General features: G+C 72.8%; 75 protein-coding genes, 1 pseudogene and 1 riboswitch. Of the genes and pseudogenes, 47 read left to right on the top strand and 29 right to left on the bottom strand.

The features are described from left to right. On the bottom strand, positions 1–396 hold a 396-nt coding region (locus ABT300_RS06595; protein ID WP_351672804.1), incomplete at its 3' end, for an argininosuccinate synthase domain-containing protein. 27 nt (positions 397–423) lie between these two features. Continuing rightward, positions 424–2,598, bottom strand: coding sequence for an MMPL family transporter (locus ABT300_RS06590; RefSeq protein ID WP_351672802.1), 2,175 nt, complete (start codon positions 2,596–2,598; stop codon positions 424–426). Positions 2,599–2,759: 161 nt separating this feature from the next. Between ABT300_RS06590 and rpe the strand changes: the two genes are divergently transcribed. The 6 genes and pseudogenes from rpe to ABT300_RS06560 all read left to right on the top strand — a co-directional run bounded on the left by rpe (position 2,760) and on the right by ABT300_RS06560 (position 7,294). After that, positions 2,760–3,446 (top strand): ribulose-phosphate 3-epimerase, encoded by a 687-nt coding sequence (gene rpe / locus ABT300_RS06585; RefSeq protein WP_351672800.1) that lies wholly within the window; start codon positions 2,760–2,762, stop codon positions 3,444–3,446. A gap of 90 nt (positions 3,447–3,536) precedes the next feature. Continuing rightward, on the top strand, positions 3,537–4,580 hold the full coding sequence (locus ABT300_RS06580) for a sugar-binding transcriptional regulator (RefSeq protein WP_351672798.1): 1,044 nt from the start codon (positions 3,537–3,539) through the stop codon (positions 4,578–4,580). 89 nt (positions 4,581–4,669) lie between these two features. After that, a complete protein-coding gene (locus ABT300_RS06575) occupies positions 4,670–4,975 on the top strand; it encodes a barstar family protein (protein ID WP_351672796.1) in 306 nt (101 codons plus the stop codon). 131 nt (positions 4,976–5,106) lie between these two features. Next, on the top strand, positions 5,107–6,546 hold the full coding sequence (locus ABT300_RS06570; protein ID WP_351672818.1) for a GuaB1 family IMP dehydrogenase-related protein: 1,440 nt from the start codon (positions 5,107–5,109) through the stop codon (positions 6,544–6,546). A gap of 171 nt (positions 6,547–6,717) precedes the next feature. Continuing rightward, positions 6,718–6,831, top strand: a pseudogene (locus ABT300_RS06565) (amino acid permease C-terminal domain-containing protein); the annotation flags it as partial. A 10-nt stretch (positions 6,832–6,841) separates the two neighbouring features. Next, on the top strand, positions 6,842–7,294 hold the full coding sequence (locus ABT300_RS06560) for an Lrp/AsnC family transcriptional regulator (protein ID WP_020128883.1): 453 nt from the start codon (positions 6,842–6,844) through the stop codon (positions 7,292–7,294). A 5-nt stretch (positions 7,295–7,299) separates the two neighbouring features. On the opposite strand, the gene ABT300_RS06555 is transcribed toward ABT300_RS06560, so the two are convergent. After that, positions 7,300–8,040: a GntR family transcriptional regulator gene (locus ABT300_RS06555; RefSeq protein ID WP_351672793.1), complete on the bottom strand. Its 741-nt coding sequence runs from the start codon at positions 8,038–8,040 to the stop codon at positions 7,300–7,302. 211 nt (positions 8,041–8,251) lie between these two features. On the opposite strand from ABT300_RS06555, the gene ABT300_RS06550 reads away from it, so the two are divergent. The 8 genes from ABT300_RS06550 (at position 8,252) to ABT300_RS06515 (ending at position 17,951) form a co-directional block, all read left to right on the top strand. Continuing rightward, positions 8,252–9,409: an ABC transporter substrate-binding protein gene (locus ABT300_RS06550; protein ID WP_351672791.1), complete on the top strand. Its 1,158-nt coding sequence runs from the start codon at positions 8,252–8,254 to the stop codon at positions 9,407–9,409. Beyond that, positions 9,406–10,302: an ABC transporter permease gene (locus ABT300_RS06545; protein ID WP_351672789.1), complete on the top strand. Its 897-nt coding sequence runs from the start codon at positions 9,406–9,408 to the stop codon at positions 10,300–10,302. The genes ABT300_RS06550 and ABT300_RS06545 overlap by 4 nt, the downstream gene beginning before the upstream one ends. After that, positions 10,290–11,102 carry an ABC transporter permease gene (locus tag ABT300_RS06540; protein WP_351672787.1) on the top strand — a complete coding sequence of 271 codons (813 nt, stop codon included), beginning with the start codon at positions 10,290–10,292 and terminating at the stop codon, positions 11,100–11,102. The genes ABT300_RS06545 and ABT300_RS06540 overlap by 13 nt, the downstream gene beginning before the upstream one ends. Before the next feature lie 3 nt (positions 11,103–11,105). Continuing rightward, entirely contained in the window at positions 11,106–12,185 is a 1,080-nt protein-coding gene (locus tag ABT300_RS06535; protein ID WP_351672785.1) for an ABC transporter ATP-binding protein, read from the top strand. 22 nt (positions 12,186–12,207) lie between these two features. Next, positions 12,208–13,695, top strand: a complete 1,488-nt coding sequence (locus ABT300_RS06530; protein WP_351672783.1) for an HAD-IA family hydrolase — start codon at positions 12,208–12,210, stop codon at positions 13,693–13,695. A gap of 55 nt (positions 13,696–13,750) precedes the next feature. Beyond that, complete coding sequence (locus ABT300_RS06525; protein ID WP_351672816.1) at positions 13,751–15,070, top strand: MFS transporter; 1,320 nt, start codon at positions 13,751–13,753, stop codon at positions 15,068–15,070. A 319-nt stretch (positions 15,071–15,389) separates the two neighbouring features. Continuing rightward, positions 15,390–16,178: a carbon-nitrogen hydrolase family protein gene (locus ABT300_RS06520; protein ID WP_351672781.1), complete on the top strand. Its 789-nt coding sequence runs from the start codon at positions 15,390–15,392 to the stop codon at positions 16,176–16,178. Between the two features lie 75 nt (positions 16,179–16,253). Next, the gene (locus tag ABT300_RS06515) at positions 16,254–17,951 is read left to right on the top strand and encodes a flavin monoamine oxidase family protein (RefSeq protein ID WP_351672779.1); all 1,698 of its coding nucleotides are present in this window, start codon (positions 16,254–16,256) and stop codon (positions 17,949–17,951) included. A gap of 33 nt (positions 17,952–17,984) precedes the next feature. Here ABT300_RS06515 and ABT300_RS06510 read toward each other — a convergent pair whose 3' ends face one another. Continuing rightward, entirely contained in the window at positions 17,985–18,698 is a 714-nt protein-coding gene (locus ABT300_RS06510; RefSeq protein WP_351672777.1) for a DUF5995 family protein, read from the bottom strand. A gap of 142 nt (positions 18,699–18,840) precedes the next feature. On the opposite strand from ABT300_RS06510, the gene ABT300_RS06505 reads away from it, so the two are divergent. Next, entirely contained in the window at positions 18,841–19,962 is a 1,122-nt protein-coding gene (locus ABT300_RS06505) for a glycoside hydrolase family 6 protein (protein ID WP_351672814.1), read from the top strand. Here ABT300_RS06505 and ABT300_RS06500 read toward each other — a convergent pair. Beyond that, on the bottom strand, positions 19,941–21,320 hold the full coding sequence (locus ABT300_RS06500; protein WP_351672775.1) for a uracil-xanthine permease family protein: 1,380 nt from the start codon (positions 21,318–21,320) through the stop codon (positions 19,941–19,943). The genes ABT300_RS06505 and ABT300_RS06500 overlap by 22 nt on opposite strands. A 162-nt stretch (positions 21,321–21,482) precedes the next feature. On the opposite strand from ABT300_RS06500, the gene ABT300_RS06495 reads away from it, so the two are divergent. Then, a complete protein-coding gene (locus tag ABT300_RS06495) occupies positions 21,483–21,941 on the top strand; it encodes an acyl-CoA thioesterase (RefSeq protein ID WP_351672774.1) in 459 nt (152 codons plus the stop codon). On the opposite strand, the gene ABT300_RS06490 is transcribed toward ABT300_RS06495, so the two are convergent. Next, positions 21,901–23,112 carry an MFS transporter gene (locus ABT300_RS06490; protein WP_351672812.1) on the bottom strand — a complete coding sequence of 404 codons (1,212 nt, stop codon included), beginning with the start codon at positions 23,110–23,112 and terminating at the stop codon, positions 21,901–21,903. The genes ABT300_RS06495 and ABT300_RS06490 overlap by 41 nt on opposite strands. Before the next feature lie 145 nt (positions 23,113–23,257). Here ABT300_RS06490 and ABT300_RS06485 point away from each other — a divergent pair, with 145 nt between their 5' ends. The 10 genes from ABT300_RS06485 to ABT300_RS06440 all read left to right on the top strand — a co-directional run bounded on the left by ABT300_RS06485 (position 23,258) and on the right by ABT300_RS06440 (position 32,517). Further along, positions 23,258–24,601, top strand: a complete 1,344-nt coding sequence (locus ABT300_RS06485; RefSeq protein WP_351672772.1) for an ROK family transcriptional regulator — start codon at positions 23,258–23,260, stop codon at positions 24,599–24,601. Between the two features lie 259 nt (positions 24,602–24,860). After that, a riboswitch (FMN riboswitch) is annotated at positions 24,861–24,991 on the top strand. A gap of 145 nt (positions 24,992–25,136) precedes the next feature. Further along, positions 25,137–25,745: a riboflavin synthase gene (locus ABT300_RS06480; protein WP_351672770.1), complete on the top strand. Its 609-nt coding sequence runs from the start codon at positions 25,137–25,139 to the stop codon at positions 25,743–25,745. Next, the gene (pnuC, locus tag ABT300_RS06475) at positions 25,742–26,383 is read left to right on the top strand and encodes a nicotinamide riboside transporter PnuC (RefSeq protein WP_351672768.1); all 642 of its coding nucleotides are present in this window, start codon (positions 25,742–25,744) and stop codon (positions 26,381–26,383) included. The genes ABT300_RS06480 and pnuC overlap by 4 nt, the downstream gene beginning before the upstream one ends. Further along, positions 26,380–27,669 (top strand): bifunctional 3,4-dihydroxy-2-butanone-4-phosphate synthase/GTP cyclohydrolase II, encoded by a 1,290-nt coding sequence (locus ABT300_RS06470; protein ID WP_351672766.1) that lies wholly within the window; start codon positions 26,380–26,382, stop codon positions 27,667–27,669. The genes pnuC and ABT300_RS06470 overlap by 4 nt, the downstream gene beginning before the upstream one ends. Before the next feature lie 30 nt (positions 27,670–27,699). Next, entirely contained in the window at positions 27,700–28,185 is a 486-nt protein-coding gene (gene ribH, locus ABT300_RS06465) for a 6,7-dimethyl-8-ribityllumazine synthase (protein ID WP_057583696.1), read from the top strand. Positions 28,186–28,219: 34 nt separating this feature from the next. Further along, on the top strand, positions 28,220–28,492 hold the full coding sequence (locus tag ABT300_RS06460) for a phosphoribosyl-ATP diphosphatase (protein ID WP_057583788.1): 273 nt from the start codon (positions 28,220–28,222) through the stop codon (positions 28,490–28,492). Between the two features lie 81 nt (positions 28,493–28,573). Next, a complete protein-coding gene (gene hisG, locus ABT300_RS06455) occupies positions 28,574–29,422 on the top strand; it encodes an ATP phosphoribosyltransferase (RefSeq protein ID WP_351672763.1) in 849 nt (282 codons plus the stop codon). 14 nt (positions 29,423–29,436) lie between these two features. Further along, positions 29,437–29,904, top strand: coding sequence for a PH domain-containing protein (locus ABT300_RS06450; RefSeq protein WP_351672761.1), 468 nt, complete (start codon positions 29,437–29,439; stop codon positions 29,902–29,904). 205 nt (positions 29,905–30,109) lie between these two features. After that, the gene (locus ABT300_RS06445) at positions 30,110–31,435 is read left to right on the top strand and encodes a hemolysin family protein (protein WP_351672759.1); all 1,326 of its coding nucleotides are present in this window, start codon (positions 30,110–30,112) and stop codon (positions 31,433–31,435) included. Continuing rightward, the gene (locus ABT300_RS06440) at positions 31,432–32,517 is read left to right on the top strand and encodes a hemolysin family protein (protein ID WP_351672757.1); all 1,086 of its coding nucleotides are present in this window, start codon (positions 31,432–31,434) and stop codon (positions 32,515–32,517) included. Before ABT300_RS06445 ends, ABT300_RS06440 begins: the two co-directional genes overlap by 4 nt. A 198-nt stretch (positions 32,518–32,715) precedes the next feature. On the opposite strand, the gene ABT300_RS06435 is transcribed toward ABT300_RS06440, so the two are convergent. The 3 genes from ABT300_RS06435 to ABT300_RS06425 all read right to left on the bottom strand — a co-directional run bounded on the left by ABT300_RS06435 (position 32,716) and on the right by ABT300_RS06425 (position 36,184). Beyond that, on the bottom strand, positions 32,716–32,952 hold the full coding sequence (locus tag ABT300_RS06435) for a hypothetical protein (RefSeq protein ID WP_351672820.1): 237 nt from the start codon (positions 32,950–32,952) through the stop codon (positions 32,716–32,718). 276 nt (positions 32,953–33,228) lie between these two features. Continuing rightward, positions 33,229–35,097 (bottom strand): AAA family ATPase, encoded by a 1,869-nt coding sequence (locus ABT300_RS06430; protein ID WP_351672755.1) that lies wholly within the window; start codon positions 35,095–35,097, stop codon positions 33,229–33,231. Positions 35,098–35,536: 439 nt separating this feature from the next. Then, complete coding sequence (locus ABT300_RS06425) at positions 35,537–36,184, bottom strand: uridine kinase family protein (protein ID WP_351672753.1); 648 nt, start codon at positions 36,182–36,184, stop codon at positions 35,537–35,539. A gap of 295 nt (positions 36,185–36,479) precedes the next feature. Between ABT300_RS06425 and ABT300_RS06420 the strand changes: the two genes are divergently transcribed. The 3 genes from ABT300_RS06420 to ABT300_RS06410 all read left to right on the top strand — a co-directional run bounded on the left by ABT300_RS06420 (position 36,480) and on the right by ABT300_RS06410 (position 38,834). After that, entirely contained in the window at positions 36,480–37,868 is a 1,389-nt protein-coding gene (locus ABT300_RS06420; protein WP_351672751.1) for a C39 family peptidase, read from the top strand. Positions 37,869–37,959: 91 nt separating this feature from the next. Next, on the top strand, positions 37,960–38,100 hold the full coding sequence (locus ABT300_RS06415; protein ID WP_351672749.1) for an SCO1431 family membrane protein: 141 nt from the start codon (positions 37,960–37,962) through the stop codon (positions 38,098–38,100). Between the two features lie 74 nt (positions 38,101–38,174). After that, a complete protein-coding gene (locus tag ABT300_RS06410) occupies positions 38,175–38,834 on the top strand; it encodes a TetR/AcrR family transcriptional regulator (protein ID WP_351672747.1) in 660 nt (219 codons plus the stop codon). Between the two features lie 39 nt (positions 38,835–38,873). On the opposite strand, the gene ABT300_RS06405 is transcribed toward ABT300_RS06410, so the two are convergent. Together ABT300_RS06405 and ABT300_RS06400 are read right to left on the bottom strand one after the other, a co-directional pair. After that, positions 38,874–39,062 carry a hypothetical protein gene (locus tag ABT300_RS06405; RefSeq protein WP_452996882.1) on the bottom strand — a complete coding sequence of 63 codons (189 nt, stop codon included), beginning with the start codon at positions 39,060–39,062 and terminating at the stop codon, positions 38,874–38,876. A gap of 309 nt (positions 39,063–39,371) precedes the next feature. Next, positions 39,372–39,827, bottom strand: a complete 456-nt coding sequence (locus tag ABT300_RS06400; RefSeq protein ID WP_351672743.1) for a hypothetical protein — start codon at positions 39,825–39,827, stop codon at positions 39,372–39,374. Positions 39,828–40,137: 310 nt separating this feature from the next. On the opposite strand from ABT300_RS06400, the gene ABT300_RS06395 reads away from it, so the two are divergent. The 4 genes from ABT300_RS06395 (at position 40,138) to fxsA (ending at position 44,267) form a co-directional block, all read left to right on the top strand. Next, positions 40,138–40,578, top strand: coding sequence for an Lrp/AsnC family transcriptional regulator (locus tag ABT300_RS06395; RefSeq protein ID WP_057583720.1), 441 nt, complete (start codon positions 40,138–40,140; stop codon positions 40,576–40,578). A 50-nt stretch (positions 40,579–40,628) separates the two neighbouring features. Then, complete coding sequence (locus ABT300_RS06390; protein WP_351672741.1) at positions 40,629–42,245, top strand: amidohydrolase; 1,617 nt, start codon at positions 40,629–40,631, stop codon at positions 42,243–42,245. A 591-nt stretch (positions 42,246–42,836) separates the two neighbouring features. Continuing rightward, a complete protein-coding gene (locus tag ABT300_RS06385) occupies positions 42,837–43,676 on the top strand; it encodes a polyprenol monophosphomannose synthase (RefSeq protein WP_351672739.1) in 840 nt (279 codons plus the stop codon). 57 nt (positions 43,677–43,733) lie between these two features. Further along, entirely contained in the window at positions 43,734–44,267 is a 534-nt protein-coding gene (gene fxsA, locus ABT300_RS06380) for an FxsA family membrane protein (RefSeq protein ID WP_351672737.1), read from the top strand. Between the two features lie 287 nt (positions 44,268–44,554). On the opposite strand, the gene ABT300_RS06375 is transcribed toward fxsA, so the two are convergent. The 4 genes from ABT300_RS06375 to yczE form a co-directional block, all read right to left on the bottom strand. Continuing rightward, positions 44,555–44,929: an RNA polymerase-binding protein RbpA gene (locus ABT300_RS06375; protein ID WP_020128921.1), complete on the bottom strand. Its 375-nt coding sequence runs from the start codon at positions 44,927–44,929 to the stop codon at positions 44,555–44,557. A gap of 278 nt (positions 44,930–45,207) precedes the next feature. After that, positions 45,208–46,554, bottom strand: coding sequence for an MFS transporter (locus ABT300_RS06370; protein ID WP_351672735.1), 1,347 nt, complete (start codon positions 46,552–46,554; stop codon positions 45,208–45,210). A gap of 52 nt (positions 46,555–46,606) precedes the next feature. After that, entirely contained in the window at positions 46,607–47,374 is a 768-nt protein-coding gene (locus ABT300_RS06365; protein WP_351672733.1) for a glycerophosphodiester phosphodiesterase family protein, read from the bottom strand. Continuing rightward, positions 47,371–48,063, bottom strand: a complete 693-nt coding sequence (gene yczE, locus ABT300_RS06360; RefSeq protein ID WP_351672731.1) for a membrane protein YczE — start codon at positions 48,061–48,063, stop codon at positions 47,371–47,373. Before yczE ends, ABT300_RS06365 begins: the two co-directional genes overlap by 4 nt. Before the next feature lie 99 nt (positions 48,064–48,162). Between yczE and ABT300_RS06355 the strand changes: the two genes are divergently transcribed. Then, positions 48,163–49,662, top strand: coding sequence for an SCO1417 family PLP biosynthesis transcription factor (locus ABT300_RS06355; RefSeq protein WP_351672729.1), 1,500 nt, complete (start codon positions 48,163–48,165; stop codon positions 49,660–49,662). A gap of 64 nt (positions 49,663–49,726) precedes the next feature. Here the strand turns inward: ABT300_RS06355 and ABT300_RS06350 are convergent, their stop codons facing one another. Together ABT300_RS06350 and ABT300_RS06345 are read right to left on the bottom strand one after the other, a co-directional pair. Further along, entirely contained in the window at positions 49,727–51,451 is a 1,725-nt protein-coding gene (locus ABT300_RS06350; RefSeq protein ID WP_351672727.1) for a P-loop NTPase family protein, read from the bottom strand. Between the two features lie 40 nt (positions 51,452–51,491). Further along, positions 51,492–51,686, bottom strand: coding sequence for a hypothetical protein (locus ABT300_RS06345; RefSeq protein WP_057583729.1), 195 nt, complete (start codon positions 51,684–51,686; stop codon positions 51,492–51,494). Between the two features lie 263 nt (positions 51,687–51,949). Here ABT300_RS06345 and ABT300_RS06340 point away from each other — a divergent pair, with 263 nt between their 5' ends. Together ABT300_RS06340 and ABT300_RS06335 are read left to right on the top strand one after the other, a co-directional pair. Further along, the gene (locus tag ABT300_RS06340) at positions 51,950–52,342 is read left to right on the top strand and encodes an ankyrin repeat domain-containing protein (protein WP_351672724.1); all 393 of its coding nucleotides are present in this window, start codon (positions 51,950–51,952) and stop codon (positions 52,340–52,342) included. A gap of 323 nt (positions 52,343–52,665) precedes the next feature. Next, entirely contained in the window at positions 52,666–54,087 is a 1,422-nt protein-coding gene (locus ABT300_RS06335; RefSeq protein WP_351672722.1) for a HEAT repeat domain-containing protein, read from the top strand. 416 nt (positions 54,088–54,503) lie between these two features. On the opposite strand, the gene ABT300_RS06330 is transcribed toward ABT300_RS06335, so the two are convergent. From ABT300_RS06330 to ABT300_RS06310, 5 genes are read right to left on the bottom strand one after another with little or no spacing between them, the layout of a single operon-like run. Beyond that, on the bottom strand, positions 54,504–55,373 hold the full coding sequence (locus ABT300_RS06330; protein ID WP_351672720.1) for a 5-oxoprolinase subunit C family protein: 870 nt from the start codon (positions 55,371–55,373) through the stop codon (positions 54,504–54,506). Next, on the bottom strand, positions 55,370–55,987 hold the full coding sequence (locus ABT300_RS06325) for a 5-oxoprolinase subunit B family protein (RefSeq protein WP_351672810.1): 618 nt from the start codon (positions 55,985–55,987) through the stop codon (positions 55,370–55,372). Before ABT300_RS06325 ends, ABT300_RS06330 begins: the two co-directional genes overlap by 4 nt. 2 nt (positions 55,988–55,989) lie before the next feature. Further along, on the bottom strand, positions 55,990–56,748 hold the full coding sequence (locus ABT300_RS06320) for a LamB/YcsF family protein (protein ID WP_351672808.1): 759 nt from the start codon (positions 56,746–56,748) through the stop codon (positions 55,990–55,992). A gap of 29 nt (positions 56,749–56,777) precedes the next feature. Next, a complete protein-coding gene (locus ABT300_RS06315; RefSeq protein WP_351672718.1) occupies positions 56,778–57,632 on the bottom strand; it encodes a putative hydro-lyase in 855 nt (284 codons plus the stop codon). After that, entirely contained in the window at positions 57,629–58,930 is a 1,302-nt protein-coding gene (locus ABT300_RS06310) for an MFS transporter (RefSeq protein ID WP_351672716.1), read from the bottom strand. The genes ABT300_RS06315 and ABT300_RS06310 overlap by 4 nt, the downstream gene beginning before the upstream one ends. A 171-nt stretch (positions 58,931–59,101) precedes the next feature. Here ABT300_RS06310 and ABT300_RS06305 point away from each other — a divergent pair, with 171 nt between their 5' ends. The 4 genes from ABT300_RS06305 (at position 59,102) to ABT300_RS06290 (ending at position 67,096) form a co-directional block, all read left to right on the top strand. Beyond that, a complete protein-coding gene (locus tag ABT300_RS06305) occupies positions 59,102–59,830 on the top strand; it encodes a GntR family transcriptional regulator (protein WP_351672714.1) in 729 nt (242 codons plus the stop codon). A 58-nt stretch (positions 59,831–59,888) separates the two neighbouring features. Next, on the top strand, positions 59,889–61,415 hold the full coding sequence (locus tag ABT300_RS06300; protein WP_351672712.1) for a hypothetical protein: 1,527 nt from the start codon (positions 59,889–59,891) through the stop codon (positions 61,413–61,415). A 91-nt stretch (positions 61,416–61,506) separates the two neighbouring features. Then, positions 61,507–62,385, top strand: coding sequence for a hypothetical protein (locus tag ABT300_RS06295; protein WP_351672710.1), 879 nt, complete (start codon positions 61,507–61,509; stop codon positions 62,383–62,385). Between the two features lie 70 nt (positions 62,386–62,455). After that, on the top strand, positions 62,456–67,096 hold the full coding sequence (locus ABT300_RS06290; protein WP_351672708.1) for a hypothetical protein: 4,641 nt from the start codon (positions 62,456–62,458) through the stop codon (positions 67,094–67,096). 67 nt (positions 67,097–67,163) lie between these two features. Here the strand turns inward: ABT300_RS06290 and ABT300_RS06285 are convergent, their stop codons facing one another. Further along, positions 67,164–67,802, bottom strand: coding sequence for a hypothetical protein (locus tag ABT300_RS06285; protein ID WP_351672706.1), 639 nt, complete (start codon positions 67,800–67,802; stop codon positions 67,164–67,166). A gap of 420 nt (positions 67,803–68,222) precedes the next feature. On the opposite strand from ABT300_RS06285, the gene ABT300_RS06280 reads away from it, so the two are divergent. The 4 genes from ABT300_RS06280 (at position 68,223) to ABT300_RS06265 (ending at position 72,674) form a co-directional block, all read left to right on the top strand. After that, positions 68,223–71,093, top strand: coding sequence for a nitrate- and nitrite sensing domain-containing protein (locus ABT300_RS06280; protein WP_351672806.1), 2,871 nt, complete (start codon positions 68,223–68,225; stop codon positions 71,091–71,093). Then, on the top strand, positions 71,090–71,521 hold the full coding sequence (locus tag ABT300_RS06275; protein ID WP_351672704.1) for a roadblock/LC7 domain-containing protein: 432 nt from the start codon (positions 71,090–71,092) through the stop codon (positions 71,519–71,521). Before ABT300_RS06280 ends, ABT300_RS06275 begins: the two co-directional genes overlap by 4 nt. A gap of 9 nt (positions 71,522–71,530) precedes the next feature. Then, positions 71,531–71,926: a DUF742 domain-containing protein gene (locus ABT300_RS06270; RefSeq protein WP_351672702.1), complete on the top strand. Its 396-nt coding sequence runs from the start codon at positions 71,531–71,533 to the stop codon at positions 71,924–71,926. A gap of 145 nt (positions 71,927–72,071) precedes the next feature. Next, complete coding sequence (locus ABT300_RS06265; protein ID WP_351672700.1) at positions 72,072–72,674, top strand: GTP-binding protein; 603 nt, start codon at positions 72,072–72,074, stop codon at positions 72,672–72,674. Positions 72,675–72,808: 134 nt separating this feature from the next. On the opposite strand, the gene ABT300_RS06260 is transcribed toward ABT300_RS06265, so the two are convergent. Both ABT300_RS06260 and ABT300_RS06255 read right to left on the bottom strand, forming a co-directional pair. Next, positions 72,809–73,999, bottom strand: coding sequence for a lipid-transfer protein (locus ABT300_RS06260; protein WP_351672698.1), 1,191 nt, complete (start codon positions 73,997–73,999; stop codon positions 72,809–72,811). After that, the gene (locus ABT300_RS06255; protein ID WP_351672696.1) at positions 73,996–74,442 is read right to left on the bottom strand and encodes a Zn-ribbon domain-containing OB-fold protein; all 447 of its coding nucleotides are present in this window, start codon (positions 74,440–74,442) and stop codon (positions 73,996–73,998) included. Before ABT300_RS06255 ends, ABT300_RS06260 begins: the two co-directional genes overlap by 4 nt. Before the next feature lie 182 nt (positions 74,443–74,624). On the opposite strand from ABT300_RS06255, the gene ABT300_RS06250 reads away from it, so the two are divergent. Next, positions 74,625–75,161: an NUDIX domain-containing protein gene (locus ABT300_RS06250; protein ID WP_351672694.1), complete on the top strand. Its 537-nt coding sequence runs from the start codon at positions 74,625–74,627 to the stop codon at positions 75,159–75,161. A gap of 18 nt (positions 75,162–75,179) precedes the next feature. Here the strand turns inward: ABT300_RS06250 and ABT300_RS06245 are convergent, their stop codons facing one another. Beyond that, positions 75,180–77,540 (bottom strand): glycoside hydrolase family 31 protein, encoded by a 2,361-nt coding sequence (locus ABT300_RS06245; protein ID WP_351672692.1) that lies wholly within the window; start codon positions 77,538–77,540, stop codon positions 75,180–75,182. Between the two features lie 214 nt (positions 77,541–77,754). Between ABT300_RS06245 and ABT300_RS06240 the strand changes: the two genes are divergently transcribed. Further along, on the top strand, positions 77,755–79,722 hold the full coding sequence (locus ABT300_RS06240) for an acetoacetate--CoA ligase (RefSeq protein ID WP_351672691.1): 1,968 nt from the start codon (positions 77,755–77,757) through the stop codon (positions 79,720–79,722). Between the two features lie 216 nt (positions 79,723–79,938). After that, on the top strand, positions 79,939–80,832 hold the full coding sequence (locus ABT300_RS06235) for a DUF8829 domain-containing protein (protein WP_351672689.1): 894 nt from the start codon (positions 79,939–79,941) through the stop codon (positions 80,830–80,832). 92 nt (positions 80,833–80,924) lie between these two features. On the opposite strand, the gene ptsP is transcribed toward ABT300_RS06235, so the two are convergent. The 3 genes from ptsP to ABT300_RS06220 all read right to left on the bottom strand — a co-directional run. After that, positions 80,925–82,595 carry a phosphoenolpyruvate--protein phosphotransferase gene (gene ptsP / locus ABT300_RS06230; protein WP_351672687.1) on the bottom strand — a complete coding sequence of 557 codons (1,671 nt, stop codon included), beginning with the start codon at positions 82,593–82,595 and terminating at the stop codon, positions 80,925–80,927. 79 nt (positions 82,596–82,674) lie between these two features. Further along, on the bottom strand, positions 82,675–83,124 hold the full coding sequence (locus tag ABT300_RS06225; protein WP_351672685.1) for a PTS sugar transporter subunit IIA: 450 nt from the start codon (positions 83,122–83,124) through the stop codon (positions 82,675–82,677). Positions 83,125–83,359: 235 nt separating this feature from the next. Beyond that, positions 83,360–83,545, bottom strand: a 186-nt coding sequence (locus tag ABT300_RS06220; protein WP_351672683.1) for a hypothetical protein, incomplete at its 5' end; no start/stop codon positions are given.

Genomic DNA, 83,545 nt, shown 5'->3' with positions numbered 1-83,545 from the left:
GAAGGTCGAGCCGTCGCCCCAGATCTGGACGTCGTCCTCCAGCATCGCCCGGACCAGGAGGGTGCCGGTCACGGCACGGCCCAGGGGCGTGGTGTTGAAGTAGGCGCGCCCGCCCGAGCGGATGTGGAACGCCCCGCAGGTGAGCGCGGCCAGGCCCTCCTCGACGAGTGCGGCGCGGCAGTCGACCAGGCGCGCGATCTCGGCGCCGTAGGTCTTCGCGCGGCCGGGCACCGAGGCGATGTCGGGCTCGTCGTACTGGCCGATGTCGGCGGTGTAGGTGCACGGGACGGCGCCCTTGTCGCGCATCCACGCGACCGCGACGGAGGTGTCGAGCCCGCCGGAGAAGGCGATGCCGACGCGCTCGCCGGCGGGAAGGGAGGTGAGGACCTTGGACATAGGAAGATTATGCATGAACTCGCATGGTCATGCAAAGGGCTCGTCGTTCCGGACCGCCCCGGAGTGCTCGTCGCCCCCGGATTGACCCCGGGCCGCCTCCGGACGCCCGGCCGGCTCCCGGGACAGCCGGTGCGGCCACCACACCTTCGGTCCGATGTCCAGGAACAGCGAGGTGACCAGCACCGACCGCACGATGAAGGTGTCCAGGAGCACGCCCAGGGCCACCGCGAAGCCGATCTCCGCGAAGGCGACCATCGGCAGCGTGCCGAGGGCGGCGAAGGTGCCGGCCAGCACCAGGCCCGCCGAGGTGATCACGGCTCCGGTCGCGGCCAGGCCCGTCACCACGCCCGCGCGGGTGCCCTGCCGGGCGGCCTCCTCGCGGATGCGGGTGGTCAGGAAGATGTTGTAGTCGATGCCCAGGGCCACCAGGAACACGAAGACGAACAGCGGGAAGTCGGTGGCCTCGCCCGCGTAGTCGAAGACATGGCGGAAGGCCAGCGCGCTGATGCCGAGGGCCGCGGCGAAGGACAGGATCACCGTCCCCACCAGCACCAGCGGGGCGATCAGGGCGCGCAGCAGCCCGCTGAGGATCAGCAGGACCACGACCAGGACCAGCGGAATGATCACCAGGTTGTCGTGCGTGGTCGCCTTGTCCATGTCCAGCAGGGCCGCCGTGCCGCCGCCCACCAGGGCGTCCGCGTCGGGCACCTCGTGCACCGCGTCCCTGACCCGCTCCACGGTCTGCTTCGCGGCCTCGCTGTCCGAGGGCGCGGTCATGGTCGCCTCGAGGAGCACCCGCCCCTCGTGGACGGGTTTCGCGCCCGGCGGCACGCCGAGGGAGGTCGGCACGACGCCTTCGGTCGTGGCGACGGCCCGGCGCACCTGTCCGGCCCGGTCCAGGTCGGAGACGATCATCAGCGGATCCCCGCTGCCGGCGGGGAAGTACCGGCCCGACACCTTCTGGCCGGTGATCGAGTCCGGCGTGCCGGTGAAGGCGTCGGCGTTGCTGATGCCCTCCGCGCGCAGCTGGATCAGGCCGAGCGAGCAGACCGCCAGCACGAGAGCCGTCACGGCCCAGGTCATACGCGGGCGGCGGGCGAGACTGCGGCCCGTGCGGGCCCAGATGCCGCGCTCGGTCGGTTCGTCCGAGCCGAAGCGCGGGATCACCGGCCAGAAGATCCAGCGGCCGCAGATGACGAGCAGGGCCGGGAAGAGCGTCACCATCGCGATCAACGCCACCGCCACCCCGATGGCGGCGACCGGGCCGAGGCCGCGGGTGGAGTTCATCTCGGCGGCCAGCAGCACCAGCATGCTCAGCACGACCGTCGCGCCCGACGCCAGCACGGCGGGGCCCGCGCGGTGCAGGGCCAGGGCCATCGCCTCGTGACGGTCCTCGTGACGGCGCAGTTCCTCCCGGTAACGGGCCACCAGCAGCAGGGCGTAGTCGGTGCCCGCGCCGAACACCAGCACCGTCAGGATGCCGGCGCTCTGGCCGTTGACCGTGAGCCCCGCGTGCTGGGCGAGGAAGTAGATGAGCGCCTGCGCGGTGAACAGGGCGGCGACCACGCCGATCACCGGGACCAGGAGCAGACTGGGGCTGCGGTACGTGATGAGGAGCATGACCACGACCACCGCCATCGCCGACACCAGCAGCGTGGAGTCGATGCCCTCGAAGGCCTTCGAGAAGTCCGCCGACGTGCCGCCGGGGCCGGTGATGTGCACGGCCAGACCGGCGCCGCCGTCGCCGACGACGTCGCGTATCGAGTCGACGGCCGGGCCGATGCGCTGCCAGCCGCTCTCGTCCATGGTGATGGGCACGAAGATCTGCGCCGCGCGCGGATCGGCAGCACGGTCGTAGACCGGGCCGCGGGTCTCGGCGCCGCGGATGCCGTGGTCGTGGAGCCCCCTGAGCTCGGCTGCGTCCCGGTCGATCGCGGCCCGGTCCTGCGCGGTCAGGCCGCCCTCACGGGCGTAGACGACGACGGCGGGGATCTGCTCGGGCCGGAAGTCCTTCGAGATCTCCAGGACCTGGGTGGACTCCGCCGAGCCCGGCAGCCAGGAGGCCGCGTCGTTGTCCTGCGCGTCGGCGAGCTTCTGCGCGAAGGGCGCGGTCAGGAACAGCACCACCACCCACAGCGCCAGCACCAGCCACTTCGCCCGCCGCCCGCAGACGAGGTGAGCGACACCGCGACTCCCGGTCATGACCACCCCCCGAGACGCTGTGCCGCCGCCGCGTGGGACCGCGCCCGGTGCGGGGCGCGGGGACCTGCCCGATCGGCCGGGACGGGCCCGCGGACGACGAACCACGTTCCCCGCGCGGAACCGGTGCCCGCAACCCCTCGGGGGCATGGCAGGCTTGGGTCATGGCCGTGCAGATCAACCCCAGCATCCTGTCCGCCGACTTCGCCCGCCTCGCGGACGAGGCGAAGGCGGTCGAAGGAGCCGACTGGCTCCACGTCGACGTGATGGACAACCATTTCGTCCCGAACCTCACGCTCGGTGTGCCGGTCGTAGAGTCACTGGCCCGTGCGACGGACACTCCGCTGGACTGCCATCTGATGATCGAGGCCCCCGATCGCTGGGCCCCGAGTTACGTCGAGGCGGGCGCCTCGTCCGTCACCTTTCATGTCGAGGCGGCCGCCGCGCCGGTGCGGCTCGCACGCGAGATCCGCGCCAAGGGCGCCCGCGCCTCCATGGCGCTCAGGCCCGCGACGCCCATCGAGCCGTACGAGGACCTGCTGCCCGAACTCGACATGCTGCTGATCATGACCGTCGAACCGGGCTTCGGGGGTCAGGCCTTTCTCGACATCATGCTGCCGAAGATCCGCCGCACCCGCGAGTTGATCAGCAAGCACGGACTCGACCTCTGGCTGCAGATCGACGGCGGGGTGTCGGCCTCGACGATCGAGCGGTGCGCCGAGGCCGGCGCCGACGTCTTCGTGGCCGGATCCGCCGTCTACGGGGCCGACGACCCGGCCGAGGCCGTCCGTAGCCTGCGGGCTCAGGCGCAGAAGGCGACCGAGGGAGCCTCATGGGCGTGCCGCCACTGAACCGACCGGTTACCGACAGGAATGTGAACGGCTCTCATCAGAGCTGATCAACTGCGCCGGATCTGCGAGGATGAACGGCGTATCCAGAGTGTGAACAGCAGTGAGGAGATCGCCGTGTCGGGTATGTCGGCGGGCCGGTCAGCCATGCGGATGGGACCCGCTGAGCTGGTGCAGGCGGCGGCCATGGCCCGCCGCTTCTACCTAGAGGGAAAGTCCAAGATCCAGATCGCGGAGGAGTTCGGCGTCAGCCGCTTCAAGGTGGCCCGGGTGCTGGAGACCGCCCTCGAACGGGATCTCGTACGGATCGAGATCCGCGTGCCGGCCGAACTGGACGCCGAGCGCTCCGACGCGCTCCGCGCCCGCTACGGCCTCAGGCACGCCGTCGTGGTCGAGTCCCCGGCCGAGGCCGAGGAGGCCACGGATCCCGAGAACCTGGGAGAGGTGGCCGCCGACCTGCTCGGCGAACTGGTCGACGAGGGGGACGTGCTCGGGCTGGCCTGGGGCCGGTCCACCATCCACATGGCGGCGGCGCTGGACCGGCTGCCGCCCTGCACGGTCGTGCAGCTGACGGGCGTGTACGACGCCGGCACCGCCGAGCGCGGCTCGGTCGAGGCCGTCCGCCGCGCCGCCCAGGTGTCCGGCGGCGACGCGCACCCCATCTACGCGCCGATGCTGCTGCCGGACGTGGCCACCGCGACCGCGCTGCGCCACCAGACCGGGATCGCCCGGGCCTTCGAGTACTTCGACAAGGTCACGGTCGCCTGCGTCTCCATCGGCTCCTGGGAGCCGGGCATCTCGACGGTGCACGACATGCTGAGCGACGAGGAGCGGGCGCACTACGCCTCGCTCGGCGTCGCGGCGGAGATGTCCGCGCACCTCTTCGACGCCGACGGCCGCAGGGTCGGACGCGACCTCGGGGAGCGCTGCATCACGGTCAAGACGGACCAGTTGCGCAGGATTCCCGAGGTCGTCGCGATCGCGGGCGGCCAGCGCAAGGCGGCCGCGATCGACGCCGTGCTGCGGTCCGGGCTCGTCACCAGCCTGGTGACGGACACCTCCGCGGCCGACCATCTGATGACGGCGGGCCCGACGCCCAAGCCGGCCCTCAACCGGGCGGACCCGGACGGGAGCTGACGGACGGCGGAGGGGGACGGCCAAGGCGCCGCCCCCCTCCGCCGTTCCCCTCCCGGCAACCACCACGACTGGCTCAGGACGGTGCCTGCATGACGGAGCACGTGCTCACGCTGGACCTCGACGGCGTCCGGGACAAGGCGGAACTGATGGACCGCTGCGCCCGGCACCTGGAGCTGTCCGACCGGTTCGCGCGCAACTGGGACGCCCTCGCCGACAGCCTCACCGGCCTGCCGGACGGACCCGAGTCCGGACCCGTGCTGGTGGTCGTGCGGAACTGGCGGCCGTACGCCGCGACCCGGCCCGAGGAGTGGGAGATCGCCCAGGAGGTGTTCGCCTCGGCGGCGGACCGGACTCCCGCGCTGTCGGTCGTGCTCGCCCTCGGAGGATCCTCCTAACACCCCGGTGAGCTGCTTGGACGTTCCGTCCGGGCATCGCATCGCCGCCTCCGTGGGAGAATGAAGTACGTGCTTCTCCCCCTGGCTGACCTGTCCGGGGGTCACCTCTGATCTACCGGGATGTGCAGCACGTGCGTTTCCTCAACGACATCCAGCCCGCCCACGACCTCACCTACGACGACGTCTTCATGGTGCCGAGCCGCAGCGCGGTCGGGTCACGGCAGAGCGTGGACCTCTCCGCTCCGGACGGCACGGGCACCACGATCCCGCTGGTCGTCGCCAACATGACCGCCGTCGCGGGCCGCCGCATGGCCGAGACCATGGCCCGGCGCGGCGGGCTCGTGGTCATTCCGCAGGACATCCCCATCGACGTCGTCGCCGACGTCGTCGGCTGGGTCAAGAGCCGGCACCTGGTGCTGGACACCCCCATCGTGCTCGCCCCGCACCAGACGGTGGCCGACGCCCTCGCCCTGCTGCCCAAGCGCGCCCACAACGCGGGCGTCGTCGTCGACGACGACTTCCGTCCCGTCGGCGTCGTCACCGACGCGGACCTCACCGGCGTCGACCGCTTCACGCAGCTCGAGGTCGTCATGTCGCGCGACCTGCTGCTCCTGGACGCCGGCATCGACCCGCGCGAGGCCTTCAACACCCTGGACGCGGCCAACCGGCGCTACGCCCCCGCCGTCGACAGCGAGGGCAAGCTCGCCGGCATCCTGACCCGCAAGGGCGCCCTGCGCGCCACCCTGTACACGCCGGCCGTCGACGCCCAGGGCAAGCTGCGCATCGCCGCGGCCGTCGGGATCAACGGCGACGTCGCGGGCAAGGCCAAGCAACTGCTCGACGCGGGAGTGGACACGCTCGTCATCGACACCGCGCACGGCCACCAGGAGTCGATGATCAGCGCCGTCCGCACGGTGCGCGCGCTCGACCCGCAGGTGCCGATCGTCGCGGGCAACATCGTCTCGGCCGAGGGCGTCAGGGACCTGATCGAGGCGGGCGCCGACATCATCAAGGTCGGCGTCGGCCCCGGCGCCATGTGCACCACCCGCATGATGACGGGCGTGGGCCGGCCGCAGTTCTCGGCCGTCCTGGAGTGCGCGGCCGAGGCGCGCAGGCACGGCAAGCACGTGTGGGCCGACGGCGGCGTCCGCCACCCGCGCGACGTCGCCATGGCGCTCGCCGCGGGCGCCTCCAACGTCATGGTCGGGTCCTGGTTCGCGGGCACCTACGAGTCCCCGGGCGACCTCCAGCACGACGCGAACGGCCGCCCCTACAAGGAGTCCTTCGGCATGGCCTCCGCGCGGGCCGTCCGCAACCGCACCTCGGAGGAGTCCTCCTACGACCGTGCCCGCAAGGCGCTGTTCGAGGAGGGCATCTCCACCTCCCGGATGTTCCTCGACCCGGCCCGCCCGGGCGTCGAGGATTTGGTCGACTCGATCGTCGCGGGCGTCCGCTCCTCCTGCACCTACGCCGGCGCGGGCTCCCTCGAGGAGTTCGCGGAGCGGGCCGTCGTGGGGATCCAGAGCGCGGCCGGTTACGCGGAGGGCAAGCCGCTGCACGCCAGCTGGTAGCTCCGCGGGTGGGGCGGGTGGGGCGGGTGGCCGGGCGGTCGGGTCGTGTTTCGGGTGCGGGTCGGTGGGGGCTGGTCGCGCAGTTCCCCGCGCCCCTGCGAATGCGTCTCGCTGCCCGGCGCGAACAGGTACCCGCGTCCTCCGAAAGCGTCGTGCAATGAACCGGCACGGTCGGCCGGCACCTGGGTGGTCTTCGGTGTCTGGATGGCGGTCGGGCTCGTGTTCTACTTCCTTTACGGCCACCGCCGCTCCCGACTCGCGACCCCCGCGCCATCTGAGAAGTGAACGACCCACTGTGCTGAACGATCTCGACGAACGCATCGTGCACGCCCTCGCCGAGGACGCCCGCCGCTCCTTCGCGGACATCGGGCAGCTGGTCGGCCTGTCCGCGCCCGCCGTGAAACGGCGCGTGGACCGGCTGCGGGCCACCGGCGCCATCACCGGCTTCACCGTGCGGGTCGACCCCGCGGCCCTCGGCTGGGAGACCGAGGGGTTCGTCGAGATCTACTGCCGGCGCAACACCTCCCCGGAGACCATCCAGCGCGGGCTCGAGCGCTACCAGGAGGTCGTCGCCGCCTCCACCGTCACGGGTGAGGCGGACGCGGTGGCCCAGGTCTTCGCCGCCGACATGCGCCACTTCGAGCGCGTCCTGGAACGCATCGCGGGCGAGCCGTTCGTGGAGCGGACGAAGTCCGTGCTGGTGCTCTCCCCGCTGCTGCGCCGCTTCTCGGCGGGCTCGCCGACCTGAGCGGCCTACTCGGCCGTCTTGCGGGCCATGGCGTTGTTCCCTATCGAGTTGTGCACGCTGAAGCTCACGGCGTCCGAGCGGTAGCGGTCGTCGGACCATTCGACCGGCCGGCCCTCGCGGGTCGTCGTGACCCGGCGGACCCGCAGCAGGGGACTCGTGCGGCGGATGCCGAGGAGCTCGGCGTCCCGGGCGCCCGCCGCCACCGCGTCGATGACGTGCTCGCCGTAGGCGAAGACCAGGCCGGTGTCGTCGAGGAGGCGCTGGGTCACCGAGGGGCAGTCCGGTTCGATCGACTCGACGGCCGGGGAGATCCAGTCCGCGTACACGGTCCGCTCCACGAGCACCGGCTCGCCGTCCAGGCCGCGCAGCCGCAGGACGCGCAGCACCGGCGTGCCGGCGCGCAGCTGGAGATGGACGGCGTCCTCGGCGGTGGCCCGGCGGTACTCCTGTGCGACCACCCGGCCGCTCGCCTCGCGGCCCATCGCACGCGCCCACTGGGCGAAGCTGCGCAGTTCCGCGAAGCTCTGGCTGCGGCGGCTGGCGAGGACCACGCGGCGGGCGCCCTGGCGGGACCCGATGAGCCCCTCGGCGGTCAGTGCCGCGACGGCCTGGCGGACCGTGCCGCGGGAGACGCCGTAGTGGGCCGCGAGGTCGGTTTCGGCGGGCAGCCGCGAGCCGACCGCGTACTCTCCGCGGTCGATCGCCCGACGCAGCTCGTCGGCGATCTCCTCGTGTCGCGCGGCCATGCTTCCCCTCTGCTCGGACGGCTGTAGACAGTCTGACCAGCCTAGTCGACCCGTCGGGCTGTTCGGCGGCCGTCGCAACTGTGCGTGAAATCAAGGCACAGGGTTTCGCCGGTGTTTACGAAGGGGACACCAGCGGCGTGCGTACTGAGGCGAACTTGTTCAGACAAGTTCTTCTCATCTCCTGCATTCTCGCGCGTCCCCTGGAGAAGCCGTGACCGTGCCCCTGCCGAGATCCGCCGTCCGCGGCGGTGTCCTCGCCGCCCTCGCAGCCCTCGCCCTGAGCGCCTGTGGCGCCGCCCCCGAGACCACCTCCACCACCGCCGACGGCAAGAACGCCGCAACCGCTGCCTCCGCCGCCGACTTCGGCGGACTCGACGCGCTGGTGAAGGCGGCGAAGAAGGAGGGCACGCTGAACGCCATAGCGCTGCCCCGCGACTGGGCCAACTACGGCGCCCTCATCGACGGCTTCCAGAAGAAGTACGGCATCAAGGTCGCGGTCGAGAACCCGGACGGCGCGAGCCAGGACGAGATCAACGCCGTCACCTCGCGCAAGGGCCAGGACCGCGCGCCGGACGTCCTCGACCTCGGCAGCTCCTTCGCGCTGAGCGCCGCCCAGCAGGGCTTGCTCGCCCCCTACAAGGTGGCTTCCTTCGCGGACATCCCCGAGGGCCAGAAGGACGCGCAGGCCCGCTGGTACAACGACTACGGCGGCTACATCTCCATCGGCTGCGACGCCAAGCGCGTCAAGGCCTGTCCGACCACCTTCGCGGACCTCCTCAAGCCGCAGTACAAGGGCCAGGTCGCCCTCAACGGCAACCCCACCAAGTCCGGCTCCGCGTTCGGCGGCGTCTACGCGGCGGCCCTCGCGAGCGGCGGCTCCTTCGACGACATCCAGCCCGGCCTCGACTTCTTCGCCAAGCTCAAGAAGAACGGCAACTACACGCCCGTCGAGTCGACCCCGGCCACCGTCGAGAAGGGCGAGACGCCCATCAGCATCGACTGGGACTACCTCAACGCCGGATACGCCGACGAGTTCAAGTCCAAGGGCGTCGACTGGAAGGTGTCCGTGCCGAGCGACGGCCAGTTCTCCCAGTACTACTCCCAGGCGATCAACAAGGACGCCCCGCACCCGGCCGCGGCCCGCCTGTGGCAGGAGTACCTCTACAGCGCCGAGGGCCAGAACCTGTGGCTCAAGGGCTACGCCCGTCCGGCCCTGATGACCGCCATGGAGAAGGCCGGCACCCTCGACAAGGCGGCGGCCGCCAAGCTGCCCGCGGTCTCCGGGACGCCCTCCTTCCCGACCGAGGCCCAGCAGAGCAAGGCCAAGACGGTCCTCGGGCAGGGCTGGGCCAAGGCCGTCTCCGGATGACCACCACCGCCGTACGGGTCGACACGGCGTCCGCCGCTCCGGTGAAGCGGCGGCGCCGTGCCCTCGGCTGGCTCGCCGTCGTCCCGCTGCTCGCCTTCACCGCGCTCGCCTTCGGGCTGCCCGCCGTGGCCATGCTCGACGGCGCGTTCACCGCCAAGGACCCGGCCACGGGCGCCACGTCCTACACGGTCGACAACCTGACTGCCTCACTGCGGGGCGCGTATCTGACGGCCCTGCTCGGCAGTGTGAAGCTGTCCGCCGTGTCGGCTGCGCTGGGGGCCCTGCTGGGGCTGCCGCTCGCCCAGGCGGTCGTGACCTCCCGCTTCCGCGCGCTGCGCGAGGCCGTGCTCACCGCGTCCGGGGTGCTGGCCAACTTCGGCGGCGTCCCGCTGGCGTTCGCCTTCGTCGCCACCCTCGGCAACGCCGGTGTGCTCACCCGGCAGTTCGGGCTCACCGACCAGGGCTGGGACCTGTACAGCTTCTGGGGACTGGTGATCGTCTACCTGTACTTCCTGATCCCGCTGATGGTGCTCACCATCACCCCCGCCCTGGAGGGACTGCGCACCCAGTGGCGCGAGGCGGCGCAGAACAACGGCGCGACGTCCGCGCAGTACTGGAGGCACGTCGCCCTGCCCGTGCTGCTGCCCTCGCTCCTCGGAGGCCTCGTGCTGCTCTTCGGCAGCGCCTTCGCCGCGTACGCCACCGCCGCGGCCATGGTGGGCAGTTCCATCCCGCTGGTCACCCTGCAGATAGCGGACGCCATCTCCGGCAACGTCCTCGTCGGGCAGGAGAACGTGGCGCTCGCCCTCAGCCTCGACATGGTCCTGGTCGCCGGACTGGTCATGGCCGTGTACCTGCCCCTGCAACGACGGAGCGCGCGATGGCTCGCCTGAACCTGTGGCGGTGGGGCGTCCTCGGCCTCGCCGGACTGTACTTCCTGGTGCCGCTGGCCGCGTCGGTCGTCTTCACCGTCGACGTGCCGGGCCAGGGCGTCACCTTCGACGCCTACACGCAGATCTTCTCCACCGACGGCTTCGGGTCCAGCCTGCTGCTCTCCCTGGAGCTGGCCGCCGCCACCATCGCCGTCGTGCTGCTGCTGATGGTGCCCGCCATGGTGGCGCTGCGGCTCGGCTCGCCCCGGCTGCGCCCGGTCGTCGAGGTGGTGTGCTCGCTGCCCCTGGTGGTGCCGCCCATCGCCTTCGTCGCGGGCATCGGGACGGTGCTGAAGTGGGGGCCCGAGCACCTCTCGCGCACTCCGCTGTTCCAGACCTTCGTGGCGATCCAGGACCCCGGCTTCCCCGTCGTCCTCGTGCTGGCGTACGTGGTGATGGCGTTGCCGTTCGTGTACCGCGCCCTGGACGCAGGACTGCGCTCCGTCGATGTGCGCACCCTCGTCGAGGCCGCCCGCAGCTGCGGCGCCGGCTGGCCGCAGGCGCTCGTGCGGGCCGTGCTGCCCAACCTGCGCGGCGCGCTGCTCAACGCCTCCTTCCTCACGCTGGCCCTCGTGCTCGGCGAGTTCACCGTGGCGCAGCTGCTCGGCTTCCAGCCCTTCGCCGTCTGGATCGTGAACGTCAGCGGCTCTCAGGCCCAGCTGTCCGTCGCCGTGTCCGTGCTCAGCCTGCTCGTGACCTGGGCACTCCTCCTCGTCCTCGCCGGATTCGGCGGGCGCACCCGTTCTACTTCCCGGGGTTGAACCATGACCGTGCTCGATACGACAGAGACGAAGGCCGCGAAGCAGGCGGCGACCGTCGAGTTCCGGGGGCTGCGAAGGGAGTTCGGGCCGACCGTCGCCCTCGACGGTCTCGACCTCACCGTCCGGCCGGGTGAACTCGTCGCCCTGCTCGGCCCCTCCGGCTGCGGCAAGACCACCGCGCTGCGGGTGCTCGCCGGATTCGAACACCCCGACTCCGGTGCGGTGCTCGTCGACGGCGAGGACGTCACCCGGATTCCGGCCCACCGCCGGGACGCCGGGATGGTCTTCCAGTCGTACAGCCTCTTCCCGCACCTCGACGCGCTCGACAACGTGGCCTTCGGGCTGCGGATGCGCAAGGTGCGCAGCGCCGAACGACGGTCACGGGCCGCCGAGTTGCTGGACCTGGTGGGCCTCGCCGACAAGGGCGGGCGGTTCCCGCACCAGCTCTCCGGCGGTCAGCAGCAGCGCATCGCGCTGGCCCGCGCGCTCGCCCTGCGCCCGCGGGTCCTGCTGCTCGACGAGCCGCTCTCCGCGCTCGACGCCAAGGTGCGGCTCACCCTCCGCGAGGAGATCCGGCGGCTCCAGCAGGAGCTCGGCATCACCACCCTGTTCGTCACCCACGACCAGGAGGAGGCCCTGTCCATGGCGGACCGGGTCGCCGTGATGCACGCCGGGCGACTCGAACAGTGCGCCGCCCCGGCCGAGTTGTACGGCAGGCCCGCCACGGCCTTCGTCGCCGAGTTCGTGGGCACGACGAGCAGGATCCCGGGACGCCTGGCCGGCGACACCGTCGAGGTGCTCGGACGACGGCTGCCCGTCGACGGCCGGGTGCCGACCGTGACCGAGGTGGACGCCCTGCTGCGGCCGGAGGCGGTGCGGGTGCGGGCCGAGGACGCCGGGGACGCCCGCGTGGTCGCCACGTCCTTCCTGGGCGCGGCCGTCCGGCTCACCGTCCGGCTCGCGGACGGCGCCGAGGTGAAGGCCGACCTGCCCGCCCACGAGGCCGCCGGGCTCACGGCGGGGACCGCGGTGACCGTGTCGCTGCCGGATCGCCCGGTGCTCGTGGCCGAACGTGCTTCCTGACCCCGTGCCGAAAGAGGACACCGTGACCCGACTCCCGCTCCAGGCCGTCCTGTTCGACATGGACGGCACGCTCGTCGACACCGAGCGGCTGTGGTGGGAGGCGGTGGAAGGGGTCGCCGGACGGCCGCTGATCGAGGCGGACCGGCCGGAGGTGCTCGGCCGCCCCGTCGAGCACACCGCGCAGTGGCTGGCCGCCGGCTCCGGCCGCCCTGCGGCGGGCCTCGCCGAGGCGCTGCACCGCGAGTTCGCGGACCGCGTGCGCGCCGGCATCGTGCCGCGCCCCGGCGCGCTCGCCCTGCTCGACGCCCTGGCCCGGGACCGCGTGCCGACGGCGCTGGTGACCGCGTCGCCCCGGGCGGTCGCCGACCTGGTGCTCGACGCGCTCGGCGCGGACCGGTTCGCCGTCACCGTCACCGCCGACGACACCGAGCACACCAAACCCGCCCCCGACCCCTATCTGGCGGCCTGCCGCGCCCTCGGCGTCGACCCCGCGGCCTGTGTGGCCGTCGAGGACACCGAGACCGGGGTGGCCTCCGCGGAGGCGGCCGGGTGCGCGGTGCTTGCGGTGCCGTCGCTCGCGCCGATCCCGCCGGCCCCCGGCCGGACCGTGGTGGTCGGTCTGGAAGGCGTCACCCCTGAGCGGCTGCGCTCCCTGCCGCCGCACCGGCTCCGCGTCATGACGTGGAACCTCTGGTTCGGGGGGACCAAGGTCCGCGACCACCGGGCCAAGCAGCTCAAGGCGCTCACCGAGGCCGACGTGGACGTGGTCGGGCTCCAGGAGACGTACGGCGGCGCCGCCGAGGAGCTCGCCGAAGCCCTCGGCTGGCACTGCCACCGGGCCGGGGAGAACCTGGGGATCGTCAGCCGCCACCCGATCGCCGCCGGCCTCGGCGATCCGCAGGTGGGCTTCTACGGAGCGGCGGGCGCCCGGATCCGCGTCCCCGGGGGCGAGGTCGACGTGTGGACGGTCCACCTGGACTGCGCGCCCTACGGGCCCTACGAGGCCGCCTTCGACGGGCTCGCCGCGGACGCCCTGACCGTCCACGAGGAGGGTCGGCTCGCGCGGCTGGTGGACGCCCTGCGCCGGGTCGGGGAGAGCCCGGACCGGCCCGTCGTCCTCGTCGGCGACTTCAACTGCCCCTCCCACCTGGACCGGTCGGACGCCGCGTGGCCGGTGACCAGGGCCGCCGAACAGGCGGGCTTCGCCGACTCCTACCGCGAGGCGCATCCGGACCCCGTGCGGGAGCCCGGTCACACCTGGTCCCCGGTGCACGCCGAGCACGAGGACGGCAGCGGCCGGGCGGAGCCGCAGGACCGGATCGACTTCGTGCTCCACCGGGGCCTGCGGGTGCTCGACTCGCGGACCCTGGTGACCGGCGCCGTCCGGCCGTGGCCGGACGTCGAGGACAACGACTGGCCCTCCGACCACGCAGCCGTGATCACCACCTTCGCGATCACCCCCTCGGCGGTCTCCGTCAATCCGGTGGGCGAGGGGACGGGAACCGTCTAGCATCGGTGACATGACCTGGCGACATTGATCCACGACCGGCTCCGACGTCCGTCGACTGACCGCGACGCTCTACGCGTACGCGTTCCTCGACGAGTTCGTGCTTCTCTACCCGGTGTACGCGCTGTTGTTCGCGGACGCCGGGCTGTCCGTCGGGGAGATGTCCTCCCTCTTCGTGCTGTGGTCGCTGACCGGCGTCCTGCTCGAGGTGCCCTCCGGCGCCTGGGCCGACGCCGTCTCCCGACGACTGCTGCTGTGGACCGGCCCGCTGCTGGGCGCGGCCGGCTTCGCGCTGTGGGTGCTGTTCCCGTCGTACTGGGCCTTCGCGGCAGGCTTCGTCCTGTGGGGCGCCCGTGGCGCGCTGGGCTCCGGCGCGCTCGAGGCACTGGTCTACGAGGAACTGGACCTGGCAGGCGCCGCCGACCGGTACGCCGTGGTCATGGGACGTGCGCACGCCGTGGGCCAAGGGGCCGTGCTGGCGGCGACGGGACTGGCCGGGCCGGTCTTCGCGGTCGGCGGATACCCGGCCGTCGGCGCGGCCAGCGTACTGGCGTGCCTGCTCTGCGCCGTGACGGCGACCCGCTTCCCGGAGCACCGCACTCCGGCGCCCGCCGACGCCGACGCCGACGCCGACTCCGGCGGGGGCGAGCGCGACGAGGCCCGTGCCGACGAGAGCCGGGCCGACGAGAGCCGGGCCGATGGGGGCCGGGCCCACGAGGGCCGGGTCCGGGCGCTGCGCACCGGCCTCTCCTGGCTCTGCGGACTCCGCGGGGACCGTCCCCTTCTCGGCGCCCTGCTGCTCGTCCCCGCCGTCACGGCGGTGTGGGGCGCCCTCGACGAGTACACTCCGCTGCTGGTCAGGGGGACCGGGGCGGCGGACGGGGCAGTCCCGTACCTGCTCATGATGATCTGGGCCGGCGTGACGGCGGGCAGTCTGCTGGCCGGTGCCGCGGAGCGCCTCGGCCGCACCGGCCTGGCGGCGGTCCTCGCGGGCTCCGCGCTCGCCCTGGCGGCCGGCGCGCTGTCGGGGGCGCAGGCCGGAATCGCCCTCGTCGGCCTGGCCTTCGGCGGCTTCCAGACGGCGACCGTACTGGCCGACGTCAGGCTCCAGCAGCGCATCGACGGCGGCGCACGGGCCACCCTGACCTCGATCGCCGGCGTCGGGACCGAGCTGGTGACCGTCGCGGTGTACGGCGCGTACGGCGTCCTGGGCGCGCGGTTCCCGCACGGCGTCGTGTTCGCCCTGTGCGCCCTCCCGTATCTGGTCACGGCGCTGGCGGTGGGCCGACGGCGGCGGAGGGCGGCGAGCGCGCTGTCGCGGGGCCGCCGGAGCCGGCGGGCGAGGGCGGTGTCGCGAGGCCGGGGGAGAGGAGGGTGAGGACCCGGTCGCCGCGTGCGGCGAGAGCGCGCCGAGCGCTCTGCCGGCGGGGCCGGGCAGGGGCTCTGCCGCTTGGGCCCGGGGAGGGGGGCGGCGAGCGCTCTGCCCGTTGGCCCGGGGGGAGAGAGAAGCGCGTGTTCCGCCGGGGACCCGTGGGGGAGAGCCAGAGGGAGGCGCGCAACGAATCGCCGGTCCATCCGTCGCGCACGCAACGAACCGCTCACCGTCGCTCAACGGCTCCTTCTTGTCCGGCCCGCTCGGCCGCCCGTACCGTCTAGGTGGCCCCCACAACCACCCTTTCGCCCGGTGAGGATCACGCATGCGCACCGCCCTGCTCCAGAGCTCCGGCCGCCCCGGCTCCGCCGACGAGAACCTCAAGGTCCTCGACGAGGCCGCGGACCGCGCCGCCGCCGCGGGCGCCGGGCTGCTCGTCACGTCGGAGATGTTCCTCACCGGGTACGCCATCGGCGACGACGTCGCCCGCCTCGCCGAGCCCGCCGACGGCGATTCCGCGGACGCCGTCGCCCAGACCGCCGCGCGGCACGGGATCGCGATCGCCTACGGCTACCCGGAGCGCTCCGGGGACACCGTGTACAACGCGGTCCAGCTGATCTCCGCCGACGGCGACCGCCTCGCGAACTACCGCAAGACCCACCTCTTCGGCTGCTTCGAGCGCGAGCACTTCACCGAGGGCGCGCGGGCCGTCGTGCAGGCAGAGCTGAACGGCCTCACCGTCGGCCTTCTGATCTGCTACGACGTCGAGTTCCCGGAGAACGTGCGGGCGCACGCGCTCGCCGGCACCGACCTGCTCGTGGCGCCGACCGCGCAGATGCATCCCTTCCAGTTCGTCGCCGAGTCGATGATCCCGGTGCGCGCCTTCGAGAACCAGATGTACATCGCCTACGTCAACCGGGTCGGCAGGGAAGGGGAGTTCGAGTTCGTCGGGCTCTCCGCGCTGGCCGGTCCGGACGGCGTCGCCCGGGCGCGCGCCGGCCGCGCCGAGGAACTGGTCCTCGCCGACGTCGACCCGGTCGCCCTCGCCGCCTCCCGTGAGGCCAACCCCTACCTGCGGGACCGCCGCCCCGGTCTCTACGGGTCCCTGGCCTGACCGCCGCACCCCCGACGCCGCACCCCCCGAACGCCGCACCCCCAGCTCGTCTTTGCCGCAAGGAGTCCGCACCCCATGACGTCCACCGTGCCCAACGCCGTCGAGCACGCAGACGAGCAGCAGCCGCCGATCACCATGTTCGGTCCGGACTTCCCGTACGCCTACGACGACTTCCTCGCCCACCCGGCGGGCCTCGGCCAGATCCCGGCGACCGAGCACGGCGCCGAGGTCGCCGTCATCGGCGGCGGGCTGTCCGGCATCGTGGCCGCGTACGAGCTGATGAAGATGGGGCTCAAGCCGGTCGTCTACGAGGCCGACCGGATCGGCGGACGGCTGCGCACCGTCGGCTTCGAGGGCTGCGACCCCTCCCTCACCGCCGAGATGGGCGCGATGCGCTTCCCGCCGTCCTCGACGGCGCTCCAGCACTACATCGACCTGGTGGGGCTGGAGACCCGGCCCTTCCCCAACCCGCTCGCGGAGACCACCCCTTCGACGGTCGTCGACCTCAAGGGCGAGTCCCACTACGCCGAGACGATCGGCGACCTTCCGCAGGTCTACCGTGACGTCGCCGCGGCCTGGAACGCCTGCCTCGAAGAGGGCGCCGACTTCTCCGACATGAACCAGGCCATGCGCGAGCGCGACGTGCCGCGCATCCGCGAGATCTGGGCGAAGCTCGTCGAGAAGCTCGACAACCAGACCTTCTACGGCTTCCTCTGCGACTCCGAGTCCTTCAAGTCCTTCCGGCACCGGGAGATCTTCGGCCAGGTCGGCTTCGGCACCGGCGGCTGGGACACCGACTTCCCCAACTCCATCCTGGAGATCCTCCGCGTCGTCTACACCGAGGCCGACGACCATCACCGCGGCATCGTCGGAGGCTCCCAGCAGCTGCCGCTGCGCCTGTGGGAGCGGGAACCGGAGAAGATCGTCCACTGGCCGTATGGCACCTCGCTCAGCTCGCTCCACGAGGGCGGCGAGCCGCGGCCGGCCGTGACGCGGCTGCACCGCACCGCGGGCGACCGGATCACCGTGACCGACGCGAACGGCGACATCCGCACCTACCGGGCGGCGGTCTTCACCGCCCAGTCCTGGATGCTGCTGTCGAAGATCGCCTGCGACGACTCGCTCTTCCCGATCGACCACTGGACGGCGATCGAGCGCACGCACTACATGGAGTCCAGCAAGCTGTTCGTGCCCGTCGACCGGCCGTTCTGGCTGGACAAGGACGAGACCACCGGCCGCGACGTCATGTCGATGACGCTCACCGACCGCATGACCCGCGGGACGTACCTGCTCGACGACGGCCCGGACAGGCCCGCCGTCATCTGCCTCTCGTACACCTGGTGCGACGACAGCCTGAAGTGGCTGCCGCTGTCCGCGAACGAGCGGATGGAGGTCATGCTGAAGTCGCTCGGCGAGATCTACCCGAACGTCGACATCAGGAAGCACGTCATCGGCAACCCCGTGACGGTCTCCTGGGAGAACGAGCCCTACTTCATGGGTGCGTTCAAGGCCAACCTCCCCGGCCACTACCGCTACCAGCGGCGGCTGTTCACCCACTTCATGCAGGACCGGCTGCCCGAGGACAAGCGGGGCGTCTTCCTCGCCGGAGACGACATCTCCTGGACGGCCGGCTGGGCCGAGGGCGCCGTGCAGACCGCGCTCAACGCGGTCTGGGGCGTCATGCACCACTTCGGCGGGGCCACCGACGCTGCCAACCCGGGCCCGGGCGACGTGTACGACGAGATCGCGCCCGTGGAACTGCCGGAGAACTGAGTCCGCCGCCCGCGCGCCACACCCCGGCGCGCCTCAGAGCGGGGTGAGCATCATCCGTCCCGCGAAGCCGACGGCCGTGTCGAGCCGCTCGGTGAACTCCACGGCCACGTCGGGGAGTCGGCGCAGCGCCCACAGCGCCCGGGCCGCCGTCCAGGTGGCGTCCCGGGCGCGCTCCAGGCTCCAGGCGCCGAGCAGATGGGTGAGCGGATCGGCGATCTGCAGCAGATCGGGGCCCGGCATCAGCTCTTCGCGGAGCCGCTCCTCCAGCGAGACGAGGAGATCGCCCACGCGGTCGAACTCGTCCTCCAGCTCGACCGGTTCGCAGCCGAGGCTACGGCAGGCGTCCACGACGGCGAGCGCGAGGTCGTGCCCGATGTGCGCGTTGACGCCCGCGAGCGCGAACTGCAGCGGGCGTACGCCCGGATGGCGGCGGAACTGCAGCAGCGGGCGCCAGCAGGCGGGCGGACGCCGGTCGCCCGGCTCCGGATCCACCGCGTCCAGGTAACGCTCGGCGAACCGTACGTCCAGCGTGATCGCGGCCTGCGGGTCGGGGAAGCGGCCCCGGTCGATGCGCCGGCCGACCTCCTCCGTCACGGCGAGGTAGACACGGTTGAAGACCGCGACCCCGTCACGCGCGGGCAAGGTCGCGTCGAGGGCGCGCATCCGGGCGAGCACGCCGTCGAGGCTCGGGTCGGCCGGGCCGGCCCCCGCGTCGACGGGAAGGGTGAACTGTTCCGATTGCGGCATGGGGGCAGGGTGGCAGTTCTAGGCTGGCCCGCGTGCCGGCGAGCCCGACGTTTCCCCGGAACGGGGGACGGGCGCGCCGCGCGGGAGGGGGAACAGCACGGTGTCAGGGGTACGTGAGCGACGGGCCGGCCGACGCAGCGCCATGCTCTGCGTCGCCTCGGTCGTGGTCGTCCTCGGCGCCGCGGCCGGGACGGTGACCGCGCTCGGCGACGGCGACGAGCGAGACCGGGGCCGCGACACCGCCGCAGCCCCACCCGGCGCCGGCGCGACGCTGCCGGCCCCCTCCCGTCCGCCGTCCCCGTCCCTCGCCGCGGCTTCCCCGACCGTGTCGCCCGCCGCGACGCCGTCGCCCCCGGCCGCCCGCCGCGCCGCGCGGAAGCCGCGGGCGGCCGCCGCGTCCGCGGGCCTGTACCGCCACGACGAGTCCCAGGTCCTCGACTGGGTGCACGCCCACCCCGCCGACCCGCGCACCCCCGTGATCGAGTCCCGGATCGCGAACCGGCCGGCTGCGGTGTGGTTCGCCGACTACGCGCCCGGCACGATCACGGCACGGGTCCGCGCGGTCACCTCGGGCGCCGCCGCCCAGGGCCGGGTCCCCGTCCTCGTGGCGTACGCGATCCCGGACCGCGACTGCGGCGGCGCCTCCGAGGGCGGAGCGCCCGACATCGACGCCTACGACGGCTGGATCGACCGGTTCGCCGCCGGGCTCGGCCGCGGCGAGGCGGTCGTCGTCCTGGAGCCGGACTCGATCGCCCAGGCCGACTGTCTCGACGCGGGCGCGCGGGCCGACCGCTTCGCCGCCCTGGCCCGCGCGGGGCGGGTGCTGAAGGCGGCGAACCCCGCGGCCCGCGTCTACTACGACGCCGGTCACTCCCACTGGAACGCGCCGGCGCAGCAGGCCGCGCTGCTGAGGCAGGCGGGCGCCGCCTCGGCCGCGTCCTCCGACGGGATCTTCAGCAATGTCTCCAACTTCCGCGGCACCGCGGACGAGGTCGCCTATGCGCGCCGGGTGCTGGATGCGCTGGGCGGCCCGGCGGGCCTGGGGGCGGTCATCGACACGAGCCGCAACGGCAACGGCGCGCCGGCCGACGGCGAGTGGTGCGACCCGGACGGCCGCAGCATCGGCAGGGCGCCCACCCTGGACACCGGGCAGGCCCGGATCGACGCCTATCTGTGGGTGAAGCTGCCGGGGGAGTCGGACGGCTGCAAGGGTGCGGCGGGCGAGTTCAGCCCCGCGTACGCCTATGAGCTGGCGTCGTCGTAGCTGCTGGCGCCGCCGTCCAGCAGCGGCCGTCCTGTCCTGAGGTGGGCGGGTGCGAGCGCGCGCAGGGCGTGGTAGCCGCCGACGACGACGATCGTGCCGAGCGCGATGCCGCTCAGGGAGAAGGTGTCGGTGAAGTGCATCGTGACGTTGCCGACGCCGATGATGATGCCCGCCGCGGCCGGCACCAGGTTCAGGGGATTGCGAAGGTCGACCCGGGCGTTGAGCCAGATCTGCGCGCCGAGCAGGCCGATCATGCCGTAGAGGATGACGGTGATGCCGCCGAGGACGCCCCCGGGGATCGCGGCGACCACCGCGCCGAACTTCGGGCACAGCCCGAACAGGAGGGCGAAGCCGGCGGCCGCCCAGTAGGCGGCCGTCGAGTAGACGCGGGTCGCGGCCATCACGCCGATGTTCTCGGAGTAGGTGGTGTTGGGCGGCCCGCCCACGGCCGTGGACAGCATCGAGCCGACGCCGTCGGCGGAGATCGCCGTGCCGAGCCGGTCGTCGAGGTCGTCGCCGGTCATCTCGCCGACCGCCTTGACATGCCCCGCGTTCTCCGCGACCAGTGCGATGACGACCGGCAGTGCCACGAGGATCGCCGACCACTCGAACGACGGCCCGTGGAAGGACGGCAGGCCGATCCAGTCGGCGTGGGCGACCCCGGACAGGTCGAGCCGCCAGTGGTCGGTGACCTTCCCGCTCGCGTCGGCCGAGTGGATGCGGCCGAAGATCCGGTCGGACGCCCACGACACGGCGTACCCGAAGACCAGGCCGAGGAAGATCGCGATCCGGGACCAGAAGCCCCGCAGGCAGACCACCGCCAGACCGGTGAACGCCATGGTCAGCAGGGCCGTCCACTGGTCCTGCGGCCAGTAGACGGTGGCGGTGACCGGAGCGAGGTTGAAGCCGATCAGCATCACCACCGCGCCCGTCACGATCGGCGGCATCGCGATGTGGATGATGCGCGCCCCGAAGCGCTGCACGGCCAGGCCGACGACGAACAGGGCGGCCCCGACGACCAGGACCGCGCCGGTGACCGTGGCGCTGGCGCCGCCCTGGGCCCGGATGACCGCGGCCACGCCCACGAAGGACAGGGAGCAGCCGAGGTAGCTGGGCACCCGGCCGCGGGTGGCGAGCAGGAAGATCACCGTCGCCACGCCCGACATCATGATGGCGAGGTTCGGATCCAGGCCCATCAGGACCGGCGCCACGAAACTCGCCCCGAACATCGCCACCACGTGCTGGGCGCCGAGCCCGGCCGTGCGGGGCCAGGACAGCCGCTCGTCGGGGCGGACCACCGCGCCGGGCGCCGGCGTCCGGCCGTCGCCGTGCAGTTTCCAGCGGATGCCGAGATCCATGGTGCGGTTTCGCTTTCGTACGGGTGCGGACGTCCTGATCATTCTCCCGTGCATCAGCGGCCGAGGGGCTGCCGGGGCGGTCACCAGGGGGAGGGGTGAGCGACCGCTTAGGCGGCGCTCTACCATAGGGACCGTCCCCCTCACCTGCACAGGAGCCCCGCCGTGACCGCCGAAGCCCCGCCCGCCCCTGCCGTGTCGTACGGCCGGCTCGTCCCGGTCACCGTCCACTTCGACGACCTGGACGCGCTAGGACTGCTGCACAACGCCCGTTACCCGGTGATGGTCGAGCGCGCCTGGAGCGAGCTGTGGCAGGAGCACGGCGTGCGCTTCGAGGGGGACTGGGGGGCGGCCGGCGACGCCTGCAACGCCGTGAAGGAACTCCGGATCACTTACGAGGCGCCGGTGACCAGACCGGGCGCGTACGCCGTGCACCTGTGGCTGGAGCGGCTCGGGGTCACCGGCCTGACCTACGGCTTCCGTTTCTGCTCGACGGACGGGACGCTCACGTACGCGCGCGGCGCCCGGGTCCTCGTCCGGCTGGACGCGACGACCATGCGCCCCACGCCCTGGAGCGAGACCTTCAGGGCCGCGGGTCGGGCACTGCTGCGGCCCGCGGACTGACCTTCGCGCCCGTCCGCTCCCCGCCGCGCAGCACGCCCGCGAAGGCCACGAGTCCGCACGCCAGCACGGTCACCACGGCGAAGGACGCCATCAGACTCGTCGCCTGGGCGACCCCGCCGATCAGGCTCGGGGCGATCAGTCCGGAGGTGTACGTGATCGTCGCGACGCCCGCGATGGCCTGACTGGGGTTGGGTCCGCTGTGGCCGGCCGCGGCGAAGCACAGCGGCACGACGACCGCGATGCCGAGCCCCATCAGCCCGAACCCGCCGATCGCCACCGCCGGATGCCCCGCGACGACGATCAGCAGCCCGCCCAGCGCGGCCAGCACGCCGCCCGCCCGTACCGTGCGCACCGCGCCGAACCGGTCGACCACCGCGTCTCCCGCGATCCGCGCCACCGCCATCGTGAGCATGAAGCCGGTCGTGCAGGCCGCCGCGACCCCGGCCGACGACTCGAGCCGGTCGCGCAGGTACACCGCCGACCAGTCCAGGCTCGCGCCCTCCGCGAACACCGCGCAGAAGCCGACCGCGCCGATCAGCAGCGCCGAGCGGGGCGGCAGCGCGAACCGCGGAGGCGGCTCCGCGTCCGCGGCCGGCCGGATGTCGAGCACCCACCGGCAGGCCAGCAGCCCGAGACCGGTGAGGACGGCGGCGGCCAGCGCGTGATGCACGCGGGCGTCCGCGCCGAGGTGGGCGGCGAGCGTGCCGCCGACCGAGCCGATCAGGGCGCCCGCGCTCCACATGCCGTGCAGCCCGGACATGATCGACCTGCCGAGCAGCCGCTCCACCTCCACCCCGAGGGCGTTCATGGCGACGTCGGCCATGCCGGCGGCCGCGCCGTAGGCGAACATCGCCAGGCACAGCGTCGGCAGGTTCGGGGCGAGGGCGGGCAGGACCAGCGACAGCGTCCACAGCGCGAGCAGCCCGCGCAGGGCCGTACGGCTGCCGAACCGATGGGTGACCGAGCCCGCCAGCGGCATGGCGCAGGCCGCGCCGAACGCGGTGAAGGCCAGAGCGAACCCGAGCTGGCCGGTGGAGACGTCGGCGTGGTCCTGGATCCAGGGCACCCGGGTGGCGAAGGATCCGGTGACGGCGCCGTGCACGGCGAACACGGCCGCCACGGCGTACCGGGCGCGCCGCACCTGTGACGGCGCGCGGACCACTTCGCCCACTCCGCTCACTTCTCCCGCCCTCCAGGCCTTCTCGGCGACGCCCGCGCGCCGCCGACGTAAACTATCAGGAACCTTGCCTGATAAATAGAGGAGCACCGGCCGGTCCCCCGACCGGGTCCCCCTCGGCCGTGGGAGGATTCCCGCCATGCCCGCAACCCCGAGCACCGCCCGGGCCATCAACGACCGGCTCGCCCTGCGGCTGCTGCAACGCGAAGGCCCGTTGACGGCGGGGCGGTTGAAACAGCTCACCGGCCTGTCCCGTCCCACGGTGGCCGACCTCGTCGAACGCCTCACCGCCGCCGGGCTGATCCGGGTCGTGGGAGAGGCCGGGGAGCAGCGCCGCGGCCCGAACGCCAAGCTCTACGGCATCGTCGCCGACCGCGCGCAGCTGGCCGCGCTGGACGTGCGGACGGAGGGCGTCGCCGTGCTCGTCTCCGACCTGGTGGGCCGGGTGCTCGCCGAGGCCTCGGTGCCGATCGGCGGCGACACGGGCACCGGGACGGCCGTGGAGCGGGCGGTCGCGCTGGTCGAGCGCGCGGCGAAGGAGGCGGGCGCCGACCGGCTGCACACCCTGGGCATCGGCGCGCCCGGCCTGATCGACCCCGCGAGCGGTGAACTGCGCGACTCCAGCGGCCTGCCTGAATGGCACCGCCGTCTGGTCGCCGCCCTCCAGGAACGGTTCCCGCAGGCCCGCGCGCACATCGAGAACGAGACCAACCTGGCCGCCCTGGCCGAACAGCGCGAGGGCGCGGCCCACGACCGCGACACGTTCGTCCTGCTGTGGCTGGGCCACGGCACCGGCGCGGCCGTCGTCCTGGACGGCGTCCTGCGCCGGGGCGCCTCCGGCGGCGCCGGGGAGATCGGCTTCCTGCCGGTCCCCGGCACGAGCGGACTGCCGTCGGCGACCGACTGCGCGGGCGGCTTCCACTCCCTGGCCGGCTCCGCGGCGATCGCCGCCTTGGCGGAGAGCTTCGGCCTGACGCCCGGACCGCACGCCGAGGAACCGGTGGCCGCGGCCCTGGTGCGGGAGGCGGTGGCCGCGGTGCGCGAGCCGGAGCGGGAGCACTGCGCCGCACCGGAGACCTCGGCGCGGGAGTCGGGACCCGCGGCGAAGGACGCCGGATCCGCGGCGGCCCCGGCGACGGCGTTCGCGGCGGCCGGGGGATCCGCGCCGCGGGTCGCCGCCGCGCGTTTCCTCGACGCCCTCGCCGAGCGGCTGGCCCTCGGTGCGGCCTCCGTCGTCGCCGTCCTCGACCCGGGCTGCGTGGTGCTCGGCGGAGAGGTCGGCCAGGCCGGCGGGGAGGTGCTGGCCGACCGGGTGGCGCGGCGGCTGCGGCACATGGCCCCGCTGCCCACCGAGGTGCGCCCCGGCGTGCTGGGCGGCGGCGCGGTGCTCCGCGGGGCGCTGCTCACGGCCCGCGAATCCGCTCAGGAGGACCTGTTCGCAACGGCGCCGACCGGAGGCCTTGGGGCTCCCCGGCGCCGGTAAGGGGTGTGTTGCGAAGGTCCCCGCTGCCGGGCGGGCGGCGCGACGCCCGTCGGTCGTGCGCGGAGGCCCGGCGGCGGGCAAGGGCCGTCGTCACCGCCGCCGGGCCGCACGGCTCGAGCCTAAAAAGGACTAGACCAGTCCGTCAATAGGTATGGACTAATGGGGTGTTGAGTGGAGGAGTGACGTCCTGTGAGCCAACCCACACCCTTCACCTGTATGGACGCCCACCGGCCGTGGCACACTGACCCTGTACCAAAAGCAGCGCACTCCGGGGTCGGTGAAAGTCCGAACCGGCGGTTATAGTCCGCGACCCGTCCGCTTCCAGCGGCCGGTTGACCAGGTGAAATTCCTGGACCGACGGTTAAAGTCCGGATGGGAGGCAGTGCGCGGCGGGCGGGCATTCGTGCGCGTCGTCGTATATGCACTCGTCGGTGGACGAGTCCGTCCGGCGTCGTCCCGAAGCCGCTGCCCGTACCTGCTGTCGTCATCGACAGGCCCCGGAGTCCGTGCCCTATGAGGCAGGAGGACCCGGGAAGTGTTCACCGGAATCGTCGAAGAGCTGGGTGAGGTCACCGCCGTCGAGAATCTCGGCGACGCCTCCCGCTTCCGGCTGCGCGGCCCCGTCGTCACCGACGGCGCGAAGCACGGCGACTCCATCGCCGTGAACGGGGTCTGTCTCACCGTCGTCGAGCACGAGGGCGACGAGTTCACCGCAGACGTCATGGCGGAGACCCTGGACCGATCCAGCCTCGGCGCACTCGCCGTCGGCTCCCGCGTCAACCTCGAACGCCCCACCGCCGTCGGCGCGCGTCTCGGCGGGCACATCGTGCAGGGGCACGTCGACGGCACGGGCGCGGTGCTGGAGCGCAGGCCGTCGGAGAACTGGGAGATCGTCAAGGTCTCCCTCCCCGCCGAACTCGCCCGGTACGTCGTGGAGAAGGGCTCCATCACCGTCGACGGCATCAGCCTCACGGTCGTCGAGGCCGGTCCGGACTTCTTCACCGTCAGCCTCATCCCCACCACGCTCGCGCTGACCACGCTCGGCCTCAAGCAGCCCGGCGACCCGGTCAACCTCGAGGTGGACATCGTCGCCAAGTACGTCGAGCGCCTGCTGGCCACCACACAGCAGGGAGCGGGCAAGTGAACTGGCTGAACTCCGAGGCGTTCGTCGCGTTCGACCAGCACATCATCTGGTCGGACATGATCGGGAACATCCTCGGCCTGATCACCCTCGCCCTCGGCTGGCGCCGCTCGCTGCTCACCTGGCCGGTGCAGTTCCTCTCCGGGCTCGTCCTCTTCGTCGCCTTCTACGGCCACCTCGCCGGCAGCGCGGGCAAGCAGGTCGTCGTCATGGCCGTCGCCCTGTACGGCTGGTGGCAGTGGAACCGCAGCAAGGGGCGGTCCGCGGACGGCCAGATCACCCCCCGCTTCGCCACCTGGACCGAGCGCGCGGCCATGATCGGCGCCGCGGCCGCCGGCACGGTCGCCGTCGCCCTCCTCTTCAAGGCCAACCCCTCCCTGTCCTGGGACCCCTGGCCCGACGCCTACATCTTCGTCGGCACCATCGTCGCCATGTACGCCCAGGCGCGCGGCATGGTCGAGTTCTGGATCGCCTGGCTCCTCGTCGACGTCGTCGGCGTCCCCCTCAACTTCGCCAACGGCTACGCCTTCTCAGGCTTCGTCTACGTCATTTACGGCGCGCTCGTCCTGTGGGGCATGCGCGACTGGTGGCTGCGGTCCCGCAAGGCCTCGCAACCCGCTCTGGAAGGAGCGCCGGCATGAGCACGGCACCGATCCTGTACAGCACCGAAGGCCTGGAAGACCTCAGCCTCGACCCCGTCGAGCAGGCCATCGCCGACATCGCGGCCGGCCGCCCCATCGTGGTCGTCGACGACGAGGACCGCGAGAACGAGGGCGACCTCGTCGTCGCCGCCGAGAAGGTGACGCCCGAGATCGTCGCCTTCATGATGAGCGAGTGCCGCGGCCTGATCTGCGCCCCCATGGAGAGCGACGAGCTGGAGCGCCTGAAGCTCCCGCAGATGGTCGACGACAACACCGAGTCGATGACGACCGCGTTCACGGTCTCCGTGGACGCCTCGGCCGCGCACGGCGTCACCACCGGCATCTCCGCCGTCGACCGCGCCGCCACGCTCCGCCTGCTGGCGAGCGGCGACGCCGGGCCGACCGACTTCGTGCGCCCCGGCCACGTCTTTCCGCTGCGCGCCCAGCCCGGCGGCGTGCTGACCCGCAACGGCCACACCGAGGCCGCCGTGGACCTCGCCCGGCTCGCGGGGCTGCGCCCGGCCGGTGCGATCGTCGAGATCGCGGGTGAGGACGGCCGGATGCTGCGCCTTCCCGAACTGATCCCGTTCGCCCGCAAGCACGGCCTGACGATCATCTCCATCGAGGACCTGATCGCCTACCGGCGCGGCGCCGAGCCGACGGTCCGCCGCGAGGCCGAGACCCGACTGCCCACCGTGCACGGCACGTTCACCGCGTACGGCTACCGCTCCACCGTCGACGGCGTCGAGCACGTCGCCCTGGTCCACGGCGACATCGGCGACGGGGAGGACGTCCTGGTCCGCGTCCACTCCGAATGCCTCACCGGCGACGTCTTCGCGTCCCTGCGGTGCGACTGCGGCCCCCAGCTCGACGCGTCCCTGGAACGCATCCAGAGCGAGGGCCGGGGCGTGCTGGTCTACCTGCGCGGACACGAGGGCCGGGGCATCGGCCTGCTGTCCAAGCTGAGGGCGTACGAACTCCAGGAACAGGGTCACGACACCCTCGACGCCAACCTGGAGCTTGGCCTGCCCGCCGACGCCCGTGACTACGGGGCCGGGGCGCAGATCCTCGCCGACCTCGGCGTGCGCGGCGTCCGCCTCATGACGAACAACCCCGAGAAGAGCGAGGCGCTCGTCCGGCACGGCATCGAGGTCGTCGAGCGCGAACCGATGCCCGTCCAGGCGGGCGAGCACAACATCCGCTACCTGCGCACCAAGCGGGACCGGATGGGACACGACCTGCCCTGGCTGGACGCGGCCCCCGTGTCCCCCTGCGGCAACCAGTAAGCACGACCGGCACCGAGGAGAGACGAGAACGTGAGCGGCAAGGGCGCACCGGAACTGTCCGTACGCAATGTGGGCGACCTCAGGGTCGCCGTCATCGCGGCCCAGTGGCACGAGAAGGTGATGGACGGTCTGGTCGACGGCGCGCTGCGCGCCCTGCACGACCTGGGCATCGACGAGCCGACCCTGCTGCGGGTCCCCGGCAGCTGGGAACTGCCGGTGGTGGCCAAGGTGCTGGCCGGGCGGGGCTACGACGCGATCGTCGCCCTCGGCGTCGTCATCCGCGGCGGGACACCGCACTTCGAGTACGTGTGCCAAGGGGTCGTCCAGGGTCTCACCCAGGTGTCCGTCGAGACCGGCGTGCCCGTCGGCATGGGCGTCCTCACCTGCGACACCGAGGAGCAGGCCCTGGACCGGGCGGGCATCGAGGGCTCCAACGAGGACAAGGGGCACGAGGCGGTGACGGCGGCGGTGGCCACCGCGGCCACCCTCCGTTCAGTATCCGAACCCTGGCGGTAGGGGCGCCGGGAGAACGGCTAGGGTGGGCAGCACCATGTCCAAGAAGACGTTCGAGGAGCTCTTCTCCGAGCTCCAGCAGAAGGCCGCCAGCGGCGACCCCGCCACTTCCCGTACCGCGGAACTCGTCGGGAAGGGCGTCCATGCCATCGGCAAGAAGGTCGTCGAAGAGGCCGCCGAGGTGTGGATGGCCGCCGAGTACGAGGGCAAGGAGGCGGCCGCGGAGGAGATCTCGCAGCTGCTCTACCACGTCCAGGTGATGATGGTCGCCCGCGGAATCTCGCTGGACGACGTGTACGCCCACCTGTAGAAACGCATTCCGCCGCATTTCCGACCCCGCCCCGTTTTCATCCCGTTCTTCATCCCGTTCCACGCGAAGGAAGCCGACCTCATGCTGCGCATCGCCGTCCCCAACAAGGGTTCCCTGTCAGGCCCTGCGGGGGACATGCTGCATGAGGCCGGCTACCAGCAGCGCCGGGAGAGCAAGGAACTGCGGATCGTCGACCCGGTCAACGAGGTGGAGTTCTTCTACCTCCGCCCCCGCGACATCGCGATCTACGTCTCCTCCGGCCGCCTCGACATCGGCATCACCGGCCGCGACCTGCTGGTCGACTCCGGCGCCGACGCCGAGGAGATCCTGCCGCTCGGCTTCGCCCGCTCCACCTTCCGCTTCGCCGCCAAGCCCGGCGCGGCGACCGGCGTCCAGGACCTCAAGGGCAAGACGGTCGCCACCTCCTACGAGGGCATCGTGGCCGGTCACCTCGCCGACCACGGCGTCGAGGCCTCCGTCGTCCACCTCGACGGCGCCGTCGAGACCGCCATCGAACTGGGCGTCGCCGAGGTCATCGCCGACGTCGTCGAGACCGGCACCTCGCTGCGCAACGCCGGGCTCGAGGTCTTCGGCGAGCCCATCATGAAGTCCGAGGCCGTCGTGATCCGCCGCACCGGCGCCGACGCCGAGGAGCCCAAGGTGCAGCAGTTCCTGCGCCGCCTCCAGGGCGTCCTGGTCGCCCGGACGTACGTGATGATGGACTACGACTGCCGCGTCGAGCAGCTCGAGAACGCCGTCGCGCTGACTCCGGGCCTGGAGTCGCCGACCGTCTCCCCGCTGCACAACGAGGGCTGGGTCGCCGTCCGCGCCATGGTCCCCGCCAAGGAGGCCCAGCGGATCATGGACGACCTCTACGACATCGGCGCCCGCGCCATCCTGACCACGGCCATCCACGCCTGCCGCCTCTGACCTCTGCCGGGAACATGTCCGACCTGCCTCCCCTCCCCGTAGTCTTCCGGCCCGGCCGCACCCGTGTGGTGCTGCTCACGGCCGGAGTGGCGATCTTCCTCGTCATCTCCGCCGTCGCGATGCTGCTGGAGCAGCTCGGGCCGGGGGAGCGGCTCAGTTTCATCCTCACCGGAGCCCTCGTCTTCTGGGTGCTGGCCCAGCTCGCCCGGGTGCGGGTGACCGCCGACGAGTCCGGTGTCACCGTCGTGAACATCGCCAGTACCAGGCGTCTGGCCTGGGCGGAGATCCTTCAGGTGAACCTCCGTCCGGGCGATCCGTGGGTGTTTCTGAACCTCAGCGACGGCACCAGCCTGCCCGCGCTCGGCATCCAGCCCGGCATCGACAAGCAGCAGGCCATCCGCGACGCGCGGGCGCTCCGCGCGCTCGCCGAGGCCCGTGCGATCCACGACCCCGAGACGCCCCCCGAGCAAGATCAGGGCTGACTCGGGGCCCGCTGCCCTGCCGCAGAACCCCCTGTCTTGATTAATCTGGTGACAAAGGCGCACTCCTGCGCCCCCGCCCCTGCGGCGCCCTGCCGGGCTCACAGGGGCTCCTGCTACCCGAGGAGTGACTCCCTCCGGCGATGGACGGTTCGTCCTGTAGTACCTGCGCCGCCCCCACCCGACCTGGTTCGGAGGCGGCGGCATCATGACCACCCCCCTGCTGCTCCTGGCAGCCGCGTTCCTGCTCATCCTCGCCAACGGCTTCTTCGTCGCCGCCGAGTTCGGCCTTGTCACGGTCGAGCGTCCGGACGCGGAGCGGGCCGCCGCCGAGGGCGACAGGCGAGCCCGCACGGTCGTCGAGTCGCTGAAGGAACTGTCCTTCCAGCTCTCCGGCACCCAGCTCGGCATCACCATCACCTCCCTCGTCGTCGGCATGCTCGCCGAACCGGCGCTCGCGGAGCTGCTCAGCGGCCCGTTCACGGCGGTCGGCGTCCCCGAGGGCGCCGTCTCCGGCGTCGCCGTCGTCGTCGGCATGCTGCTGGCGTCCGCCGTGCAGATGGTGATCGGCGAACTCGTCCCCAAGAACTGGGCGGTGTCCAAGCCGTTGCAGGTCGCGCGGTTCGTCGCGGGCCCGCAGCACGCCTTCGCCCGCCTCTTCCGGCCGGTGATCGCGGCCCTGAACACCGTCGCCAACCGCCTCGTACGGGCGCTCGGCGTCGAGCCGGCCGACGAGCTGGCCTCCGCGCGGACCCCCGGCGAGCTCGTCTCCCTGGCCCGCCACTCGGCCCAGGCCGGCGCCCTCGAGCAGGACACGGCCGACCTCTTCGTACGGACCCTCTCGCTGGCCGAACTGACCGCGCAGCACGTCATGACCCCGCGCGTGAAGGTCAGCGCCCTGCAGTCCACGGCCACCGCGGAGGACGTGGTGAACCTGACCCGGGCCACCGGCCTGTCCCGCTTCCCGGTCTACCGCGAGAAGATCGACGAAATCGTCGGCATGGCCCATCTGAAGGACGCCCTGGCGGTCCCCGTCCACGACCGGTTGCGCACTCCGGTCGTCCGCATCGCCCGCCCGGCCCTGCTGATCCCGGAGACGCTGCCGGTCCAGCCCCTGCTGGCCCGACTGCGCAGCGAACAGCCCATCGCCGTCGTCGTCGACGAGTACGGCGGCACGGCCGGCGTGGTCACCCTGGAGGACATCGTCGAGGAGATCGTCGGCGAGGTCCGCGACGAGCACGACGGCCAGGACTCCCCTGAACTCGCCGCCGCCCCGCCCGAGGAGGGCAGGCCCGCCTGGGACGTGGACGGCAGCTGCCGCGTCGACACCCTCCAGCGCATAGGCCTCGAAGTCCCCGAGGGACCGTACGAGACGGTCGCCGGACTCGTCGCCGACCTGCTCGGACGCATTCCCGCCGTCGGCGACCGGACGGAGCTGCCCGGCTGGCGGCTCTCGGTGCGCCGGGTCGGCCACTACCGGGCCGAGCGGGTCCGGCTGGTGCGCACCGGCCAGGTCGTGGAGGTCGCCCGATGAGCGCCCTCCAACTCGTCTTCGCCGCGCTGCTCGTGCTCGCCAACGGCTTCTTCGTCGGCGCCGAGTTCGCGCTCGTCTCCGTCCGCCGCAGCCAGATCGAGCCGCTGGGCACCGCGCGGGCCCGCCAGGTCCTCTACGGGCTGGAGCGGCTGCCGCAGATGATGGCGGCGGCTCAGTTCGGCATCACCGTCTGCTCCCTCACGCTGGGCGCGGTCGCCGAGCCGACCGTCGCCGAGCTGCTGGAGCCCTTGTTCGAGTGGATCCACCTCCCGCACGGGATGATCCATCCGCTGGGCTATGTCATAGCCCTCGCGGCCGTGGTGTTCTTCCATCTCGTGATCGGCGAGATGGTTCCGAAGAACCTCGCCATGGCGGCGCCGGAGAAGACCGCGCTGTGGCTCAGCCCCGGCCTGGTCGCCTTCGCCCGGCTGTGCCGGCCGATCACGGTGGCGCTCGGCGCCTGCGCCCGGGCCATCCTGCGGCTCTTCCACGTCGAGCCGAGGGACGAGGTGGAAGCCGTGGTCACCAGCGAGCAGCTGAACCGCCTGCTGGAGGACTCCGGCCAGGCCGGTCTGCTCGCCCCGGAGGAGCAGGAGCGCCTGGAGGACGCCCTCGAGCTCGGCTCCCGTCCCGTCACCGACGTCCTGCTGCGGCGCGAGTCCCTGGTCACGGTCAGTCCGGCGGTCACCCCGGGCGAGATCGTCGAGCTGACCGCCCGCACCGGCTACTCCCGTTTCCCCGTGGCCGCGGAGACCGGCGCCTTCATGGGCTACCTGCATGTGAAGGACGTGCTCGACCAGGAGGACTCCGAGAGGGCGGTGCCGCAGCAGCTGTGGCGCCCCATGACGACGCTCCGCTCCGAACTCCCGCTGGACGACGCGCTGACCGTGATGCGCCGGGCGGCCACCCATCTGGCGCAGGTCGCCGACGCCTCCGGCAGGGTCCTCGGCCTGGTCGCCCTGGAGGACGTGCTGGAACTGCTGGTGGGCGAGGTCACCGACCCCGCCCACCGAGAGGTTCCCGAGGTACGGCTCACGGAGCCGAGGGCGAGCGACGAGCCGGAGGAGGCGCTGGCCGGCTGACCGCGCCCCGGCGGCCCGGCCGAGCGCGATCCGGTCTGCGTCGCAGACCGGGCTCCGCCCGGGCGCGGCGGCCGACCGGAAGCCGCGGCGGCGGTCAGGACGAGGCCGCCGGCCCGGCGCGCACGCCCCTGACGGGGAGACAGCCGAGGTCGAGGACCGGTCCTCGACCGCCCTGCCCGCTGCCGTGCCCGCCGTGCGTCAACCGTCCCGGCCGGGCGGGCGGGACGACTCCGCTCGTGCGTCTCCTGCCGCCGTGGCCCGGGCGGTCCGGCGGTCGGCTCGGGCGGGACGAGCCGTTGCGAGGTCCGGCCGGCGTCGGTGAGCCGCAGGGGTCAGTTCGTGGTCCCTGCGGCGCAGCGCGCCGAGCAGGTCGAACTCGGGGCGGGTCAGTCCGGCGCGCCGCAGGGGCGCGCCCTCGGCCGCGCTGTCCGCCATGGACGGGCGCGTGGTGCCGGCGCCGGTGGGACGTCCGGTTCGGCGGGTCCGCGCGCCCGGTGATCCTGCGCACCGAGCAGCGGACGTTCTCCGGGCGACCGGTGCCACGCCCCGCGGGCTGTGCCGGGCCCGCGGGCGCGCGCGTATCCAGGCCGACGTCATCGGCGCGGCGATCCGAGCCGGCGCCGGCCCAGGGACCGGTGCGAGCCCGGAGGCCGGGGCGGCCCCGGCCCGGAGCGGGCACGGAGGCGGGAGCGGTGCGCGCGTGCCGGCGCGTCAGATCGCCGACGGGTCCTGCGGTCCCCGCCCTGACAGCACCTCCCCGTACGCCTGCATCAGGTCCGGCAGCCGCAGCGTCGAGAGGTCGTCCCGGGTCAGCGCGCCCGGATACGCCGACAGCCGCAGGTCCCGGTAGGCGCAGCTCTTCTCGTACAGGGTGCGCAGAAAGCGGCCGTTGCCGAGCTCGTCGATCCAGCCCTGGTCGACCACGTGCCCGGCGATCGAACGCAGCTCGTCCAACGCCTCCTCGTCCCACGCGTCGCCGTTCTCCGCGGCCAGCACCTCGCCGATGGAGGTGAGTTCGAGGGGACGGTAGGAGGGGAAGTCGACGCGGGTCGTGAAACGGGAGGACAGCCCGGGATTCGCCGCCAGAAGGCGGTCCATGCCCTCCGGATAGCCGGCCAGGATCACCACCAGGTGGTCCCGGTTGTCCTCGGCCCGCTTCAGCAGCACCTGCAACGCCTCGTCGCCGTACGCGTCGCCCTTGCCGTAGCCGGAGTTCGAGAGCGAGTACGCCTCGTCGACGAAGAGCACGCCGCCGAGGGCGGAGTCGATCAGTTCGTTGGCCTTCACGGCGGTCTGGCCCAGGTACTCGCCGACCAGGTCGGCCCGCTGGGCCTCCACCAGGTGGTCGCCGCCCAGCAGCCCGAGGGCGTAGAAGACGCGGCCGAGGATGCGGGCCACCGTGGTCTTGCCGGTGCCGGAGGGGCCGGAGAACACGAAGTGCCGCTTCGGCGGCTGGACCGGAAGCCCCTGACCCGTCCGCAGCCGCGCCATGTTGAGCTGCGCCGAGAGCGCCTTGACCTGGCGTTTCACCGGCTCCAACCCCACCATGCGCTCCAGCTCGGCCAGCGCTTCCTCCAGTAACCCGGGATCGGTGGGGCCTGTCGGCAGCGGCGACGAAGAGCGTACGACGTGCTTCTCGCGCACGGCGGGATCGGTCACCGCGGGCATGGGCACGACGGGCGGTGGATCCAGGGCCTCGAGCCGCAGGTCGCGGCCCTCCGTGCCGAACAGCGGATCGAAGCCGTCCGGCCCGTCGGCCGTGTCCTGCCCCAGCCCCGTGAGCGTGATCGCCGCCAGATCCGCCGTGTCGTCGTAGCCGTCGCCCTCAGCGATCGCGGCGAGTCGCGCCGAGGTGTCCATGAAGGAGGCGTCGACGCGGTGCACAGCCCGGTACAGGGGGAGGGCGGCCGCCGAGCGGCCGGTGCCCTCGTGCGCCCGGGCCAGCCAGTACCGCAGCTCCTTGCGCTGCGGCTGTTCGCTGCGGCAGCGCATCAGAGCCGCCGAGAGCAGCGGCTCGGCCTGGCCGTACATCTCCAGGCGCACCCGGGCCATCCCGCCGAACAGGCCGGCCTCGATGCACAGCAGTGGGTCGTCGAGCAGCGAGTCGGTGTGCCGGACCAGCTGCTCCCAGTCCTTGACGAGGTATGCGCGACAGGCGTGCAGGAAGCGGACCTGGTGGTCGGCGTCGACCGGCGGGAGCCCGGCGAGCGCCCGGTCCAGCTCGGGCACATGGCGGCCGTCGAGCCAGTGCGAGGCGTGGGCGAGCAGCAGGTCGCGGGGGCTCTCCAGCACGGGCTGCACCCACCAGCCCAGCCAGTACCAGGAGTTGAGGGTGCGGCGGTGCCGTGAGCGCTGCTCCCCGAACCGCTCGCGGTGGCGGAACATCCGCAGCAGCGCGGTCGTCGTGTCGACGCGCAGTGCGTGCAGTCCGAGCCAGCCGTCGGCCATCCCGGGATCGATCCGCACCGCGGTGCGGAACTCCTCCTCCGCCTGCGGGTAGGCGCCCATGGTGTAGGCGTCCACGCCTCGAAGCCAGGCGAGGTCGGCGGGAGCCTCGGGGCCCTGCGTGCCGAAGTTCATCACGTCCCCCACAGACCGTGCCCCCGTCGGTGTGCCGCCGGGCCGTCGCCCGTCGGCTGCCTTGGTCGAACCGCTGTGCCGCGGACCGGAGTTGCCTGGTGCGCGCAGCATTGTCCAGGTCGCATCGAGGGCATCGTACCTGCGGGAGAGGGGCCCGCCGTAGGGTGCCGCACAGGCCGTTCGACGAGGTGGGAGCAGACAGGGCGCACACCGCGCGGTGACCCTGGGTGAGCGAATCGCGTCGCTTCAGGTCCGGAAAGGGGCGCCGGGAGCGGCGTCCGGACAGAACGAAGCCCCCGATCACGGGGGAACAACCGGGGGCTTCGCGTTCGAGGGCGGCTCCGATCGCCGCGCAATCAGAACGTAAGTCCTGTACGGGCCGCCGGTCAAGCGAAGTTGAAGCACTTGGCCAAGTTCGAGCGCAAGGGCTTTCACCAGTTCACCACATCATGGGTGGTCCCTCACGGTGGGTGACATCGCGGTGCGGGCCGGATCCCCTGGCAGGCCCCGGCAGTACCTCGTATCCCAGCTCCAACTGCCGTACCAGCAGGGCGGCGTGGGGCTGCGAGGGGTCCTCGGCGAAGTGACGTGCTTCGGCCGGAACCCATCCGTCCCAGAACGCGCGCTGCTCCTCTCCGTCGCGTGCCCGGCCGCGTGCCCAGGATTCCTCGGGAGGCATGTCCATCCACAGCAGGCATGCCAGGTACGGCCGCAGGACACGGCGTCCCGCGCCGACCCCCTCGACCAGCACGACGGGGGCGGCGGGCAGGGTGCGGGGCCGGCCGAAGCGGTGGGCGTGCCAGTCGTAGGGCGCGTACCGCGCGCTCTCGCCGCGGCCGAAGGGCTCGATCACCTGGGAGAGCAGGCGGCCGGTCCACGAGAACAGCTCGTCGTGGGAGGCGATGTCGTCGAGGTGCAGCACCGGGGCGTCGTCCAGCGCCTCCGCCAGCCTGCCCGCGAAGGTGGACTTCCCCGAACCGGCGTGCCCGTCGACGCCGATCAGGCGCACCGGTCCGCAGGACGGCGGCAGGCGGAGGAGCCAGGAGGCGAGGTGGCGGATGACGGATCCTGGGGTGCGCGGGGTCATGGGGACGGATCGGCGGTCGGGTGGGCGGGCCGGCGCCGTCGGCGCGTCTGCCCAGGTGCGCCGGTCTTCAGCGTCCCTGCCCGGGTACGGCGCCCTTCGGTACGGCGGGGTGAGCCTACCTTGGCGTCGCCGCGGCCGGTGGGCCAGACCGACGGTGGTGGGCGTGGCACGGGCTCACCTGCTGGAAGCCGCGTCCGGCTCCCTCCATAGTGGCCGAAACAGCCGCAGGACACCACAGGCCGCACAGACCCTCGGGAGCCTCCACCCCATGAGCAGACCCTTGAGCAGTCGAGCCATGAGCCGAGTCGAACAGCCGTCCCGCAGAACGGTCCTTGCCGCCGCGGTCGCCGCCGCAGTGGCCGGGGGGCCGTCGCCCTCCGCCTCGGCCGCGTCCGCCGCCGAGGCGAGCGACGTCGCGAGCGATGCCGCGGACGCCGAAGCGGCGCCCGCCCGATCCGTCGACTACCGCGGCTGGACCACGTACGCCGACTGGCGCTCAGGCGTCGCCGAGGGCGCCCGCGCCGTGGCGGGGACCCGTCCGGGCGTCGTCATCGCCGCCCCGCGCGGCGTCGTCGACCACACCGACCCGCACAGCAGGACGACCGCGTCCTGGGAGTACGCCACCTGGACGTCGCCCCTCCACCGGCTCGCCGTCCCCGCCACGGAGGTGATCGCCTCCTGGAACGCGAGCACCCCGGCGGGCAGCTGGCTCCAGGTCGAGATCGCGGGCACGTACTCCGACGGCACGGACACCCCCTGGTACGTGATGGGGCGCTGGGCCTCCGGGGACCAGGACATCAAGCGGTCCTCGGTCGACGGCCAGAGCGACGGGAGAAGCACCGTGTGGACGGACACGGTCGCGATCGACGACGCCGCGAGCGGCCTGCGCCTCGCCGCCTACCGACTCCGGCTCACCCTGTACCGCCGCCCCGGCGCCGATGTCACGCCCACCGTGTGGCGGCTGGGGGCGATGGGGTCCGACGTGCCGGACCGTTTCACCGTGCCGGCCTCCGTGCCCGGCCTCGCGCGGGAGCTGCGCGTCCCGCGCTACTCGCAGGAGGTCCACAAGGGCCAGTATCCGGAGTACGACAACGGCGGCGAGGCCTGGTGCAGCCCCACCTCCTCGCAGATGATCGTCGAGTACTGGGGCGGGCGGCTCACCGACGAGCAGCTGGCGTGGGTCGACCCCTCCTACGCCGACCCGCAGGTGTGTCACGCGGCCCGGCACACCTACGACCACCAGTACGCGGGGTGCGGCAACTGGCCGTTCAACGCCGCCTACGCGGCCACCTTCGAGGACCTGCAGGGCGTGGTGACCCGGCTCGGCTCCCTCACCGACCTCGAGACGCTGATCGGCGCGGGGATCCCGGCCATGACGTCGCAGTCGTTCCTCAAGGAGGAGCTCACCGGGGCGGGGTACGGGACCTCCGGGCATCTGATGACGGTGATCGGCTTCACCGTCGAGGGCGACGTGATCGCCAACGACCCGTTCTCGGCGGACGACGCGGCGGTGCGGAGGGTGTACCCGCGGCGGGAGTTCGAGAACGTCTGGCTCAGGACCAGGCGTCACAACGCGACGGGGAAGGTCGTCTCCGGCAGCGGCGGCGTCTGCTACCTCTATTTCCCGGCGCGTCCGAGCGCCCGTCAGTGCCAGGCTCTGACGGCGGTGGGAATCCGGATGTGAGCAAGATCTCTGCCACAAAAGGCCCGGCGGGTGGCAGGGTGGTCGGATCGGTGGGGGGATCCACCAGTACGTCCGACTTCAGCGAGACACCATGACCGCTCAGACAGCCACTGCCACGCGCACCCGTACCGGCGGCCCCGGAACCGACGGCCCGAAGATCATCGAGCATGCCCTGGGCTGGGTCCTCGTCGCGGTCCTCGCGATGCTGGTCACCCAGCTCGGACTGCTCTGACGAGTGTGACCTGACACACGGTTGACCTGACATACTGCGGATGTCCCGCCGACTGCCCGAGACCAGGGTCGAAATTGAATATCAGTGAACAGCGCGAAGTCGTACGTCCCCGGGCGCGCGGCACCGAGCGCTCACTGGCGCGTCGCGCCGAACTCATCTCCATCGGGCGGAAGTTGTTCGCCGACACGTCCTACGACGCGCTCTCGATGGACGACATCGCCCGGCAGGCGCATGTCGCCAAGGGGCTGATCTACTACTACTTCCAGTCCAAGCGCGGCTACTACCTGGCCATCATCCAGGACTCCGTCGCCGATCTGGTCACCTTCGCGGCGAGCGGGATCGAACTGCCCCAGGTGGACCGGGTGCACCGCACCATCGACGGCTATCTGCGCTATGCCGAGCACAACCAGGCCGCCTATCGCACGATCGTGAGCGGCGGCGTCGGCTTCGACACCGAGGTGCACGGCATCCGGGACGGCGTGCGCGCGGCGATCGTGGCGACCATCGCCGAGGGGGCGTACGGCCGCAGCGACGTGCCGCCGCTGCCGCGTATGGCCCTGCTCGCCTGGGTGTGCAGCGTCGAGGGGGCCACCCTCGAGTGGATCGACCGTCCCGAGCTCACCCGAGAGGTCATGGTCGAGCTGCTGGTGAAGACCCTGGGCGGCGCCCTGCGCGCCATCGAGGACCTGGACCCCTCCTTCCCGGCGCCGAAGCCGGCCCGCCGCGAGGGCTGACAGGCAGGGCAGGCGCACGGCGAGCGCGGTCCGTGCGGGTCATCGCCCGTCGCCCACCGGGTCCGCGAGCCCGCCGAACTGCCCCCGCCGCACCTGCGGCGCGGCCAGCCGCACCCACTCCGGGTCGTGACGTCCCGGCAGGGTGCGGCCCCGGTCGGCCCAGGTGCGCAGCAGGTCACGGTAGATGGGCGGGTCCGGAGGCGGCGGCGGAGCCGATTCTCCGCGCACGGGCTCCGGACGCATCGGTGCGAAGAGCTGGCGGTGACGCCCGGGAGCAGCCGAGTAGGTGGGTGCCATACCGGGGCAACGCGGGTCCGCGCGGCGGAGTCACCGCCGCGCAGGGGCGCGCGTGAGTTCGGGATGTGCCCCAGGGCCGTTCCGACGCCGCTGCGCACCGCGCGAACCGACGCGAACGTATTCCGGGGGATGCCGTCCCGTCCGGTCGGCGCACGCCGATCCCGCACCACGCCTGCTGCCGGGCATGGTGCGGTCCCGGTACCGGAGTCGAGCGGAGACGGCGGGCGCGGGAAACGCGGCTCAGGCGGCCGCGCGGCGCATCGCCGGGACGCGCATCGGGCGTGAGCCCGGGCCGCCGACGTGCGAGAAGGGCTGGGTGCGCCAGTCCAGTCCCTGGGGGAGCGTCAGCAGGAGCGCGGTGTCGTGCCCCTGGAGTTCCGCGGAGTCGTCCGCGGGCCGGGCCTCGGCCGCCGTGCGCCCCGTGCCGGCACAGACCGTGAGCCCGAACGGGTTCCACGGAGAGGCGCACAGCGCGTGCTCCGGCAGGCTCTCCTCGTCCGCCAGGAGCGCGATGGGCTGGGCGCAGTCCGGGCAGATCACCCGGTACATCTCCAGGGTGTCGTACGCGTCCGCGTGCTCGGCGGCGTCACCGTCGAAGCCGTCGGCGTCGAAGGGTTCGACGCCCTCCGGCTCGGGCTCGCTCACGGACTGGAGCCGCTTGGGCGCGGTGCGACCAGGGCGCTTGAAACTCTGCATGTGATTCTCCCCCTCGGGCTGGGTCGTGACGGCAGTGCGGCCTCGACCACAGCAAGCACTTCCCAGCCCGTCCCGGCGGTAACCACCGTGGAATCACGAAGCGTTCACCAGTGATGTGGCATTCGTCACATGCCGTTTGCAGGTGCCCCACGCGTGAGCGCCCTCCGGTGCGGCGCCCGGCGTCCGTGCGGCCACCGGGGCGGTCGTCTCGCGGCCGTCGTGCGAGCCGCTCCGGACACATCACAAACGGGGTATGACCTGCGCTGTATAGGTATACGCGGAGATCACGCTGCCTGTAAGTTCTTGCGTCATGGAGGAGCTGGACCGACAAATCGTGCAGCTGCTCGTCAAGGACGGGCGGATGAGCTACACCGATCTGGGCAAGGCCACGGGCCTGTCCACGTCTGCCGTGCACCAGAGGGTGCGCAGGCTTGAACAGCGCGGCGTCATCCGCGGATACGCGGCCGTCGTCGACTCGGAGGCCGTCGGGCTGCCCCTGACCGCCTTCATCTCGGTGAAGCCGTTCGATCCCAGCGCCCCCGACGACATCGCCGAGCGGCTGGCGGACGTGCCCGAGATCGAGGCCTGCCACAGCGTGGCCGGCGACGAGAACTACATCCTCAAGGTCCGCGTGGCCACCCCGCACGAGCTGGAGGAGCTGCTGGGGCGGCTCAGGGCGCTCGCCGGAGTGTCGACGCGCACGACGGTCGTCCTGTCCACCCCCTATGAGGCCCGGCCGCCGCGGATCTGAGAAGCCCCCTGGGGGCGGGCGTCCCCCGGGGAGGCGCGAGACTGTTCCCCATGAGTGAGCACGCCCCCGAGCCGAAGACCGTCCTGCTCCGTCGAGGAGAGGTCCACAGCCCCGCCGATCCGTTCGCGACCGCGATGGTCGTCGAACGCGGCCAGGTCGCCTGGGTGGGCTCCGAGGGCGCCGCCGACGCCTTCGCAGGCGGCGTCGACGAGGTGGTCGACCTCGACGGCGCCCTCGTCACCCCGGCGTTCACCGACGCCCATGTGCACACCACGTCCACCGGCCTCGCGCTCACCGGACTCGACCTGTCCGCGGCCCCCTCCCTGGCTGCCGCCCTCGCCCGGGTGCGCGAGTTCGCGGCGTCCCGACCGCATGACAAGGTGCTGCTGGGCCACGGCTGGGACGCGTCCCGCTGGCCGGAGGGCCGCCCGCCCCGGCGCGCGGAACTGGACGAGGCCGCCGGCGGCCGGCCGCTCTACCTCAGCCGGATCGACGTCCACTCGGCCGCGGTCACCACCGCGCTGCTGGCGCTCGCCCCCCGGGCCCGGGACGCGGCCGGCTTCGCCGACGAAGAGCCGCTCACCCGCGACGCCCACCACACCGTCCGCGCCGCCGCGTTCGCAGCCGTGACGCCCGCCCAGCGCGCCGAGGCCCAGCGCACCGCCCTCGCGCACGCCGCCTCGCTCGGCATCGGATCCGTCCACGAGTGCGCCGGCCCGGAGATCTCCTCCGAGGACGACTTCACCGACCTGCTGCGGCTCGCCGCCCGGACGCCCGGCCCCCGCGTCGTCGGCTACTGGGCGGAGCGCGACGTCGACAAGGCCCGCGAACTCGGCGCCCTCGGAGCCGCGGGGGACCTGTTCGTCGACGGCGCCCTCGGCTCCCACACCGCCTGTCTGCACACCCCGTACGCCGACGCCGGCCACACCGGAGCCGCCTACCTGGACGCCGACGAGGTCGCCGCCCATGTGACGGCCTGCACCGAGGCCGGGCTCCAGGCCGGCTTCCACGCCATCGGCGACGCCGCCGTCACAGCCGTCGTCGAGGGCGTCCGCGCGGCCGCCGAGAAGGTCGGCCTCGCCCGGATCCGCGCCGCCCGCCACCGTGTGGAGCACGTGGAGATGCTCACGCCCGAGACCGTCGCCGCCTTCGCCGAACTGGGCCTCACCGCCTCCGTCCAGCCCGCCTTCGACGCCCTGTGGGGCGGCGCGGAGGGCATGTACGCGCAGCGGCTGGGCGCGGACCGGGCCAGGACCCTGAACCCGTTCGCCGCACTGCTGCGGGCCGGCGTCCCGCTCGCCTTCGGTTCCGACAGCCCGGTCACCCCCCTCGACCCGTGGGGGACCGTGCGCGCCGCCGCCTTCCACCGGACCCCGGAACACCGCGTGTCCGCGCGCGCCGCGTTCACCGCGCACACACGCGGCGGCTGGCGGGCCGTCGGCCGCGACGACGCGGGGGTGCTGGTCCCCGGCGCGCCCGCCGACTACGCGGTCTGGCGCACGGACGAACTCGTGGTCCAGGCCCCCGACGACCGCGTCGCCCGCTGGTCCACCGACCCCCGTTCCGGAACCCCTGGTCTGCCCGATCTGACGCCCGGGAACGACCTCCCGGTGTGTCTGCGCACGGTGGTGGGCGGCCGGACGGTGTTCGTGCGCCCGGGCGAGTGATCTCCCGGGCCGACCCGGAAAAGATCACCCGTCCGCCCGTCGTCGCCCGATGCGGGTCCCCTCCCGGCTGACCTGCGCGTTGACGGAAGACCCGCAGGTCGAACCGCTGTTGACAGCCGACGGCGGCGGGCCGGTAGGTTCGGCGGAGTCCACCACCGGACGCCCCGCCCGGGGAACATCCGCGCACTCGCCGCGGCGCCGCTGGGTCAGGGACGGTGCGCCGAACCGGCGCGCCCGAACTGGCAGCCAGGCCCAGCGCCCGCGCCGCAGCGACGGAACGCTCCGGCCGGTCGGGGAGGTGTGACCCGGGTGGGGCCCGGGTGCTCAGTAGACAACGGCTTTCGGTCGATCCGCAGCCAGCGGGTCCCGGGCCGGCCCGAAGGGCGCCGGGCCCCCATCCGCAGCAGCTCCCGCAGGCGTGGGCGGGGCAGTGCCCGCCTCTCCGGCAGGACCGGCGCGCACATACGGGCCCAAAAGCACATGGCTACCCCGCTTCCGCGGATTCGACACCATCGTTCGAACGTGCTGTCACGTCATCGCAGGCTGGGGCCACTAAGGTGGTATCCGGCGAACGGACATGAAGGGGCAGCAGTGAACGACGGCGACGGGACCCTCGCGGCACAGGACCGGGGGAGGACGTTCGGTCCGCTCGGCACGGCCTTGGTGATCATCCCGACCTACAACGAGGCGGAGAACATCAAGAGCATCGTCGGCCGGGTGCGGGAGGCTGTTCCCGAGGCCCACGTCCTCGTCGCCGACGACAACAGCCCCGACGGCACCGGGCGGCTCGCCGACGAGCTGGCCGCCGCGGACGACCAGGTCCGGGTGCTGCACCGCAAGGGCAAGGAAGGCCTCGGCGCCGCCTACCTCGCGGGCTTCCGCTGGGGCCTGGACAACGGCTACGGCGTGCTGATCGAGATGGACGCGGACGGCTCCCACCAGCCCGAGGAACTGCCGCGGCTGCTCACCGCGCTCAAGGGCGCGGACCTGGTCCTCGGCTCGCGCTGGGTGCCCGGCGGCCGCGTGGTGAACTGGCCCAGGTCCCGCGAGGTCATCTCGCGCGGCGGCAGCCTCTACTCCCGCCTGGCCCTCGACCTGCCCCTGCGGGACATCACCGGCGGCTACCGGGCCTTCCGCCGCGAGACCCTCGAAGGGCTGGGGCTGGACGAGGTCGCCTCCCAGGGCTACTGCTTCCAGGTCGACCTGGCCCGCCGCGCGGTCAAGGGCGGCTTCCACGTGGTCGAGGTCCCCATCACCTTCGTCGAGCGCGAGCACGGCGACTCCAAGATGAGCCGCGACATCCTCGTCGAGGCCCTGTGGCGGGTCACCGCCTGGGGCGTGGGCGAGCGCGTCGGCAAGATCACCGGACGGACCTCCGGTCAGACCGAACGCCCGCAGGCGGCCGCCGCCAAGTCGCACAGCGACGGCTGAGCGACGGCTGATCGGCCCCTTACGCCGCTCTGAGCCGGGTCCGGGCACACTGGACGCATGACGACTGGAGCTTCGACCCCCGTTCACCCGACCGCCGACCGGCCCGGCCGTCCGCAGCCCCAGCCCCGACGCTCGCGACTGCGCACGTACCTGCCGCTGGGCCTCGCGGCCTGGCTGGTGCTGGAGATCTGGCTGCTGACGACGATCGCCGGCGCATCCTCCGGCCTCGTGGTGTTCCTGCTGCTCGTCGCCGGGTTCGTGCTCGGCGCGGTGGTCATCAAGCGGGCCGGCCGCCGGGCCTTCCGCAACCTCAACGAAGCCCTCCAGCGGGGCGCCGCCCCCAGCAGCGGGGGCAACGGCCTGATGATGCTCGGGGGACTGCTCCTGATGATCCCGGGCCTGCTCTCCGACGCGGTCGGCCTGCTTCTGCTCCTCCCGCCGGTCCAGAGGGCGGTCGGCGCGTTCGCCGAGCGCAGGCTACGCGTCGCCGCGGCCACTCCGGGCACCCTGGGGGACGCCTTCCAGCAGGCGCGCATCCACCGCCCCGACGGCAAGGTGGTCCAGGGCGAGGTCGTCCGGGACGAGCACTGAGGCCTGACCGGAAGGGCCGCGCACGCCGGTGAGGCCCTTCCGGTCACGCATGTCCGGCCACGCATGTTCGGTCAGGTAGGCGGCCCGCGCCAGGCTCCGACGCCCGTCCCGCCTATCCCGCCCGCGCCGACCAGGCCCCGGGCGGGGCGGACAGCGTCACCGACAGGGCCCGGACGGGGCTGAGGGGCCCGAAGGCATGGCAAAGACCGCGGGCGCCGTACGCGTGTTCACGTACGGCGCCCGCGGTCATCAACGTGCGTGTGCAGCAGGCCTCAGCCGTGCAGGGCCTATGCCGACTTGCGGCTGTCCCGGGGATGCACCGCAAGGTTCATCGCCCCGGACCGCAGAACGGCCAGCCGCTCCTCGAGGACCTCTTCGAGTTCCTCACGGGTCCGCCGCTCCATCAGCATGTCCCAGTGCGTACGCGCGGGCTTGGCCTTCTTCTCCTCAGGGCCGTCGCCGTCCACGAGGAGTGCAGGGGCTCCGCAGACCTTGCACTCCCACTCCGGCGGAATCTCCGCCTCGACCGAGAAGGGCATCTCAAAGCGGTGCCCCTTCTCACATGCGTACTCCACGGCCTGGCGCGGGGCCAGGTCGATGCCGCGGTCCGTCTCGTAGCTGGTCACCACGAGGCGCGTGCCGCGAAGAGCTCGCTCACTCATGAATCGTGCCTCCCGGGCTTGTCGCCCACAGGACAGGTGTCGCTGTCGTCGTCATCCGGTCAACGTCCGGTCGGCGGTAAAGATTCCCGTACCGAGTCCCGTTCCGGGTCGTGGGTCGCCGTCGTAGCCGCAGCCTTGTCAACCAGTGCAGTACCCACCGGCGCCCGGTTTGTCACATCTGAAAGGAGATGTCACCCAGCGTTTCGGCATCTTTGACGCGCAGTAACGGTACGCCTGGCAGGCCAAACGCGTACACTACCGCCCTTTCGCCCTGAGTGCTAAATCTTCTCGGGCACAGGATTCCCCGCGTCGCCGATCGCCCGCCGCACGGGCACCCGCGCCAGCAGCAGGAACCCGATGACGAAGAAGGCCACCAGGGACAGGATCGCGTCCCGGTAACTGCCGGTCAGCTGGTAGGTGAGGCCGAACAGCAGCGGTCCGAGCCAGCTCATGCCGCGGTCGCTCATCTCGTACGCCGAGAAGTACTCGGCCTCCTTTCCCGGCGGGACGAGATGCGAGAAGAGGGAGCGGGACAGGGCCTGGCTGCCGCCGAGGACCAGACCGATGGCGGCGGCCAGCAGGAAGAACGCCACCGGTGCTCCCGCCGGCAGGAAGAATCCGGCGCACAGGGTGAGCGTCCAGGCGACCAGCGATCCGAGGATCGTCCGCTTCGCACCGTACGTCCGTGCCAGGCGCCCCATGCCGAGCGCGCCCGCCACGGCGAGCACCTGCACCAGCAGGACCGCCCCGATCAGCGTGCCCTGGCTGAGGCCGAGCTCCTCGGAGCCGTAGAGCGAAGCCTGGGAGATCACCGTCTGGATGCCGTCGTTGTAGACCAGATAGGCGAGGAGGAAGGCGAGCGTCAGCGGGTGGCGGCGCATGTCGCGGACCGTCGCGGCGAGCTGCCGCAGCCCAGGAGCCGTCGTCTCCCGCACGACCGCCGGCCGGTCGCGCAGCCGCAGCAGCGGGATCACCGTGAAGCCGCCCCACCACAGGCCGGCCGAGGCCAGACAGATGCGGACGGCCGCGGACTCGGACACGCCGAAGGAGTCGTGGGCGAGGTAGAGCACCAGGTTCGCGACCAGCACCAGCGAGCCCGACGCGTAGCCGAACGCCCATCCCCGTGAGGAGACCGCGTCGCGTTCGCCGGGCGGGGCGATCTGCGGCAGATAGGAGTTGTAGAGCATCATCGCCACGGACTGGGCCGCGTTCGCCACGACGAGCAGCGCGCCGCCCAGCAGATAGCGGTCCCCGCCCACGAAGAACATGCAGGCGGTGGCCGTGGCGCCCACATAGGCGGCGGCGCCCAGCAGCGGCTTCTTGCGTCCGGACCGGTCGGCCGCTGCGCCCACGAGGGGCATCACGAGGACCGCGACGATCACGGACAGGGAGACCGAGTACGCGAAGAAGGAGCCGGCGCTGACCGGGACGCCGAGCGGATGCACGTACCCGTCGGCGTCGGCGGCCTGCTTCGCGACGGAAGTCAGATAGGGGCCCAGGAACACGGTGAGCACGCTCGTCGAGTAGACGGAGCAGGCCCAGTCGTAGAAATACCAGCCGCGCTGCTCGCGCCGCCGCCCGGCGGTCTCGTCGGACTCCGCCGTCCGCACGGTGTCGATGTCCACCCGTGCCCTCGCTTCCCGCTTCCGGAACCCGCGCGCGGGCGGCGGGCCGAGGTCAGACCCAGACGCCCCGGTCCTGCATGACCTCGCGCAACGTGTCGATGTGATCGGTCATGATGCCATCGACCCCCAGGTCGAGGAGCCGGTGCATCCGCTCCGGTTCGTTGACCGTCCACACGTGCACCTGCAGCCCGCGCGCGTGCGCGGCGCGGACGAAGCGGCGGTCCACCACCTGGACGCCCGACCGGATCTCGGGCACCTGCGCGGCGACCGCCGACCGGCGCAGCGGCGCTGGCACGCCCCAGGACCGCAGCCGCAGGCCGAGCACGCCGAGAGTGCCGTACGACGTCGCGAGGCGCGGGCCGGCCAGCCGCTGGGCGCGCACGACGCGGGCCTCGGAGAACGAGCCGATGCAGACGCGGTCCCATGCGTCGGTGCGGTCGAGCAGGGCGAGCAGGGGGCGGAGGGCGGGCTCCGCCTTGAGATCGATGTTCCACCGCACCTCGGGGAACGTCTCCAGAAGCTCCTCGAAGAGCGGCACCGGTTCCTCGCCGCCCACGCGCGCGTGGGCCACGTCCGACCACGGGAGGTCGGCGATGCGCCCCGAGCCGTCGGTGACCCGGTCCAGCGTCGCGTCGTGGACGGTGACGAGCCGGCCGTCCCGGGTGGCGTGCACGTCGGTCTCGATATAGCGGTAACCCGCCTCGACCGCGCGCCGGAACTGCGCCACGGTGTTCTCCAGGCCGTCCGCGGCCCCGCCGCGATGGGCGATCGGGATGGGCCGCGGGTGATCGAGGTACGGGTGGCGTGCGGAGCTGGTCACGGACGCAGTATCGCTGCCCGGGGCGTCCCCGCGGCGACGACCGTGCTGCCGGCGGCAGGCGTGGGAACGGCGAACGCCCGCAGGAAGAACTGGGCGAGCGGACCGATGGCGACCGCGTACAGCACGGTGCCGACGCCGATCGTGCCGCCGAGCGCGAAGCCGGTCGCGACGACCGCCGCCTCGACCGTCGTCCGCATCAGCCGGATCGAGCGGCCGGTGCGCCGGTGCAGTCCCGTCATCAGCCCGTCGCGCGGCCCCGGGCCGAGGTCGGCCGCGATGTACAGGCCGGTGGCCGCCCCGTTGAGCACGATGGCAGCCGCCATGAGGGACACGCGCACGGCCAGGGCGTGGGCCTCGGGGACGAGCGCGAGCGTGCCGTCCATCGCGACGCCGATGACCAGGACGTTGGAGATCGTGCCGAGGCCCGGGCGCTGACGCAACGGGATCCACAGCAGCAGCACCGCCGCGCCGACGACGGTCGTCACGACCCCGATCGTCATCCCGGTGAGCTCGGACAGGCCCTGGTGCAGCACGTTCCAGGGCTCCAGACCGAGGCCCGCCTTGACGAGCAGCGCCGAGCTGGCGCCGTAGAGCGCGAGACCGGCGTACAGCTGGACGAGCCGTCGCGGCAGTCCTCCCGACGTCGGACGTCGCCGCGTCGGACGCCGGAGGAGTCCTTTGGTCCCCAAGAGGTGCCCCCTGTGGTGGTAGTGGCCTGACTCGTGACACTCTGTGGCTGGGAAGCGCATGTCATCCATGGCCAATTCGAGGAAGGTGGACTGGTATCCATGGCGCAGTGGACTTCGGCCGTGGGGGCCGCACAGCTCGCGCGGTTGCTCAAGTCCCAGCAGGACCGCCCGGCGGGCCCGGGCTCGCGCCGGCCGCCCGCCTACCGGGCGCTCGCCGACGGAGTCCGGCTGCTGGTGCTGGAGGGCCGCGTGCCCGTCGCCGCACGCCTGCCCGCCGAACGGGAACTGGCCCTCGCCCTGTCGGTGAGCCGGACGACCGTCGCCGCCGCCTACGAGGCGCTGCGCGCGGAGGGGTTCCTGGAGTCCCGGCGCGGCGCCGGCAGCTGGACGGCCGTCCCGGCGGGCAACCCGGTCCCGGCGCGCGGCCTGGAGCCGCTGCCGCCCGAGGCCCTGGGCTCGATCATCGACCTGGGCTGCGCGGCCCTGCCCGCGCCCGAGCCGTGGCTCACCCGCGCCGTGCAGGGCGCGCTGGAGGAACTGCCCCCTTACGCCCACACGCACGGCGACTATCCGGCGGGCCTGCCGGCGCTGCGGACCATGATCGCCGAGCGGTACACCGCGCGCGGGATCCCCACGATGCCCGAGCAGATCATGGTCACGACGGGTGCGATGGGGGCCATCGACGCCATCTGTCACCTCTTCGGCGGGCGCGGGGAGCGCATCGCCGTCGAGTCTCCCTCGTACGCCAACATCCTCCAGCTGATGCGCGAGGCGGGCGCCCGTCTGGTGCCGGTCGCCATGGCGGACGGACTGGCCGGTTGGGACATGGACCGCTGGCGCCAGGTGCTGCGCGACGCCGCGCCGCGCATCGCGTACGTCGTCGCCGACTTCCACAACCCGACCGGAGCGCTCGCCGACGAGGAGCAGCGGCGGCGGCTGGTGGAGGCCGCCCGATCCGCCGGGACGGTCCTGGTCGCCGACGAGACCATGAGCGAGCTGTGGCTCGACGACGACGTCGAGATGCCGCGGCCGGTGTGCGGGTTCGACCCAGCGGGGTCGACGGTGATCACGGTCGGGTCCGCGAGCAAGGCGTTCTGGGCCGGGATGCGCATCGGCTGGGTGCGGGCCGCCCCCGACGTCGTCCGCAGTCTCGTCGCCGCCCGCGCCTACGCCGACCTGGGCACGCCCGTGCTGGAACAGCTGGCGGTGAACTGGCTGTTCAGCACCGGAGGCTGGGAGGAGGCGGTGGAGCTGCGCCGCACCCAGGCCCGGGACAACCGGGACGACCTGGTGGCCGCGCTGCGGCGCGAACTGCCGGACTGGGAGTACACCGTGCCCCGGGGCGGACTGACGCTCTGGGTGCGGGCCGGGGGGCTCTCCGGGTCGAGGCTCGCCGAGGCGGGGGAGCGAGTCGGGCTGCGGGTGCCGTCGGGGCCGCGCTTCGGCGTCGACGGCGCCTTCGAGGGGTACGTACGGCTGCCGTTCACGGTGGGGGGCGCGGTGGCTGAGGAGGCGGCCGCCCGCCTGGCCGCCGCCGCGCGCATCGTACGGAGCGGAGGGACGGCGGGCGGCGAGGGGCCGCGTACGTTCGTCGCGTAGGGCGTGGGGCGTGGGGCGTGGGGCGTTGCGGGGTGTGGCCGCCGCGCGCCTCGGGGACGCCTCGCTACTCCGCGGTCGCCGCTTCGGCGACGGCGGCTTCCGGCGTCGCGGTCGATGACGACGCCGTGTTCGGGAGGATCGTCTGCGGGACGGCGTTCACCGGGACGGCGTTCTGCAGGTCCGGGTTCTGCAGGTCTGCGTTCGGTGCGGTCGAGGCCTTGGTGACCAGGACCTTCGCGACCGGGGCCGCGGCCGACGCAGGCGACGGCTCGCTGTCGGCGGGCGCGGAGCGCGGCGGCAGCAGATCGAGGACGGCCTGCCGGTGTGCGTCGCTCGTCGCGTCGTCGTACGGGTCCGGTGTCGCCGGGACCTGGAGCCGGTGCACCGACCCCGAGCCCAGTCGGGCGTAGCCCCGCCCGGACGGCACGTCGTCGACGGGAGTGGTGTGCGGGGGCGCGCCGAGGACCGTCTCCAGCTGCTCCCTCGACGCGGGGCCGAGCACGACACGCGCGCGCGTGTGCTGTCGTACCGCTTCACTCAGGGAGTCCAGCGCGTCGAACTGTTCGGCCACGACGACCGTGACGCCGGCCGCGCGACCGTGCCGGAGGGGAAGCTGCAACAAGGACTGCGGATCCCGGCGCCCCTCCGCCTCGGCCAGATGGGTGAAGACGGTGGGCCGGTCGAGGACGATCCACAGCGGGCGTTTGGTGTCCTCCGGCGCCGGTTCGCCGGCCTGCCGGGCGCTGTTGGCGGCGATGAGCCGGCGTTCCGTCTCGCCCGCCGCCCACTCGAGGCCGGCCAGCGCACCCGAGAGCCCGACCTCGACGCCCAGCACGCCGTCCCGGCCGGCCAGACAGGCGTATTCACCGGTGCCGCCGCCCTCGACGACGAGCACGTCACCGTGCTGAAGGGCCTGCAGCGCGATGGAGCGCAGCAGCGTCGACGTGCCGCTGCCGGGGCGGCCCACCGCCAGCAGGTGCGGCTCGGTCGAGCGGATGCCGGTGCGCCAGACGACCGGGGGGACGTCGCGCCGGTCCTCGCCGAACGAGAGGGGCAGTGTGCGCTGGACCCCGGCGGGGTCGGTGAAGCCCAGGACCGTCTCGCCCGGGGCGGTGACGAAGCGCTGGGCGGAGACGTCGGCGGGGAGGGGGGACAGCACGCTGAGGGTCAGTTCGTTGCCCTCCTCGTCCCAGTCGAAGAGGTACTCCCGGCCGCGGCCGGACTTCGCGGCGAGCAGCTGCTCGATCCGCGCGCGCGGGCCGGGTTCGCCGTCCGGGAAGTACGCCGGATAGCGGATCACGAGATGGGCCACGCGGCCCGAGTCGTCGAACTCCTGTGTGGGGAAGGCCTGCTCCCAGTCGCCGCCGTGGGCGTACAGGGGAGCGGGGTCGTCCGCCGTCGAGAAGTACGGGACCAGGGCCTCGTACAGCACCTGGAGCCGCTGGATCTGCGACTCGTCGGGGCCTTCGGGAGCCGTGGTGCGGTCCCTGCCCTGCCAGGCCGCCGCTGCCGCCAGGGTGATGACGGCGAGCAGCGGACCGTACGGCACCAGCACGACGACCAGGATCACCGAGGCCGCCAGGAAGAGCAGCGGCCCGCGTTTGTCCTTGGGCGTCTCGGCCCACCTGCGCCGTCCGGCCGAGGCCAGCCGGCGCAGTCCGCGCGTGATCGTGATCAGCGGATGGAGGACGTCGGTGGCGCTGTCGGCTGCCGTCCTGGCCAGCTCCCTGCTCCGGGCGATCTGTGCGCTGCCTGTGCTCAGGATGCGGGGGAGGGGGCGCCGGGCCACTTCTGTCTCCTGGTGGTGCGTACGGACGGGACGTGCGGCGTCAGAACTTGATGCCGCCGAGGAGGCTGGCCAGACTCTCGCCGCCGGCCATGATGCTCGGGGCGATGGCCGTGCTGGCCATGTAGAAGCCGAAGAGGGCCGAGACCACGGCGTGCGACGCCTTGAGCCCGTCCTTTCGGAAGAAGAGGAAGACGATGATGCCGAGCAGGACCACGCCTGACATGGACAGGATCATTTGGGTTCTCCTGGTTCGCGGGGGACAGTCACCATGAGTACTTCCAGGCTCACAGGATGTATCCATACGACAAAAGGTGCAACTGAGTGAAAAGCGGGTCTTTTCCCTCGGCTGGCGGAAGGCGCGCAGGACTGCCTGAGCAGGAGAATCGCGTCGAACGGGGCTGTTCGTGAGCTTCGCAGCCGATGCGTCCGGCCGTGTTTGCGACGAGCCAGTACGCTGACGATTCACCTGAACGGTTGTAGCGAGAGGCGGACCGGCCGATGACTGAAGCCCCCGACCCCGAGGTCGTGGAGCTGGCGACCAAGATCTTCGACCTGGCCCGCCAGGGTCAGACCGAGGAACTCGTGGCGTACGTCGACGCGGGCGTTCCGGCCAACCTCACCAACGACCGGGGCGACTCCCTGGTGATGCTCGCCGCGTACCACGGGCACGCCGACGCGGTCCGGGCCCTGCTGGCCCGCGGCGCCGAGGCCGACCGGATCAACGACCGAGGCCAGACCCCGCTCGCGGGGGCCGCCTTCAAGGGGGAGACGGATGTGATCAAGGCACTGCTGGAGGCGGGCGCGGACCCTTCCCAGGGCACGCCGTCGGCCGTCGACACGGCCCGCATGTTCGCCAGGACGGAACTGCTGGACCTGTTCGGCGCGCAGTGAGCCGGCAGTCCCGAGCAGGTCAAGGGAATTTCCCGACCAAGTAAATCGACGACCACGGGGGAGGCGGTACAAGGCCGCCGGAAATTTCGGTCGCGGCAGGTAGAAGAGCCGGGTCATCATGACGTCGTGATTCACGGACGCGATGGCTGGGCAGGTGTTGCCGCACCGCGCGGGCCGTGACGCGGTCCGCATGGGCCACCGACGAGAGGCAGAGGAAAATGGTCTACAGCAAGCAGGAAACGGCGGGCGCCCCGACGTGTTGTCACGCGGCCAGGTAATGCACGTCCCCGGTTGCGTCGACGCTTGATGTGAGGCTGTTTCCCATGTTCGATCCGGTCATAGCGCCCAGCGGTACGCTGCTCGGCCTGCTCCAGAGAGGCCGCGGCGACGGCACGCTGCACGCGCTCACCGCCCCGCGAGCCGAGGCGCTCGCGGCGCTGAACCACTGCGTCCTGCGAGATCCCCGCCACGACTGGCAGGTGGAGAACCGCTCCCTCTACTACGCCCGTCTCTACCTCGACCTGCACGGCGAGCTGGACGAGCTCGAGGCCCACCTCTTCGACGTCGAGGACGTCCTCGACGGCGAGGAGTCACGCACGGGCCTGGCCCTGGCCGTCCTCGGCCACCTCGCCTCCTACGGCCGGCGGGACGCCCTCGACCTGCTGCGCAGGTACGCAGCCTCGGGCGCCAACTGGGCCTGGGCCCTGGACGAACTCGCCCTACGGGACGACGACGCCGGCCTGCGCGCCCTGGCCGTGCCCGTGCTGGCACGGTTCGCCACCGACGCCGAGGGCGAGGCCGAACTCGCCGCGGCCGTACGGGACGCCTTCGAGCCACGGCCCTGGCGGTTGTGGGCCGAGGATCCCCGGGAGTACGTCTCCACGCGGGTGCGTGCCGCCCACGAGGCCGGCTGCTTCGACCGATGGCAACGGCAGATGAGCCCCAGCGGGCCCCGCCCGGGCTGGAGTGTCCAGGCCGTGTTCGAGTGGGCCCAGCAGGGCGTCGAGCGCGGGGCCGCGCTCCATGTCCCCGCCGCCCGCTGTCTCTCCGCCGTGGCCGGTCCCGAGGACCGCCCCGAGATCGTCCAGGCGGCCAAGGACGGCGACGAGGGGGCGCGCTGTACGGCCCTGCGCTACCTCGCGGACTGCAATGATCCCGACGCCCTGGTCCTCGTCGAACAGGCCGTCGCCACCGGTCCCGTCGCCGTGGTGGAGGCCGCCGTCGACTCCTTCGAACGGATGCGCAGCGTCGCCGCCGTCGACCGGGCCCGCGGCTGGGTCCACCGGCCGGACGCCCTCGGCGCCGCCGCCGGCCGCATGCTGGCCTGCCGGGGCGGCGTCCAGGACCGCGAACTGGTCCTCGGCGCCCTGCGTGAAGCCGTGCGCGGCGAGGGCTGCGACGCCCCGAGTCTGTGGACTCTCGTCGACGGCGCCGGACGGCTCGGCATCGCCTGCGCGGCACCGGTGCTGCGCCACATCTACCGCGAGACGGCCTCGTCCCACCTGCGTGGACGCTGCGCCCGGGCACTCGCCGCCACCGACCCCTCCTACGCCACCGGCTTCGCCGTCGAATGCCTGTGGGACTGCGAGGAGGGCACCCGCGAGATCGCCGCCCGGCACGCCGAGACCGGTGACGCGCGGGTCGTGGAGCGCCTGCGCCGGCTCGCCGCCGACCCGGCCGAGGAGGCCGAGGTCCAGACGGCCGTACGCAGCAGGATCGGCCCGGACGCGACGTCCGCCATGTGAACGCCGGGCAGGCCGCCGCCCGATGCGCGTCCGGCGGCGGCCGCCGGAGAAGGACGGGATCGGCCCGCCGGGCCGGGGCGACGAGCCGTCGGCCCGCCCGCCTGCCGGTCTTCTCCGGCCGACCCGCAAGGGATGCGCCCAGGCACACACCCTCCACGCAGGCACACTGGAGGGCCCGAGGGCCCGCGGGCCTGCGCGTCTACGTCTGCGGGGCATGAGCGGCTGAGCGCAACGGGTGGTCGGCGACGCCGTGGCCCGTCGCCCTACGCCGTCGGCCCGGTGCCGAGCCCGGCGCCGCCGAAGCGGTCGCCCCGGCGTCGCAGGGCCGTCCCTTCAGGAGGGCCGCCCCGAACGCCTCGCCGCCCCCTTGCCGCCGCCTCGCCGCCGTCTCGTCGGCTTCCTGGCGCACTGCCGCGTCACCTTCGCCGTACGGCCACGAAGCGGACGGGCGTTCCCGGTGCGGCCTGGGCGGCCGCCGGCAGGTCGGCCGTGCGGACGACCCCGATCACCGGGTAGCCGCCGGTCGTCGGATGGTCGGCCAGGAAGACCACCGGCCGGCCGGCGGGCGGGACCTGCACGGTGCCCAGGACCATGCCCTCGCTGGCCAGCTCCCCGTCCCGGGCCCGCTCCAGGACGGGCCCCTCGGTGCGCAGCCCGATGCGGTTGCTCGCCGAGGACACGCAGAAGGTGCGGGCGGTGAAGTCGCGCAGCGCCTCGGGGGTGAACCAGTCGTCGCGCGGGCCGAGCGTGACCCGCAGGACCAGTTCGTCCGGGGGCGCAGGCTGCGGGGCGACGTCCACGCGCGCGTGCGGGGTGCGGTCGAGCCCCAGGGGCAGCACCGTGCCGTCCCGGAGCGGCGCCGGGCCGAGGCCGGAGAGCAGGTCCGTCGACCGGCTGCCGAGGACCTCCTCGACGACGATGCCGCCCGCCACCGCCACGTAACCGCGCACCCCGCGGATCGCCGGCCCGACGTCCAGCACCGCACCGGCGGGCACCCGCACGGGCGCGCCCCAGGCGGCCGGCCGGCCCCCCACGGTGACCCGGCAAGGGGCGCCGCCGACCGCCACCGTCACGTCGGAACGCGGTGTGAGGGCGCAGCCGGTCAGGGTGGTCTCCAGGACGGCCGCGTCGGGCGCATTGCCCACCAGCCGGTTGACCAGGGCCGCCGCGGGCGCGTCGAGCGCGCCGGAACGCGGCACGCCGAGATGCGCATGACCGGGCCTGCCCCGGTCCTGAACGGTGGTCAGCGCCCCGGCGCGGACGACGGACATCGCACGGTCGCTCATGCCTCGTCCTCCGGCACGAAGCGCACCCGGGTGCCCGGCGACAGCAGTGCGGCCGGCTCGCGCGCGTGGTCCCACAGCACCGCGTCGGTGGTGCCGATGAGCTGCCAGCCGCCCGGCGACGCCCGCGGGTACACGCCCGTGTAGGGCCCCGCCAGCGCCACCGAACCGGCCGGCACGGCGGTCCGCGGGGTCGATCTGCGGGGGACGTCGTAGCGCGCGGGCAGGCCCGTCAGATAGCCGAAGCCGGGTGCGAAGCCGCAGAACGCCACCCGGAACTCCGCGGCCGCGTGGATACGGGCGACCTCCCGCTCCGGGACGCCCCACAGGGCGGCGACCTCGGCCAGGTCCGGGCCGTCGTAGCGGGTCGGGATCTCCACGGCCTCCTGCTCGCGCGGGGGAGCCGGCGGCACGTCCGCGGCGGCGAGCTCGGACGCCACCCGGCCCGGGTCGGACAGGCCGTCCAGCAGGACGGTGCGGGCCGCCGGGACGATCTCGCGGGCGCCGAGCAGGCCCGCCGCGCGCCGACGCACCAGCTCGGCGTGCAGCGCCTCGGCCTCCGCTCCCGACGCCACCTCGACCAGCAGGGCGTCGTCGCCGACGGGCAGGATGCGCATGCTCATGCGAAGGCCTCCACCCGCACGCCCGACTCCTCGAGCCCGCGCCGCACCCGCCGGGCCAGGTCCACCGCGCCCGGCGTGTCCCCGTGCAGGCACAGGGAACGCGCGCGGACGTCGATCCCGGTCCCCGCCTCGGAGACGACCCGGCCGGCGCGGGCCAGGCTCACCGACCGCGCGACGACCTCGTCCGGGTCGGTGACCACGGCGCCGCTCCGCCCGCGCGGCACGAGCGTGCCCTGCTCGGTGTACGCGCGGTCGGCGAAGGCCTCCGGGACGACCGGCAGCCCCGCCGTGCCGGCCAGCTCCAGCAGCCGGGAGCCGGGCAGCCCGAGGACGGGCAGCGCGGCGTCGGCGAGGAGCACTCCCTCGACCACCGCGCCGGCCTGCTCCTCGTCGTGCACGACCCGGTTGTAGAGCGCCCCGTGCGGCTTCACGTACGCCACGCGCGCGCCCGCCGCCCGGGCGAACACATCGAGGGCCCCGATCTGGTACGCGACCTCGGCGGCCAGTTCGGCGGGCGGCACGTCCATCGCGCGCCGCCCGAAGCCCGCCAGGTCCCGGTAGGAGACCTGTGCGCCGATCGTGACCCCCCGCTCCACGGCCAGCACGCACACCCGCCGCATGGTGACCGCGTCCCCGGCGTGGAAGCCACAGGCCACGTTGGCGCTGGTGACGACCGACAGGAGCCGCTCGTCGTCGGTCAGCTGCCAGCGGCCGAAGCCCTCGCCGAGATCGGCGTTCAGATCGATCGCGGTCATCGCGGTCATGATTCCTTCGTACCTCTTTCTCAGGCCACGCGGTACTGCTCGTCGCGGGCGTCGGTGAGGAACATCTGTCCCGGGGCGTGGGTGAGGGCGAAGGGCGGGCGCGACGCCGTCACCGCGGCCTGCGGGGTGACGCCGCAGGCCCAGAACACCGGGATGTCGTCCGGCTCGGCGTCCACCGGGTCGCCGAAGTCGGGGCGGCCGAGATCGACGATGCCCAGGCCCGAAGGATCGCCGCAGTGCACGGGACCGCCGTGCACCGCCGGGAGCAGACTGCTCTCCCGGATCGCCGTCGCCAGATGCCGCGGAGGCACCGGCCGCATGGACACCACCAGGGGCCCGTGCAGCCGGCCCGCCGGGCGGCACTCACGACTCGTCACGTACATCGGAACGTTCCGGCCCTGCTCGACGTGCCGGATCGGGACGCCCGCCCCCGACAGGGCCCACTCGAACGTGAAACTGCAGCCGATCAGGAACGACACCAGGTCGTCGCGCCAGTACGCGCGCACGTCCGTCGGCTCGTCGACGAGCTCCCCGTCCTCCCAGACCCGGTAGCGCGGCAGGTCGGTGCGCAGGTCCGCGCCCTCCGCGAGGACGGTCGTCCAGGAGCCGGCGTCCGTGACGTCGAGGACGGGACAGGGCTTCGGGTTGCGCTGGCAGAAGAGCAGCATGTCGTACGCCCAGTCCGCCGGCACCGAGATCAGGTTGGCCTGGGTGTGCCCGGCCGCCGCGCCGGCCGTGGGTCCCGCCAGGCCCGCCCGGAAGCGGGCCCGGGCCGCGGCGGGGCTCCACGCGTGCGCGTGCTCCTCGGTGAGGGTGACGGGACGGTCCGCGGCGCTCGACGGCGCCTGCTCCCGCGTGAGGGTCGGTCGGTTCACTCCAGTTCCTTTCCACGCGTCTCCGGAAGCCCCAGCAGCGCCAGGGCGGCGATGGCGTACCCGATCGCGCCGAAGACCAGCGCGCCGCCCACGCCCCAGCTGTCGGCGAGGAACCCGACCGTCGTGGGGAAGACGGCGCCCACGGCGCGGCCGGTGTTGTAGGTGAAGCCCTGACCAGTGCCGCGCAGAGCGGTCGGATACAGCTCGCTGAGATACGACCCGAAGCCGCTGAAGATCGCCGACATGCAGAACCCGAGCGGGAAGCCGAGCACGAGCAGCAGGGTGTCCGCGCCGCTCGGGATGTTCGCGTACGCCAGGATGCACACCGCCGACAGCAGGGCGAACAGCCAGATGTTGCGGCGCCGGCCCAGCCGGTCGGTGAGGTATCCGCCGGTCAGGTAGCCGAGGAAGGCGCCGGAGATCAGGAACGTCAGATAGCCGCCGGTTCCGACCACCGACAGCCCGCGCTCCGACTTCAGGTAGGTCGGCACCCAGGTCGCCAGGGTGTAGTAGCCGCCCTGCACACCGGTCGAGAGCAGTCCCGCGAACAGCGTCGTCCGCAGCAGCGGCCCCCGGAAGATCGCCGGGAACGAGCCCCTGTCGGCGCTGTGCGCGCGTGCCGCCTCGGCCCGGGGCGCGTCCTTCACCCGGCGCCGCATCCACACCACGAGCAGGGCGGGCAGCGCGCCCGTCCAGAACATGACGCGCCAGGCCATGTCGTCGCCGACGAACGAGAAGACGAGCGTGTACGCCAGCGCGGCGAGGCCCCAGCCGACGGCCCAGGAGCTCTGGATCGCGCCGAGGGTGCGGCCCCGGTGCCTGGCGCTCGCGTACTCGGCGACCAGGATCGCGCCGACCGCCCACTCGCCGCCGAAGCCCAGTCCCTGCAGGGAGCGGAAGACCAGCAGCGTCTCGTAGGTGGGCGCGAAACCGCAGGCGACGGTGAAGACGGCGTACGTGATCACCGTGATCATCAGGGCCCTGACCCGGCCGATCCGGTCGGCCAGGACGCCCGCCACGGCGCCGCCGACGGCGGAGGCGACCAGCGTGACGGTGGTGAACAGGCCCGTCTGGGCGCTGTCCAGACCGAAGTACGCCGCCAGCGCCACCATGCTCAGCGGCAGCGTGAAGTAGTCGTAGGAGTCGAGGGCGTAGCCGCCGAACGCGCCGGCGAAGGCGCGCCGGCCGCGCGGTCCGAGCGCCCGCAACCAGCCGAAGGCCCCGGCGTCAGGGGTGGGTTCGGCGGTGGTGCGGGGGACGTCGGCGGTCGGGGCCGGTCGGGGAGGAGTCGTGCTCATGGGCACCTCGCTGAGGGATGACGGAGGGTGCTGAGGAACGAGCCGTGCCGTGCGGGAGGCGGGTCGCCGCGGTGGGGACGGGCGGTGCCATGAGACGAAGGTAGAGGATCGTTGAACGATCCTTCAATACCCCTGTTGTCTCGTTCTTCCGTCTGCGATTGAATTCCGGGCATGGCAGAGCAGCTGGCCGGACTGGCCGACGACCGTGCCCTCCTGGGCCGCACGAGCACGGCGGAGCGGGTGTCGGACATCCTCAGGAGCCGCATCGCCGAGGGCTACTTCCCGCCCGGGACACGCCTCTCGGAGGACAGCATCGGCGGGGCGCTGGGCGTCTCCCGCAACACGCTGCGCGAGGCGTTCCGGCTGCTCACGCATGAGCGCCTGCTCGTCCACGAACTGAACCGGGGGGTGTTCGTCCGGGTGCTGACCGTGCGGGACGTCGAGGACATCTACCGCACCCGCGCCCTCGTCGAGTGCGCCGTCGTACGGGGACTGGGCGAGCCCCCGTACGCCCTGGACGCCCTGCGGGCGGCGGTCACCGAAGGACAGGTGGCGACCCTCGAGAACGACTGGAAGGGACTGGGCACCGCCAACTTCCACTTCCACCGGGAGCTTGTCGCCCTGGCCGAGAGCGCGCGCACCGACGAACTGATGCGCAGCGTCTTCGCCGAGCTGCGCCTCGCCTTCCACCTCGTCGAGGACCCGCGCCGGCTGCACGAGCCCTACCTGCAGCGCAACCGGCAGATCCTGCAGGCCCTCGAGGCCGGCGACAGGGCCGAGGCGGAGAGGCTGCTCGAGGTGTACCTCGCCGACTCGCTCAAGCGGGTGGTCGAGGTCTACCGGCGGCGGGTGAGCGAGGAGGCCCCACACGACGACCGAGGTCCGGCCGCGGCTCCGTGACGCCGGTCGCTCTGCGTCGTTTGGGTCGTTGTCAGACCGAGGACCTAGTCTGTGCAGCGTGACTTCGCCTGCTCCGACGGACCGCGTTCCGCCCCAGCTCAGCGCGGCGCCGCGCCCCGCACCGGGCCCGGCCGCCGACGAGGGGCTGGCGCGGCGGCTGCGTGCGCTCGCGTGCACCGCGCCGATCCACGACCTCGACGCGCGCAAGGCCAACCTCGCGGGTGAGTACTCGGTCTACGGCATGGCGGAGATCGCCCTCGCCGCCATCGACCTCGTCACGCTGAACATGGACTTCGACACCGGCGCCGACCACGACCAGATAGTGGCCCGTCTGCTGCCGCGCATCGCCGCCCAGGCCCCCCGGCGGCCCGTCGCCGAGCACGAGCGGGTGGCCCGCTGGGTCCTGGAGAACCTGATCAACGTGGGCAGCGTCGACCGCGGCTTCCGCGCCGCCTACGGCACGTTCGCGCCCGACGGCACCTACGTGCGTCGCGACTACGACTTCAAGCTGATCGAGGAGGTCCCCGGCTACGGCGGCGCGGTCTACCTCCGGACGACCGACGAAGCCGTCAACGTCCTCGTCGGAGCCCTCGACACCGATGTCACCAGCGCGCAGATCGCCGCCGAGGTCAAGCTCGAGGTGCTCATCCGCCGCGGCCGCCTCGCCGACGCCCAGCTCGCCGCCGAGCAGGCCCGCTACCGCACCGTGCAGTACTCGGAGACGCTGCGCCGCGCCCTCGAGGCCACCCGGCGCAACGTGCGCGCGGTGGACTGGCTCAACGCCGTGCCCGACATGATCGCCGAAGCTCTTGATCACGTGGCGGACCGCTACCGCCACGAGAACGCGATCCTCACCAACATCCGCAAGGCCCGCGACGAGATCGAGGACGCCGAGAACAAGCGGCGGGCCGCCGAGCTCGTCGACATCGTCAAGGACTGCATCCGCCGCCACACCCAGCTGCAGTCCCGGCTGCTGGAGGCCGGCCCGCTGTTCCGCGCCGAGCAGGACCGGCAGGCGTTCGCCACCCCCATGACCTCGTCGGGCATAGACCTCTACGGGCACCTCGTCACCCCCGTGCTGCCGTTGCCGCTGGAGCAGGCCGTCCGTGTCACCGACGCCTTCTTCGCCCGGGGGACCGGTCTGCGCACACCCGGAGCCGTGCGGATGGGCGATCTCGTCGACCTGCTGCTGACGCCGCCGGTGGAGCGCGAGCACCTCGGAGCGGAGATGCCGGAACCGGATCTCATCGCCACCCCGGACGACAGCCGGTTCAGCGAGGAGCAGCTGGCCGCCGCCAAGCGGCTGCTCGACCTGCCCGCGGACGCTCCGCGCCGGCTGTCCGGGCTGCTGGCCGAAGCACGGCGATCCGACCCCGAACTGCCCTATCTGGTGGCCCTGCTGGCGGTGCACGCGGCCAGCCCCGCGGTCGGCACCGCCTACCGGCAGGGCGAGGAGAGACTGCTCTTCGCCGTCGACGACGGGACCGAGCTGGACGACCCCGAGTTCGGCGGCGCCGACCTGATCGTCGGCACGGCGCTGCTCGACGCCGCGGGGATGGCGGCGGACCGCACGGAGGCGGCATGAGCAGGACCGGCCACCGCCCGCACGAAGCGACGCCCACGCCCACGTACAACAGGCACACGCACACGCATACGTACACCGAGGAGCCGAAGCCGTGACCGAGCACGTCGAGTGGAGCGACACGGAGGCATCCGCTCCGGCGGCGCACACCGCAGTCACCCCCGCCGACGCCGCCGACGCGGCGCGGCTCGTCGCCTTCGGGCTGCAGCCCAGACTGCAGCCCGCGCGCGACCAGGAGTACGCCGAGCTGCTGCGGCGCCACCGGGAGGACCCGGCCTTCGCGCGGCTCGCCGACGCCGTCGCCGCAGGGCTCGGGCTGATCGTCCTGGAGGTGTCCCCGCGCGCGGGGATGGCCGTCACCGCCGCCGAGGACTCCGTCTTCGCCGTCCGCATGGGCGACTACGCGCGTCGTACGTCCGCCGACGGCGGCGACCGCTTCCTGCACGGCCTCGCGCACCTCGCCGTCGCCGCGATGGCCTATCCCCGCCCCGAGGACCTGGCCGACGACGGCTACATCGGACGGGTCAGCGTCAACGGCGTCGACGCCTTCGTCCGTCAGGCCTGCCGCCGGCTGGAGGAGCGGGCGGAGCAACAGGGCGAGAACACCGACCCCGCGAGCGACGCACCCGGCCTGGAGGCCGCCTGGCGGGTCTGGGCCAGACGCAGTGCCACCGGCGCCACCAAGGACGCGCGCAGACTCGCCGGTTCCACCACCGGCATCGTCGGCAAGGCCGTCGCCTTCCTCACCGACTCCGGCTTCCTCCAGCGGACCGGCGACGACAACGGCGGCACCTATCGGACCGCCGCCCGCTACCAGCTCCAGGTCCGCGACATGGCGGGTGCCGCCGCCATGGCCGAACTGCTCGAGCTGGGCGTCGTCCCGGTCACCGACGGCGTCCCCACGCTGCTGCCCGCGGAGGAGAGCGACGACCTGGAGCTGGTGGCCGACGCCGGACTGCCGTTCCACTCCTGAGGCTCCGCCCTCCGCCGAGGGCACCGCCCCTCGATCCCCCTGTTCTGCCGAAGACTTACGAGAGTCCGCCATGTACGAGCTGTCCCGGGTCCGCCTCTACTCGATCGGTCCCGCCGGTGCGCGCTACGCCGACACCGTGCTTGACCTGCGGGGCGTCGGCGACGTCGTGCCCGACCCCGCCCCCACCCAGGCGGAGTTCTTCGAGGAGGAGCCGGTCGGTCCGCCGCGCCGGCCCGCCCCCGCGGGCGTCCTCTTCCTGGAGAACGGCGGCGGCAAGTCCGTGCTGCTCAAGCTGATCTTCTCCGTGATGCTGCCGGGCCACCGCAACACTCTCGGCGGCGCCAGCTCCGGAGTGCTGCGCAAGTTCCTGCTCGCCGACGACTGCGGACATGTGGCCCTCGAGTGGCAGCACGTGCTCACCGGCGAGTGCGTGGTCGTCGGCAAGGCGAGCGAATGGCGCGGGCGGCAGGTGTCCAACGACCCGCGCAAGTTCGCGGAGGCCTGGTACTCGTTCCGGCCCGGGCCCGGGCTGAGCCTGGACAACCTGCCCGTCGCCGAGGCCACCGCCGTCCGCCCGCCCGTCGAGGGCGCCTCCGGGGCACAGGGCCGCCGGCGCACCATGAAGGGCTTCCGGGACGCGATCACCGAGGCCGGAAAGGCCTATCCGCACCTGGAGGTGCACTGGGAGGAGATCCACGACCGCTGGATCGAGCACCTCGGCGAGCTGGGCCTCGACCCGGAGCTCTTCCGCTACCAGCGGGAGATGAACGCCGACGAGGGCGAGGCCGCCGGTCTCTTCGCGGTCAAGAAGGACTCCGACTTCACCGACCTGCTGCTGCGAGCCGTCACCGACACACGCGACACCGACGGGCTCGCCGACCTGGTCAGCGGCTTCGGCAACAAGCTCGGCCGACGCGCGGAGCTGATCGCCGAACGGGACTTCACCGCCGGGTCGGCCGACCTGCTCGGGCGGATCGTCGAGGCTGCCGGAGCGCGCTCACGCGCGCGAGAGGTCCACGCCGCGGCCGAGCGGCGCACCCGCGCGCTCGCTCGCCGGCTGTCCGCGCGGGGAGTGCGGGAGAAGACACGCGCCGGCGACCTCGCCCAGCGGGTCACGGCCGCCGCGTACGCCGTCACGCACTCCGAGGGCGCACGGGAGCGCAGCGCCCTGATCGCCGCCGAACTCGCCTTCCGGCACGCGTCGCTGGCGCTCGCCGCCGCCGAGAAGTCCGCCGCCGCGCAGAAACGCGAACTCGCCGACGCCCGCACCCTGCACTCCGCCTGGCAGGCCGCCGAGGCCGTGCTGCGCCACCGGGCCGCCGCCGACCGCGTCGCGCGCGTGTCCGCCGCGATCCAGGAAGCCGAACGCGACGCCGCCCCCGCCCTCGCCGCCCGTGCCCGGGCCGCCGTCGACCTCGTCCGCGCCCTGCACGCCGCCGCCGACGGCGCCGAGACCCTCGCCAACGAGGAGGAGGAGCGCTCGGCCGCACTTCAGGAGGTCGGTGAGTCCGCCCACCGCGACGCCACATCCGCCGCGACCGACGCCCAGCGCGCCCGCAGCGAGGTGGGACACCTGCGCCAGCGGCTCTCCGAGGTCGAACAGGAGACCGCCGAGGCCGTACGCGCGGGCTGGCTCGACGACAGCGCCCCCGACGCCGACCCGGCCCGCGCGGCCCTCGCCGCCAGCGACGCCGAGAAGACGGCCGTCGCCGCCTGGGACACCGCCCGCGAGACCTCGGCCCGCGCCGCCGAACACGCGCGTGAGGCCGCCTCCGCCGAGTCCCGGGCCGAGCTCACCGCCGCCCGCGCCGCCGACGCGGCCACCAGCGCGGGGCGCTCCCACGAGGCCGAGCGGCGGCTCGCCGAATCCCTGGCCGGCGAGGAACGCCTCGCGGAACTGCTCGGGCTGACGGGCCGCGGAACACGCCCCCGGATCCCGCAGCCCCGCCAGGACGGCGAGCCGGACGACGGCTCCGCGCTGACCCCCGATGACCTGGACCGCTGCGCCGACGAACTGCGCGACCTCCTCGACGACGCCGTCTCCTCCGCGGAACGGCAGCTCTTCGAACTGCGGACCGCCGCCGCCGACGACTCACGCATCCTCGGCGCCCTGGGCGACGGCGGACTGCTGCCGCCCGGCCCGGACGTCCTGGCCACCGTCGAGTTCCTCGGCGAGCACGGAATCCCCGCCCTGCCCGGCTGGCGCTACCTCGCCCAGGCCGTCGACCCCGCCGACCACGCCCGTGTGCTCGCCGCCCGGCCCGAACTGGTCGACGGCGTGATCATCACCGACCCCGGCTCGCACGCACGCGCGCGTGAGGCGCTCGGCGACGCCGCACTGCTGCCCCGGTCCGCCGTGGCCGTCGGCACTGCCGCCGCCCTGCTCGCCCCGACCCCGCCCGTCGACTCCGACGGCGGCCTGCGGAGCGAGGTCTTCCTCGTCCCGCCGAACCCGGCCATGCACGACGAGCACGCCGCCGACGAGGAGCGCCAGGCGCTGCGCGCCCGCGCCGCCGAGCGCGACGAGGCCATCCGCCGTCTCGCGGGACGTCTCGCCAAGGACCGGGAGCTGTCCGCGCGCCTCGCGTCCTGGCGGGCCGGCTGTCCGGCGGGGCGGCTAGCCGAGCTGGCCCGGGCCGCCACGGAGGCGGCCGCCTTCGCCGAGGAGTCCGAGGCCGAGCTGGCAGAGGCGCGCAGCGTGCGCGCGGAGACCGAGGAGAGCGCCGCCGAGGCCGCCCAGGCCCGCGACGAGCACCAGGAGGCCGCGCAGCGGGCCAGGCGGGCAGCCGACGCCCTCGCCGGACTCGCCTTCCGGCTGCGCGAACGCGCCGGCTGGCAGGTCAAGGTGCGCGAACTCGCCGACGAGGCAGCCGAGTCGGAGGCCCGCGCCCAGTCCTGCCTGGAGCGCGCCCGAGCCGCCGACGAGGACCGGCGCGGCGCCCAGCGGGCCGCGGACGACGCCCGTCGCACCGCGCGTGCGCTGCGCGCCGAGCGCGCCGAGATCGCCGGCGCCCCCGACGACGTCCCGCAGGACGGGGCAGCCGCGCCCACGGCCTCCCTGCCCGCGCTGCGCGAGGCCTACCGGGCCGCGTCCCTGCTGTACGAGAAGGTCGGCGTCGGCGCCGACCTGCGCGCCGAACAGGCCCGGGCGGAGAGCGACGAGAGCGCCGCCCGCACCGAGCTGGACCGGCTCAGCAACAAGGTCCGCACCCGCGCCGAACAGCTGCTCCAGTCGCCCGACGGCTCCGACGGACCCTCCCGGCAGGCCGCCGCCGCACGCGCGGAGGAGCTGGTGCAGCTCCTGGAGACCCGGATGTCCACCGCCAGCGAGCAACTCGGCCGACTGCGCGGCGAACACGAGCGGCTCGCACCCGAGGACGGCGAGGCGCACACCGAGCTGGCCGAGGAGCTCCAGCCCCGCGACGCCGAGCACGCCCAGGCGCTGCTGCGCACCGCCACCGCCGAACTCTCCGCCCGCGCCGAGGCCTTGGAGCAGTCACGCGAGGCGCACGCCGAACTCCTGGCCGCCCACCGCGCCGCCGAGGACGCGGCCGGCGGCTTCGACGAGACCGCCGCGATGCTCCGCGACCTGCTGCGCGAACACACCCCGGAGGAGGAGCAGGAGGAGACGGAGCCCTACCCCGGCGTCCTGGAGGAGGCGCGCAGGTCGGCCGCCGAGGCCCGCCGCTCGCTGCGCGGCTGCGCCGCCGACCTCTCCGCCGCGGAGTCGTCCGTGCGCGAGGCGAGCGACGTGCTCGTCCGGCACGCCAACTCCACACGCTACGAGCAGGTGCGCACCCCCGCGCGCCAGCAGATCCGCGAACTCCCCGCCTCCGCGCTGCCGGAGCACGCGCAGAAGTGGGCGGACGCCTTCGCTCCCCGGCTGCGCGTCCTGACGGACGAACTGGCGCAACTGGAGCGCAACCGGGACTCGATCGTCGACCGTCTGAGGGGGCTCGTCGAGTCCGCACTCGCCACGTTGCGCTCGGCCCAGCGGCTCTCCCGGCTGCCCGAGGGGCTCGGCGAGTGGTCCGGACAGGAGTTCCTGCGCATCCGCTTCGAGGAGCCCGACCAGGCGACCCTCGTCGAACGGCTCGGCGAGGTCATCGACGAGGCCACCCGCGCGGCGGTGAAGAAGAACTCCGATCTGCGCCGCGACGGCATGTCGTTGCTGCTGCGCGGGGTCGGCGCGGCCCTGCAGCCCAGGGGCGTCGCCGTCGAGATCCTCAAGCCGGACGCGGTCCTGCGGGCGGAGCGCGTCCCCGTCGGACAGATGGGCGACGTGTTCTCCGGCGGGCAGCTGCTCACCGCCGCCATCGCCCTGTACTGCACGATGGCGGCCCTGAGGAGCAACGACAGGGGCAGGGACAAGCATCGGCACGCCGGCACGCTGTTCCTCGACAATCCCATCGGGCGGGCCAACGCGACCTACCTGCTGGAACTGCAGAGGGCGGTCTCCGACGCGCTCGGCGTACAGCTCCTGTACACCACCGGCCTGTTCGACACCACGGCCCTCGCGGAGTTCCCCCTGGTCATCCGTCTGCGCAATGACGCCGACCTGCGGGCGGGCCTGAAGTACATCAGCGTCGAGGAGCATCTGCGGCCGGGTCTGCCACAGCAGACCCCGGCGGCGGACGGCGACGCGGTGCAGGCGCACAGCGAGATCACGGCGACGCGGATGTACAAAAGGCCCGCACCGCACGCCGGTTGACCGACCCGTACGGCTCAGGGCGCTGCGCGGGCAGGCGCTCCCTGGCCGGGGCCGGCCGGTGGCTGCCTCAGGGGTGAGACAGCTGCCCGGCGCCGCCCTGCCTGCGTATCCGCTCCTGCGTCCGCTCGGCGGCCCGTACCTGTCGTCGTGCCCTGCGCTGCTCGCGTCGCAGGGCACGCGCGGTGCTGCTCGGCGTCGACACCACGCCGTTGCGCTGGTTCCACACCTGGCGGGTCACCCAGACGTCGAGAGCGCCCCAGGTGGCCAGCACGGTGCTGACCACACTGCTGATCACCATGGGGAAGGCCAGCCAGGATCCGGCCAGCGTGCACAGGAAGGCGACCATCGCCTGAATCAGCGTCACGGCGATGACGAGCACCGCGCGCACGGCCGCCGTGCGCACCGGGTCGGGCATACGACGCCGCTTCGCGGGCTCCTCCACCCACAACGGCCGATAGGCGACCCGCCCTTGTCGCGCGAAGGAGCCGCCGTCGGTCGGGGCTCCGTCGTCGGCAGGGGCTCCGGCGCCGGTGGACGCCGGGATGCCCCGGCCCGCCGACCCGCCCGCGCTCGGCGTATGAGCCCTCGGCTCCGTACGCACCTGTCCGTCCGGGCCGCCGCCGTCCGGTGCCATCGGGTCCCACAGCGCCGTACTGCCCGCCGCCGCACCGTCCTCGGACGCCTCACGCCGCTCCGCCGTGCCCATCACCGTGTCACTCCCCACCGCCAGCAGACCGCTCGCCTCCGAGTCGAAGACCCGGCTCCCCAGTGGCTGCCCGGCTTGCGCTGATTTACGCCGCCCAGGTGCGGCCTACGGCTCGTGTGGCCGATTCCGCCCTCAACTCCCAACGTGAAGGACGATCGACGTGCCCTGATTGTTCCCTCGTTGCGAAAAATTCTGGCCAACTCGTGCGTGGAGTCGACCGGATCCGTCCGGGCCCGACACGCGGGATTCAGGGCTGCCATCTCCTGTAATTTTCGGACAACATGCCATGTCTCGGCCTCGGTACGGAAGTTCAGGTTCCGGACGCCTCTTCGAGTTAACTGTGTGTCGGTAGTAGGCTCTCGCCGTTTGTTGACGCACATGCGTACCCCCGACCGGTGGGGGTTCGAGCTGGGGGAGGCCATGCGCTTTCGCGGGAAGTCGATCCGCCGGAAGATCGTGGCGCTGCTTCTCGTGCCGCTGGTGTCCCTGACCGCCGTCTGGGGCTTCGCCACGGTACTCACGGGCCGCGAGGCGAGCCGTCTGTTCACCGTGTCGGCCGTCGTCGAGAAGGTCGGTTACCCCCTCGAGGACACCGTCCGCGTCGTCCAGCAGGAACGCCGCCAGACCCTCGTCTACCTCGCCGACCCCCGGGCCTCCAACGCGCTGACCGCGCTGCGGCGCACCAGGACCGCCACCGACGAGGCGCTCGCCGAGATCCGCAGGAACGCGCAGGACCCCGACGTACGCGACGTCCTGGACCAGGACGACGGCGAGGGCCTCACCGTGGTGCTGGACGGGTTCGACGGCATCGACTCGCTGCGGCGGAGCGTCGAGGAACGCACCGTCACACGCGCCCAGGCGCTGAACCTCTACACCCAGCTGATCGACCCCTGTTACACCCTGCTGTCCAAGCTGGACGTGGTCGACAGCGTGGAGATGGACAAGCAGTACCGCGCCCTGGTCAGCGTCGCCCGCGCGCGTGAACTGCTCTCCCGGGAGGACGCGCTGCTCGGTTCCGCCCTGGTCGTGGGCCGGCTCCGCCGCGAGGAGATCCGCGAGGTCTCCGACCTCGTGGCCCAGCGCGAGGTGATCTACGAGATCAACCTCGCGCAGCTGCCCACCGCGGAGAGCCAGCGCTACGACGTCTTCTGGAAGAACGCCACCACCGCCACGCTGCGCACGGCCGAGCAGGCCGTCATCGGCGGCACGTCAGGCGACCTGCCCCGCGGTGTCAGCGCCCGCAACTGGGACACCGCGGCCGGAAACGTCCTCGCCGAACTCGGCACCCTGGACGAGCAGGCCAACGACCGCTACCAGGACCGCGTGCGGCCGGTGGCGATCGAGGTCATCGTCAAGGCGGTCGTCGCGGGCGTCTTCGGGCTGATCGCGCTGCTCGTCTCCCTCGTCCTGTCCGTGCGCATCGGTCGCGGCCTCATCCGCGACCTGCGCCAGCTGCGCCTGGACGCCCACGAGGCGTCGGGCGTGCGACTGCCCAGCGTGATGCGCCGGCTGTCGGCGGGCGAGCAGGTCGACGTCGAGACCGAGGTGCCGCGGCTGGAGTACGACAAGAACGAGATGGGCGAGGTCGGCCAGGCCCTCAACACGCTGCAGCGCGCCGCCGTCGAGGCCGCCGTCAAACAGGCCGAGCTGCGCTCCGGGGTCTCCGAGGTGTTCGTCAACCTCGCCCGCCGCAGTCAGGTGCTGCTGCACAAGCAGCTCACCCTGCTCGACACCATGGAGCGCCGCACCGAGGACACGGAGGAGCTCGCCGACCTCTTCCGCCTCGACCACCTCACCACCCGCATGCGCCGACACGCCGAGGGCCTGGTCATCCTCTCCGGCGCGGCCCCCTCCCGGCAGTGGCGCAAGCCCGTCCAGCTCATGGACATCGTGCGCGCGGCGGTCGCCGAGGTCGAGGACTACGAGCGCATCGAGGTCCGCCGCCTGCCGCGCCTCGCCGCGACCGGCCCGGCCGTCGCCGACCTCACGCACCTGGTGGCCGAACTCCTGGAGAACGCCACGGTGTTCTCCCCGCCGCACACCGCCGTCCAGGTGTTCGGAGACCGGGTCGCCAACGGCTTCACCCTCGAGATCCACGACCGTGGCCTCGGCATGGCGCCCGAAGCGCTCCTGGAGGCCAACCTCCGGCTCGCCGAGACGCCGGAGTTCGAGCTGTCCGACACCGACCGCCTCGGACTGTTCGTGGTCAGCCGGCTCGCCCAACGGCAGAACGTCCGCGTCTCCCTGCAGCCCTCTCCGTACGGCGGGACGACCGCCGTCGTCTTCATCCCCGACGCGCTGCTGACCGACGACGTCCCCGACACCAACGGCATCGGCTTCCGGCTCGACCGCCCCCGGCCCCCGAAGGAGGCGGAGCCGGCCGAGTCCCGAAGGCCCGCGCTCTCCCCGGCCGCGGCGCAGCTCCCCGGCATGCCGGTCTCGGTGCTCGACGGCCCCGTCGAACTGGAGGCGCCCGTCGACCTGAACGCCCTCGGCGGCTTCCCCGCAGCCCTCGAGGACGAGGACGACGACCACGGCGGGCTGTTCCGCCCCCGCCGCTCGCTCACCCGTGACGACGACCCCGCGGCCCGCGCCGTCGACCACTCCCGCGCGCCCGGCGCCGGCCTCGGCGACCCGGCGAAGCCCGCCGACGACCCCGCAGCGCCGGTTGCGCCGCTGCCCGGCCGTCACACGCCCAAGCTGGTCAGCTCGCACGGCCGTCCGGTCACGGAATCGCGGTCGCTGCGCGCCGACGCCGAGCCCCCGGTGCGGCCGGTCTCGCGCCGCCGTACGGACGAGGGGCCGGCGCCCCTGCCGTCCCGCCGCCGCGGCACGACGGCCCAGATCCCCCGCACCGGCGGCACACCCGAGCGCCCCGCCCTGCCGGAGCACCCGGGTCGAGGCCCGGCACAGTCTTCCCAGCCGCCCGGGCTGCCGCGCCGGGTCCGTCAGCCGTCGGCATCCGAAGGCGGCTTCGACGGCCTCGCCGCAAGCCCGGACCCGTCCGGAGCGCCGACGGGCGACGCCGGCGTCCCAGGCGCCGCCGTCCCGAGCGCCGGAGCACTGCCCCGGCGGGTGCGGCAGGCGAACCTGGCGCCGCAGCTGAGGCAGAGCCAGGCGCCCCAGGCGCCGAAACCGGCCGATCCCGCCGACCGCGACGCCGACGAGGTCCGCAGCCGCATGGCCTCGCTCCAGCGCGGCTGGCAGCGCGGCCGCGTAGAGAACGCCGCGGGCGACGACGCCCACAGCGGCACAGCACCACGAGGAACGACAAAGGGGGACGGTCGATGACCGCACCGAAGGCGACCGACCAGACCACCCACAACGGCGAGCTCAACTGGCTCCTCGACGAACTCGTCGACCGGGTCGCCGGCATCCGCAAGGCGGTCGTCCTCTCCGGGGACGGCCTGGCGACAGGGGTGTCCAAGGACCTGTCACGGGAGGACGGCGAGCACCTGGCCGCCGTCGCCTCCGGATTCCACAGCCTCGCCAAGGGCGTCGGCCGCCACTTCGAGGCCGGCAACGTCCGCCAGACCGTCGTCGAGCTCGACGAGGCCTTCCTGTTCGTCACGGCGGCCGGCGACGGCAGCTGCCTCGCCGTCCTCGCGGACGCCGACTCGGACGTGGGCCTCGTGGCGTACGAGATGACGTTGCTGGTCAAGCGGGTGGGCGTACATCTGGCCACCACGCCGCGCACCGATCTGCCCTCGGGCGGGTAGTGAGAGGGCATGAGCACAGACGGCCAGGGAACAAGTCACTGGTTCGACGACGAGGCCGGACCGGTCGTGCGTCCGTACGCCATGACGCGCGGTCGGACGACCAGCGCGGTCCAGCACCGCCTCGACCTGATCGCGCTCGTCGTCGTCGAGCCTCATGCCGACGACGCGGACGCGGACCCCTCACTGTCCCCCGAGCACGTGCACATCGTGGACCTGTGCAGGGAGGCGCCGCAGTCGGTCGCCGAACTGGCCGCCGAACTCAATCTGCCCATCGGCGTGGTGCGGGTCCTCGTCGGCGACCTCGTGGACGCCGAGTTCGTCCATGTGAACCGGCCGGTGCCGCCGGCCGAACTGCCGGACGAGAGTATTCTGCGCGACGTGATCAACGGCCTCCGAGCGCTGTGAGCAGCACCGAAGTGGAACGTGGACGACGACGTGACCGGCCGGCGACCGCCCACGCCGGGGCGCGGACCGGGCCGCGCCCCGCACCCCTCGAGCCCGGCCCCGCGGAGCACCTCCCAGTCAAGCCATCGAGCAGGAGAAGCAATCGATGATCCTCGGGCGTTCTGAGCGCGGCAGGCCGGTCGAGCCCGTCACGCTCAAGATCCTGGTGGCGGGCGGCTTCGGCGTGGGGAAGACCACCCTCGTCGGCGCCGTCAGCGAGATCAAGCCGCTGCGCACGGAGGAGTACCTCACCGAGGCGGGCCGCCCGGTCGACGACACCACCGGCGTCGAGGGCAAGCACACCACCACCGTGGCCATGGACTTCGGGCGCATCACGCTCCGCGAGGACCTGGTGCTCTACCTGTTCGGGACACCCGGCCAGGAGCGCTTCTGGTTCATGTGGGACGAGCTCTCCGAGGGGGCGCTCGGCGCGGTCGTGCTCGCCGACACCCGTCGGCTGGGGGACTGCTTCGCCGCCGTGGACTACTTCGAGCGGCGCTCGATTCCCTTCCTCGTCGCCGTCAACTGCTTCGAAGGCTCCGCCCGTTATCCCGAGCAGGAGGTGCGCGGGGCCCTCGACCTCGACGAGGATGTCCCGGTGGTGCTCTGCGACGCCCGCGACCGCAGGTCGGTCCGGGACGTGCTGGTCGGCGTCGTCCAGCACGCCATGGACTTCGGCGCCGAACGCCGCCAGACCGTCACCACCTGAGATCCCGCCGACCGGCCCGCCCACCAGACCGCCTACCACCCGCACCGCGTGACGAAGCCTCCACGCCCCGTGGCCTCGCAGGCAGCTCCGGCACGTCCCCGGCACCGGCGTCGCGCGGCCGCCCTCACCGCTCCTCACCGCACCGCGACCACCGCCGAACCGTGGCCGAACAGCCCCTGGTTCGCGGTGAGGGCGACACGGGCGCCCGCGACCTGGCGATCGCCGGCCTCCCCCCGCAACTGCCGGGTCACCTCGCACACCTGGGCGATCGCCTGCGCCGGCACGGCCTCCCCGAAGGAGGCCAGCCCTCCGCTCATGTTCACCGGTATGCGGCCGCCCGGGGAGGTCGCGCCCTCCCGCAGCAGCTTCGCGGCCTCACCGCCCCCGCACAGCCCCAGATCCTCGTACCACTGCAGTTCCAGTGCGGTGGAGAGGTCGTACACCTCGGCCAGCGACAGGTCCTCAGGGCCCAGGCCCGCCTCCTCGTAGGCGGCTCGGGCGATCGACGCCCGGAAGGGCTCACCGGCCGGTTCGACCCCCGCCGCCGAGTCGGTCGCGATGTCCGGCAGATCCAGCACCGTCCGGGGATACCGAGGCGTCACGGTGGACACGGCCCTGATGCGCACCGGGTCGGGCGCCCCCCGGCGCCGGGCGAACTCCATGCTGGACAGCACCAGCGCGGCTCCGCCGTCCGAGGTCGCGCAGATGTCCAGCAACCGCAGCGGATCGCAGACCACGGCGGAGGCGGCCACCTCGTCCGCCGTGACCCGTTGCCGGTAGCGCGCGTTCGGATTCAACGCCCCCATGGCCGCGTTCTTCACCTTGACCTGCGCGAAGTCCTCCAGGGTGTCCCCGTGCACCGCCATCCGCCGACGCGCGTACAGCCCGAAGTACGCCGGGTTGGTCGCCCCGAGCACGCGGAACCGCAGCCAGTCCGGGTCGTCCTGACGGTCTCCTCCCGCGGGCCGGAAGAACCCCTTGGGCGCGGCGTCGGCGCCCACCACGAGCACCACGTCCGCCATGCCGGCGAGGATCTGCGCCCGCGCGGTGTCGATCGCCTGGGCCCCCGACGCGCAGGCCGCGTACACACTGGTGACCTTGGCTCCCTGCCACCCCAGGGCCCTGGCGAACGTGGCCCCGGCCACGTACCCCGGATACCCGCCCCGCACCGTGTCCGCGCCCACGATCGAGCCGATCTCCGGCCAGTCCACCTTCGCGTCCGCGAGGGCCGCACGGGCCGCCTTCACGCCGTACTCGACGAAGCCGCGCCCCCACTTCCCCCACGGATGCATCCCCACGCCCAGCACTGCCACGTCCGCCCTCATCCCGCCACCCCCGTGGGCCGCCACCACCAGGTCGTCCAGGTCGTCTCCGGGGCCTCGTCGAGCACCCCTGGGACGACCTCCACCTCCATGCCCACCGTCAGCTCGGCGACGGTGATCCCGGGAACCGCCTGTCCCAGCACCACGATCCGCTCGGACTCCAGCTCCACAGCGATCAACGCGTACGGCTCCCACGGAAGTTCCGGATCGGTCACGTACGGTGACGGCGGCCGGTACCGGCTGTCCGTGTACGACCAGACGCGACCGCGCCGCGACAGCGGGACCTCCTCCAGTGCGCCGCCGGGGCAGCCAGGGTTACGGCAGTACGTGTCCTCGCGGGGGAAGAAGACCGACCGGCACGCCGCGCAGCGCGTCCCGAGCAGTCTGAAGCCGTCTCCCTCCCCGGTGAACCACCCGGCGACGACGGGCGTGCGTGCACGTGACAAGAATGCCTCCCGGACGCGGAGTCTGACGGATCGTCAGATTGTGCCACGGTCACCCGTCATTGGGCAGGGACAAGGCAGGACGCGGACTTCAGGGGTCCCGGCTCCCACCGTCCCCGTCCTCATGGACCTCGAGCGGCCGACCGCCGTACACCGCCTCCGCAAGATCGGATACGCTCCGCCGCGTGTCCGAAACTCTGCACTCCACCGCGAACTCCGCGCGCGACTCCCACTGTTCGAGCTGTGGAGCGCCCTACGGGGAGGGCGTCACCGGCTGGCCCCGAACCTGCCCGGCCTGCAGCGCCGTGGCCTACCGCAACCCGCTGCCGGTGGCCGTCGCGCTCCAGCCCGTGTACGACGCGAAGGGCACCGCCCTGGTCGTCATCACCCGAACCATCGCTCCCGCGCGCGGGGGCATCGCCCTGCCCGGCGGCTTCATCGACGACCGTGAGGACTGGCGGCAGGCCGTCGCGCGCGAGCTCAGGGAGGAGACCGGCATCGACGCCGCGCCCCGTGACGTGCGGCTGGCCGACGCCATGAGCTCCCCCGGCGGCCATCTGCTGCTGTTCGGGCTCCTCCCCGAGCGGCCCGCCGACCGGCTGCCCGCGTCCGCCGCGACGGACGAGACCGAGGGCTGGCACCTCCTGCGCCGGGCGGAGGAGCTGGCGTTCCCCCTGCACACGCTGGCCGTACGGGCGTTCTTCGAGGGCCGCTACATCTGACGTCCGTCCGGGTCGCCGTCAGTCGAGCCCGCGTACCCGCACCGGGCAGGACGGTGCGTGCACGCCGTCCTCGCCCTCCCTCTCGACGACCACCCGAGAACCCTCCCAGCGGGCGACGTACCGCTCGACCTCCGGCTCTCGCCAGCCGTCGCCCGGATCCCGCACCACCAGGCCGCCGCCCGTCCGCCCACGGGTCGGCGCCCACACCTCCAGCTCAAGCTCCCCGCCGTCCCCCCGCACCGGCACGATCGCTCCCGCGCGCGCGAGCACCGGAATGCGCGACAGCGGAGCCTCCACCTGCACGCGCCCCGGCCCCCGGTAGACCCGCCCCGTCGCCGTGTCGTACCAGTGCCCCCTCGGCAGCTGCACCGGCCGGCGGTCGACGCCCGGTGCGAGCACGGGCGCGACGAGAAGGCTGTCGCCCAGCAGGAAGGCGTCCTCGCAGTCCCGCAACGGCCGGTTCCCCGGCGACCCCCACCACACGGGGCGCACATAAGGAGCACCGGTACGCCCGGCCTGATGCGCGAGCGTCACGAAGTACGGCAGCAACCGCCGGCGCTCGAGGAGCGCCACGCGTGCGTGCTCCAACACCTCCGGACCCAGCTCCCAGGGCTCCCGCAGCCCCGCCCCCGGATGCGTCTGGGTGCGGAACAGCGGCATATAGGCGCCCAGCTGCAGTCGACGGAGGTACAGCTCGGGCGACGAACCACCGCCGGCGCCGCCCACGTCCGTCCCCGAGTACGGCACGCCGCACAGTCCGAGCCCCATCACCAGGGACAGCGAGGCCCGCAGACCCGGCCAGCCCGCTGCGACATCCCCGGACCAGACGCCGCCGTACCGCTGCAGGCCCGCCCAGCCCGACCGCGACAGGACGAGGGGCCGCTCGTCCGGAACCAGCTGCCGCAGCCCCTCGTAGGCCGCCCGGGCCATGCACAGGTCGTACACGTTGTGCGCCTCGCGATGATCACCGCCGCGCCCCTCCAGAGAGTGCCGGGCCGACCGGGGCAGCACCGACCCCCCGAACACCGCCGACGACGTCGGCTCGTCCATGGCGTGCCAGAAACCGGCGAAGCCCTGCCCCAGACGCTCGGCGTAGAGACCTCCCCACCATCGACGCACCCGCGCGTGCGTGAAATCGGGGAACACCGACTCCCCGGGCCCCACGACACCCTCGACGAGACGCCCCGACGGCTCCCGCACGAACGCGTCCTCGGCGACCCCGGCGTCGTACACCGCGCTGCCCGCCTCCGCCCGGACCGCCGGAGCGACGACCGACACCAGGCGTACCCCGTCCTCGCGCAACTCCTCGGCGAGCACCGGAAGTTTCGGGAAGCGGTCCTGGTCGACCGTGAAGACCCGGTTCTCGTCCGCGTGGTCGATGCCGAGATGCACGGCGTCGAGCGGCAGCCCGTGCGCGCGAAAGCCCGCCACGACCTCGCGCAGCTCCTGCTCGCCGCCCCGCCCCCATCGGGCGTGATGGTGACCGAGCGCCCACGCGGGCGGCACCGCCGGCGGACCCGTGAGCGCCGCCCAGGCGAGGAGCACGCGCGCGGGGGTCCCCACGATCACCCAGCAGCGCAGCGGCCCCCCGTCCATCCGCACCTCGCAGGCGCCGGGCCGGTCGTGTCCGGACCCCGCCCCTTCCGCGCCCTCCCGCAGCGTCACCGTCCCGTCCCACGACGTGTCGTGGAAGACCAGATGCGTGGCGGCGTCGGCCACCACCAGGTGCACCGGCATGGTGAGGTGGAGCGGATCGGCGCCGCGATCGAACGCACGACCGCGGTCCGTGTTCCACAGCCGGTACGACCCGTCTCCCAGCCGCGGTCCGGAAGCCCTGGCGCCGAGTCCGAAGAACCGAGCGTCCGCCGCCACCTCCGAACGCTGCAGCCAGTGCCCCGGGCCGCCGTCCAGCGGCTCCCACCACCGGGGCGGCAGATCCCGGCGCAACCGCACGCCCCCCGGCGTGCGCACCTCGACGGCGCCGTGCCGCGAGACCACGACGGTGACCCGTTCGGCGACGACCCGCCAGCCCCCGTCCGTGTCCGGCTCGAGCACCGCCCGCGGGTCCGGCTCCGGACAGCGGTCGGCCAGCGCGTACGACGGCTCCGGCTCCGCGCCGTCCCAGCCCCAGAAGACGGCCCCGTTCACGGCGACGTGGATCCTCAGCAGCGAGCGGGCGAACCGCAGCGTCCCCCCTCCGGGCCCCGGCTCCGCCTCCAGCACCGGACCCGGCACCCGCGCCCGCTCGGGCCCCCGCCCCGGCAGGGCGGCCGCGTCGACACGCCTCCTGCGCCACGCTGCCCGGACCGTGCGCAACCCCTGGACGGCTCCCGAGGAGCCGACCGCCTTCATCGAGCGCACCAGGTCACGACCGTCCATGCTGTTCACCCTGTCACTGACCGCGCTGCACGCGCGGGTCGTTCAACTTCCGTTCATCCGTGGCCGGAGCACATCTGCGCGACACGGACTGTGTGGAGTCCACCCTGGTGCTGAAGTCGATCACATGGCATCGTCCGTGTCAGCCGCGTCACGCGCACCACCCCAGCTCGTGCGCGGGTGACGCACACGACGCGCCGAGTCCGGGAGCCGCCCCATGTCGACCGTGAACCCCGAGCCGCTGTGGCGGCCAGATCCCGGGCGCATCGCCCGGGCCCAGATCACGAAGTTCCAGACCTGGGCGGCCGACCGGCACGGAGCCCCGTCCCAGGGCGGATATCCGGCCCTGCACCGCTGGTCGGTCGACGAGCTGGAGACGTTCTGGACGGCTGTCACCGAATGGTTCGACGTACGGTTCTCCACGCCCTGCGCGCGCGTGCTCGGCGACCGCTCCATGCCCGGCGCCCGCTGGTTCCCCGGCGCGACGCTGAACTACGCCGAGCACGCCCTGCGCGCGGCCGCCACCCGCCCGGCCGAACCGGCCCTGCTGTACGTCGACGAGACCCACGAGCCGACACCCGTCACCTGGTCCGAGCTGCGCCGCCAGGTCGGCTCTCTGGCCGGCGAGCTCCGGGCCCTCGGCGTCCGCCCCGGGGACCGCGTCAGCGGCTACCTCCCGAACGTCCCGCAGGCCGTGGTGGCCCTTCTCGCCACGGCCGCCGTCGGGGGAGTCTGGACCTCCTGCGCCCCCGACTTCGGAGCCCGCAGCGTCCTCGACCGGTTCCAGCAGGTCGAACCCGTCGTCCTGTTCACCGTCGACGGCTACCGCTACGGCGGCAAGGAGCACGACCGCCGCGACGTCGTCGCCGAACTGCGCTCCGAACTCCCCACCCTGCGCGCGGTGGTCCACATCCCCGTGCTGGGCACGGAGGCGCCCCAGGGCGCCCTGGACTGGGCGGCCCTGACCGCCGCCGACGAGGAACCCGTCTTCGAGCAGGTCCCCTTCGACCATCCCCTGTGGGTGCTCTACTCGTCCGGCACGACCGGACTCCCCAAAGCCATCGTCCAGTCCCAGGGCGGCATTCTGGTCGAGCACCTCAAACAGCTCGGCCTGCACTGCGACCTGGGCCCCGACGACCGCTTCTTCTGGTACACCTCGACCGGCTGGATGATGTGGAACTTCCTCGTGTCCGGCCTCCTGACCGGCACGACGATCGTCCTGTACGACGGCAGCCCTGGCCATCCCGACACCGGCGCCCAGTGGCGCATCGCCGAACGCACGGGCGCCACCCTCTACGGCACCTCCGCCGCCTACGTCATGGCCTGCCGCAAAGCGGAAGTGCACCCCGCGCGGGACTTCGACCTCTCCAAGGTCCAGTGCGTCGCCACCACGGGCTCCCCCCTGCCGCCCGACGGCTTTCGGTGGCTGCACGACGAAGTGCGCGACGACCTCTGGATCGCCTCTGTCAGCGGCGGCACCGACGTGTGCTCCTGCTTCGCCGGTGCCGTGCCGACGCTGCCCGTCCACACCGGCGAACTCCAGGCGCCGGGCCTCGGCACCGACCTGCAGTCCTGGGACCCGGACGGTCGCCCCGTGATCGACGAGGTCGGCGAACTCGTCGTCACCAACCCCATGCCCTCGATGCCGGTCCGCTTCTGGAACGACCCCGACGGCAGCCGCTACCACGACAGCTACTTCGACACCTATCCCGGCGTCTGGCGCCACGGCGACTGGATCACCATCACCTCGCGCGGCTCCGTCGTCATCCACGGCCGCTCCGACTCCACGCTCAACCGCCAGGGCGTGCGCATGGGCTCCGCCGACATCTACGAGGTCGTCGAACGCCTACCCGAGATCAAGGAATCCCTGGTCATCGGCATCGAGCAGCCCGACGGCGGCTACTGGATGCCCCTCTTCGTCCACCTCGCCCCGGGAGCCGCCCTCGACGAGGCCCTCCTCAGCCGCATCAAGCAGTCCATCCGAGAGCAGCTCTCGCCGCGCCACGTCCCGGACGAGGTGATCGAGGTCCCGGGTGTGCCGCACACCCTCACCGGCAAACGCATCGAGGTCCCGGTCAAGCGCCTCCTGCAGGGCACCCCCTTGGAGAAGGCCGTCAACCCCGGCTCCATCGACAACCTCGACCTGCTCCACTTCTACGAGGACCTCGCCCGCAAGCGGTCCTGAACCCGACCGGTGCGGCGCCCGCCCGACGCGGCCACCGCACCGGCCGGATCACCCCGCACGGCCACCCTCCCCGCGAGACCCCCGCCCTTCGCACAGCGCCCCGACCTGCACCTTCGGCTCGGGAAGCGTCCGGTGTCGCCCCGGCGCAAAGGTCACTGTCAGTGCCCTCGGTTACTGTGAGTGAGCATTGATCGACCATGCACACCGGGGGAGAACATGGCATACACCGACCACCAGGCCATGCGGCGCGTCCTGCGCCGTGAGATCGCCGGCACCATCGGCCTGCTCACCGACGAACACGACTTCCGGGCCATGCGGCACTACCGCACCTTCACCTTCGACGATCACGTCACTTATCTCCAGCAGGTGGAGGACCTGCTGAAGACACGCGCACTGCAGGGCGCCCACACCACCGTGGCCCTCTTCGACCCCCAGGAATACGCCGAGTACTGCGCCGACAGGGGACTCGACCCCGACATCCCCGCCCACCGCACCCGCTTCACCGCGGAACTCGCGACCACCGGTCCCACCATCCCCTACGAGGGACAGCCCCTCGCCGACCTCGTCCCGGCGCTCGTCGACGAAGCCGTCCGCCGGGCGACCTGGGAGTACGCGGCCACCCTGCTGGCCCGCCTCGGAGCCTGCGCCACCTGCGGCGAGGACATCGGCCGCGCTGCATTCACCCGGGCGTCGGCCCTCGTCGCCCGCATCCTCGACACCGCCCCACCCGGCGACCGACACCTCGTCTGCAGCGTCACGGCATCGCCCGAAACGCTCGTGGCCGTCCTCCACGCGGACGAAGAAGCGGGCGGCCCCACACGGTTCGACGAGGCCGAAGCACTCGAGTTCACCACCGTCCTCGCCCTCGGCCTCGCCACCCAGGGCCCGGGCGGCCTGGTCATGCGGACCACCGCCCCCGGAGCCTCCGACCAGATCTACGGATGGCGCGTGCGCGGGGACGGGCTCGAACCGCTGACCGCCGGGGAGGTCTTCGACGCCTACTGCACCGACGTCGAGTCGGGCGAACTCATCTCACCCGAGTCCGGCGTGGACTACTGCTTCCCACCGGCCCTCGGCACGGAAGGCCCCACACCGGGCCACCACCACTGACGACGGGCCTCACACGACAGGGGCGCTCCACCCGAAGGCGGAGCGCCCCTGCTCACCCGACAGACCCTTGACCCGAGCCGGCCGCTCGCCCGCTACTCGCCGGACAGCACGCCCTGCGCCGCCTGCCGGGCCTCCTCGGCGCTGTCCGCCGCTCGCGCGGCCGCCGCGGCACGCTCGCACTGCGCCATCGTGTACTTCGCCAGCGCGGCCCGCACATAGGGAATCGACGCCGACCCCATGGAGAGGGAGGTGACCCCCAGACCCGTCAGCACACACGCCAGCAACGGATCAGCCGCGGCCTCACCGCAGACACCGCAGCTCTTGCCCTCGGCCCTGGCCGCGTCGGCGGACAGCGCGACGAGGTCGAGCAGCGCCGGCTGCCACGGGTCCTGCAGACGCGACACCGCGCCCACCTGCCGGTCGGCGGCGAAGGTGTACTGAGCGAGGTCGTTCGTGCCCAGCGACAGGAACTCCACCTCCTGCAGAATCGAGCGAGCGCGCAGCGCGGCCGACGGAATCTCGACCATCGCGCCGAACTTCGCGCGGAGCCCCGCCTCCCGGCAGGCGTCCGCGAACGCCTTCGCGTCTGCGCGGTCCGCGACCATCGGAGCCATCACCTCGAGGTAGACCGGCAGCCCGTCGGCGGCCTTCGCCAGCGCCGTCAGCTGGGTCCGCAGGACGTCCGGGTGGTCCAGGAGCGTCCGCAGCCCGCGCACGCCCAGCGCCGGGTTGGGCTCGTCGGCCGGAGTCAGGAAGTCCAGCGGCTTGTCCGCACCGGCGTCCAGCACCCGCACGACGACGCGACCCTCGGGAAAGGCCTCCAGCACCTGACGGTAGGCCTCGACCTGCTTCTCCTCCGTCGGCGCGTTCTTGCTGTCGTCGAGGAAGAGGAACTCGGTGCGGAAGAGCCCCACGCCCTCCGCGCCGGCCTCGACGGCGGCCGAGACGTCCGCCGGCCCGCCGACGTTCGCCAGCAGCGGCACCCTGTGCCCGTCGGCGGTGGCGCCCGGCCCGGTCGAAGCGGCCAGTGCGGCCCTGCGCGCGGCGGCGGCCGACTCGAGCTCCGCCTTCTTCTCCTGGCTCGGGTTCACGAAGATCTCGCCGGTGCTGCCGTCGACCGCGATCATCGTGCCCTCGGCCAGTTCACCTGCGCCCGGCAGGGCCACGACAGCCGGCACTCCCAGAGCGCGGGCGAGGATCGCGCTGTGACTCGTCGGGCCGCCCTCCTCGGTCACGAAGCCGAGCACCAGGGTCGGGTCCAGGAGCGCCGTGTCGGCGGGCGCCAGGTCCCTCGCGACCAATACATACGGCTCGTCGCTGTCCGGCACCCCCGGCATGGGGACGCCCAGCAGCCGGGCGACGATACGATTCCGCACGTCATCCAGGTCGGCCACACGCCCGGCGAGATACTCCCCGGCCCCCGCGAGCAGTTCGCGGTAGGCGGCGAAAGCGTCGTACACACCGCGCTCGGCGGTACTGCCGACGGCGATACGCCGATCCACGTCGACCATCAGCTCGGGGTCCTGAGCCATCATGGCCTGGGCCTCGAGCACCGCCTGGGCTTCGCCTCCGGCCAGATTGCCCCGCGCCGTCAGGTCGGCTGCGACAGCTTCCACGGCCTTGCGGGCGCGCCCCTGTTCGCGCGCCGCATCCTCCGCGGGTATCTGCTTCGCGGGCGGTTCGAGCACCGCCGTACCCATGTGCCGAACCTCGCCGATCGCCACACCGTGACTCACGCCGACGCCTCGCAGCGTTGTCTCCATCTCACCCGTCTCCGTTAGTGCGGCGGGCCCCGCCGCCGCGGTGGTTGTCCTGCGCGCCTTCGTCATGAGGACGGCGGTGTCACTGCCAGGAAAAGAGAACGTCGCCGGACTTCACGTCGCCGTCCTCGCGGAGTTCGCGGAGTGAGTCGGCGGACGCTTCGAGCGCGACGACCGGGCAGACCGGCGACTTGCCGGCCTTCTCCACCGCGTCCGGGTTCCAGCGCACGATGCTCTGCCCGCGCGTCACGGTGTCGCCCTTGTTCACGAGGACCTCGAAGCCCTCGCCGTTGAGCTGCACGGTGTCGATGCCGAGATGGGTGAGCACGCCGTGCCCCTCGGAGTCGACGACGACGAACGCGTGAGGGTGGAGGGAGACGATGACTCCGTCCACGGGGGCGACGGCCTCGGAAGGCTCACGCACGGGGTCGATCGCCGTTCCGGGGCCGACCATGGCCCCCGAGAAGACCGGATCCGGCACAGCGGCCAGTCCGATGGCGCGACCTGCAAGAGGGGACATCACGGTGGTCATGGGGAGCCTCCCAGGGGTGGAGATGTACATGGGCCGTCACTGCCTGTCCACGAAGGCGCACTCTGCAGCAGGGTATGTCATATGAAGTACCTGTTCCGCACGAGAGATCCCGATCCGTGGTCTAGACCACTAGCCTAGTCGATTTGCAGCGTCTCTGGGGCCGCGTGTACAGTCGTACTCCTGCCTGAGGGGGAGCGAGGCGATCAAGCGCGCTTCCCGAGCAGCATCCAACTTGTCAGATCCCATCTCTGGATCTCCTTTCGCATGCCTGCGAAAGAGTGGTCAGAGGGCCGGAAAAACCCTGATAGAGTCGGAAACGCAAGACTGAAGGGAAACTGCCCGGAGGAAAGCCCGAGAGGGTGAGTACGAAGGAAGCGTCCGTTCCTTGAGAACTCAACAGCGTGCCAAAAATCAACGCCAG

It is taken from the genome of Streptomyces sp. NPDC001027 (assembly GCF_040299045.1).
GTDB lineage: Bacteria > Actinomycetota > Actinomycetes > Streptomycetales > Streptomycetaceae > Streptomyces.
Note: the sequence above shows the minus strand (reverse complement) of the source record. Positions and strands in the feature narration are given on the sequence as shown.

Excerpts from the sequence above, each read along its gene's own strand:
- ABT300_RS06245 (WP_351672692.1), bottom strand. The coding sequence starts at position 77,540 with ATGGACGGTCGTGACCTGGTGCGCTCGATGAAGGCGGTCGGCTCCTCG.
- ABT300_RS06425 (WP_351672753.1), bottom strand. The coding sequence starts at position 36,184 with ATGACCCCGCGCACCCCAGGATCCGTCATCCGCCACCTCGCCTCCTGG.
- ABT300_RS06400 (WP_351672743.1), bottom strand. The coding sequence starts at position 39,827 with ATGCAGAGTTTCAAGCGCCCTGGTCGCACCGCGCCCAAGCGGCTCCAG.
- ABT300_RS06535 (WP_351672785.1), top strand. The coding sequence starts at position 11,106 with ATGACCGTGCTCGATACGACAGAGACGAAGGCCGCGAAGCAGGCGGCG.
- ptsP (WP_351672687.1), bottom strand. The coding sequence starts at position 82,595 with ATGGAGACAACGCTGCGAGGCGTCGGCGTGAGTCACGGTGTGGCGATC.
- ABT300_RS06320 (WP_351672808.1), bottom strand. The coding sequence starts at position 56,748 with ATGACCGCGATCGATCTGAACGCCGATCTCGGCGAGGGCTTCGGCCGC.
- ABT300_RS06335 (WP_351672722.1), top strand. The coding sequence starts at position 52,666 with ATGTTCGATCCGGTCATAGCGCCCAGCGGTACGCTGCTCGGCCTGCTC.
- ABT300_RS06265 (WP_351672700.1), top strand. The coding sequence starts at position 72,072 with ATGATCCTCGGGCGTTCTGAGCGCGGCAGGCCGGTCGAGCCCGTCACG.
- ABT300_RS06340 (WP_351672724.1), top strand. The coding sequence starts at position 51,950 with ATGACTGAAGCCCCCGACCCCGAGGTCGTGGAGCTGGCGACCAAGATC.
- ABT300_RS06305 (WP_351672714.1), top strand. The coding sequence starts at position 59,102 with ATGGCAGAGCAGCTGGCCGGACTGGCCGACGACCGTGCCCTCCTGGGC.
- ABT300_RS06500 (WP_351672775.1), bottom strand. The coding sequence starts at position 21,320 with ATGGATCTCGGCATCCGCTGGAAACTGCACGGCGACGGCCGGACGCCG.
- ABT300_RS06375 (WP_020128921.1), bottom strand. The coding sequence starts at position 44,929 with ATGAGTGAGCGAGCTCTTCGCGGCACGCGCCTCGTGGTGACCAGCTAC.
- ABT300_RS06240 (WP_351672691.1), top strand. The coding sequence starts at position 77,755 with ATGTCGACCGTGAACCCCGAGCCGCTGTGGCGGCCAGATCCCGGGCGC.
- ABT300_RS06275 (WP_351672704.1), top strand. The coding sequence starts at position 71,090 with ATGACCGCACCGAAGGCGACCGACCAGACCACCCACAACGGCGAGCTC.
- ABT300_RS06440 (WP_351672757.1), top strand. The coding sequence starts at position 31,432 with ATGAGCGCCCTCCAACTCGTCTTCGCCGCGCTGCTCGTGCTCGCCAAC.
- ABT300_RS06555 (WP_351672793.1), bottom strand. The coding sequence starts at position 8,040 with ATGGCCGCGCGACACGAGGAGATCGCCGACGAGCTGCGTCGGGCGATC.
- ABT300_RS06355 (WP_351672729.1), top strand. The coding sequence starts at position 48,163 with ATGGCGCAGTGGACTTCGGCCGTGGGGGCCGCACAGCTCGCGCGGTTG.
- ABT300_RS06445 (WP_351672759.1), top strand. The coding sequence starts at position 30,110 with ATGACCACCCCCCTGCTGCTCCTGGCAGCCGCGTTCCTGCTCATCCTC.
- ABT300_RS06450 (WP_351672761.1), top strand. The coding sequence starts at position 29,437 with ATGTCCGACCTGCCTCCCCTCCCCGTAGTCTTCCGGCCCGGCCGCACC.
- ABT300_RS06330 (WP_351672720.1), bottom strand. The coding sequence starts at position 55,373 with ATGAGCGACCGTGCGATGTCCGTCGTCCGCGCCGGGGCGCTGACCACC.
- ABT300_RS06430 (WP_351672755.1), bottom strand. The coding sequence starts at position 35,097 with ATGAACTTCGGCACGCAGGGCCCCGAGGCTCCCGCCGACCTCGCCTGG.
- ABT300_RS06415 (WP_351672749.1), top strand. The coding sequence starts at position 37,960 with ATGACCGCTCAGACAGCCACTGCCACGCGCACCCGTACCGGCGGCCCC.
- ABT300_RS06505 (WP_351672814.1), top strand. The coding sequence starts at position 18,841 with ATGCTCTGCGTCGCCTCGGTCGTGGTCGTCCTCGGCGCCGCGGCCGGG.
- ABT300_RS06540 (WP_351672787.1), top strand. The coding sequence starts at position 10,290 with ATGGCTCGCCTGAACCTGTGGCGGTGGGGCGTCCTCGGCCTCGCCGGA.
- ABT300_RS06395 (WP_057583720.1), top strand. The coding sequence starts at position 40,138 with ATGGAGGAGCTGGACCGACAAATCGTGCAGCTGCTCGTCAAGGACGGG.
- ABT300_RS06460 (WP_057583788.1), top strand. The coding sequence starts at position 28,220 with ATGTCCAAGAAGACGTTCGAGGAGCTCTTCTCCGAGCTCCAGCAGAAG.
- fxsA (WP_351672737.1), top strand. The coding sequence starts at position 43,734 with ATGACGACTGGAGCTTCGACCCCCGTTCACCCGACCGCCGACCGGCCC.
- ABT300_RS06290 (WP_351672708.1), top strand. The coding sequence starts at position 62,456 with ATGTACGAGCTGTCCCGGGTCCGCCTCTACTCGATCGGTCCCGCCGGT.
- ABT300_RS06285 (WP_351672706.1), bottom strand. The coding sequence starts at position 67,802 with ATGGGCACGGCGGAGCGGCGTGAGGCGTCCGAGGACGGTGCGGCGGCG.
- ABT300_RS06515 (WP_351672779.1), top strand. The coding sequence starts at position 16,254 with ATGACGTCCACCGTGCCCAACGCCGTCGAGCACGCAGACGAGCAGCAG.
- ABT300_RS06435 (WP_351672820.1), bottom strand. The coding sequence starts at position 32,952 with ATGGCGGACAGCGCGGCCGAGGGCGCGCCCCTGCGGCGCGCCGGACTG.
- ABT300_RS06520 (WP_351672781.1), top strand. The coding sequence starts at position 15,390 with ATGCGCACCGCCCTGCTCCAGAGCTCCGGCCGCCCCGGCTCCGCCGAC.
- ABT300_RS06325 (WP_351672810.1), bottom strand. The coding sequence starts at position 55,987 with ATGCGCATCCTGCCCGTCGGCGACGACGCCCTGCTGGTCGAGGTGGCG.
- ABT300_RS06575 (WP_351672796.1), top strand. The coding sequence starts at position 4,670 with ATGACGGAGCACGTGCTCACGCTGGACCTCGACGGCGTCCGGGACAAG.
- ABT300_RS06260 (WP_351672698.1), bottom strand. The coding sequence starts at position 73,999 with ATGAGGGCGGACGTGGCAGTGCTGGGCGTGGGGATGCATCCGTGGGGG.
- ABT300_RS06420 (WP_351672751.1), top strand. The coding sequence starts at position 36,480 with ATGAGCCGAGTCGAACAGCCGTCCCGCAGAACGGTCCTTGCCGCCGCG.
- ABT300_RS06235 (WP_351672689.1), top strand. The coding sequence starts at position 79,939 with ATGGCATACACCGACCACCAGGCCATGCGGCGCGTCCTGCGCCGTGAG.
- ABT300_RS06225 (WP_351672685.1), bottom strand. The coding sequence starts at position 83,124 with ATGACCACCGTGATGTCCCCTCTTGCAGGTCGCGCCATCGGACTGGCC.
- ABT300_RS06590 (WP_351672802.1), bottom strand. The coding sequence starts at position 2,598 with ATGACCGGGAGTCGCGGTGTCGCTCACCTCGTCTGCGGGCGGCGGGCG.
- ABT300_RS06510 (WP_351672777.1), bottom strand. The coding sequence starts at position 18,698 with ATGCCGCAATCGGAACAGTTCACCCTTCCCGTCGACGCGGGGGCCGGC.
- rpe (WP_351672800.1), top strand. The coding sequence starts at position 2,760 with ATGGCCGTGCAGATCAACCCCAGCATCCTGTCCGCCGACTTCGCCCGC.
- ABT300_RS06470 (WP_351672766.1), top strand. The coding sequence starts at position 26,380 with ATGAGCACGGCACCGATCCTGTACAGCACCGAAGGCCTGGAAGACCTC.
- ABT300_RS06545 (WP_351672789.1), top strand. The coding sequence starts at position 9,406 with ATGACCACCACCGCCGTACGGGTCGACACGGCGTCCGCCGCTCCGGTG.
- ABT300_RS06310 (WP_351672716.1), bottom strand. The coding sequence starts at position 58,930 with ATGAGCACGACTCCTCCCCGACCGGCCCCGACCGCCGACGTCCCCCGC.
- ABT300_RS06280 (WP_351672806.1), top strand. The coding sequence starts at position 68,223 with ATGCGCTTTCGCGGGAAGTCGATCCGCCGGAAGATCGTGGCGCTGCTT.
- ABT300_RS06345 (WP_057583729.1), bottom strand. The coding sequence starts at position 51,686 with ATGATCCTGTCCATGTCAGGCGTGGTCCTGCTCGGCATCATCGTCTTC.
- hisG (WP_351672763.1), top strand. The coding sequence starts at position 28,574 with ATGCTGCGCATCGCCGTCCCCAACAAGGGTTCCCTGTCAGGCCCTGCG.
- ABT300_RS06390 (WP_351672741.1), top strand. The coding sequence starts at position 40,629 with ATGAGTGAGCACGCCCCCGAGCCGAAGACCGTCCTGCTCCGTCGAGGA.
- ABT300_RS06485 (WP_351672772.1), top strand. The coding sequence starts at position 23,258 with ATGCCCGCAACCCCGAGCACCGCCCGGGCCATCAACGACCGGCTCGCC.
- ABT300_RS06270 (WP_351672702.1), top strand. The coding sequence starts at position 71,531 with ATGAGCACAGACGGCCAGGGAACAAGTCACTGGTTCGACGACGAGGCC.